This window comes from Citrobacter sedlakii NBRC 105722 (assembly GCF_000759835.1).
GTDB lineage: Bacteria > Pseudomonadota > Gammaproteobacteria > Enterobacterales > Enterobacteriaceae > Citrobacter_A > Citrobacter_A sedlakii.
This window is the reverse complement of the sequence record NZ_BBNB01000002.1, coordinates 573,344-656,437: the sequence shown is the minus strand read 5'-3', so window position 1 is coordinate 656,437 and position 83,094 is coordinate 573,344. Positions and strand designations below refer to the sequence as shown.

General features: G+C 54.4%; 69 protein-coding genes, 2 tRNA genes and 2 pseudogenes (1 of these 73 running past the window's edge). 44 read left to right on the top strand and 29 right to left on the bottom strand.

Features of this window, described 5'->3' with window-relative positions; translation table 11 throughout:
* Positions 1-204, top strand: a 204-nt coding sequence (locus tag CSE01S_RS23305) for a hypothetical protein (RefSeq protein ID WP_217997761.1), incomplete at its 5' end; no start/stop codon positions are given.
* Entirely contained in the window at positions 164-967 is an 804-nt protein-coding gene (dkgB, locus tag CSE01S_RS07435; protein WP_042286183.1) for a 2,5-didehydrogluconate reductase DkgB, read from the top strand. The genes CSE01S_RS23305 and dkgB, both read left to right, overlap by 41 nt.
* Positions 968-991: 24 nt before the next feature.
* Here dkgB and yafC read toward each other — a convergent pair whose 3' ends face one another.
* Complete coding sequence (gene yafC / locus CSE01S_RS07430) at positions 992-1,897, bottom strand: DNA-binding transcriptional regulator YafC (protein WP_042286181.1); 906 nt, start codon at positions 1,895-1,897, stop codon at positions 992-994.
* A 104-nt stretch (positions 1,898-2,001) separates the two neighbouring features.
* Between yafC and CSE01S_RS07425 the strand changes: the two genes are divergently transcribed.
* From CSE01S_RS07425 to CSE01S_RS07415, 3 genes are all read left to right on the top strand, one after another.
* Positions 2,002-3,180, top strand: a complete 1,179-nt coding sequence (locus tag CSE01S_RS07425) for an MFS transporter (protein ID WP_042286180.1) — start codon at positions 2,002-2,004, stop codon at positions 3,178-3,180.
* Between the two features lie 130 nt (positions 3,181-3,310).
* Positions 3,311-4,111: an endonuclease/exonuclease/phosphatase family protein gene (locus CSE01S_RS07420; protein WP_042286179.1), complete on the top strand. Its 801-nt coding sequence runs from the start codon at positions 3,311-3,313 to the stop codon at positions 4,109-4,111.
* 77 nt (positions 4,112-4,188) lie between these two features.
* Entirely contained in the window at positions 4,189-4,959 is a 771-nt protein-coding gene (locus CSE01S_RS07415; RefSeq protein WP_042286178.1) for a class I SAM-dependent methyltransferase, read from the top strand.
* Between the two features lie 51 nt (positions 4,960-5,010).
* Here CSE01S_RS07415 and mltD read toward each other — a convergent pair whose 3' ends face one another.
* Together mltD and gloB are read right to left on the bottom strand one after the other, a co-directional pair.
* Positions 5,011-6,378, bottom strand: a complete 1,368-nt coding sequence (mltD, locus tag CSE01S_RS07410; RefSeq protein ID WP_042286177.1) for a murein transglycosylase D — start codon at positions 6,376-6,378, stop codon at positions 5,011-5,013.
* Between the two features lie 71 nt (positions 6,379-6,449).
* Entirely contained in the window at positions 6,450-7,205 is a 756-nt protein-coding gene (gloB, locus tag CSE01S_RS07405) for a hydroxyacylglutathione hydrolase (RefSeq protein WP_042286175.1), read from the bottom strand.
* Between the two features lie 33 nt (positions 7,206-7,238).
* Between gloB and CSE01S_RS07400 the strand changes: the two genes are divergently transcribed.
* Positions 7,239-7,961 carry a class I SAM-dependent methyltransferase gene (locus CSE01S_RS07400; protein WP_042286174.1) on the top strand — a complete coding sequence of 241 codons (723 nt, stop codon included), beginning with the start codon at positions 7,239-7,241 and terminating at the stop codon, positions 7,959-7,961.
* Here CSE01S_RS07400 and rnhA read toward each other — a convergent pair.
* Complete coding sequence (gene rnhA, locus CSE01S_RS07395; RefSeq protein ID WP_042286171.1) at positions 7,958-8,428, bottom strand: ribonuclease HI; 471 nt, start codon at positions 8,426-8,428, stop codon at positions 7,958-7,960. The two genes, CSE01S_RS07400 and rnhA, sit on opposite strands and share 4 nt — an antisense overlap.
* Before the next feature lie 64 nt (positions 8,429-8,492).
* On the opposite strand from rnhA, the gene dnaQ reads away from it, so the two are divergent.
* Positions 8,493-9,224 carry a DNA polymerase III subunit epsilon gene (dnaQ, locus tag CSE01S_RS07390; RefSeq protein ID WP_082636886.1) on the top strand — a complete coding sequence of 244 codons (732 nt, stop codon included), beginning with the start codon at positions 8,493-8,495 and terminating at the stop codon, positions 9,222-9,224.
* Between the two features lie 134 nt (positions 9,225-9,358).
* Positions 9,359-9,435: transfer RNA gene (locus CSE01S_RS07385), tRNA-Asp, on the top strand.
* A gap of 352 nt (positions 9,436-9,787) precedes the next feature.
* On the opposite strand, the gene CSE01S_RS07375 is transcribed toward CSE01S_RS07385, so the two are convergent.
* The 4 genes from CSE01S_RS07375 to fadE form a co-directional block, all read right to left on the bottom strand.
* A complete protein-coding gene (locus CSE01S_RS07375) occupies positions 9,788-10,141 on the bottom strand; it encodes a hypothetical protein (RefSeq protein WP_042286166.1) in 354 nt (117 codons plus the stop codon).
* Positions 10,142-10,209: 68 nt separating this feature from the next.
* Positions 10,210-11,067 carry a DUF4225 domain-containing protein gene (locus CSE01S_RS07370; RefSeq protein WP_042286164.1) on the bottom strand — a complete coding sequence of 286 codons (858 nt, stop codon included), beginning with the start codon at positions 11,065-11,067 and terminating at the stop codon, positions 10,210-10,212.
* Positions 11,068-12,007: 940 nt separating this feature from the next.
* On the bottom strand, positions 12,008-12,778 hold the full coding sequence (locus CSE01S_RS07365; RefSeq protein WP_042286163.1) for an amidohydrolase: 771 nt from the start codon (positions 12,776-12,778) through the stop codon (positions 12,008-12,010).
* A gap of 109 nt (positions 12,779-12,887) precedes the next feature.
* Positions 12,888-15,332, bottom strand: a complete 2,445-nt coding sequence (gene fadE / locus CSE01S_RS07360; protein WP_042286162.1) for an acyl-CoA dehydrogenase FadE — start codon at positions 15,330-15,332, stop codon at positions 12,888-12,890.
* 239 nt (positions 15,333-15,571) lie between these two features.
* Here fadE and lpcA point away from each other — a divergent pair, with 239 nt between their 5' ends.
* Both lpcA and CSE01S_RS07350 read left to right on the top strand, forming a co-directional pair.
* Positions 15,572-16,150, top strand: a complete 579-nt coding sequence (gene lpcA / locus CSE01S_RS07355) for a D-sedoheptulose 7-phosphate isomerase (protein WP_028017728.1) — start codon at positions 15,572-15,574, stop codon at positions 16,148-16,150.
* Positions 16,151-16,198: 48 nt separating this feature from the next.
* On the top strand, positions 16,199-16,966 hold the full coding sequence (locus CSE01S_RS07350) for a class II glutamine amidotransferase (RefSeq protein ID WP_042286160.1): 768 nt from the start codon (positions 16,199-16,201) through the stop codon (positions 16,964-16,966).
* On the opposite strand, the gene dpaA is transcribed toward CSE01S_RS07350, so the two are convergent.
* Positions 16,937-17,677 (bottom strand): peptidoglycan meso-diaminopimelic acid protein amidase, encoded by a 741-nt coding sequence (gene dpaA / locus CSE01S_RS07345; RefSeq protein ID WP_042286159.1) that lies wholly within the window; start codon positions 17,675-17,677, stop codon positions 16,937-16,939. The genes CSE01S_RS07350 and dpaA overlap by 30 nt on opposite strands.
* Before the next feature lie 263 nt (positions 17,678-17,940).
* Here dpaA and dinB point away from each other — a divergent pair, with 263 nt between their 5' ends.
* Entirely contained in the window at positions 17,941-18,996 is a 1,056-nt protein-coding gene (dinB, locus tag CSE01S_RS07340) for a DNA polymerase IV (RefSeq protein ID WP_042286158.1), read from the top strand.
* 41 nt (positions 18,997-19,037) lie between these two features.
* Here dinB and pepD read toward each other — a convergent pair whose 3' ends face one another.
* A complete protein-coding gene (gene pepD / locus CSE01S_RS07335) occupies positions 19,038-20,495 on the bottom strand; it encodes a cytosol nonspecific dipeptidase (RefSeq protein ID WP_042286157.1) in 1,458 nt (485 codons plus the stop codon).
* Between the two features lie 260 nt (positions 20,496-20,755).
* On the opposite strand from pepD, the gene gpt reads away from it, so the two are divergent.
* The 3 genes from gpt (at position 20,756) to crl (ending at position 23,017) form a co-directional block, all read left to right on the top strand.
* The gene (gpt, locus tag CSE01S_RS07330) at positions 20,756-21,214 is read left to right on the top strand and encodes a xanthine phosphoribosyltransferase (protein WP_003863205.1); all 459 of its coding nucleotides are present in this window, start codon (positions 20,756-20,758) and stop codon (positions 21,212-21,214) included.
* A gap of 99 nt (positions 21,215-21,313) precedes the next feature.
* Positions 21,314-22,558, top strand: coding sequence for an esterase FrsA (frsA, locus tag CSE01S_RS07325; RefSeq protein WP_042286154.1), 1,245 nt, complete (start codon positions 21,314-21,316; stop codon positions 22,556-22,558).
* 57 nt (positions 22,559-22,615) lie between these two features.
* Positions 22,616-23,017 carry a sigma factor-binding protein Crl gene (gene crl / locus CSE01S_RS07320; protein WP_042286152.1) on the top strand — a complete coding sequence of 134 codons (402 nt, stop codon included), beginning with the start codon at positions 22,616-22,618 and terminating at the stop codon, positions 23,015-23,017.
* 45 nt (positions 23,018-23,062) lie between these two features.
* On the opposite strand, the gene phoE is transcribed toward crl, so the two are convergent.
* The gene (gene phoE / locus CSE01S_RS07315) at positions 23,063-24,115 is read right to left on the bottom strand and encodes a phosphoporin PhoE (protein WP_042286151.1); all 1,053 of its coding nucleotides are present in this window, start codon (positions 24,113-24,115) and stop codon (positions 23,063-23,065) included.
* A 288-nt stretch (positions 24,116-24,403) separates the two neighbouring features.
* Between phoE and proB the strand changes: the two genes are divergently transcribed.
* The 3 genes from proB (at position 24,404) to CSE01S_RS07300 (ending at position 26,961) form a co-directional block, all read left to right on the top strand.
* Positions 24,404-25,507 (top strand): glutamate 5-kinase, encoded by a 1,104-nt coding sequence (gene proB / locus CSE01S_RS07310; RefSeq protein ID WP_042286149.1) that lies wholly within the window; start codon positions 24,404-24,406, stop codon positions 25,505-25,507.
* Positions 25,508-25,518: 11 nt separating this feature from the next.
* Positions 25,519-26,772 (top strand): glutamate-5-semialdehyde dehydrogenase, encoded by a 1,254-nt coding sequence (gene proA, locus CSE01S_RS07305; RefSeq protein WP_042286148.1) that lies wholly within the window; start codon positions 25,519-25,521, stop codon positions 26,770-26,772.
* 113 nt (positions 26,773-26,885) lie between these two features.
* Positions 26,886-26,961 (top strand) — tRNA-Thr (locus tag CSE01S_RS07300).
* 117 nt (positions 26,962-27,078) lie between these two features.
* Here the strand turns inward: CSE01S_RS07300 and CSE01S_RS07295 are convergent.
* Positions 27,079-30,297: an autotransporter outer membrane beta-barrel domain-containing protein gene (locus CSE01S_RS07295; protein ID WP_233422693.1), complete on the bottom strand. Its 3,219-nt coding sequence runs from the start codon at positions 30,295-30,297 to the stop codon at positions 27,079-27,081.
* Between the two features lie 381 nt (positions 30,298-30,678).
* A pseudogene (locus CSE01S_RS23510) lies at positions 30,679-31,251 on the bottom strand (hypothetical protein); the annotation flags it as partial.
* 452 nt (positions 31,252-31,703) lie between these two features.
* On the opposite strand from CSE01S_RS23510, the gene CSE01S_RS07290 reads away from it, so the two are divergent.
* The 10 genes and pseudogenes from CSE01S_RS07290 (at position 31,704) to ompA (ending at position 38,931) form a co-directional block, all read left to right on the top strand.
* Positions 31,704-32,453 carry a winged helix-turn-helix domain-containing protein gene (locus CSE01S_RS07290; RefSeq protein WP_042286144.1) on the top strand — a complete coding sequence of 250 codons (750 nt, stop codon included), beginning with the start codon at positions 31,704-31,706 and terminating at the stop codon, positions 32,451-32,453.
* A complete protein-coding gene (locus tag CSE01S_RS07285) occupies positions 32,426-32,932 on the top strand; it encodes a hypothetical protein (RefSeq protein ID WP_042286143.1) in 507 nt (168 codons plus the stop codon). The genes CSE01S_RS07290 and CSE01S_RS07285 overlap by 28 nt, the downstream gene beginning before the upstream one ends.
* Positions 32,933-33,128: 196 nt before the next feature.
* Positions 33,129-33,869, top strand: a complete 741-nt coding sequence (locus CSE01S_RS07280; RefSeq protein ID WP_042286142.1) for a winged helix-turn-helix domain-containing protein — start codon at positions 33,129-33,131, stop codon at positions 33,867-33,869.
* Positions 33,842-34,330: a hypothetical protein gene (locus tag CSE01S_RS07275; RefSeq protein WP_042286141.1), complete on the top strand. Its 489-nt coding sequence runs from the start codon at positions 33,842-33,844 to the stop codon at positions 34,328-34,330. Before CSE01S_RS07280 ends, CSE01S_RS07275 begins: the two co-directional genes overlap by 28 nt.
* Positions 34,331-34,615: 285 nt before the next feature.
* On the top strand, positions 34,616-35,155 hold the full coding sequence (locus CSE01S_RS07270) for an Ail/Lom family outer membrane beta-barrel protein (RefSeq protein ID WP_042286222.1): 540 nt from the start codon (positions 34,616-34,618) through the stop codon (positions 35,153-35,155).
* 61 nt (positions 35,156-35,216) lie between these two features.
* Positions 35,217-35,573, top strand: a complete 357-nt coding sequence (locus tag CSE01S_RS07265; RefSeq protein WP_042286139.1) for a DUF4156 domain-containing protein — start codon at positions 35,217-35,219, stop codon at positions 35,571-35,573.
* 160 nt (positions 35,574-35,733) lie between these two features.
* Positions 35,734-36,333: a helix-turn-helix transcriptional regulator gene (locus CSE01S_RS07260; RefSeq protein WP_042286138.1), complete on the top strand. Its 600-nt coding sequence runs from the start codon at positions 35,734-35,736 to the stop codon at positions 36,331-36,333.
* Positions 36,334-36,686: 353 nt separating this feature from the next.
* A pseudogene (locus tag CSE01S_RS07255) lies at positions 36,687-36,953 on the top strand (GNAT family N-acetyltransferase); the annotation flags it as partial.
* A 191-nt stretch (positions 36,954-37,144) separates the two neighbouring features.
* Positions 37,145-37,774, top strand: coding sequence for a helix-turn-helix domain-containing protein (locus CSE01S_RS07250; protein WP_042286136.1), 630 nt, complete (start codon positions 37,145-37,147; stop codon positions 37,772-37,774).
* Positions 37,775-37,887: 113 nt separating this feature from the next.
* Positions 37,888-38,931, top strand: coding sequence for a porin OmpA (gene ompA, locus CSE01S_RS07245; RefSeq protein WP_042286134.1), 1,044 nt, complete (start codon positions 37,888-37,890; stop codon positions 38,929-38,931).
* 35 nt (positions 38,932-38,966) lie between these two features.
* On the opposite strand, the gene CSE01S_RS07240 is transcribed toward ompA, so the two are convergent.
* The 6 genes from CSE01S_RS07240 to paoA form a co-directional block, all read right to left on the bottom strand.
* Positions 38,967-39,365, bottom strand: a complete 399-nt coding sequence (locus CSE01S_RS07240; RefSeq protein WP_042286133.1) for a KPN_03583 family lipoprotein — start codon at positions 39,363-39,365, stop codon at positions 38,967-38,969.
* Positions 39,366-39,645: 280 nt separating this feature from the next.
* Positions 39,646-40,200, bottom strand: a complete 555-nt coding sequence (locus CSE01S_RS07235) for a nucleotidyltransferase family protein (protein WP_042286132.1) — start codon at positions 40,198-40,200, stop codon at positions 39,646-39,648.
* The gene (locus CSE01S_RS07230; RefSeq protein ID WP_042286131.1) at positions 40,200-41,132 is read right to left on the bottom strand and encodes an XdhC family protein; all 933 of its coding nucleotides are present in this window, start codon (positions 41,130-41,132) and stop codon (positions 40,200-40,202) included. The genes CSE01S_RS07235 and CSE01S_RS07230 overlap by 1 nt, the downstream gene beginning before the upstream one ends.
* A gap of 9 nt (positions 41,133-41,141) precedes the next feature.
* Entirely contained in the window at positions 41,142-43,340 is a 2,199-nt protein-coding gene (gene paoC / locus CSE01S_RS07225; protein WP_042286129.1) for an aldehyde oxidoreductase molybdenum-binding subunit PaoC, read from the bottom strand.
* Positions 43,341-43,343: 3 nt separating this feature from the next.
* Positions 43,344-44,294 (bottom strand): FAD binding domain-containing protein, encoded by a 951-nt coding sequence (locus CSE01S_RS07220; RefSeq protein ID WP_042286128.1) that lies wholly within the window; start codon positions 44,292-44,294, stop codon positions 43,344-43,346.
* Positions 44,291-44,863: an aldehyde dehydrogenase iron-sulfur subunit PaoA gene (gene paoA, locus CSE01S_RS07215; protein WP_042286127.1), complete on the bottom strand. Its 573-nt coding sequence runs from the start codon at positions 44,861-44,863 to the stop codon at positions 44,291-44,293. Before paoA ends, CSE01S_RS07220 begins: the two co-directional genes overlap by 4 nt.
* A gap of 370 nt (positions 44,864-45,233) precedes the next feature.
* Between paoA and CSE01S_RS07210 the strand changes: the two genes are divergently transcribed.
* The 7 genes from CSE01S_RS07210 (at position 45,234) to CSE01S_RS07180 (ending at position 56,689) form a co-directional block, all read left to right on the top strand.
* A complete protein-coding gene (locus CSE01S_RS07210) occupies positions 45,234-46,787 on the top strand; it encodes a peptide MFS transporter (RefSeq protein ID WP_042286126.1) in 1,554 nt (517 codons plus the stop codon).
* A 448-nt stretch (positions 46,788-47,235) separates the two neighbouring features.
* A complete protein-coding gene (locus CSE01S_RS23505; RefSeq protein ID WP_316244866.1) occupies positions 47,236-50,220 on the top strand; it encodes an autotransporter outer membrane beta-barrel domain-containing protein in 2,985 nt (994 codons plus the stop codon).
* 416 nt (positions 50,221-50,636) lie between these two features.
* Positions 50,637-53,612: an autotransporter outer membrane beta-barrel domain-containing protein gene (locus CSE01S_RS23600; RefSeq protein WP_233422692.1), complete on the top strand. Its 2,976-nt coding sequence runs from the start codon at positions 50,637-50,639 to the stop codon at positions 53,610-53,612.
* A 313-nt stretch (positions 53,613-53,925) separates the two neighbouring features.
* Positions 53,926-54,027, top strand: a complete 102-nt coding sequence (gene ssaA / locus CSE01S_RS22715; protein WP_042286124.1) for a small effector SsaA — start codon at positions 53,926-53,928, stop codon at positions 54,025-54,027.
* A 120-nt stretch (positions 54,028-54,147) separates the two neighbouring features.
* Positions 54,148-55,548 (top strand): cytochrome ubiquinol oxidase subunit I, encoded by a 1,401-nt coding sequence (locus tag CSE01S_RS07190; RefSeq protein WP_042286123.1) that lies wholly within the window; start codon positions 54,148-54,150, stop codon positions 55,546-55,548.
* Positions 55,548-56,558, top strand: coding sequence for a cytochrome d ubiquinol oxidase subunit II (cydB, locus tag CSE01S_RS07185; RefSeq protein WP_042286122.1), 1,011 nt, complete (start codon positions 55,548-55,550; stop codon positions 56,556-56,558). The genes CSE01S_RS07190 and cydB overlap by 1 nt, the downstream gene beginning before the upstream one ends.
* Entirely contained in the window at positions 56,558-56,689 is a 132-nt protein-coding gene (locus CSE01S_RS07180; RefSeq protein ID WP_042286120.1) for a DUF2474 domain-containing protein, read from the top strand. The genes cydB and CSE01S_RS07180 overlap by 1 nt, the downstream gene beginning before the upstream one ends.
* Positions 56,690-56,699: 10 nt before the next feature.
* Here the strand turns inward: CSE01S_RS07180 and CSE01S_RS07175 are convergent, their stop codons facing one another.
* The 3 genes from CSE01S_RS07175 to prpR all read right to left on the bottom strand — a co-directional run bounded on the left by CSE01S_RS07175 (position 56,700) and on the right by prpR (position 62,286).
* Positions 56,700-57,332: a LysE family transporter gene (locus CSE01S_RS07175; RefSeq protein WP_042286119.1), complete on the bottom strand. Its 633-nt coding sequence runs from the start codon at positions 57,330-57,332 to the stop codon at positions 56,700-56,702.
* A gap of 130 nt (positions 57,333-57,462) precedes the next feature.
* Entirely contained in the window at positions 57,463-60,063 is a 2,601-nt protein-coding gene (locus CSE01S_RS07170; protein WP_052406278.1) for an autotransporter outer membrane beta-barrel domain-containing protein, read from the bottom strand.
* Positions 60,064-60,690: 627 nt separating this feature from the next.
* Positions 60,691-62,286 (bottom strand): propionate catabolism operon regulatory protein PrpR, encoded by a 1,596-nt coding sequence (prpR, locus tag CSE01S_RS07165; RefSeq protein WP_042286118.1) that lies wholly within the window; start codon positions 62,284-62,286, stop codon positions 60,691-60,693.
* Between the two features lie 248 nt (positions 62,287-62,534).
* Here prpR and prpB point away from each other — a divergent pair, with 248 nt between their 5' ends.
* The 4 genes from prpB to prpE are packed head-to-tail and all read left to right on the top strand — an operon-like array spanning position 62,535 to position 68,051.
* A complete protein-coding gene (gene prpB / locus CSE01S_RS07160; protein ID WP_042286117.1) occupies positions 62,535-63,413 on the top strand; it encodes a methylisocitrate lyase in 879 nt (292 codons plus the stop codon).
* Positions 63,414-63,465: 52 nt separating this feature from the next.
* Entirely contained in the window at positions 63,466-64,635 is a 1,170-nt protein-coding gene (gene prpC / locus CSE01S_RS07155) for a bifunctional 2-methylcitrate synthase/citrate synthase (protein ID WP_042286116.1), read from the top strand.
* 37 nt (positions 64,636-64,672) lie between these two features.
* A complete protein-coding gene (locus CSE01S_RS07150) occupies positions 64,673-66,124 on the top strand; it encodes a bifunctional 2-methylcitrate dehydratase/aconitate hydratase (RefSeq protein ID WP_042286115.1) in 1,452 nt (483 codons plus the stop codon).
* A 40-nt stretch (positions 66,125-66,164) separates the two neighbouring features.
* Entirely contained in the window at positions 66,165-68,051 is a 1,887-nt protein-coding gene (prpE, locus tag CSE01S_RS07145; RefSeq protein WP_042286113.1) for a propionate--CoA ligase, read from the top strand.
* A 64-nt stretch (positions 68,052-68,115) separates the two neighbouring features.
* On the opposite strand, the gene lacA is transcribed toward prpE, so the two are convergent.
* From lacA to CSE01S_RS07110, 7 genes are all read right to left on the bottom strand, one after another.
* Positions 68,116-68,739 (bottom strand): galactoside O-acetyltransferase, encoded by a 624-nt coding sequence (lacA, locus tag CSE01S_RS07140; RefSeq protein ID WP_042286111.1) that lies wholly within the window; start codon positions 68,737-68,739, stop codon positions 68,116-68,118.
* 28 nt (positions 68,740-68,767) lie between these two features.
* Positions 68,768-70,021, bottom strand: coding sequence for an MFS transporter (locus tag CSE01S_RS07135; RefSeq protein ID WP_042286109.1), 1,254 nt, complete (start codon positions 70,019-70,021; stop codon positions 68,768-68,770).
* 51 nt (positions 70,022-70,072) lie between these two features.
* A complete protein-coding gene (locus CSE01S_RS07130; protein WP_042286108.1) occupies positions 70,073-73,156 on the bottom strand; it encodes a beta-galactosidase in 3,084 nt (1,027 codons plus the stop codon).
* A 125-nt stretch (positions 73,157-73,281) separates the two neighbouring features.
* Positions 73,282-74,367: a LacI family DNA-binding transcriptional regulator gene (locus tag CSE01S_RS07125; protein WP_148365376.1), complete on the bottom strand. Its 1,086-nt coding sequence runs from the start codon at positions 74,365-74,367 to the stop codon at positions 73,282-73,284.
* 27 nt (positions 74,368-74,394) lie between these two features.
* Positions 74,395-75,348 (bottom strand): GlxA family transcriptional regulator, encoded by a 954-nt coding sequence (locus tag CSE01S_RS07120; protein WP_042286107.1) that lies wholly within the window; start codon positions 75,346-75,348, stop codon positions 74,395-74,397.
* Positions 75,349-75,366: 18 nt separating this feature from the next.
* Positions 75,367-76,143, bottom strand: a complete 777-nt coding sequence (locus CSE01S_RS07115) for an MBL fold metallo-hydrolase (protein ID WP_042286214.1) — start codon at positions 76,141-76,143, stop codon at positions 75,367-75,369.
* A 166-nt stretch (positions 76,144-76,309) separates the two neighbouring features.
* Positions 76,310-77,122, bottom strand: a complete 813-nt coding sequence (locus CSE01S_RS07110; RefSeq protein ID WP_072014967.1) for a DNA-binding transcriptional regulator — start codon at positions 77,120-77,122, stop codon at positions 76,310-76,312.
* 190 nt (positions 77,123-77,312) lie between these two features.
* Between CSE01S_RS07110 and CSE01S_RS07105 the strand changes: the two genes are divergently transcribed.
* The 6 genes in view from CSE01S_RS07105 to mhpE are tightly spaced (at most 16 nt apart) and all read left to right on the top strand, a layout consistent with a single transcriptional unit that may run on beyond the window.
* Positions 77,313-78,974 (top strand): bifunctional 3-(3-hydroxy-phenyl)propionate/3-hydroxycinnamic acid hydroxylase, encoded by a 1,662-nt coding sequence (locus CSE01S_RS07105; protein ID WP_042286104.1) that lies wholly within the window; start codon positions 77,313-77,315, stop codon positions 78,972-78,974.
* A 1-nt stretch (position 78,975) separates the two neighbouring features.
* Positions 78,976-79,920 (top strand): 2,3-dihydroxyphenylpropionate/2,3-dihydroxicinnamic acid 1,2-dioxygenase, encoded by a 945-nt coding sequence (gene mhpB / locus CSE01S_RS07100; protein ID WP_042286103.1) that lies wholly within the window; start codon positions 78,976-78,978, stop codon positions 79,918-79,920.
* A gap of 16 nt (positions 79,921-79,936) precedes the next feature.
* A complete protein-coding gene (mhpC, locus tag CSE01S_RS07095) occupies positions 79,937-80,803 on the top strand; it encodes a 2-hydroxy-6-oxonona-2,4-dienedioate hydrolase (RefSeq protein WP_042286102.1) in 867 nt (288 codons plus the stop codon).
* Between the two features lie 9 nt (positions 80,804-80,812).
* On the top strand, positions 80,813-81,622 hold the full coding sequence (mhpD, locus tag CSE01S_RS07090) for a 2-keto-4-pentenoate hydratase (protein WP_042286101.1): 810 nt from the start codon (positions 80,813-80,815) through the stop codon (positions 81,620-81,622).
* On the top strand, positions 81,619-82,569 hold the full coding sequence (gene mhpF / locus CSE01S_RS07085) for an acetaldehyde dehydrogenase (protein ID WP_042286100.1): 951 nt from the start codon (positions 81,619-81,621) through the stop codon (positions 82,567-82,569). The genes mhpD and mhpF overlap by 4 nt, the downstream gene beginning before the upstream one ends.
* A protein-coding gene (gene mhpE / locus CSE01S_RS07080; RefSeq protein WP_042286099.1) for a 4-hydroxy-2-oxovalerate aldolase crosses the window boundary here: on the top strand, positions 82,566-83,094 show its 5' portion. The gene runs 485 nt beyond the window's last position; only the first 529 of its 1,014 coding nucleotides appear in the window; its start codon is at positions 82,566-82,568; its stop codon lies off the right edge, out of view. Before mhpF ends, mhpE begins: the two co-directional genes overlap by 4 nt.

Here is an 83,094-nt window from a genome sequence, read left to right as displayed (position 1 = left end):
CTTATTAAGAGCCCTGAGTTAACACTCAGGGCTTTTTCTTTGCCTGCCGTTCCATTATTGCCAAATTCGCAAAAATCCTCTGCGCTTTACGCTCTTTTTCCAACTGCACCAGAAAGTCATAATCCTTTAAGTTTACAAACATACAGAATTAATGAGGAATTTTATGGTTATCCCGGCATTTGGTTTAGGTACTTTTCGTCTTAAGGATGACGTGGTTATTGCGTCCGTGAAAGCAGCTCTCGCGCTGGGCTATCGTGCTGTCGATACGGCACAAATTTATGACAATGAAGCGGCAGTAGGGCAGGCGATTGCAGAAAGCGGCATTCCACGCGGTGAGTTATACATCACCACCAAGATCTGGACTGAAAATCTGAGCAAAGACAAGCTCATTCCCAGCCTGAAAGAGAGTCTTAAAAAGCTACGTACCGATTATGTCGATCTGACGCTGATCCACTGGCCTTCGCCTAATGATGCTGTTCCGGTTGCAGAATTTATGCAGGCATTGCTGGAAGCGAAAGAGCAAGGACTCACTCGTGAAATCGGTATCTCAAACTTCACTATCCCATTGATGGAAAGAGCCATTGCCGCCGTAGGCGTTAATAATATCGCGACAAATCAGATTGAGCTGTCGCCTTATCTGCAAAACGGTAAAGTGGTTGAGTGGGCAAAACAGCACGGCATCCATATCACCTCTTACATGACCCTGGCGTATGGTAAGGCTCTGAATGATGAAGTGATTTCCCGAATTGCAGCGAAGCATAGCGCAACGCCTGCCCAGGTGATCCTGGCGTGGGCAATAGGTGAAGGCTATTCAGTCATTCCCTCTTCCACAAAACGGGAAAACCTCGCGAGTAATCTTCAGGCGCTGAATATGAAGCTGGATGCTGAAGATAAACACGCAATCGCCACGCTGGACTGTAACGATCGCCTGGTCAGTCCCGAGGGGTTGGCGCCACAGTGGGATTAATTCCTGATCTGTGCCTTCTCCCTTTCAGACAGCTCCTTCGGGAGCTGTTTTGATATGCTCGCTCAGAAAGTCGATGAACGCCCTAATGCGAGTACTCACCGCGCGATCGCTGTAATACACCGCGCTGAATGGCATCTCTACCGGCAAACGTTTATCGGCCATGAGCTCAATCAGCTCACCCCGCTCGATCTCCCGATCAATCATATAATCTGACAGACAGGCAATGCCGTTGCCGCTAAGGCAAAGCTGTTTAAGCGTCTCTCCGCTATTCGATGAAATACCGCATATAATTTCGTGAAGCTGGCCGTCGCGACAGGCGATGGGCCAGGTATTAAGCGAGACCGGTTCGCTAAAGCCCAGGCAAAGGTGCTGCTTTAACTCTTCTACCGTCTCGGGTTTACCAAAGCGCGATACATACTCTGGCGAGGCAATAATTTTACGGTAGCTGGTAAACAATGGTCGGGCGCGCAGGCTCGAATCCGTCAATGTGCCCGCGCGGATAGCCACATCCACTTTCCGTTCAATAAGATTGATAAAGGTCTCGGAAGAAACCAGAGAAAGGTTAATTTCTGGATAACGTTCACGAAACGGTTTAATCAGCGGCATCAGAAAGTGCAGAACGACTGGCGTGGCCGCGTCAATGCGCAGCAGGCCACGCGGCGTGGTTCGCGTCTCCATAATCTCGGTCTCTGCCGCAGCCATCTCCTGCAGTACGGACTGCACGCGCCGGAAGTAACGTTCGCCTTCTTCCGTCAGGCTGAGCTGACGGGTAGTACGGTTTAGGAGACTGACGCCAAGCTTCATTTCCAGTTTTTTAACGGCCCGGCTGACTGCTGAGTTTGCCTGACCAAGTTGTTCCGCTGCGCGGCTAAAGCTTCCGCTTTCCACCACTGATACAAAGATAGCAAGTTCTTCCGATGTTGCTTTCATTTTTGCCTCTGAAGCAAAATTGTATTGTTATTTTGGATATTTTTGTAATTAAACCATCCCGGCATACTGCGTGTCATCTGAATAGTGATGAACTGGAGTAATTTATGCCTCTCGCGTTATTCGCGCTAACAATAAGCGCATTTGCTATTGGTACCACCGAGTTTGTGATTGTGGGGCTGGTGCCGACCATTGCCGAACAGTTATCTGTCTCCCTTCCTTCGGCGGGGATGCTGGTTTCTATCTATGCGCTGGGTGTTGCTATTGGCGCGCCAGTGCTGACCGCGTTGACAGGGCGCTTACCGCGTAAGCAGCTCCTGGTCGCGCTGATGGTATTGTTCACGGCGGGTAATCTGTTGGCCTGGCAGGCGCCGGGTTACACCACCCTTATTATTGCCCGGCTACTTACCGGATTGGCTCACGGGGTATTTTTCTCCGTTGGCTCCACCATCGCGACCAGTCTGGTGCCAAAAGAGAAAGCGGCATCCGCCATTGCCATTATGTTTGGTGGGCTGACAGTGGCTCTGGTCACTGGCGTGCCGCTGGGGACGTTTATCGGTCAACATGTTGGCTGGCGTGAAACGTTTCTGGCGGTTTCCCTGTTAGGCGTTATCGCGCTGATCGGCAGCCAGCTATTGATTCCGGCGAACATACCCGGACGCGCCGCAGCATCCCTCCGCGATCAACTGCGCGTATTAACGCATCCACGTTTGCTGCTTATTTATGCCATTACCGCGCTCGGGTATGGCGGCGTCTTTACCGCGTTTACTTTTCTCGCGCCGATGATGCAGGAGCTTGCGGGGTTCTCACCCTCAGCGGTGAGCTGGATCTTACTGGGATATGGCGTATCCGTGGCGGTGGGGAATATCTGGGGCGGCAGACTGGCAGATAAGCATGGTGCGGTACCCGCGCTAAAATTTATCTTTGCGGCGTTGTTTCTCCTGCTGATGGTGTTTCAGTTCACGGCCACCCTGCACTACGCTGCGCTGGCAACGATACTGGTGATGGGGATTTTCGCGTTTGGCAATGTTCCGGGACTGCAGGTCTATGTCGTGCAAAAGGCTGAGCAGTTTACCCCAAATGCGGTTGATGTCGCGTCGGGGCTGAATATTGCCGCCTTTAATATTGGCATTGCGCTGGGATCGGTGATCGGCGGGCAGACGGTTGAGCATGTTGGGCTGGCGCAGACGCCGTGGATCGGCGCGCTGATTGTTTTGGGCGCTTTTTTATTGCTTGGCGTCAGTGGCCGAATGGACAAGCCGCAACGCGTGGTCGCACTGGGGTAAGTGGCTTAAGTCAGCGCTTACTTACAAACAAACAGTAATTGGTCGTTGAAAGTGTGAGCTAAAATCCCTATAACAGAAGAACCAGTCCGACACCGGACTGGTTGACGTTACAGAGGTTTGAAAGTTAAAAGTGCGAAAAAACACCTATGCCATGCGCTACGTTGCCGGACAACCCGCTGAGCGGATATTGCCGCCCGGGTCGTTTTCGAGCATCGGCCAGGCATTACCCGCCGGGGCGCCGTTAAGCAGTGAAGATCGGATACGCATCCTGGTGTGGAACATATTCAAGCAGCAGCGGGCCGAATGGCTGTCGGTGCTGAAAAATTTCGGTAAAGACGCGCATTTGGTGTTATTACAGGAAGCTCAGACCACGCCGGAGCTAGTCCAGTTTGCGACCGCTAACTATCTGGCGGCCGATCAGGTACCGGCGTTTGTGTTGCCGCAGCACCCGTCCGGGGTGATGACGCTGTCAGCCGCGCATCCGGTTTATTGTTGTCCTCTTCGCGAGCGTGAGCCGATACTGCGTCTCGCCAAGTCTGCACTGGTCACGGTCTATCCGTTACCGGATACGCGACTGCTGATGGTCGTGAATATTCACGCAGTGAACTTTAGTCTGGGGGTTGATGTGTACAGTAAGCAGTTACTTCCCATCGGCGACCAGATAGCGCATCACAGTGGTCCGGTGATTATGGCCGGTGATTTTAACGCCTGGAGCCGACGTCGTATGAATGCGCTGTATCGCTTTGCGCGTGAGATGTCCCTGCGGCAGGTTCGCTTTACTGACGATCAGCGCCGTCGGGCGTTTGGTCGTCCTCTCGATTTTGTCTTTTACCGTGGTCTGAACGTCAGCGAGGCTTCCGTACTGGTGACGCGCGCTTCCGATCACAATCCGCTACTCGTCGAATTCAGTCCCGGCAAACCTGATCAATAAGGTGAGTCAGGTCTGCCGTTGGGGCAGACCTGTCGCGGTGCTGCCCTTTATCTTGTCAACAACGAAAGGACAGCACAATGACATCCCACTCCCACCACGATAACGTTGAAAAACAGTTTGGCTCTCAGGCCAGCGCTTATTTAACCAGCGCAGTACATGCCTCCGGACGCGACTTACAGCGTCTGGCAGCACGCTTGTTCTCTTTGCCGCAGGCCCGCTTGCTGGACATGGGGTGTGGCGCCGGCCATGCCAGCTTCGTCGCGGCGCAGAACGTCAAAGAGGTGGTGGCGTATGATTTATCCTCTCAGATGCTCGATGTTGTCGCTCACGCCGCAAACGAGAAGGGGTTTAGCAATATCACTACCCGTCAGGGTTATGCCGAAACCTTGCCATTTGAAGACGGCGTTTTTGACGTGGTTATCAGCCGATACTCCGCACATCACTGGCATGATGTCGGACGGGCGTTGCGGGAAGTGAATCGGGTACTGAAGCCGGGCGGGGTATTGATCGTGATGGATGTTATGTCCCCAGGACATCCGGTACGGGATATCTGGTTACAGACCGTTGAAGCGTTGCGGGACACCTCTCACGTGCGTAATTATTCTGCTGGCGAGTGGCTGTCGTTGATCAGCGAGGCGAGTTTCGTGGCCGACTCGTTATTGACCGATCGTCTGTCGCTGGAGTTCCGTTCATGGGTTACGAGAATGCGAACTCCCGCAGCGCTGGTGGAAGCGATCCGTATTTATCAGGAGAGTGCCTCGGCAGAAGTCAAAGCTTACTTCGACTTACAGGGCGACGGTTCATTCTGCAGCGACACGATAATGGTTGAAGCCCACAAAGCGGCATAAATAAAAAAGGCACTGGGGGGGAATCCAGTGCCTTTATTTTTATTACCGCCTTCAGGAGTCCGGCGTAGCGTTGTTTTTTACAAACAACGTCAGCTGATCACCCGGCTGCAGATTTGCCGTATCGCTGTTCCAGCGCATCACATCTTTGATGTTTACGCCGTGACGTTTAGCAATGCTCGACAGCGAATCGCCTTTCCGCACGCGATAGGTAATGCTGTCGCTGTTATTGGCCAGTCGCTGTGCACTGCTGCCAGCGCCGATCGTCAGGCTTTGGCCCACTTTCAACGATGATCCGCGCAGTTTATTCCACTGCTGCAAATCTCTGGTGCTCACGCCGAGACGTGAAGCAATGCCGGAAAGTGTATCGCCTGAACGAACGGTATAGCTACGACTGTTCAGCGGCGTGTTATCGGCCACCAACGTAGACTGCACGGCGGCAATCTCGCCGGAAGCCAGCGACTCACGCAGTTGCTCTGCATGCTTCTTTGGCACCATCACATACTGTGGACCGCTAACGCCCAACGTGGAGCCTTTCACTCCCGCGTTAAAGGTCTTCAGCTTGCTGACGGAAATCCCCGCCATGTCTGCAACCTGCGCCATTTCAACCGGACTGCTCAAACGTACACGCGCCAATGCCCGGCTTTCGTCCGGGGTGGGCAGACTCACGCCGTAACGTTTACTGTTCTTAAGAATATCGCTCAAGGCCAGCATCTTAGGCACATACAGCTTCGTTTCACGCGGCAACGGCAACGACCAGAAGTCGGTGGATTTCCCACGCGCCTTGTTCGCTTTGATTGCCTTCATGACCCGACCTTCGCCGCTGTTATACGCCGCTACGGTCAGTAACCAGTCGCCATCAAACATCTTGTTCAGACGCTGCATCATGTCGAGCGCTGCGGTTGTGGAGGCCACAAGATCGCGACGCGCATCATAATTGCGGGTCTGTTTTAAACCGTAATTGCGTCCCGTGCTCGGAATGATCTGCCAGATACCTGCGGCATTGGCGCCAGACGTTGCGTGAGGATCAAAAGCGCTCTCCACTATGGGTAGTAGTACCAGTTCCATCGGCATGTTACGTTTCTTAACCTGCCCGGCTATCCAGTACATATACGGCTCTGCCCGTAAAGTTACATCGTGGAGATAGCTCTTATTGCGTAAATACTTTTGTTTCTGTTCGCGAATCCGGTCATTCTCCGGAATTCCCATCTTTAGCTCGTCGCCAATGAAAGCCCACAAGTCTTGATCCTGCGCGAGGGACGTCCCATCGTCCATCCATCGCGCCTGACTCGTAAACTTTCCTGCTTCCCCTTGACCAGCTGCAGAAAGGCTCTGTGCGTGCTGTTGGACATTGCCTGCGTTTTGAGACGACTGGCAACCCACGAGCAGGACAGAGGCGAGTAATATCGCTTTTGCCTTCATGTGTGTGTCAATAGTTGCTTAAAAGACGACCGATCATAACGGCGAAGTTTTGAAAAGGCAACCCGGAATTGTCAGAAGGTGTCTTTCTTTGACCTTAACCATGCAAAACGCTGTTCAGGGTGTTGCAATATTGTTTCTTTGTTAATTTCATTAATTAAATCAGGATCTTCTGTTCGCAGAAAAATATTATTTTGCCGCTCATTTTTCAGAATTACGGGTAGTGTCATTTGTTTTTTTACCCGTAACTCATTAACTTTACGATAATAATCATTTATGAACGAATCGTGCGGAAGAATGCTTAAAGCAAACTTAAGATTTGCTAACGTATACTCATGAGCACAGCAAACAAGCGTATCATCAGGAAGTGCGGTTATTTTTTTAAGGGATTGATACATCTGGCTGGCAGTCCCTTCAAATAGCCGTCCGCAACCGCCCGAGAAAAGCGTGTCGCCGCAAAAAAGGTAAGGATGACTAAAGTAACAGATATGTCCTAAAGTGTGACCCGGGGTCGCGAATACGCTAAATTCATGTCCCAAAATGGGCACGGAATCGCCCTCTTTGACGATATGCGTAGCGCCTTTATTTTGTGTTTCTGCCGGTCCGTATACCACCAGGTGTGGAAAGTTTTGCGCCAGTTCTTTTACCCCGCCAACGTGATCGTTATGGTGATGCGTCAATAAAATGGCTTCGGGTTGCCAATGATTCTCGGCAATGGCGTGCAGGACTGGCGCGGCGTCGCCCGGATCGACAATCAGGCAACGACCTTCGTCATCACTCAGAACCCAGATGTAGTTGTCCTCAAACGCCGGAATACTGTTAAGATTCATTTATTACCTCTCTATGCGTAACGGATGGTTGTGATGAAACCGGCAAGGAACCCTCAGACAGTTGTAGCACCCGATCGCTGGGGCGATTTGCCCTGGGGCGAGTACTATCGTGAGGCGCTGGAACAACAGCTTAATCCGTGGTTCGCTAAAATGTATGGATTTCACCTGCTTAAGGTGGGCAATTTAAGCGCAGAAATCAACACAGAAGCCTGCGCGGTGTCTCATCAGGTCAATGTGTCGACCAAAGGCTCGCCTGTCCAGGTTCAGGCCGATCCGCTACATCTTCCTTTCGCCCCGAAATCGGTCGATGTCTGCCTGTTGGCGCACACGCTCCCCTGGTGCGACGATCCTCACCGTCTACTGCGCGAAGCCGATCGTGTACTGATTGATGATGGCTGGCTGGTGCTCAGCGGTTTTAACCCGGTGAGCCTGATGGGGCTGCGTAAGCTGGTGCCTGTGCTGCGTAAGTCACCTCCTTACAATAGCCGAATGTTTACGCTGATGCGCCAGTTGGACTGGCTGTCCTTGTTGAATTTTGAGGTGATGTATTACAGCCGCTTTCATGTGCTGCCGTGGAAAAAGAACGGCGGAAAAATGCTGAGCGCGCATCTTCCTGCATTGGGCTGTATGCAGACGATTGTGGCGCGTAAGCGCACGATTCCGCTTACGCTTAACCCAATGAAACAGAGCAAAACCAAAGCGCGAATTCCCCAGGCCGTGGGCGCCACCCGGCAATTTCGCAAACCGGACGCCTAAGCTTCTTCTGTCTGATAACCGACATCTTCCCGGGTTGGGTTCATGGCTGCTGCGCGCGCCAGCTCGTCGCAGCGTTCGTTTTCCGGATGGCCTGCGTGGCCTTTTACCCATTCCCATTTTATTTGATGCTGGCCGAGCGCTGCATCAAGCCGTTTCCACAAATCGACATTTTTTACCGGCTTTTTCTCTGCCGTTTTCCAGCCGCGTTTTTTCCAGTTGTGGATCCATTGAGTAATCCCCTGGCGCACGTACTGGCTGTCGGTGCTTAAAATGACTTCACAATGTTCTTTGAGCGCCTCCAGCGCAACGATCGCCGCCATGAGCTCCATGCGGTTGTTGGTGGTGAGGGTATAACCTTCACTAAAGGTTTTCTCGCGTCCGCGATAGCGTAAAATCGCCCCATAACCTCCCGGACCGGGATTACCCAGGCAGGAGCCATCGGTGAAAATTTCTACCTGTTTAAGCATCTCTGGTAGACTTCCTGTAATTGAATCGAACCCTAAAACGACAAGTCTGACATAAATGACCGCTATGAGCACTGCAATTACACGACAGATCGTCCTCGATACCGAAACCACCGGTATGAACCAGATTGGTGCGCACTACGAGGGGCACAAGATCATTGAGATCGGCGCGGTGGAAGTCATCAACCGGCGTCTGACGGGCAATAACTTTCATATCTATCTTAAGCCTGACCGGCTGGTGGACCCGGAAGCGTTCGGCGTTCACGGAATTGCGGATGAGTTTCTGCTGGATAAGCCAACCTTTGCCGAAGTGGCCGATGAGTTTCTCGACTATATCCGTGGCGCAGAGCTGGTGATTCATAACGCGTCGTTTGATATCGGCTTTATGGATTACGAGTTCGCGAAGCTCAATCGCGATATCCCTAAAACCAACACCTTCTGTAAAGTTACCGACAGTCTGGCGCTGGCAAGAAAGATGTTCCCCGGCAAGCGCAACAGCCTTGATGCGTTATGTTCGCGTTATGAGATCGATAACAGCAAACGTACGCTTCACGGCGCATTGCTCGATGCCCAGATCCTGGCCGACGTTTATCTGGCGATGACGGGCGGACAAACGTCGATGACTTTTGCCATGGAAGGGGAAACTCAGCAGCAACAGGGTGAAGAGACAATCCAGCGTCTTGTGCGTCAGGCTCGCAAACTACGCGTTGTTTTTGCCTCTGATGAGGAGGTCGCCGCCCATGAATCGCGTCTTGACCTGGTTGAGAAAAAGGGCGGAAGCTGCCTTTGGCGGGCGTAAGTCAGGCCGTTAATGATGTAAAAATCGCCGTCCGGGTGAAATTTAGAGCAAACGATTAAAAACTTGAGAAAAAGCGTTGACGAGGTGCATACCAATCCGTAATATGCGCTTCGTTCCCAAGTGGAACACAACGCGGAGCGGTAGTTCAGTTGGTTAGAATACCTGCCTGTCACGCAGGGGGTCGCGGGTTCGAGTCCCGTCCGTTCCGCCACTATTCAGAAAGCCTGAATCAGCAATGATTCAGGCTTTCGTCGTTTTTGCATGGCTTCAACATCTCACCCTAAAGTCGGAACGACATAATATAATCCTTCATACTTCAGAAAAGATAACATATCGAGGGCTCTTGGTATTTTTCGTAATGTTATTTTTAATGTCAGCTATAGTGGCCAGATATATTGATTTTTTATTTAAGTCCGTTGTGTTTGTTTTTGGATGTATGTGCACAATATTCAAGCAAAAAATACCTGTCTGCGTACTGTTCAAATTGATAAGACGGATCATCGTTCTTCATTATTAATACTCATAATTAGCAGGTGTTATCATTGGTTTGGCTAGGCATATACTCATTTAGAGTTCTCTTTTCTTTGGGCTTGTTGTATGACTTTTCTGGCCTTGTATCCCTGAGATAATGGAGCAAATAAATCTATTATTACATATGCCAGGCATAAGACCCCAATGGAAAATAAGATATTTTGTAAAGTGTGTCCATGCTCTTCACTGAGGCGGATATATGAATGAAAAACCAATATAAATGTCAGAATATGCATGAATAAGGAGCGAAAGAAACGACGTGCAAGTTCAGAAACTGTCTCATAAAGTGAGGTTGAATATTTTTGTGAGAGTTTCTTTAATTTGTTTATTTGTTTTTTTGAAAAATTATTTTCATACATTATTTTGATTAATTCATCTTCATTCATTTTGATTTTCTCTATATCAAAAACATTATACAGAAGTCAGAATATGTTATGATTACATGTCATTACAACTAATAATCATTAAATGGGATAAGCGGTTGAGGAGGGGGTTCAGGCATCGGCTCAGGTAAAGAAAAATAGGTTTGAGTTCCGGAATATAATGTTGCCGCATCAGGGAATATTTCAGCAGACAATTCCAGAGCACTCATCGTTCGGAAACCCATCTCATAATCTGAGGGGATATAACGAAATAGTCTACAGGCGTCTGGTACTAACTTGGTTCCGAATAATGCAACTGCGGATAAACCTAGATCGATTCCAGCGAAGGCTAACTTTCCATAAGTTCTGTCAAAACCTAATATATTGGCGACCTCACCATATATATATGTCATAGGTCCTGTTGCATTGTCATCTCCAAAAAATAAACTGCGGCCATTTTCCCATACATTTGTAATTCCATGCAAAAAGAGCATAGCGCCGACGGCTGAACCGACGACTGTTGGGGAACCTGCAAGCATAAGGAAACCTCCAGATACCATCTGAATTATTCCACCGATTAAACCAATGCTTTTCACGATATATGATAATACGCCATTTATGATTCTTACTTCAACTAATGCTGCTGGTTTTACCTGTTTAGATTGCAACCAGATTATCTGTTTCTCAAGATATTCTTGTTCCTGTTGCAAATAATTCAAAGCCAGATTTTTTTCTCCATGCGATCCATTGCCATTAATACATTCGAGTTGGGCTTCTATAAATGCTTCTACATTTGTCACAAAATCATATCGTACTTTATCATGTTTGATAAAACCAGAAGCTGTGATAGTCAGTTTTTTCAAAGCCTCAGCTTCATACTCTCCTTGTGATTTAATAAAGACACTTATAGCATTATCTTTATCATTTCCACTTTGAATGTTTTTATTCATATAAAATTCTCTTTGCTTTTTATTTGATAAATTTATAGGTTTTTCTCTTTTAATATGAAATAGTAATAAGATGGTTTTTTATATCGTACATACTTTACATCATGCTGGTCACTGCCATAGTACAGCCCCATAAGTGCAACAAACCGGTGGGATTCTTTTTTTCTTTTTATCTGCTTACCACAGATTTTTTTATCCTTATTTCATCAGCGAATCCGGGATACAATACCAGTTCTTGAACGGTATGTAACTACATAACTCCTGCATTTGGTTATTAGTTGTAATAAATTCATAAATTGTATAATTAGACTATTTGCTTTTTGATAATAGATAATATTAGAATGATGAATATATCTAAAAGTTGTATGAAAAGCATCTTCAGTATCTATCTTTGAATTGCCTGGGGTAAGCTAGATTCTTCCGGGCTGTTGTGGTATGTATCGGGCCGTAGATATATTTACTTTTTAGTTTGAGTGCCAGGGAGTATATGATTTCACTACGTTTTATCCCTAAGTTGTTTTAGTATGAAGGCGTCTGCCATGTAAGTGATTCAGGCTATTTTATTACTCTATTTTCGGGGTGGACTCCAGCCTCTATATAGTAGGTTCTGGCCATTTGAAAAACTGTTGGATTATTGGTGTGAAATAATATGCTTAACATGGTTACTAACAATGCGTCCTTCCTAATCCTGCTGTACAGGCTGGTAGTGATGTCTTCTTTTATGGTTTGTTATTGAATGACGACAATGTATATTTTCTGTATATACATTCAAAGAGGTCAAACATACGCATTGGTCAAATATAAAGATTTCACCAGTTGCGCTGGGAATCGATAAAATAGTGCTTGTAGGTGTAATTCATCTCTTTATAAAATGCGTCAGAAGGCGATGCCGGACGTGAAATGATTCAGGCTTTCGTCGTTTTTTGCATGGCTTCAACATCTCTTACCATAACGTAAACCCGTCCGCGTCCTGCCAGGCAGGAAACTTTTCCCGATATTCCTTCAGTGCGCTCAGCGACAGGTCTGCGTCGATCCGTGTCGCCTGGTGGGCGTCCGCGGTCGCAATGATTTCGCCCTGAGGATTGATTACCCGACTGTCGCCTCGGTAGTGATGTCCATTGCCGTCGGTGCCGACGCGATTACATCCCGCCACGTAAGCCTGGTTTTCGATAGCGCGCGCCGCCAGCAGCGTCTGCCAGTGCAGCGAACGGGGAGCGGGCCAGTTGGCGACGTACAGCGCCAGATCGTAGTCGTTTCGGTTACGCGACCACACCGGAAAGCGCAGGTCATAGCAAATCAGCGGCAGGATCCGCCAGCCGCGCCAGTCGACCACTTTTCGGGTGTCACCCGGCTGATAATATTTATGCTCGTCCGCCATGCGAAACAAATGACGCTTATCGTAAAAGTGTACCGTTCCTCCGGGCTCAACCAGCAAAAAGCGGTTTACCGCTCCTGTCTCGCCTGGCAGGGCTACGCTACCGGCAATCATCGCATTTGTTTGTCGCGCCTTGCCTCGCATCCAGTCAATCACGTCCTCCTGAGAAAGTGCGCTGCTGGCGGCCTCCATGGCAAAGCCTGTGGTGAACATCTCCGGCAAAACGATCAGATCGCGTCCGCTCATCAGTTCAAGCAGCAGGTCAAAATGACGTAAATTAGCGGGACCATCCATCCACACCAGCGATTGTTGCAGCAGCGTAATTTTCAGGGCAGGCATGGTCGATACTCCTTTTTGAACAGCATCCAAACACTGTAGCACGAGGTTTCAGGAAACGGGGGCAATAAAAAGCCCTGCCGGAGCAGGGCTAAACGATGAGGCGAAAGCGTTATGCCGCTTCGACTTTACGCGTCTTCTCCGGCAGCTTTACTGGCTGTGTCGCCAGCGCATCGGCGTCGAAATCATCCACGTTAATGCTGCGCAGACGGCTCTCTTCGGCTTTGACCAGAATGGCGGCTTCATCTTTGTCGATCAAGCCTTTCGCCAGCGCGTTCTGCGCCAGTTCGTCCAGACGGGTAAACGGCAGGTTTTTGCCAATCTCCTTACAGATTCGCTGGTGGATTGGTTCGGCGGCAATGATGTCACGCAATGCTGCTTCCAGCAGGCCTACCGGATTATGCTCACTCGGCGTCAGGTACTGGCCGCGGCCAATACGGTCGCGCGTCGCGTTTGGCACCTGGAGGATTTTCGCCACTTTATGATCCAGCTTATCCGATGGCGCCAGATAGTGACGACCGGTCGGGAAGATCACCACGTTCAGCAGACCGGCAACCAGACGATTTGGGAAGTTTTGCAACAGATCGTCAATGGCCTGCTCTGCCTGATACAACGCATCCTGAACCCCCCAGTGAACCAGCGGCAGGTCAGCCTCATGACGGCCTTCATCGTCATACCGCTTCAGCACCGCCGAGGCCAGGTACAGCTGGCTCAATACATCACCCAGACGCGCGGAGATACGCTCGCGACGTTTCAGGCTACCGCCCAGCACCGCCATAGAAACATCGGACAGCAGCGCCAGGTTTGCGCTCAGACGGTTAAGATGCTGGTAGTAACGTTTGGTTGCGTCGCTGGTTGGCGAGGCGCTGGTAAGGCCGCGCGTCAGACCCAGCCAGAAACTGCGAACTTTATTACTGCCGACGTGACCGATATGTTTAAACAACAGCTTATCGAATGCGTTAACGTCGTTGTTCTGCGCGGCGGCCATTTCCTCCAGTACATACGGATGGCAGCGTATCGCGCCCTGACCAAAGATCATCATGCTGCGGGTCAGGATATTCGCGCCTTCAACGGTAATCGCGATTGGCGCGCCCTGATAAGCGCGGGCAAGGAAGTTGCCTTCACCCAGCATAATGCCTTTACCGCCAGTAATATCCATCGCGTCGATGATTGACTGCTGACCGCGATGCGTACAGTGGTACTTCACAATGGCCGACAGGACAGCCGGTTTCTCACCGAGCATAATGCCACAGGTAATCAGCGACGCCGCTGCGTCCATCACGTAGGCGTTACCGGCAATGCGCGCTAACGGTTCTTCAATACCCTCCATCTTACCGATAGAGATTTTAAACTGACGACGGATATGGGCATAAGCGCCGGTCGCCATGGCAACGGACTTCAGTCCTCCCGTCGAGTTTGACGGCAGGGTGATCCCACGGCCGACCGAGAGGCATTCGACCAGCATACGCCAACCCTGACCGGCCATTTTCGGCCCGCCAATGATGTAATCGATCGGCACAAAGACATCTTTGCCGCGCGTTGGACCGTTCTGGAACGGCACGTTCAGCGGGAAGTGGCGGCGACCAATTTCTACGCCAGGCGTCGAGGTGGGGATCAACGCGCAGGTAATGCCGAGATCTTCTTCACCACCCAGCAGTTTTTCCGGGTCAGACAGCTTAAACGCCAGCCCCAGTACGGTGGCGATCGGCGCGAGCGTGATGTAACGCTTGTTCCAGGTCAGGCGCATCCCCAGCACCTGCTGACCCTGCCACTCACCCATACAGACGATACCGGTGTCCGGAATGGCCCCCGCATCGGAACCCGCTTCCGGGCTGGTCAGCGCAAAGCAGGGAATTTCCTGACCGCGCGCCAGGCGAGGCAGATAGTGGTCTTTCTGCTCCTGGGTACCATAATGTTGCAGCAGTTCCCCGGGGCCTAATGAGTTGGGTACGCCAACGGTAATCGCCAGAATCCCGGAAACGCCGGACAGTTTTTGCAACACGCGCGACTGGGCGTAGGCAGAAAACTCCAGACCGCCGTACTCTTTTTTGATGATCATCGCGAAGAAGCGATGTTCTTTCAGGAAGGCCCATAATTCGGGCGGCAGATCCGCCAGCTCATGCGTGATCTGGAAATCGTTCGCCATGCGGCACGCTTCTTCTACCGGACCGTCAATAAACGCTTGTTCTTCTGCGGTCAGGCGCGGCTGCGGGTAATTGTGCAGTTTTTTCCAGTCCGGTTTCCCCTGGAACAGATCGCCTTCCCACCAGGTGGTCCCGGCATCGATGGCTTCTTTTTCGGTGCGCGACATTGGCGGCATGACCTTACGGAAGCCGCGGAACACCGGCGCGGAAATCATCGACTTGCGCATTGGCGTCACGTTAAACGGCACCAGAATAATGGCCAGAGGCACCAACAGCCAGATGTTCCACAGTCCGGCCACACCGAGTGCTGCCGTCCATACGAGCAGGATCAGGCTGCTAAGGAATAAGCTCACGCGGTGATAAAACAGCGCGCCGAGCAAAACAATCGTAGCGAGAATACTCAAAATCATCATAACGAAAAGCTCCCTTGCTTGTAGGAGGTCTGACCACTTGTGATGATTAGGTTGTAGTGGATGTAAATTCTTTTAGCAATGTGTTTACAAAATAATTACAACGAAGCTCACATTGTTGCCGTTTGTCGCGGCACGAAAAATCAAAAGGACGGGGGATGAGCGAGGCTTGTGCTTCTCGCTTCCGGTGCTATCCGGTACACTGCATTCTGTCATTTACATTCATGCTGAAGGATATCCTCATGTACCAGGATCTTATTCGTAACGAACTGAACGAAGCGGCGGAAACGCTGGCTAACTTTTTAAAAGATGACGCCAACATTCACGCCATTCAGCGCGCGGCGGTCCTGCTGGCAGACAGTTTTAAGGCGGGTGGTAAGGTGCTTTCCTGCGGCAACGGCGGCTCCCACTGCGACGCTATGCACTTTGCGGAAGAACTGACCGGCCGTTACCGTGAAAACCGTCCGGGCTATCCGGCGATTGCCATTTCTGACGTCAGCCACATTTCCTGCGTCAGCAACGATTTTGGCTACGACTACGTCTTTTCTCGTTACGTCGAAGCCGTGGGGCGCGAAGGCGATGTACTGTTAGGGATCTCCACGTCCGGCAATTCCGGCAACGTGATCAAAGCCATCGCCGCAGCGCGCGAAAAGGGCATGAAAGTGATCACCCTGACTGGCAAAGACGGCGGCAAAATGGCGGGAACGGCCGATATCGAAATTCGCGTGCCGCATTTTGGCTACGCCGATCGTATTCAGGAAATCCACATTAAAGTGATCCATATCCTGATCCAACTGATCGAAAAAGAGATGGTTAAGTAAGGCTTCGCTGGGGGGCAAACTGGTCCCCCGCTGTTGTGGAGGTGATATATGTGCGAACTGCTCGGGATGAGCGCCAATGTGCCCACCGACATTTGCTTTAGTTTTACCGGGCTGGTACAGCGTGGGGGCGGCACCGGACCGCATAAAGACGGCTGGGGTATCACCTTTTATGAAGGCAAAGGCTGTCGCACATTTAAAGATCCCCAGCCCAGCTTTAACTCACCCATCGCCAGACTGGTACAGGAGTATCCGATAAAATCCTGCTCGGTGATAGCCCATATTCGTCAGGCGAATCGCGGCGAAGTGGCGCTGGAGAACACCCATCCCTTTACCCGCGAGCTGTGGGGGCGTAACTGGACGTATGCCCATAACGGGCAGCTTAGCGGTTATAAATCTCTCGAAACCGGCAACTTCCGTCCGGTTGGCGAAACAGACAGTGAAAAGGCGTTTTGCTGGATGCTGCATAAGCTCACCCTGCGTTACCCACGTACGCCGGGCAACATGGCCTCGGTGTTTAAATATATCGCGACGCTGGCGGGGGGGCTGCGGGAAAAAGGCGTGTTCAATATGCTGCTGTCAGACGGACGCTATGTGATGGCGTTCTGCTCAACGAATCTGTACTGGATCACGCGTCGGGCGCCGTTTGGCGTCGCTACGCTGCTGGATCAGGATGTGGAAATTGACTTCAGCTCGCAGACCACACCTAACGATGTGGTCTCGGTGATCGCCACTCAACCGCTGACGGGCAATGAAACCTGGCAAAAGATCATGCCAGGCGAGTGGGCGTTATTTTGTCTCGGGGAGCGTATAGTTTGACGCCAGCTGCGGGTGAACCACCTCGTGGCTCAACGGCTTGCTGACCACATAGCGGCCATCGACAACGGAAACGGTCGGTGGCTTGCGGGTCTGCTCAAAGTAGTCGTAGCCTGGCTTTAATTGCGCCCAGAACGACTTGTAATAAGAGTACTTGTGACGCTGCATATTGGCGTCGGTCATGCGGAACGGGTAGATGCTGACCTGAACGCTCGGCTGGCCAAACACCAGCGCGCCGGTGACGAACTGGAAAATCTCGTCAATCCCGCTGTCGGTCATGGCGTAACAGCCAACGGACACGCAGGCGCCGTGAATCATCAGATACTTGCCCTCATAACCGTGTGCGCGGTCATAGGCGTTAGGAAAGCCAATGTTAATGGCTTTATAGAAACGGCTGTCCGGTTTGAGCTGGCTACGCTGAACGCTGTAAAAACCTTCCGGGCTTTTGAAATCTCCCTGGCGCTGTTTAGGGCCTAAACCGCCGGAGTAATTACAAATCTTATAGCTGTCGAGCAACTGGTACTGTTCGCCCATCTTAACGTAGAGATCAAGCGTGCGCTCTTCTTTAAAGATCTGAATATAGACAGGCGAACCCATCAACTGCTGCTTATACTCTTTGCTGATCGGCGTCGTGGAGCTATTGCTACTCAGCAAACCGGCGAATGACACGCACGGGATCAAAAGCATCGCAATAAACAATGCGATTTTACGCATACTGCTTGTTCCTTGATAAAACGGTTACACATGCCAGAACGGCAAATATCAGTACCCAAAATCGGACGAATCTGGATTTTAAGCGCTCACATTAGCACCACGGCAGTTTTTCGCAAGCCCCGCGTGTTGTGTTTACACTTTACGCTAAAACGAATTAAGACATTTCTTTAATTGCATCTCTTTTGACACCACATTATGGGTTCTTCATTGACTTCTCATTCCCTAAAAATACTGTATACTTAAACAGTGTGTGGGAGGGGGCGATGCGTAAAATCATACATGTTGATATGGACTGTTTTTTCGCCGCGGTTGAAATGCGCGATAACCCCGCGCTGCGCGATATTCCCATCGCCATTGGCGGCAGCCGGGAGCGGCGTGGCGTGATCAGCACCGCCAATTACCCGGCGCGAAAGTTTGGCGTGCGCAGCGCGATGCCCACCGGAATGGCGTTAAAGTTATGCCCGCACCTCACCTTATTACCCGGTCGTTTCGATGCGTATAAAGAAGCGTCAGAACATATCCGCGAAATTTTCTCCCGCTACACCTCGCGCATTGAACCCCTCTCGCTGGACGAGGCCTATCTTGACGTCACCGACAGCACCCACTGTCATGGCTCCGCGACGCTTATCGCTCAGGAAATTCGCCAGACCATTTTTAACGAACTGCGGTTGACCGCCTCTGCGGGCGTCGCACCGGTAAAATTTCTGGCAAAAATCGCTTCTGATCTGAATAAACCAAACGGGCAGTACGTGATCACGCCAGCAGACGTTCCGGCATTTCTCGAAACGCTGCCGCTGGAAAAAATCCCCGGCGTGGGAAAAGTCTCTGCGGCAAAACTGGAAAGTATGGGACTGCGTACCTGCGGCGATATTCAGCATTTTGACCTGGCGACGCTGTTAAAACGCTTTGGCAAATTCGGACGCATTATCTGGGAGCGCAGTCAGGGAATTGACGAGCGGGACGTCAACAGCGAACGCCTGCGAAAATCCGTGGGTGTCGAACGGACGATGGCGGAAGATATTCATCACTGGTCGGAATGTGAGGCGATCATCGAGCGCTTATACCCCGAGCTTGAACGCCGTCTGGCAAAGGTCAAACCGGATTTATTAATCGCCCGTCAGGGGGTGAAATTAAAATTTAATGATTTTCAGCAAACCACCCAGGAACACGTCTGGCCGCGGTTGAACAAAGACGATTTACTTTCTACCGCGCGTAAAACCTGGGACGAAAGACGGGGAGGGCGAGGCGTTCGCCTGGTGGGATTACACGTTACGCTGCTTGACCCGCAGCTGGAGCGGCAGTTACTGCTGGGGTTATAGACGACCGGATGGCGTAGCGCCATCCGGTATGGATTACCGACTTATTTTGCCGGGATCGCTTTCAGCAGTTCCGTCAGCAGCGTCCAGTAATGACCCACGCTTTCGATATGAACCTGCTCATCCGGCGAGTGCGGACCGGTAATGGTTGGCCCGATGGAAACCATGTCCATGTCCGGGTACGGTTTTTTGAACAGACCGCATTCCAGACCTGCGTGGATGATCTGAATGTTCGGCGTCTTGTTGAACAGACGCTGATAGGTTTCCCGCACCAGATGCATCACCGGCGAGTTAGCATCCGGTTGCCAGCCCGGGTAGCCGCCTTTCGCTTCGGTTTTCGCGCCTGCCAGCTTGCCGAGAGAATCCAGCATACTCACCACGTAGTCTTTACCGCTGTCGATCAGCGAACGGATCAGGCAGTGAATTTCTACGTTGTCGTCAGTCATGGTGACCACGCCCACGTTTAACGACGTTTCCACCACGCCTTTGGCGACGTCAGAATTGCGGATCACGCCGTTCGGGGTCGCGTTCAGCAGACGAATAAAGCTGTCGCGAGACTGCGCGGTCAGCGCCGCTTTCTCGTTGGTCGTCGTCTCCAGCAGAACCACGAGATTTTTCTCTTTCTCTGCCAGTTCGTTTTTCAGGATAGCATGGTAAGTATTGACCCGCGCTTTCAGCGCCTCGACCTTGTCAGCCGCAACCGCAACGGTGGCAAACGCTTCGCGCGGAATCGCGTTACGCAGGGTGCCGCCATTAAAGTCGACCAGACGCAGATCCAGCTCTTGCGCATGACCGGCGAGGAAGCGTACCAGCAGCTTGTTGGCGTTACCGAGGCCAACGTGGATTTCGCCGCCGGAGTGGCCGCCCTTCAACCCTTTCAGGGTTAGCTTAACGCACTGGAAGCCCGCCGGAACGGCTTCGCGCTCAAGCTTCAGGTTAGAGGTAAAATCAATCCCCCCTGCGCAGCCCATGTAGATCTCACCCTCTTCTTCAGAGTCGGTATTGATCAGAATGTCCGCCTGCAGCCAGTTGGCCTGCAGACCAAACGCGCCGTCCATTCCGGCTTCTTCGGTCATGGTCAGCAGCACTTCCAGCGGTCCGTGGACTACGCTGTCATCGGCTAAAACCGCCAGCGCAGAGGCCATACCAATGCCGTTGTCTGCCCCCAGAGTGGTGCCGCGCGCTTTTACCCACTCGCCGTCGATATAGGGCTGAATAGGATCTTTGGTGAAATCGTGTACGGTGTCGTTATTTTTCTGCGGCACCATGTCGAGGTGCGCCTGCAGCACGACCGGCTTGCGGTTTTCCATGCCTGCGGTCGCGGGCTTGCGAATCAGGATATTACCGACCTGGTCGCGCTCTACGTGGAAACCTTTCTCTTTCGCCCAGCCAACAATGTGCTCAGCGAGCTGTTCTTCATGATAGGACGGATGCGGAATGGAGCAGATTTTGGCAAAAATATCCCACAGCGGTTGTGGTGATAACTGAGACAGTTCAGACACGTTGAGTCTCCTCATCGGTGTACGGCAAACAGGCTTGTCGCACACAGGGTTAGCAGGTTAATCATTACCACAAGTCAGGCTTGCGCAATGCGGTTGAGAATACCACTTTCTTTGTCGGCGGGTAGTATAAAGCACGTAAAAAGAGGGGCGGATACCGCGAAACACTGGTTTTTGCTGCGTCAGATCTCTATAATCTCGCGCAACCTATTTCCCCCTCGAACACTTTTTAAGCCGTAGATAAACAGGCTGGGACACTTCACATGAGCGAAAAATACGTCGTCACCTGGGACATGTTGCAGATTCACGCCCGCAAACTGGCAGCTCGCCTGATGCCTTCAGAACAGTGGAAAGGCATTATTGCCGTTAGCCGTGGTGGTCTGGTACCGGGCGCATTACTGGCGCGTGAATTGGGTATTCGTCATGTCGATACCGTTTGCATTTCCAGCTACGATCACGACAACCAGCGCGAACTGAAAGTGCTCAAGCGCGCGGAAGGCGACGGTGAAGGCTTTATCGTCATCGACGATCTGGTCGATACCGGTGGAACCGCGGTGGCTATCCGCGAAATGTATCCGAAAGCCCACTTCGTCACGATCTTTGCCAAACCGGCAGGCCGTCCGCTGGTGGACGACTATGTTATTGATATCCCGCAGGATACCTGGATTGAGCAGCCATGGGATATGGGCGTGGTCTTCGTTCCGCCGATTTCTGGTCGCTAATCTCCGCACGTTTCAACGCCTGGCAATGCCGGGCGTTGTTCTCTTTACGCCATGACAGGTTACAATAAGCCTCAGTAAGTATTTAAGGAGGCTGCACGCATGTCACAGGCTAACCTCAGTGAAACCCTGTTCAAACCCCGCTTTAAACATCCTGAAACGTCGACCCTGGTTCGTCGGTTCAATGCCGGTACGCAGTCGCCGGTGCAATCCACGCTGGACGGTAAAAACGTTCCCCACTGGTACCGTATGATTAACCGCCTGATGTGGATCTGGCGCGGCGTGGACCCGTGGGAAATCCTCGACGTGCAGGCGCGCATCGTCATGAGCGAAGCCGAGCGCACCGACGCTGAACTGTACGATACGGTGGTTGGCTACCGCGGCGGCAACTGGATTTATGAATGGTCGAAACAGGCGATGGACTGGCAGCAGAAGGCTTGTCAGGAGCAGGACGCTGAACGCAGCGGTCGCCACTGGCTGCATGCGTCCACGCTGTATAATATTGCCGCCTACCCACATCTGAAAGGCGACGAGCTGGCTGAGCAGGCGCAGGCGTTGGCTAACCGGGCTTATGAAGAGGCGGCGCAGCGGTTGCCCGGTACGCTGCGTGAAATGGAGTTCGCTATTCCCGGCGGTTCGCCCGTGACCGGCTTTTTACATATGCCGAAAGGCGACGGGCCGTTCCCGACCGTACTGATGTGCGGCGGCCTCGACGCCATGCAAACTGATTATTACACCTTGTATGAGCGTTACTTCGCCCCGCGCGGCATCGCCATGCTGACGCTGGATATGCCGTCGGTAGGGTTCTCGTCGAAGTGGAAACTCACTCAGGATTCCAGCCTGTTGCATCAGCATGTGCTGAAAGCGTTGCCTAACATACCGTGGGTGGACCACACCCGCGTGGCGGCGTTTGGTTTCCGCTTTGGCGCGAACGTGGCGGTGCGCCTCGCTTATCTTGAGTCGCCGCGTCTGAAAGCGGTAGCCTGCCTCGGCCCGGTTGTACACGCGTTGCTTAGCGACGTGCAACGCCAGCGCGCCGTACCGGAAATGTATCTTGACGTGCTGGCGAGCCGGCTGGGGATGCACGACGCCTCCGACGACGCGCTGTGCGTTGAGCTTAATCGCTACTCGCTGAAGGTGCAGGGACTGCTCGGCAGACGCTGCCCGACGCCCATGCTGTCGGGCTTCTGGAAGAACGATCCGTTCAGTCCGGAGGAAGAGTCGCGTTTAATCACCTCTTCATCCGCCGATGGTAAACTTTTAGAGATACCGTTTAACCCGGTGTATCGCAATTTTGACAAAGCGCTCCAGGAAATCACGCACTGGATTGAAAAGAGATTGTGTTAATAATTTGCTAAATTCTACTGTTTTGGTAAAACAGTTGCTTCATAACAGGAGATCGCAATGACGTTACCGAGTGGACACCCGAAGAGCAGGTTGATTAAGAAGTTTACCGCGCTAGGTCCTTACATCCGTGAAGGCAAGTGCGAAGATAATCGATTCTTTTTCGATTGCCTGGCAGTTTGCGTCAACGTGAAGCCTGCGCCTGAGCTGCGCGAATTCTGGGGCTGGTGGATGGAACTGGAAGCACAGGAAAATCGCTTCACTTACAGTTACCAGTTTGGTCTGTTTGACAAAGCGGGGGACTGGAAGGCGGTTCCGATTAAGGATACCGAAGTGGTTGAGCGACTGGAATATACCCTGCGAGAATTTCACGAGAAGCTGCGTGAGTTATTGAACTCACTACAGCTTTCGCTGGAACCTGCTGACGATTTCGCCGATGAACCGGTGAAGTTAAGCGCATAAAGCGAAAAATGCCGGATGCGCGAAACGCCATCCGGCAATGTATCATCAGAACTGATAAGTCATACCCAGCGCAACGATGTCATCGCTGCTCACGCCCAGCTTATTGTCGTCATCGATCTGGTTGATTTTGTAATCAACAAAGGCGGACATGTTTTTATTGAAATAGTACGTCATGCCGACATCGATATATTTCACGATATCTTCATCACCAACGCCTTCAATATCTTTGCCTTTGGACTGCACGTAGCCCAGAGACGGACGCAGACCAAAGTCGAACTGATATTGCGCAACGGCTTCGAAGTTCTGCGCTTTATTGGCAAAACCGCCGGAGATTGGCGCCATGTTGCGGGTTTCAGAATAGATAGTGGCCAGGTAAATATCGTTACCATCATATTTCAGACCAGTCGCCCAGCCTTCTGCATTTTGCCCCTGGCCGCGCGCCTGCTGATTCTGCTCATTGGTACGGTCAGAGTTGGCGTATGCGCCGATAATCGCGAAGTCGCTGCCGCCGAAGTCATAGCTCAGTGAAGTGCCGAAGCCGTCACCGTTCTGTTTCTTCACGTCGCGATTTTCGTTTTTGCCCTGATATTGCAGGGTCATATTCAGGCCGTTGATCATCCCGAAGAAGTCGGTGTTGCGGTAAGTGGCCAGGCCGCTGGCGCGCTTGGTCATGAAGTTATCGGTTTGCGCCAGGCCGTCACCGCCGAATTCCGGGAACATGTCGGTCCAGGCGGCGACGTCATACAGCGCGCCGAGGTTACGACCGTAGTCAAACGAGCCATACTCACCAAATTTAAGACCGGCAAATGCCAGACGCGTCTTCTGACCGCTCTCACTTTCGGTTTTATTGCCGGCGAATTCAGCTTCCCAGCGACCGTAACCGGTCAACTGATCGTTGATCTGCGTTTCGCCTTTAAAGCCAAAACGGATATAGGTCTGGTCGCCGTCTTTTGCATTATCATCGCTGAAATAGTGCATCGCTTTCACTTTGCCATACACATCCAGTTTATTACCGTTCTTGTTATACACTTCTGCTGCCTGCACGGATGCCGATGCAACAATTCCCATCACCACTAATGCCAGAGTGCTCTTTTTCATTTTCAGTCCTGATTTATCTAACGCGCAACTATTCATTGGGAGTGTCCCCGTGAAAAAAACAGGATGGTTTTTATCGTTCTGCAATGAAAGTTTTATGACAAAGTCAGAATAATTTTAAAAAAGAGGTTTTATTTATCACGGTAATAAAACCGTCAAACTTTGCCGCTACGCTTGCTGATCCTGCGCAACAAAATTTCATGCTTTGTGCGCTGCTTGTTGGCAACCGGGGCCAGTCCTGCTAAAACGTTCGTTTGATATCATTTTCCCTATTTTGAACGGCAGAGAATCATGAGTGACAGCCAGACGCTGGTGGTAAAACTCGGCACCAGTGTGCTAACGGGCGGATCGCGCCGCCTGAACCGTGCCCACATCGTAGAACTTGTTCGTCAGTGCGCGCAGCTGCACGCCGCAGGACATCGTATTGTTATCGTTACCTCTGGCGCGATTGCCGCCGGGCGTGAACATCTGGGCTATCCGGAACTGCCCGCCACCATCGCCACCAAGCAACTGTTGGCCGCGGTAGGGCAGAGTCGTCTGATTCAACTGTGGGAACAGCTGTTTTCGATTTACGGCATTCACGTCGGACAGATGCTGCTGACCCGCGCGGATATGGAAGACCGTGAACGCTTCCTTAACGCCCGCGACACGCTACGCGCGCTGCTTGATAACAATATCGTTCCGGTGATCAACGAGAACGACGCGGTGGCGACCGCTGAAATCAAAGTGGGCGATAACGACAATCTTTCGGCGCTGGCGGCTATCCTGGCGGGCGCGGATAAACTGTTGCTGCTGACCGACCAGCAGGGGCTGTTCACCGCAGACCCGCGCACTGATCCGCAGGCAGAACTGATCAAAGACGTTTATGGTATTGATGACGCGCTGCGCGCGATTGCCGGCGACAGCGTTTCTGGTCTGGGAACGGGCGGCATGAGCACCAAACTGCAGGCCGCCGACGTCGCCTGCCGCGCCGGTATCGACACTATTATCGCCGCAGGCAGCAAGCCGGGCGTGATTGGTGACGTAATGGAAGGTCTCTCCGTGGGTACCCGTTTTCATGCCCAGGCCTCGCCGCTGGAAAACCGCAAGCGCTGGATCTTCGGCGCGCCGCCTGCCGGGGAAATTAGCGTCGATGAAGGGGCGACCGCCGCCATTCTGGAGCGCGGCAGCTCATTGCTGCCAAAAGGCATTAAAAGCGTGACAGGCAATTTCTCGCGTGGTGAAGTGATCCGCATCTGTAATCTGGAAGGGCGCGACATCGCCCACGGCGTAAGCCGCTACAACAGCGACGCGCTGCGCCGCATTGCCGGACACCACTCACAGCAGATTGATGCGATTCTGGGCTACGAATACGGCCCGGTCGCCGTTCATCGTGATGATATGATTACCCGCTAAGGAGCAGACAGATGCTGGAACACATGGGCAAGGCGGCAAAAGCCGCGTCGTACCAACTGGCGCTGCTCTCCAGCCGTGAAAAAAATCGCGTGCTGGAAAAAATCGCCGACGAGCTGGAAGCGCAAAGGGAAATCATCCTTAGCGCCAACGCCGAGGACGTGGCGAGAGCGCGTGAGAACGGCCTGAGCGAAGCGATGCTCGATCGTCTGGCGCTCACCCCTGCGCGTCTGAAGGCGATTGCCGACGATGTGCGTAAGGTATGCCATCTGGCCGATCCAGTCGGGGAGGTGATGGATGGCAGGCTGCTGGACAGCGGACTGCGTCTGGAGCGTCGCCGGGTTCCGTTGGGGGTGATTGGCGTGATTTATGAAGCGCGGCCTAACGTTACCGTGGATGTCGCCTCGCTGTGTCTGAAAACCGGCAACGCCGCCATTCTACGCGGCGGTAAAGAGACGTATCGGACCAACGCGGTAACCGTAGGCGTTATCCAGCAAGCGCTTAACGCCTGCGGTTTACCGGAAGCCGCTGTTCAGGCGATTGACAGCCCTGACCGCGCGCTGGTGAACGAGATGCTGCGGATGGACAAATACATCGATATGCTGATCCCACGCGGCGGCGCCGGGCTGCACAAGCTGTGCCGCGAGCAGTCGACTATCCCGGTCATCACCGGCGGGATCGGCGTGTGTCATATTTTTGTTGATGACAGCGCCGACATTAAACCGGCGCTGAATATCATCGTCAACGCCAAGACCCAGCGTCCAAGCACCTGTAATACCGTGGAAACCCTGCTGGTGCATCAGGGCATTGCCGAACGTTTCCTGCCCGCGCTGAGTCAGCAGATGGCTGAAAGCGGCGTAACGCTGCATGCGGATGCTAACGCGCTTGCGCCGTTGAGCGCGGGTCCGGCACACGTTGTAGCAGTGAAAGCGGAAGAGTACGACGATGAGTTCCTGTCGCTGGATCTGAACGTAAAAATCGTTGCCGATCTTGATGATGCTATCGCGCATATCCGCGAACACGGTACCCAACATTCAGACGCTATCCTGACGCGTACGATTCACAACGCAAACCGCTTTGTGAATGAAGTGGATTCTTCCGCTGTTTACGTCAACGCCTCCACGCGCTTTACCGATGGCGGTCAGTTCGGCCTGGGCGCGGAAGTGGCGGTAAGCACGCAGAAACTTCACGCCCGCGGCCCGATGGGGCTCGAGGCGCTGACCACATACAAGTGGATCGGCATCGGCGACGATACGATTCGTGCGTAAAACCAACCGGATGATGCAAAAATAGGCATTTGAATCGCAAGGCCATTGACGCATCGCCCGGTTAGTTTTAACCTTCTACCCCGTGTTCACGCTCGTGGACACGTCCTTTCAGGGCCGATATAGCTCAGTTGGTAGAGCAGCGCATTCGTAATGCGAAGGTCGTAGGTTCGACTCCTATTATCGGCACCATTAAATCAATGGCTTATCCATCTATCATATTTCCCTTAATGTCCCCTGTGGGACAGATTTGTGCCTCCGCATTTAATACGCGGCGACGTTACCAATCAAACGCCCCTTGCCAGACAGTCAAAAAGTCACCCTTATCCCCAGCACGGCATTTGTATCACTGTAACCCTTATCACCAACCTGCTGACCGAGGGTGCCCCACAGGGAGACATACTTCGACAGCTGGCCTTCAACGCCCGCTTTTAGCTCGCCCACGTCGCGGGTGCCCGTCAGATTGATATTGTCACCGTTCATCGATACGCCAAACTCTTTGCTGTTGTGAAGCCAGTTCGCTTCAATAAATGGTTGGAAGGTACGAGCCCTACCATCGTCAAGCTGGCTATGACCCTTGCCGAACAGACGCACGCCGACGCGGGTCTGCACGTTGCCCTCGCCCCGGCCTTTCACGCGGGTACCATTAGCTTCCTGATGATCGTCGGCCCTGACGCCCATCCACATGATTTGCGCTTGCGGTTGGATGTACAGCGCATTACGCTCGCCGATCTGCGCCAGTTTCCAGGTGTAGCCGGATTCCAGTGATGCAGTGAAGCCCTTTGATTCATACGCCTCCACGCTAACGCCGTGACCGGAGACGGTGTTGTCAAACCAGCTGTACTGCGCCCAGGTATCGACATAGGCGCCTTCTGGCGTTTGCAGCCAGGTGCCGTACAGGCCAACGCTGTAACCGCTGATGCGGCTGTCGGCGCGGTAGCCGTTACGCTGGTTTTCGGCCCGAGTTTTCTGGTTGGCGTAGCCCGCCATCAGACCGAGACGGAAACGATCTGCGCTGTCAGATGACCACTCGAGAATGTCGCCGCCGAGCTGCATCACATAACGGTTAGCCTGCATTTCCAACAGGCTGCTGCTGTCTTGCTGACGGGTGTGACCGCCTGCATTACGCAGCCAAAGGCTGGTGATGGCTTCCTTGCCCGTCAGCGCGTCGATATAGTGTGTATCGCCCTGGCGATCGCGTAAGCGAGTCACAAACAGCGTGTTTGCCGCCGCAAGGTTTGCGATGTAGCTTCCCGCTTCCGGACGCAGATCGTCATGCCTGTCTGGAGTAGGGGCCGGGTCTGGATTAGTCTTACCACTGGTCAGATACCAGTTGCCGCTGTTCTCCCCCTGACCGCGGCCAAGGCTGTAATCGTAAGCGCCTGCCACAATACGGCCAGCCTGGATAAATTCGCCGTCAGAGTGCCCATCAACATGGATCACTTCAATGCCGTTCAGCGTTTGCGCACCTGTGCCGCCCGCATTGACTACGCTCACAGTGGTTTCACCATGGGTATCCCCTTTTACCACCAGTTCATCGGTAACGGAATGGTCATCACCCAGTGCGGTATTTATCGTGAGATACCCCTTGCTGCCGGTATAATTACCATTAATAACCAGTTGGTTACCGGCCTGATGACCTTTGAACCCGGTGGCCAGCAAACCGCTGTTGATAAGGTCTCCGCCCACCGTAAACCGATGATTCTCCTCATGGTGGGCACCCACCTGTAGCGTCCCGGCATTAGTGATATTGCCAGCTACACCGCCAATACCGGCGAGCATTCCCGGCTTAGCGATATCCACCTGCGAGCTGGCAAGCGTCGCCGGTGACGCGTTGTTACCCAGCAACAGGCCACCTTGCTTGATGTCCGTCTGGCCCGTCCAGGCGGCGTTGTCACCCAGCGCGATCGTCCCGGTCCCCAGCTTGATTACGCGACCGGAACCATAAACGGTATTATCCAGTCGCCAGTTGTTGTCGCCGTTCAGCACCAGAGATCCGCTGTTATGAACTTCCGCCGCGCCGAGGCTGTCAGCCGTTAACGCCGTCATTTGTGAACCCGTATTAACGGTGAACTGCCCCGAGAATGCCCGATTAGTCCCTGCCAGCACGACATCGCTGTCGATTAACTCAACCTGTCCGGCATCGCTAAGGCTATTGTAGAGACGGCCTGCGGCATAGCTGACGGACAGCGTTCCCGCGGCCACGATATTGCCTGTACCCGCCCCCAGTGTATGATCCAGCACTACCTTCGCGCCCTGCATTATCGCGGTCGTTGCTTGCAGCTCGGGATTGTTACCAGAGATAGATAAGGTTCCGCCCGCAACGTTGAGCTGCCCGTTACCCGCCAGTACGCCTGATGCCTTACCGCCGTTGGTCAACGTGAGTTGGCCGCCATTCAAATGGGTTAGAGAGCCGTTTTCTGCCGTGAGCGTGGCGATGGTTTGCGAATGGCCGCGCATATCAAACCCGGTGTCGCCAGCCAGCTTCAGCTCGCGGGTATTCCCGAGCACGTTATCGTTCAGCATCGCCAGATTACCGCTGCGCACGTTGGTGACGCCGCGATAGTCATTATTCAGATTCGACAGCGTTACCGTCTGGCCTTTCTGGCTGTCAATCGTCAGATCGCCGTCGCCGGTGAGTGTGGCGCTGAGATCGGCCGAATTACCGCCTTTTCCGTTCGCATTGAGGATAAGCGCATCAGCTTCTTTACCCATCAAATCGACATTGGTCAGAGCATAGTTGACGTACAGTCCGTCATCACGGTCACCGCGGGTAAGACGATAGTCGTAAGTTGCATTCGCAACCACGGCGCCATGCTGGGTAATGTCGGCTTCAGCGGTATCACTGATCGCATGGGCGTTCTGGTCAGTTAACGTTAAGTTACCACCGTGACCGATAACGCCGCCGTCACTGGATACCAGTCGCACAAGAATATTACTCTCATCCTGTTCCAGTAAGGGAATAAGGGTATCAGGCATTGGCCTGTCATTACTGAAGGTGGTTCCTCTCGTTACCTGTACGGTTCCCTGACCCGAAATATCCAGCTGGCCGGTGGTATGTACCGTAGCAGGGGAGGTTTTTTGACCCGGGTTAACTTCACCAACAAGCAATGTTCCCCCCTCAAACGTGAGCCCGCCCAGGGTTTGCCGACCCTCGCCAACCTTCACCAAACTTCCCGATCCCATTTTCATCGACAGGTCTTTTAACGCTGCCGCATTCGTTTCGGCCAGCGAAAACGCCGTATCCTGAAGCGCCACCGTTCCCCGGAAGTTATCGGTCAAACGAGATGAGTCAAAAACAAAATCGTTGCCGTTTGTGTTAACGGAAAGCACGCCGTCTCCGGTTAATTTGTTCAGAAAACGCCAGCGCTGAGATGTCTCTATGGACAGCGTGCCGCCGTTAAGCAATACCGTGTTGGCGCCAATATTTTTTGGGTCCGTTATTAAGAGGCGGGCCGGAGAGTCGATAGAAAAATAGCCATGAAAATTCGAGTTATCACCGGCAAGCGCGGATAGGCCGTTCAACATATTGACGCGGCCCTTGCCACTCAAATTCGCCGACAGAGAAAATAAAGCGCTGGCATGATTAAGTGTCAGAACGCCTTCCCTGAAGCCGAAAATAATCTCTTTGGTATTAATATTTCCGGCGGCGACAGCCTGCTCGCCGGCCCTTGCTCCAACGGCAAGCTCTCCTTTCCTGTCTCCTTTGGAAATGATAATTTCTCTGGCGCTTAGCAGACCATTATCGGAGGCGATCGCTGTGGCTGTTCCATCCAAACCTACAATCAGCGTCGCGTCCGTCGAGATGACAGAGCCGGCCCCGGCTACCTGAAGCAGATTATCATAGCCGGCAGTTTCCAGCTCATTCCCGACCTGAATATTCGCGTCAGCATGCGTCTTACCGCTATTAGTGGTTATCAGCGTGCCTGACCCATAGGTCCCGACTATAATTCTGCTTGCGGTTGCTAACTCACTTCCCGGACCATCAACATAGATACGTCCTGATGTCGTAGATTGCGGCGTTCTTCGGCTACCTATCCATATCCCGCTCCAGGTATTGTCCGAACCGTGATGAAATAACTTTCCTCCCTGAGTAATATTTAGCACGCCGCTTCCGTTTCCCTTACCAACCTGTAAAGAACGATTTTTTTTGTCAATCGTAACTATACTTCCTGGTCCGCTAATATTCAGTACCCCATAACCATCAGGATTTTTTGAATCTGACTTACCGCCAACCAGTAAAGGATCGCTGTAAGTAGATTTGATAATGTTCAGTCTGCCGCCATCCGTTATATTGACGGTGCCTGTTGAACCGTGTATCCCTATTTGGAAAAGCTCAGCCTGAACATCACCACCATTAGAAATATTAAGGGTGCCGTCAGTCTCATCACCAATAAATATCCACGGCTCTTCCCATAATGAATCTATCTTTAACGCTTGGTTATCATTAATGGTTGCAGCTGGGGCACCGGTTGCACACATTGATGTGACAATAGCGATGAATAATTTACTTACTTTCATAAAAAGCTCGGCGAATAATATGGATTGCCCCGTTGAGGCAAAGTGACAGACGAGTCAGACCTGACAATGCTGCCGGTTCTGTATGCTTTGAGCTGTTATCCTTGTCTGGCAACGTATTAACAAGGTCTTTGTGCTAAGGAAAAGTTTATGGAAAAAGATCTGAAAAGTGCTTACTGCAAGCTGAATAAATCTTACTTTTTTCTTACTTGTTTGACTTCTTTTTAGACTGAACGTAGGGTGCATTTGAATGAGAGGACAATGCTGTTTGATTGATCAATAATAAAAATTCAGTACAGTGACGGAATATCTTATTTTATTATTGTTATACACTTCAGCGCGCCGGGCCGATCATTAGCAGAAAGAGGTTATTCATAGAGATAACGAAGGAACCCTATCGTTAAAGTAGAGTGATAATGAACGCTACCAAATTTTTGTTAGACGGCAGAGTGCTATTTGATAGCGCCAGAATGACATTAAGTCGACAAGAGAAAATAGTCAGGCTCTCCGAGTCAGAGTGCCATTTACTGCTGGCTTTTTGGCTTGGATTGTATAAAAAAGAAGAGATAATCAATTATGTCTGGAAAAATCGCAGCGGATGCGTTTCTGAATCGAGCTATTACAAACTTATCAATCAACTGCGAAATAACTTCAATCGGGTGGGGCTTCACGCATCTGATATTGTTACACATCCCCGGGTGGGAATATCGTTATCGATAATGCTGACTTCCGCTGATGAAATGTGCGACCTTCAGCAACAAAACGATGATGGGGCGCTGAAAATAAAATTCCGTGCCCTTTTGTCGCACCGGTTTATGGTTAAATGTAAAAACATGCGAGCACTTTGTTGCACCAGCGGTGTGGTATTGCTGATAGGTATTATCCTCATTTTTATTTTTCCCAGCGATACAACACGGAATAAATCTGATAAGGCATTCACCCTGCTTGGCGAGTTTGATGGTTATATTTTCTTTAAAATGAAGACGGATAAAGTGACATTCAAGCAAGTCATCGCCGCATATACATCGATGACATTAAAACCTGGCCCGCAAAATGGTCATTATCTTTATTACATCAGGGAGCCTGATATCAATCTTTTATTTCAGTGTTTAAATCCGATTGAAAACGTGGTGCCAAAATGTTTAACCATAAAAGAACAGTACTGATTACGATGACGGTCATTGCGCTGGCGCTGATCGTGATATTTGGCAGAAACGGGTGGAATGTTCAGCGAAATGTTATAAATGTGGATAATTTTATTTGTACATCTAAATCAATAGTTTATATTGAACCCATGAAGATGAAACTGCGTGGTACGTTTGTGCTGGATCTTGAGTCAGACCGAATCGCCATTCATTATGAAGTTGAACAGGCGGATCATAAGGAAAAACTTTTATTCCAGGATGTTCATATCAGTAAATTACTCCGAACAGGTGTCAGAACGTTCACATTTAAAGTCAGTTCAGTAAATAAATTTTCTGCTGATTCAACCGGAGATATGTTTTCCTGGCTACGTCTCCTTCAACCCGGTACGGTGAATGAGTTGAATATTGTCCAAATCGGTCAGAATGCATATCTGTATTCGTTGAACAGACATTTATATAATGTTTGTACGACCAGCACCAACGCGGTGAATACGCACTAATAGCTGTGTAATGGCCGGTCTGTACGGGCATTGTGGCGGGTGTTGATAACGGAAGGGCTATTACATGTCCAATTTCGTCTGGAGCTGACCTGTGTTAATATGAACGCTGAAGGTTCCGTAAGGCTTTTACTCAGTGCCTGGCAAGGCTGTACAACGGCAAAATCGGATACTCAATGAATAAATTGCAGAAGAAGCCATGAGCGAGCGAAAGTATCTTATCGACAATCGCGTGATATTTGATTCTGAGCGTATGTCATTGACTCACTCAGATAAAACGATGAGCATTTCAGAATCCGAAACGAATTTGCTGCTTGCTTTCTATAAGGGGTTATTCAAAAAGGATGATTTAATCGGCTGGGTCTGGGGGCGTAAGGGCGTTGTAGTATCTGATGCCAGCTATTATAAGCTCATCAATCAGTTACGTAATACTTTCGACAAAATAGGCCTACCGTCCTCATCTGTGGTGACGCGGCCCAAAGTCGGCGTTGAGCTGGTTTTATCCATCACGCTCATGAAGCCTGGGGCCTCCCTACAAACTCCCGCTGAACCGGCGGAACATTCAGCCGAAACCTTCGACGAAACGCCGACATCGTATGAGCACAACAAATCATCTATAGCTGGCCGGAGAGAATGGCTTTTTCTGGCGCTGGCCGCGTTTTTGATGATAGCGAGTTTTGGTGCCAGCTTGTGGGAGAGCCATCCCTACTTTTCAGCGCCCGTTACCCATGACGGTTACTATTTTTATAAAGTAAATAACGATAAAACGACCTTCGGGGATGTGGCTGCGGCTTTTTCTGAATTAACTATTCCGGTGGTTAAGCAGAATGGGCGTCATATTTACTACATCAGAGTGCCGGATACCCATATCTTCGTCCAGTGCCTCAACCCACTCACCGTAGCGGAGCCAAAATGCATTACCCTAAAAGAACGTTATTAAGAATATTAACAGTATTCTTTATTCTCGTCTCCGTGATGTTATGGGTGCAGGTAATAAAGAAACACGCTGTCAGTCATCCCTCTACGGGCGATTTTTTCTGTGCCACTAAAACGATAAGCAATATACAGGCGAAGGGGATAACCGTTGCGGGGGATATTGTCATCGACTTCAAAACGCAACGTATTACGTTACAGCATGATGTAAAACAGGAAAATAATGAGCATAGCCTGTTATATCGGGATGTTTACATGAAAAATCTTCGCCGCATCACTGACGATCTTTTTACGTTTGAGATCGATTCTGTAAAAATATTTCCTGATGACAATGTCGGAAATTTGTTCTCCTATTTTCGCCTGCTCCATCCAGGGGCCCTCAACGAATTACGAATTCAACGCATTGGCGAGAAAACCTATCTTTTTTCGCTTAATCGTCAGATTTATAACGTATGTACAGCGAGTTGATTTGCTCAGGAATCCCTTGGGCATCTCGGTATCAGTATGATAAGAGAGTGACAAGCTGTAAGATGACACATCTTTTGTTACTTATTGAAATGTATGTCTTTAAAATCAATCATTCTGATTCTGTTCAAAAGCAGCAGTGTGTGATTATGATTTTTGTAAGATCTTCTTCCAGACTTTATCAGCTCTGATTAGCTATATTTTCGCTGCTGCAAACGGACATCAGAAGTCGTTTCAGTGGCCTTAATTAATGCTTTTTTCAATAAGATAAAGAGGGAGTATTTATCCATGTCTACGCGACTTTGTGGCGCTGTAATTATTTGTTTTGGTCTGTTAGCCTCATTTCAGAGTATGGCTAGTGGAACACATACGGTATCAATGGGGTATGCTCAAACACATCTGAGCGCATTAAAAAGCTCGAACAGCAAAGATCTTCATGGCTTTAATATAAAATATCGCTACGAGTTTGATGAACGCTGGGGCTTTATTGGTGCATTAACGGCGACTCGCCACGAAATAGAGCACTATAGCTGGCAATCAGTAAAGTTAAAAAAAGAGAGTACCGATACCATTGATTATAGTTCGGTAATGTTTGGCCCAACTTATCGCTTTAATGATTACATCAGCCTGTATGGCAACGCAGGTATGGCGAGAATGAAAATGAAAAATACTCACTCATACGAATCAACGGATGATTCGTTTGCATACGGGGCCGGGGTAATATTTAACCCGTTAACCAACCTATCGCTTGATCTTTCCTGGGAAGCGTCAAAATTCTTTTCTGTCGATGCCAATACGTTTGGCGTAAGCGTTGGCTATCGCTTTTAAAAATGGTACTCCCAGGGAGTGGGGATAAGTAAAATCATATTAAAGAAATTAAGGTTTATCCATGAAATATATATTACCAGCTCTTTTTACGTTGTTTTTAACCGCCTGTAGCGCTAACTCATTACATTCGGGGGCGGAGCGGGTTCGTATGACTCATAACGAGCCTGGAAAAGAGTGTTCGTGGTTAGGCGACATCACTGGCAGCCAGGGCAACTTTTTTACCGGAGGCTGGACCTCGAACAGTAACCTCGAAACAGGCGCGCGGAATGATATGAAAAATCAGGCCTGGAAAATGGGCGGAAATGTTGTTGTGCTGCTAACGCAACGCGCAGGGCAAACCGGCAGTTCCTACAATGGCAGTGGTTCAAGTCAGCAAACCAATGTGACGCTAAGCGGAGCGGTGTACCGTTGTCCATAATTTAATATATTTCATTGATGAATAGAGAGCAGATATCAACATTGACGGTTGCTGTCTGCTCTGATTCATAAATGTTATAAAGGAATGGCATTTCAATTTATGAAGGCCATTATGATGATTTCTGGTATGCCGGGGAAAATATCTTATATTACCGGTGGGTATGTTGTTACAAGGTATGGATACACATTTTAAAGCACAACCTCATGAGGCAATAACCCTCAATGTGTGGCCAGATAATAATCCACTGTTCACTTATTCTCTTGCCCATCTGATTACCGAAACAAACGTGATAAATCGAGTAGAAGAATTCCTGTTCGTCAATTTTTGCATCGATAATGTTATTTTCTTTATTCATGATGATTGGCTTGAAAACCTGCACAAGACAGGCCTAAAGGTTGTGTTGGTTATTGATCTTTTCATGCCTTCACTGGCGAAATATTGGCATAATAAACAAAAAGATATGATCTTGCTGTCGGTTGAGGACAAGGATATAAAGACGTTTGTCTCTGCTCTGGATAGCCTGTCTTATGGACAAAGCGTGGTACTGAAAGATGTCGTACCGATAACAGAGAAAGAAATATTCGTGTTACGTAAACGCCTCTCCGGTATGTCCGTAAGAAATATCGCACCCATTCTTAATTGCTCGACTAAAAGTATTTATTATTACCAGTATTCTTTATTAAAAAAATTGAGGCGATCATCACGGATAGGCGAGATTTATATCCACTGCTCTCATTTGCATGATGCTTACTTAAGGTAGCAGCTAAGTGTCGGGCCGATATTGAGTTATTCTGCTCTTTCTGGCGGAATGGCGGCTAACTCAGAAGGATATGTCGCCTGTTTCAGCCTATCGCGTCATCAACGCAAAACGACATCACTCACTGACGGTCGTATCTAAGACTGGGGGCTGGTCACAATCACAACTTCGTTGACAACCGCACTCTACATAGTTGTATAGCACAACTAAATTTCGGAGAGCACTCAATGAACATTGATTCACCTGTTGTCAGAGACATTCGCATTTCCTCTCGCCTGATGGTTCGTGAGTTAGGATTTATGGCCAATACGCTGGCGGCCACCGACTATTCGCCCTCGGCAGTGCATACTCTTCTTGAAACAGAGGCGCACCTGCGCTGGTTCATTCTGGATGATGGCTGCCGGGGGCATGGCATCGGGCGAAGACTGTTGGCTGAAGCCATGCGGTTTTGTGATGAGAAAGGCTTCCATACGGTACATTTATGGACCTTTAATAAGCTGACGGCGGCGCGTCGGCTGTATGAATCTTTTGGCTTCAGGCTTGAAAAAGAGTGGCAGGGCGACCAGTGGGGAAACCGTATCATCGAACAGCAATTTAACCGGCGTAACGCGTCCGAAATTTAAAAATAAACAACATTTATGCTCCTCAGGAAAATAAATTCCTGTAGGGTTAGATAATCACGCAGGGCAGTCATCCCGGCAGTCATTTCTTTCCCCTGACTTTTTACAACGAAGCATGAATACATTTTTGACTATCTTATTGCGCGTCCCGACTGGACTATACTGACATCACTTTTCAGTGATAAGGATCCGTCATGCTTGTTTTACCTCCCGTTCGCCCCGAGGAATCCATCGCCCGCCTGACGGCGATCATTGAGCCGGTCGCAGAAAAACTGACCGTTGCACCGCGAAAACGGATGACCTGGACTTATAAAGGCCGCCAGCAGATGTATTTACTGCTGGAGGGCGAACTGTCCATTCTTCGCGCTTCGGATGGTCTTTTGATCGTTACGGTTTACGAACCGCACCTGTTCGGAATCGCAGAAATGATACAGCCGACACAAGGTCATATATTGCGGACAGAATCAGTCTCCACCGTACTGCGTGTTGATGCGCAATTGGCGGCGGCGCGCTTTCGTCAGGAGGGCGTCTGGGAAGACGTGGCGGCGTTGCTCTCTTACCATACGGCATATCTGATATATCGCGATGCGCAGATCGTGCAGCAACGTACCTATTCGGTAATACGTAACCATCTGCATGAAATGATATTATTGCCTGAAGAAACGCGTATGCGTACCACCATTCTTGACTATATTCAGGATCGCACGCTTTTATCGCGCAGCAGTATACTGAACGTCCTCTCTGCGCTCAAACAGGGGAAATATATCACCTTCAAGCGCGGGGGGTATCTGCTTGAACTGGGTCATCTTCCCGAGAGTTTTTAAAATTTAAAATTAAACAGAAAACGAATTAACCCGTTGCGACTTTCGTTATATCGTTTGCCCACTGAGTCACTTTGCAAACGAATCTAACTCAGGTTCAGGTAAACGGGAAATACATGAAAAAGACAGTAATAGCTTTAATTATCGCGAATGCGTTCAGCGCCACATCTGCCTTCGCGGCAGCGGACGCGGGCACCTGGTACGGCGGCGCAAAATTTGGCTGGTCACATTATTTTGATGCGAAAACCGGTGCCAAAGCGGTCGAAAATAATAATGACTCGAATCATTTTAATATCGATCGTGATAACGTCGGCGGAGGGATTTACACCGGCTATCAAATCACCCCGTGGCTGGCGGTGGAAGGCGGTTACGACTACTTAGGCAATATGCAGATCGCCGGTCAGCACGGTGGCTCGGGGGCAAAACTGAAGGCGCAGGGTCTGCAAATGTCTCTGAAAGCCAGCTATGCCGTCACGAATAACTGGGATGTTTATGGCCGTGCAGGGGCGATGGGCTATCGCGCGGAGTCTGACGTCAGCGGGCATAACCGTTTTGAAACTGGCGTGCGTCCACTGGCGGCCGTCGGTACGGAATACGCCTTCAATAAAAACTGGGCTGGCCGTGTCGAATACCAGTGGGTCAGCAACGTCGGCAACGCCAACCAGATTGGCGTAAGCAGTGACGTCAGTTCCGTGACTGCCGGCGTAACCTACCGCTTTGGTCAACACGATGATGCGCCTGCCGTGGCGGTCCCGGTTGTCGCGCCCGCACCCGCGCCGGAACCGCGGCATTTCAACCTGAAATCTGACGTGATGTTTGACTACAACTCGGCAACGTTGACCGCGGAAGGCCAGTCAGCCATTCGTCAGCTTTATAACAGCCCGGGTCTGCAGCCTGCGAAAGATAAATCCACCGTAGTAGTAGGGTACAGCGATCGTACTGGCAGCGAGGGGTATAATCAGGAACTCTCCGCCCGCCGTGCGCAGACGGTGGCCGACGCGCTGATGACTCTGGGGATCCCGGCGCAAAATATTCGCGCCGAGGGTCGTGGCGAAAGCGAATCCGTCACCGGCGCACAGTGTGACGGCCAGCAAGGGCAGACACTGATTAACTGTCTGTCACCGGACCGCCGGGTGGTCGTGGAAATCAGCGACACGTAAATGAAAAAAACCGACACACGACGTGTCGGTTTTTTTTATCCACGCATAAGCGGAGACAGGGCGTTTTCAATTTTGCGTAACCCCGTCTCATTTCTCTCCGTAAAGTAATGTTCATTCATCATCTGCAACTCTTCCAGTTTCGATAACGCTGCGTAAACGCGCTGCACGTCATTATCGTGTTCAAATATCTCTTTCGGCTTCACTTCCTGCAAATAACGCGTTTTTATCGACGCCGACAGCGTAGAGATATGCTGATGATTGTACTGGTACAACGAAGCAAGTTGCGATAAAGGTATTTTCGCCGCGCTATCGTTCGGTAGCACAAGCGGAATTTGCATCTGTCGGATTGGTTCAATCTTATCTGCTCCCGTCGCGCTGCAGGCGGTGAGCGTAAATAAAGTCATAAACAAAACATTTCGGGATAATCTTTTCATCTGTGTTAGCCTGGCAAGTAAGTCAACGCAATTATCCAGACTGGCTACGAATGCTATAGAGAAAGATTGTTTATTTTTAAATAACGAATTAAACATCCAGGCCGTAGTGCGCATTGCTATGCGACCGGGTTAATTCGTTGCGGCTTATTCCGGCATACCGTGTGGCAGGCAAGGAAAATAAAAGATAAGGTCATAGGGGTATTATAATCATCCAGCGTGAAGGTCAGGCCATGTAACAGCCGGACTATAACGGCCCGACGCAGGATGCGCGCGTTCCCTGTTACCGCCGTTCTGTATGACTATGCAGGCGGGCCGCCCGCAAATCGTCGGGGGTGTCGATATCAAACGTGATACCCGCATCGTCCAGCGCCAGATCGTAGACCTCGTTTTCCGTACGCGCAGTATGCACGATGGCCTTCGCGCCCGTGTCGCCAGACAGCGCCAGCAGCTGCGGTAGCCAACGACGTCCAAACCCGACCGGATGCCCATGCTGCTGACGATACCAGGGCACGACCACCGAATATTGCGCTAACCCCGCCGCGACAGCTTGCAGCGACGCAGGACGAATCAACGGTAAATCCGCAGGCAGGAGCAACCATCCACTCGCCTCAGCCGTCGCGTGAACCCCCTGCGTAATGGATACCCCCATGCCGCTTGTTCCGCCAGCGGGCCGGACAAGGTGCCAGCGCAACCCGGCATCGTCAACCGCCCGGAGCACATGCCCGAGCACTGAATCCGCGCCAATCCGCGCATCCAGCTTATGCCCGGAGGCGCCAGCCCTGGTAAAGCGTTCGCCTTTTCCGCCCGCCAGAACAATCACCACCGGCGACGACATCAGGATGCTTCGCTTTTCAGCCGCGTCGCCGCCACGTCCGCCAGCACTGACAGCGCCAGCGAGCGGGCATCGCGCGCTTTGGGAAAAATGCCCACAGGCGCGTTGATGCGGGCGATATCCTTCTGTCGCCAGCCGTGTGCGCAAAGTCGGGCAACCCGTTTCTGGTGCGTGCGGTAACTGCCCAGCGCGCCGATATAAAACGGCTTTGCCGCCAGCGCCGCCTGCAAAACGGGAAATTCGCGGTCAAGATCGTGCCAGAGCAAAAGTACCGCCGTATCGGCATCCGGTGGCGGGAAAAGCGTGGCGTCGGCGCAAAGCTGCACATCGTAGCCCGCCGCTTCGGCGAGCAGCGCGGTGGTCTGCGCCTCCACGGAGCGACCAAATATCATGACCCGCACGCAGGGGCGAAAGCCCAGCGCAAATTCGCCGTTGCGCCAGCGTGTTTTGCTGTAACCAGGCTGAACGGCTAACGTTTGTGAGGTCGGGCAGTAGCGCAACGTCACGGGCTGGCGGCGTTCAAGCTGATGCAAGACTTCGTGCAGCGGCTGTGCCGAACGCAGCGTATGAATGTTGAGGGTAATCCCCCCGCCGCAGGGAAGCACAATGTCGAACCACGGCGAGCCTTCACCGTAGCGCACAGTGCGATCCTGAGCGCAGCGGATCGCCTCCATCGCTTCAAAGGCGACCGCCCCTTCCACACACCCACCGGAAACAAAGCCGCAATACTGTCCGTCCTCGCGTACGGTCATCTGCGCCCCCAGCGGACGCGCCGCGCCGCCGCGGATGTCGACCAGCGTCACCAGCGCCGCCCCCATACCGTTCGCTAACGCCTCCAGCGCAAAGCGTAAAATATCCCGGCTATCATCGGTCAGAAAGGCAGCCTGGGGCGTCCTGCCCGGCGCGTCCGTCAGGCCGATAAGCGATTGCTGCATACACTCTCCTTACACCACATCCGGCAGCTCACTGAGCAACGAATCCAGTCTGACCGGATAATCCCGCACCCGTACGCCCGTGGCGTTATAGACCGCGTTAGCGATAGCCGCGCTGACGCCGCAAAGCCCCAGCTCGCCGACGCCTTTCGCTTTCATTGGCGAGGAGATCGGGTCGGTGTCATCCAGGAAAATCACCTCCTGCTCAGGGATATCAGCATGTACCGGCACTTCGTACGCCGCCAGATCGTGGTTAACGAAATAACCCTGCCGCGTGTCCACCGCCAGCTCTTCCATCAGCGCGGCGCCAATCCCCATGGTCATGGCGCCAATCACCTGGCTGCGGGCGGTCTTCGGATTCAGAATGCGGCCCGCGGCGCACACCGCCAGCATCCGGCGTACCCGGATCTCGCCGGTCGCGGCGTCAACGCCAACTTCCACAAAGTGGCCTGCAAAGGTGGACTGCTGGTATTTCTCCGCTAAATCGCCAAACTCGATCTTATCTTCCGCATTCAGCGCACCGTCTGCTGTCGCCTCGCGAAGCGAAACCCGGCGTCCGTCGCCGCAGATTTCTCCTGCTTCAAATACCGCCGTCTCGGGGTTGAAGCCCAGTTTTTTGGCGATGGATTCCCGTAACTTGACGCAGGCGGCGTATACGCCTGCGGTGGAGGTATTGGCGCCCCACTGTCCACCGGAACCGGCGGAAATGGGGAAGGCGGAGTCGCCCAGCCTGACGTCGACGCTTTCCAGCGGCAGGCCGAGCATCTCCGCCGCCGTCTGGGCGATGATGGTGTAGCTGCCGGTGCCGATGTCAGTCATGTCTGTTTCAACGGTCAGCGTACCGCTGGCGTCCAGCGCCACCCGCGCGCCGGAAGGGGCGACAAGGTTATCGCGGAAACCCGCCGCCATGCCCATGCCGATCAGCCAGTTGCCTTCGCGGACTTCTCCCGGCGTGGCGTGACGTTGTTGCCAGCCGAAGCGCTCAGCGCCGGTGCGCAAACAGGCGATCAACTGACGGCGCGAGAAAGGGCGATCCGGGTTGGCCGGATCCACCTGCGTGTCGTTAAGAATGCGAAATTCAACCGGATCCACGCCGGCCTTGATCGCCATCTCGTCGATCGCGATCTCCAGCGCCATCAACCCCGGCGTTTCTCCGGGCGCGCGCATGGCGTTGCCTTCCGGCAGATCGAGCCTGGCGAGGCGCAAACCGGTATGACGATGCGCGCCTGCATAGAGAAACCGGGTCTGATTAACGGCCGTTTCCGGTGTGCCGTCGGGCAGGGTGCCGGACCAGCTGTCATGGGCGATAGCGCTGATTTTACCGTCGCGATCGGTGCCGATGCGAATATGCTGGATGGTTGCCGGACGGTGGGTGGTGTTGTTCGGGATCAGCGGGCGGGGCAGCATGACTTTGACCGGGCGCTTCACCGCTCGCGCCCCCAGCGCCGCCAGCAGGGCATCGCTGCGCAGGAACAGCTTGCCGCCAAAGCCGCCGCCAATATAAGGCGAGATCACGCGGATATTTTCCTGCGGGATGTTCAGCGTTTCGGCCAGATCGGTATGCGCCCAGTTAATCATTTGGTTTGACGTCCAGAGGGTCAGTTTGTCGCCTTCCCAGACGGCCATCGAGGCGTGAGGCTCCATCGCCATATGGCTCTGGTCAGGCGTGGTATAGATCGCGTCCAGCTTCATCGCCGCCGTTGCCCATGCGGTGGCGAAATCGCCGACGTCCTGATCGGGCTGATCCTCCGGCGGGGTGGTGACCGACGGTTTCTCTTTTGCCAGATCGTATGCGCCCGGCTCGCGCTGGTACTCAACCTGGACCAGAGAGGCCGCCGCGCGCGCCTGCTCGAAGGTCTCCGCCACGATCAGCGCTACCGCCTGCTGGTAATGCTCAATGTCCGGTCCGCCCAGTAGGGAGGCGGCGTTACGCTCGCCCTTGCCGAGTGGACCGGCGTTTTCTGCGGTCACCACCGCGAATACCCCCGGCGCGTTCAGCGCGGGCTGGGTATTCATCGAAATAATACGGCCTTTCGCGATCGCGGCGTCAACGATATAGCCGTACGCCACATCCGGTGCGATATCATGCCATTCATAGGCGTAAGGGGCGGTACCGGTGGTTTTTTTGGGGCCATCAATACGATCGTGCGGTTGACCCACTACGCGCATCCGATCGACAGGATTGGTTCCTGCTGGTTTTTCAAATTTCATCGCTTATGCCCCCGCTTCTGTCAGCACTGAGGCGAGCGTCCGCTTCGCCAGGATTAGCTTGAATGCGTTTTCCACCGTGGGATGCGCGTCGGCAAACAGCGCGTCATACACCGCCTGCGCGCCGTGCGGCAGTTGTGCGTCGGCTTCCGCCTTTCGCCAGGGCTTGTGCGCGACGCCGCCGAGCGCCACGCGTCCGGTGCCGTCTGGCTGCACAATGGCGGCAACCGAGACCAGCGCGAACGCATATGAGGCCCGATCGCGCACCTTACGATAAATATGCGTCCCACCCACGGGAGGGGGAAGGGTAACGGCAACGATAAACTCGCCTGGCTGTAAGACATTTTCGAGATGCGGCGTGTCGCCCGGGGCGCGATAAAAATCAGCGACGGGAATACGGCGCTCGTTGCCGTCCGGGTTCACCGTCTCGACAACCGCGTCAAGCAGGCGCATCGCCACGGCCATATCGCTGGGGTGGGTGGCGATGCAGGCGTCGCTGACGCCAACCACGGCATGCTGACGGCTGAATCCGCCAAGCGCGGCGCATCCACTGCCCGGCGAGCGTTTATTGCAGGGCTGGTGGGTATCATAAAAATAGGGGCATCGCGTGCGCTGCAGCAGGTTTCCCGCCGTCGTGGCCTGATTACGCAACTGACCCGACGCGCCAGCCAGCAGGGCGCGGGAAAGCACCGCGTAATCACGGCGAATACGCTCGTCAGCCGCCAGGTCGGTATTGCGCACCAGCGCGCCAATCCGCAGGCCGCCGTCGGCGCTGGCCTCAATCTGATCCAGATCCAGACCGTTCACATCGATCAGGTGGGTGGGCGTTTCAATTTCCAGCTTCATCAGATCGAGCAGATTCGTGCCGCCCGCAATGAATTTCGCATTGCCATGACGGCGGGCGCTGGAGGCCGCGTCTGCGGGCGTTGCCGCTTTCTCGTAGGTAAAGGCTTTCATGGCTTCAGTTCCCCGGCGGCATCTTCTATGGCGGCAAGGATATTGCTGTATGCCCCGCAGCGGCAGATATTGCCGCTCATCCGTTCACGAATTTCGTTCGCGGTCATTTCCGGCGGCGAGACCAGATCCAGCGTAACGTGGCTGGGGATCCCCTCTTCGATCTCCTGCAACATCGCGACGGAAGAGCAAATCTGACCCGGCGTACAGTAGCCGCACTGGTAGCCGTCATGTCGCACAAAAGCGGCCTGCACAGGATGCAGCGCGTCGGGCGTGCCCAACCCTTCAATGGTGGTGATTGCGGCGTCCTGGTGCATCACCGCCAGAGTCAGACAGGCATTGATGCGACGACCGTTCAGCAGCACGGTACAGGCGCCGCACTGCCCATGATCGCAGCCTTTTTTGCTGCCGGTCAGATGCAGATGCTCACGCAGCGCATCCAGCAGGGTGGTGCGGGTATCCACGTGCAACTGCTGCGGCTTGCCGTTGACATTCAGGGTGATGGGGACGATTTCAGGTGGCGGCGTTACGGGCAGATGATTCTCACCCTGGTTATTGCCTAGGTTGCTCATGCCAGGCCTCCGGTCGGTAAAAAAGGAAAATGAAAAACGTGTTTGAATCGCTAAGGACGTTTTTTAAACATTAAGCATAGTCGGCACTGGCGCTGGGATTAGTCTTAAAACAGAGAGGGGAGCCACGCAGCGAGGAGCGATAAAGGGAAGTCAATCACATTTCCGTTTTTGCCAACAGAAAATCTATAAAACTAGACGATTGTCGAGTTTTTGCCTTAAAGTCCCCCCTTCGGCACTAGACAAAACTGCCGCATGGTTATCAAATGGTTAAATAATATTTCGCTGAATGTAATGATCGGCCTGACTATTCTCAGGACCGGCGGCAATTCAGTGTCTACAAGCAAAACGACACACCCTTTCGGGAGAAATTATGCATTCCTCTGTTAATAAAAACGAAAGCCGAACGTTCTTCGGCCATCCTTATCCGTTGGGCGCCTTGTTCTTCACTGAAATGTGGGAACGTTTTTCCTTTTACGGCATTCGTCCATTATTAATTCTGTTTATGGCGGCGACGGTTTACGAAGGCGGCATGGGACTGGCGCGCGAAAATGCCTCCGCTATCGTTGGGATTTTTGCCGGGACGATGTATCTGGCCGCGTTACCGGGCGGCTGGCTGGCGGACAACTGGCTCGGCCAGCAGCGGGCGGTATGGTATGGCTCGATTCTGATCGCGCTGGGTCATCTGTCTATCGCGCTCTCCGCCTGGATGGGCGATAACCTGTTCTTTATCGGCCTGATGTTTATCGTGTTGGGCTCTGGCCTGTTCAAGACCTGTATCTCAGTGATGGTCGGAACCCTGTACAAAAAAGGTGATGCGCGGCGTGACGGTGGTTTTTCGCTGTTCTACATGGGCATCAACATGGGGTCGTTTATCGCCCCGCTGATCTCCGGCTGGCTGATTAAAACCCACGGTTGGCACTGGGGCTTTGGCATCGGCGGGATCGGGATGCTGGTGGCGCTGATCATCTTCCGCGTGTTTGCCGTTCCGGCCATGAAACGCTATGACAGGGAAGTTGGCCTGGACTCCACCTGGAACAGTCCGGTGGCGAAGAAAAACGGCGTGGGCGCGTGGCTGATCGCACTGGCGGTGGGCGTCGCCATTATTGTGACGCTGATCGCGCAAGGGGTGATCGTTATCAATCCGGTGGCGGTCGCCAGCATGCTGGTGTACGTCATTGCCGCCTCCGTGGCGCTGTACTTTATTTATCTGTTTGTCTTTGCCGGACTGACCCGCAAAGAACGTGCGAGACTGCTGGTCTGCTTTATTTTGCTGGTTTCCGCCGCTTTCTTCTGGTCGGCGTTTGAGCAAAAACCAACCTCGTTTAACCTGTTTGCTAACGACTACACCAACCGTATGGTGGGCGATTTTGAGATCCCGGCTGTCTGGTTCCAGTCGATCAACGCCCTGTTTATCATCCTGCTGGCGCCGGTATTCAGCTGGGCGTGGCCTGCGCTGGCGCGTAAAAATGTGCGTCCGGGCAGTATCACCAAGTTTGTGATTGGTATTCTCTGCGCGGCAGCGGGCTTTGGCCTGATGATGATGGCGGCGCAAAACGTGCTGAACAACGGTGGGGCGGGCGTGTCGCCGTTCTGGCTGGTGGGCAGCATTCTGATGCTGACTCTGGGCGAGCTGTGCCTGAGTCCGATCGGTCTGGCGACCATGACGCTGCTGGCGCCGGAAAGAATGCGCGGACAGATGATGGGGCTGTGGTTCTGCGCCAGCGCGCTGGGTAACCTGGCGGCGGGACTGATCGGCGGCCATGTAAAAGCCGACCAACTGGATATGTTGCCGGACCTCTTCGCCCGTTGTTCCATCGCCTTGTTGATTTGCGCCGCCGTATTAATAGTGTTGATTGTACCGGTACGCCGGATGCTGGAAAATGCTCAGCAGAAGACGGAGCAAAAACCGATAACGCATGCCTGAATAACAATAAAACCTTTATTTTCAAACCGGTGCTAAAGGCGCCGGTTTATTTTTGCCATAAATAAAAAAGCATCTTCCGCAGTTTATCGCCATATAACGAAAAGTCTTAAAGGGAGGAGGGGCAGAAGCGTTATTTCTTCTTTGAGATTTAAGAAATGATCTTTTCTTACTTTTCTGGTTTTTAATTCTTAATTTAAGATTATTTAAAGAATTTAGCTCTGCTTATATTTTTGATTTCAGATTTACTGTCTGAGGTGGAGTTAAGGTTATTTCATTTGAGATCCCCTCATTCAGCCGCGAAAATAGCCCTATCGAAACGGTTGCTGCTGGCAACCATCTTTTAAGTCACTATCCCTCACGTATTTATGTCGTACAGGCAAATGGGAATGTTTGCCTGGAAAATATGGCTCGTCAGGTAACGGAGTACTTTTTAATTATGAAACCTGTGATGTCTTTTTATTTATTTAAACCCAGTAAAATCGCCTTATTATTAAGTTCGATTTTGTCTGCCGCTTCGCTTCCGGTTTACGCTGAAGGCGAACGCATCGTTATTGATAGCCGCACGCCTGTAGCTGATCGCACGTTAACTATTGCCGATGGCGCCGCCATGGAATATATCGGCGTATCGGCAAGTGACGCCAGCGTTACGGTTAACGGTAAAATTGATATGGTCAGTCCAGAAGGCAACACCGGCGCCAGCGTGTATGTCAGCGGTGGTATGCTGGATTTCGGTAAAGGCTCCACTATTGGCTATAAGACGCTCTCCAGCTCCGTCGCTGATGCGGTTCGGGTCTATGGCGGCACTTTTAAAGCCGAAGATCTCTCTATCACCCAGACCGGCGTTCCGACGATTGGCATTTCTGCCGACAACAGCGGGAATGTGGTTCTTACGGGCGACACCCGTATTGATATGACGATTACCGACCCGGTGACGGTATCGTCAAGCATTATGGCCTCCGCCATCACGTCATATCGGGATTCAACCCTCGCGCTGGATAACCTGACCGTCAACTATGCTGACAGCAAAACTCCCGGCGAAGTGGGCACCACGACCGTTGAAGCCCTGGAGTTCCGCGGCCTGAGTACGAAGGTGACCGGTGATATTAACGTCGATTTGCAGTCCACTTCCGCGTCCTATCTGGAGGGGATGAACGTGGGTAGCAACGGCGATTTTGAAGGCGACACCAATATCCGTATTAACACGGACAGCGCGAGAAGTGGGGTGAAGGGGCTGGTGCTTGAAGATCACTATGTGACCACGGCCAGACCCGGCAGAGAAAATAAGATCAACTTTAACAACGTGAATATCGACGTTACTAATAACGAAGACGTCTATACGTTTGCTTTAAACACCGGGCTCTCTTTCCTCGGCGAAGTCTCTGATTTGACGATGAATAATCTCAATGTCAAGGTAGCGGCGCCCGGAGACACCAGCGTGATTGGCGCACTGTTTCACGGTAGTGAAGAGTCCAGCGTCAGAATAAACGACGTGGATATTTCGCTCACCGGCGGTGAAAGCACCAATATGTACGGCCTCCAGGGCGTGGACGCGAAGGACATTGTGCTCAACACGCTGAACGTACAGACGCAGGGCGGCGACCGGGTTGAACTGTTACGCAGCACCAACGCGCGCATTCTCGGCGACGTTACGCTGGGCAGCCAGCAGGGGCTGGCGAGCGCGAAAGGCGATCTGCTCGCCATTTACGGTTCTGTCGATATCAGCAACAACAATAAGTTTATGGCGTGGGGCGACATTCACTCCGAACGCGGACATGTCGTTAACATTAAAACCGGCGACAACTCGTATCTCTACGGCAGCACGAAAAAAGTCTCTGACGGGGTGATCGATCTGGCGTTTAACGGCAGCAGCAGCCGCTGGGATATGACCGACTCTTCCAGCGTCACTAACCTGACGCTGAATGACGCGACGCTGAACTTTGCCCCGGCTATGGCGAGTAGCCGTAATCTAACGCGCGAAACGGTGCCGTTTAAAACCCTGACGGTAGACGGCGATTACGCGGGCAATAACGGCACTATCATCATGCGCACGCAGTTGGGCGACGACAGTTCTCAGACTGACCGGATGCTCGTTAACGGCAACACTTCCGGCGCCACCAATGTGACGGTGGTGAACGCAGGCGGCGCAGGTGGGCTGACCACCGACGGTATCGAGCTTATCAGCGTGGCCGGAAATTCTGACGGCGAGTTCAAACAAAGCGGACGTATCGTGGCGGGGGCGTATGACTACACTCTGGCGCGCGGAGAAGGCCAGAATGAGAAAAACTGGTATCTGACCAGCGGCCTGACGCCGGACCCGCAGCCGGAACCCGAACCGGATCCGGTTGATCCCGTAGACCCGGTGGATCCCATAGACCCTGTAGACCCTCTGGACCCTGTCGATCCGGTGGCGCCACCAGCACAACCGGAACCGCAGAGGCCAGCACCGGCCCCGCGCGAAAACGCGGTGCGTCCGGAGGCGGGTCTGTACGGCATGAACCTGCAGGCGGCGAACACGATGTTTAACACCCGTCTGCACGACCGCCTGGGCGAAACCCACTACGTCGACGCGCTGACCGGCGAGAAAGCGGTGACCAGCCTGTGGCTGCGCAACGTCGGTGGCCACACCCGGCAGAAAGACAGCAGCGGCCAGCTGGAGATGCAGGCCAACCGCTATGTGATGCAGCTTGGCGGCGACATCGCTCAGTGGTCTTCCGACAACACTGACCGTTTCCACCTTGGTCTGATGGCGGGCTATGCCAACCAGAAAGCGCGGGCGGAAAACCAGCGTAACGGCAACCGCGCCGACAGCCGCATCAGCGGTTACAGCGTCGGTCTGTACGGCACCTGGCTGCAGGACAACGAAACCCACGAAGGCGCGTATGTCGATACCTGGGCGCAGTACAGCTGGTTTGACAACACCGTTTCCGGTCGCGGCGTCGAATCCGAAGAGTACGACTCAAAAGGCTTCACCGCGTCGGTGGAATCCGGCTACACCTGGAAGCTGGCGGACATCAGCGAGCGTAACGCGCTGTACATCCAGCCGAAAGCGCAGGTCACCTGGATGGGCGTGAAGGCGGACGAACACCGCGAAGCCAACGGCACCCGCGTGGAAGGCCACGGTGACGGCAACGTGCAGACCCGCATTGGCGTGCGTCTGTTCGGCAAGGGCCACAACAAGCTGGATGACGGCAAAGACCGCACCTTCCAGCCGTTTGTGGAAGCGAACTGGATCCACAACAGCAAGGAGTTCGGCGTGTCGATGAACGGTGACAACGTGGATCTGGACGGCACCCGCAATATCGGCGAGCTGAAGGCCGGTGTGGAAGGCCAACTGACGAAGAACGTCTCCCTGTGGGGCAACGTCGGCCAGCAGGTCGGTGACAAAGGCTACAGCGACACCTCTGCGATGATTGGCATTAAAGCGTCGTTCTGATAAGTCACCTCGGATAAGGCGCGTTGCGCCTTATCCGACATTTACCGGTGATACTTACACTGCGGAAATACCCACTCTTAAAAAATGGGTATTGCTTAACGGGATGATCTTAAGATTTTCCTGCCCTGACCTTAAAAGAATAAAACACTGCTAATAAATAAAATGCTTATATATTAAACAGGTATTGTTTTTATATTTAGATAATAAATTTAATTTTATAGCTAAGGTCATTTCATTTGTCCTGTTGCTGTGCAGGTGGAAAATGGCGGACAGAAGCCACCGTGAGCACCAGCAAAGACCACTCCCGGAATAACCGGCGTTTTTTCACTTTTGTTTAACCCAGGAATTGCACATCGGCCATGGCGTTATTGCACGCAATACGTCTTAGCGCCGCGATGTCTGTTACGGATACCGATATGAAACAATTTAAATTAACCACAACAGCGCTCCTTGTCAGCAGCATGTTGATGACAAACTATGCCCATGCTGAGCTTTATGACAGAGATGGCGTGATTACCGGAAGCGGGGAGCTTGCTGACGGTGGAACATATAACATCATCAGCACTTCGGGTGAACATAACACTATCTCCGTGGCCAATAACGGCAGCGTGACTGTTAACAACCCTGGCGGTACGAGGACTGTGGATGGCCGTGGGGAGTTTGAAACGGGTGATTTCATGCTGGCCAGCGGGACGATCCTGCTGGTTAACAGCGGCACTATCAACTTAGGTTCCGGCTCTACCGTGAATCATATTATTGGTGATTATATTCCCGGAACCGTACCCGGCAGACCGGATCTGCCGCTTGACGCTGATTATGATTTTATGTCTGCGGTCACGATTATGACTGAAGAAAACATCAGCGCCCCCCTGAATGCGCAACAGGCGCAGATCGTTGCTGATGATTTAACGGTTAACATGAGCCATAAGCGTGATGATAAAGGGATCGCCGGGATTTATGGCGCGAAAAACAATGGTTCCATTCTCTTAAGCGGTAATACCACCGTGAATACCACGGTGACCGGGGCAAACAGCAATGCTTTCGGCGTGTATGCAAAATATGGCACCCGCATTGAAGCTGAGAACGTTATCCTCAACAGTAAGGGGACGGGGTATGCTGGCGGGATCATTTCCGAAGCGATGGAAGAGAGTGCCCGTTCGCTTATTCGCTATCAGAATGCGACCGTGACCTCGGTAGCCGATCAGTTTGCTGACGGGATTAGCGCGAACGGCGGCAAAGTTGAAGCGCTTGGCGATACAGTCCTTGACGTCACCGTCAACGCCGTCGGCGGCGTGGCGTCCGGTATCTGGCTGTCAGACGGTTTTCCGGGCGTCGATGTGGATGCCGCTGTCACTACCGTCGGCACCACCACGATGCGACTTAACGCAGGCGCGGATCAGACGGTGCTTGATGGCGTCGACTCAATGGGCTCGACGGTCTATACCGGCAACGATCTGAGTATCACTTTTGATGCGAAAGGGCATCAGCAGACAACGGGCACCGGGCTGTATGCCTCGATGGATCAGGCGTTAGCCGCAGGGAAAATCGCCGTTAACGGCAGTCTGGATATTGACGTTGTCGACGCCACCCGCAGCGGGAGCTGGAATTATCTCCATGCGGATAAGGGCGGCGAAATCACCCTGAATGGCGAGGTGCGGATGGGGGTGAATTACAACGACCCGGATGCTGTCGCGATCCTGGCTGAAAATGCCGACTCCCGCGTGACCATCAATCCGCAGAAAGTCCATATTGTCGGGACGCTGGAGGCAAAAGATGCTGCGACGATTGATATCACCGCGATTAACCAGTCCCGTTTTGATGGCGGCGCAGCAACCACTGACGATGCGGTGAGCAACCTGTCGCTGGCGGAGCAATCGGTCTGGAATATGACCAAAGACTCGCAGCTGACCAACCTGTCGCTGAACGATTCGACGCTGACCTTTATGCCGGCCAGCGCGACGACCCGTTCGCTGACCCGCGACGCGGCGACGTTTAAAACCCTCACGGTGAACGGCGACTATACCGGCGTCAACGGTAATCTCGTGATGAATACCCAACTGGGCGATGATACCTCTGCAACCGATAAGCTGGTTGTGCAGGGCAACACCTCCGGTAACACGAACGTGACGGTGCTGAACGCGGGTGGCGCAGGCGGCCTGACCACTGACGGTATTGAGCTTATCAGCGTGGCGGGAAATTCTGACGGTGTGTTTACTCAGAACGGGCGTATCGTGGCGGGGGCGTATGACTACACCCTGCAACGTGGGGAAGGGCAGAATGAGAAAAACTGGTATCTGACCAGCGCGCTGACGCCGGAACCACAGCCGGAACCGGTTGATCCGACTGAGCCAGTGGACCCGGTAGATCCGCTGACTCCGCAAGCGCCGACGCAACCTGAACCGCAGAGACCGCGCGAGCACGCGGTGCGTCCGGAAGCAGGTCTGTACGGCATGAACCTGCAGGCGGCGAACACGATGTTTAACACCCGTCTGCACGACCGTCTGGGCGAAACCCATTACGTCGACGCCCTGACCGGTGAGAAAGCGGTGACCAGCCTGTGGCTGCGCAACGTCGGTGGCCACACCCGCCAGCAGGACAGCAGCGGCCAGCTGGAGATGCAGGCCAACCGCTATGTGATGCAGCTTGGCGGCGACATCGCCCAGTGGTCTTCCGACAACACTGACCGTTTCCACCTTGGTCTGATGGCGGGCTATGCCAACCAGAAGGCACGGGCGGAAAACCAGCGTAACGGCAACCGCGCCGACAGTCGCATCAGCGGTTACAGCGTCGGTCTGTACGGCACCTGGTTACAGGACAACGAAACCCACGAAGGCGCGTATGTTGACACCTGGGCGCAGTACAGCTGGTTTGACAACACCGTTTCCGGTCGTGGCGTCGAATCCGAAGAGTACGACTCAAAAGGCTTCACCGCGTCGGTGGAATCCGGCTACACCTGGAAACTGGCGGACATCAGCGAGCGTAACGCGCTGTACATCCAGCCGAAAGCGCAGGTCACCTGGATGGGCGTGAAGGCGGACGAACACCGCGAAGCCAACGGCACCCGCGTGGAAGGTCACGGCGACGGCAACGTGCAGACCCGCATTGGTGTGCGTCTGTTCGGCAAGGGCCACAACAAACTGGATGACGGCAAAGACCGCACCTTCCAGCCGTTTGTTGAAGCGAACTGGATCCACAACAGCAAGGACTTTGGCGTGTCGATGAACGGTGACAATGTGGATCTGGACGGCACCCGCAATATCGGCGAGCTGAAGGCCGGTGTAGAAGGCCAGCTGACGAAGAACGTCTCCCTGTGGGGCAACGTCGGCCAGCAGATTGGCGATAAAGGCTACAGCGACACCTCGGCGATGATTGGCATTAAAGCGTCGTTTTAACGGAACGGCCCGGTGGCGCTGCGCGACCGGGCCTGTAAACAATCATGTAAGCCGGATGAGGCGCAGTTCACCGCCGCCATCCGGCTTTTATCCGAAAATCTCAAATTCCCACTGACACTATTTCCTTTCCCTCGCTTCGCTATTTTCTTGCCTTGAATATCGGGGCTTAGCGTCTATTCTTAATGGTCAGACAGGCTTGTTAACAGGCAATAAATGATGGTGCGAGGAAAATATCCTGAGCGTTGCCGAAGTCTATTTAAACGGTAACGATTGGTGATATTTGCATCGCGCGAAAATAACCGAAGGAGGCACTATGCTTTATCACCTTAACCGTTTCGCTGTCGAAAAAGATGATCCTTCCGAAGCCCCGGAATCCGGCGATAAGCCAGACAGCACCCCAAAGAAAAAATCCTGACCGGGTGAATCTCTCCCCCCTGTTTTAACGTGGGGGAGTATTTTTACGCTTCGCTTAACGTTTAATTATTGGATGTCGTTGTCTCTATGCGCAGGTATCGTCATATAAACGGGAGAAAATATGGATATTGATGCGTTTTTGCTGGCAAGAATCCAGTTTGCCTTTACCGTTTCGTTTCATATTATTTTCCCGGCTATCACTATTGGCTTAGCCAGCTATCTGGCTGTACTGGAAGGACTTTGGTTAAAAACAAATAATCCGGTCTGGCGTTCGTTATATCAGTTCTGGGTTAAAGTCTTTGCAGTGAATTTCGGCATGGGGGTGGTTTCCGGTCTGGTGATGGCTTACCAGTTCGGTACCAACTGGAGTGGTTTTTCGCAGTTTGCCGGCAGTATAACCGGCCCATTGCTGACCTACGAAGTGCTGACGGCTTTCTTCCTGGAAGCCGGTTTTCTGGGGGTGATGCTCTTCGGCTGGAACAAAGTCGGGCCGGGCCTGCACTTTTTCTCCACCTGCATGGTGGCGCTGGGCACGTTGATGTCCACCTTCTGGATCCTCGCGTCCAACAGCTGGATGCACACGCCGCAGGGTTTCGAGGTCATTAACGGTCAGGTGGTGCCGGTGGACTGGTTCGCCGTTATCTTTAACCCGTCATTCCCTTACCGCCTGCTGCACATGTCGGTGGCGGCGTTTCTGAGTAGCGCAATGTTTGTCGGCGCTTCGGCGGCCTGGCATCTGCTGAAGGGCAACGATACACCCGCAATCCGCAAAATGTTTTCCATGGCGCTGTGGATGGCGATGCTGGTGGCACCGGTGCAGGCGCTGATTGGCGATATGCATGGTCTGAATACCCTTGAGCATCAGCCGGTGAAAATCGCCGCCATTGAAGGACACTGGGAAAACACGCCGGGCGAACCCACGCCGCTGACGCTGGTGGGCTGGCCGGATATGGACGCGGAAGAAACCCGCTATGCGCTGGAGATCCCCGCGTTAGGCAGCCTGATTCTGACCCACAGTCTCGACAAGCAGGTACCCGCCCTGAAGGATTATCCAAAAGATGAGCGCCCCAACTCAACCATCGTGTTCTGGTCGTTTCGTCTGATGGTGGGGATGGGGGTGCTGATGATTCTGCTGGGACTCGCCAGCCTGTGGCTGCGCTACAAAAACCGGTTATATCACTCCCGCCCTTTTATGCATTTCGCGCTGTGGATGGGGCCATCAGGGCTGATCGCGATCCTCGCGGGCTGGGTGACTACCGAAGTTGGGCGACAGCCGTGGGTGGTTTACGGCCTGTTGCGTACCCGTGACGCGGTATCGGCGCACAGCACGCTACAGATGAGCATCAGCCTGTTGGCGTTCTTTGTGGTTTACTCGCTGGTGTTTGGCGTCGGCTATCTCTATATGATCCGCCTGATCCAAAAGGGACCGCAACCGCTGGAGGAACCGACCTCTGAAACCGATGGCCGCCCGGCACGTCCCATCTCCGCGGTGGGTGAACCGCTCGATCAGGAGAAACGCTGATGACGCTCGATCTGTCTGTAATCTGGTTTGCCATCATCGTCTTCGCCACCCTGATGTATATCGTCATGGACGGCTTCGACCTCGGGATTGGCATTCTGTTTCCGTTTATTCGCGATAAGCATGACCGCGACGTGATGGTAAACTCGGTCGCGCCGGTCTGGGACGGTAACGAAACCTGGCTGGTGATGGGCGGCGCGGGACTGTTCGGCGCGTTCCCGCTGGCCTACGCGGTGATTGCCGATGCGCTCACTATTCCGCTGCTGCTGATGCTGCTCGGGCTGATTTTCCGTGGCGTGGCCTTTGAGTTCCGCTTCAAGGCCACGGAATCACATCGCGCCTTCTGGGATAAGTCGTTTATTGTCGGATCGATACTGGCGACCTTCTGCCAGGGGATCGTGGTCGGCGCGGTGGTCAGCGGTTTTCAGGTCAGTGGACGCGCCTTCAGCGGCTCGCAACTGGACTGGTTGACGCCGTTTAACCTGTTCTGCGGCCTCGGCCTGGTCATCACCTATGCATTACTGGGCGCGACCTGGCTTATCATGAAAAGCGAAGATCCGCTGCAAAGCCGGATGCGGCAGTTGGCCCGTCCGCTGTTGATCGTCCTGTTGCTGGTGATGGTGGTGGTCAGCCTGTGGACGCCGCTGACGCAGAGCGCGATTGCCGAACGCTGGTTCTCGCTGCCGAATCTGTACTATTTCCTGCCGGTTCCGCTGCTGGTCATCGTCTTCAGCCTGTGGCTGTGGCGCAGTCTGTATCGACCGGACTTTCATGCCCGCGCGTTTCTGCTGACCCTGGGGCTGATTTTCCTCGGTTTCAGCGGGCTCGGGATCAGCATCTGGCCGTATATTATTCCACCGGGGATCACCCTGCATGAAGCTGCCGCGCCGCCGCAAAGCCAGGGCTTTATGCTGGTAGGTGCGCTGATCATCATCCCGGTGATCCTGGCGTACACCTTCTGGAGCTACTACGTGTTCCGCGGAAAAATCCGCCACGGAGAGGGATATCACTGATGGCGAAAATCAAAAAATGGTCCCACCGCGTGGTATGGCTGATCGCCATCTGGTGCGCCAGCGTTCTGCTGCTGACGGCGGTCGGCGCGCTGTTCAGAGTGCTGATGACCTCTGCGGGCTTTCGTTCCTGAGCACAAAAGATTAGCGATGGGTTATGCCTTCGTAAATCAAGCGCAGGGCAAACAAACCGATAATTGCGCCAATAATTTTGCTGGCGACGCGCTGGATCCGCCCATACGCGCGACGGACCGCGGGTAACGAAAAGGCCTGGCTGAGGAAGACGCGCCAGATAATGGAAGAAAGCACGATGCCCGCCCAGGCCATCATCCGCGCCCATGTCGGCGTATCCGCGCTGAGCGTGACGGAGAAAATACTGATAAAAAACAACACCGTCTGCGGATTTGATAAATCGGTCAGCAAACCGCGACGGAAAAAGACCGTCCACGGCGCCGCCACCGGCTGCGCGAGCGGGCTCATTTGCGGTGTGACCTGGCGGCGCAGGCTGTTCCATGCAAACCACAGCAGATAGGCGCCGCCGCCAATTTTTATCAGCGAAAACAGCGCCTCGCATTGCGTGATTAATGTTGCCATGCCAAACAGTCCCAGCCCCGAATAAAGCGCATCGCCAGCGGCGACGCCAAGTCCGGTAAGCACTCCGGCGCGCCGTCCGGAAGCGAGGCTGGTCTGCACCACGACAAAGAGATTCGCGCCGGGATTAAAAAAGGTCAGGACAAACAGGCTGACGGTAAGAAATACGGCATGTAAAGGGTCCATACACCACGCTTCTGTCAAATGAACGATCTGATGTCATCCTATTTTTCACCGACGGATGGCGATGCGAGGGGGATCACAAAGAGAGAAGGGAAGAGAAAAACCACCCGCGTTGCCGCGGGTGGCGCGTCTGTCAGAATGTGTATTTCAACCCCAACATGCCTTGCGTATCGCTGTAACCCTTGTCGCCTACCTGCTGAGCGACGTTACCCCACAGTTGCAGGCGAGCGTTGAGTTGCCCTTCCACACCCACTTTCAGCTCGCCGATATTGCGCGTGCCTTTCACTTCACTGCGAATATCGTCCATCTTCACGCCATAGTTCTGGCTGTTGTAGATCCAGTTCGCTTCCACAAACGGCTGGAAGGTGCGCGTTTTACCGTCATCGATGGCATTATGGCCCTGCATAAAAGCTTTAATGCCCAGGCGCGTTTGCAGGTTGCCATCCGTTTCATCGACCACCCGGGTCCCGTTTTTCTCGGTGTGATTGTCCGCCTGCACATCCATCCAGGTAAGCTGGGCTTTTGGCTGCAACCAGTAACGGGTACGCCCATCGCGACTGGCGCCGAGGCTGAAGGTATAGCCTGTTTCCAGCGAAGCGGTGATCCCATCGGAATCATATTTCTCTGACGCCAGTCCCTGTCCGGATACGGTATTTTCAAACCAGTTATAGAGCACCCATGCGTCCAGATAGGCGCCAGTTTTGTCGGCGTCATTGGCGTACCATGTGCCATAAACGCCAGCGCTATATCCGCTGATCTCGCCGCGTGACGAGTAGCCCGTGAGACTGGCGTGACTGCGGCTCTTACTGTTCGCGTAACCGCCCATCAGGCCCAGGTGCCAGCGATCCTGGCCGTCACTGCTCCATTGGGCAATGTCGCCGCCAAGCTGGATCACGTAGCGGTTACTTTGGGTGCTGATCTGGCCGGAGCTGTCTTTAAAGCGCTGATGACCGCCAACGTGTCGCATCCACAGGCTGGTCACTTTCTTTTCACCGGTTAACAGGTCGGTGTATTGCGTCTCGCCCAAACGATCGTGCAGGCGAGTGTTAAACAGCGTATTGGCGGCAAGTGCGTTCGCCAGATAGCTACCCGTTTCCGGGCGATACTGATGCGTGCCTTCCGGCGCAGGTGGCACCGGAACATCGGGTTCTTCCGGCTGTTCAGGTTCTTCGGGGTCCACCGGTGGGACGGGGGGTTGTGGCGCCACGGAGGCCAGGCTGGTCAAATACCAGTTCTGGTTATCCCGTTTCGTCAGATCATAATCATACGCGCCCGCGACAATACGGCCTTCTTTCACAAAGCTGCCGGCCGACGTGCCTTCAACATTGACGACCTGGATGCCTTCAATTGTTTCCGCGCCGCTGCCGCCTGCGTTAACGATGCTCACGCGCGTCGTGCCTGAGGTATCGCCTTTTACCACCAGTTTGTCGGTCGCGGAAAGATCATCACCCAATGCGGTACGGAGGGACAGTAGCCCGTTGTTGCTGGCGTAATCGCCATTAATGGTCAACGTGGTGGGCGTAAACGTACCGTCAGACGGTGTGTCAGCCGACAGCGTCGCGTTTCCGTCAAGCACCAGCGAGTTGACCGTTTGAGAGTAACCATTCAGATCGAGACTGGCGCCGCTGTCGACAAGGTAGTCCGAGTTCGCGCTCAGCGTGTTAACCGCTCCGGCACGCAGTGTCCCACTGGCGACGTGGGTATTGCCCCGGTAATTGCTCGCACCGGTCAGGGTGGACGTTCCCGAACCGAGATGATTCACCTCGCCGGTGCCGGTAATGTTGGCGCCAAGCACGAAATCATCGCTGTTATGGTTAAGGTTGAGCACCGCCGTGCTGACGCCGTCGGTATTCCCAAGATGAATTCGTGGAACGTTAATTGAGCCTGCCGCCTGTTCGGTTTCTCCCTGCGCGCCGCCAATGTTCAGGATACCGGTGCTGCCTTCGCCCACCGCCAACCAGATAAGCGTGCCGGAGTTGATCGTCGCGCCATTGCTGACGGTCAGACTGCCGGTGGCGTCATTAGGCGTAGTGGTAAACCCGCCAAGATAGATGCCCTGGGCGACATTCAGCTGTGAATTTGCGCCGTCGACCCGCGTTTCGCCAGCGCCTTCGCGGTTTGAGTTCAGGGTATTGCCCACATAGCCAATGTTCATGTGTTCACTGAGGGTAAGCGAGCCGCCGTTGGTGATAGTCAGTTTGCCTTTTCCCTGATCGCCCACCACCGCCCAGTTGGACGATACAGACGAACCGGCTCCGTCGATGTTCACTTCTCCAGAGGCCTGTGCGGCGTATTCGCCGATCCGCAGTTCGTTAATCCCGCTGACGCGACTGCCGCTGTTAACCACAAGCGTACCGGAACCGTCGTGGGTTCCCAGCACCAGATTTAGCCCTTTCAGTGTCCAGGTAGCGCCGCTCTGGAGTGTGACGCTGCCCGTTGCATTGTTGCCAATCATCCCGGCGTCGGTGGTAATCGCCCGATTGTCAATGATCAGCGAGCCGTCGCTATTTTCACCCACCCGCAGGGAGCCAAAGCGATCCCAGCCCGGGTCTGTATTTTCAGATGCCGAGAGTAAGACATTATTATCGTTATTAATCGTAATAATGGCATTATCGTCGGAAGGGGAGGGAAAGGTCAGCGCATTGATAGTATTTGCCGCTGCGGTTGAGGCCAGCGCCGCTGAAATTGCGAGAGATAACAAAGAAGAACGAAAATATAACGCGTGTTTTTTCATGATCACTCGTCCGTAAGTTTTAAAATAAAAGAAGTGATAAGCAAAAATGCCTGTCTGTAATAACGGGCATTAATAGATTGCTTATATGTTTGCGTTCCTGCCTTTTAACTATTCGCTGTCAGTCAAAAAGTTTCAATCGTTTATTTATTACTCTCGCTTAACATTGATAGATTTAAACAATTAATTGCGTCATACAGACAGTACCGGGAACCGCAATCTCACCGTCTTTCGTTATGATGCTTAATGTTTCCCTTCATGCCGGGGATGTGTTTACTATGCTGGAAAACAAGGTAAAACAAAGGGATGGTACAGGGTTGCGGTAAGTGAAATTACTCAAAGGTAGTTGGATAATATTAAAATATTCATCATTTGACCCTTGTGTAATCACGTAGTGACATCATTAATTTTACGCTTTGTAAGCGCGCTTTTTAAATATTGCTTGATAAATGTCAATTTTTAATCAGTGACATATTTGAGAAATTTGTTTGTGCTTTTAGGATTATTATCAATTAAATGTTTTTTGCTTGCCGAATAATCTGATGACGGATGTAAGAATATATTTTGGCATCCGTTGGTTATCAATAAAGACGTCAGTTCCGATAAAAGTGAACATTCTGAAACGGGGGATTACTGTTTTAACCGCCGCCAGAATGTCGTGCGGCTTATACCAAGAAACTGAGCCGCGGCGGATTTATCGCCATTGAAGCGGTCGAGCGCTTCTCTGGCCGTCAGTCGTGTGGATGGAGACACGGCTTCGTCACGTTCTGACAGTTCCGGCAGCAGGCGCTGTAATAAATCCGCATCCAGCGTCGGCATGGGGTCGACGCTTAAAAACAGCGCCAGACGCTCCATCATATTGCGCAGCTCGCGGATATTCCCCGGCCACGGGTAGGTCACCAGAACGGCTGCGCTTTGCGCCAGACCGCTGCGGACGGTATCGGTAAACGGGACGTTCAGGGCTGCCAGCGACTGTTTTAAAAACCCCTCAGCCAACGCAGCGATATCGCCAGGGCGATCGCGCAGCGCAGGCAGAGCGAGGCGCAGAATGCTCAGGCGGTAAAAGAGATCTCGGCGGAACTGACCGTGTTTCATTGCCTCTTCCAGATTGCAGTGGGTGGCGCTGATCACCCGCACATCGATGGGGAGAGGATGATGACCGCCCACCCGGGTCACCTCTTTTTCTTCCAGTACGCGCAGCAGACGGGTTTGCAGGGGCAATGGCATCTCGCCTATCTCGTCCAGAAACAGCGTTCCGCCGTGGGCGATTTCGAACAGTCCGGCGCGCCCCCCGCGTCGGGAGCCGGTAAAAGCGCCCTCCTCGTAGCCGAACAGTTCTGCTTCCAGCAACGATTCCGTAATCGCACCGCAGTTCACAGCGACAAACGGACGGGAGGCGATGTCGCTGCGAGACCCCGCGTGTACGCCGCTTTCGCGATGAATGGCCTGTGCGGCCAGCTCTTTGCCGGTGCCGGTTTCACCCTGAATCAGCACCGCGGCGCGGGAGCGGGCGTAGAGCATGATGGTCTGACGCACCTGTTCCATTTGTCCGGACGCGCCACGGATATCCTCCAGGGCATAGCGGGTACGCAGCGCCCGATCGGACGCGTAAGAGGCTGTTACGCGGGCGGTCATTCGCGTCAGATCCAGCGCATCGCTGAATCCCTGGCGCACTGTGGCCGCAGAATAGATAAAAATCGCCGTCATACCGGCTTCCTCGGCGAGATCGGTAATGAGCCCCGCGCCGACCACCGCCTCAATGCCGTTAGCCTTGAGTTCGTTTATCTGCCCGCGCGCGTCCTCTTCGGTGACGTAGCTGCGCTGTTCCAGCTGCAGACCAAATGTTTTCTGAAAGGCGATAAGCGCCGGCAGCGTCTCCTGATACGTCACCACACCGATCGAGGCGGTCAGTTTTCCCGCTTTCGCCAGCGCGTGCAGTACGTCAAAACCGCTCGGTTTAATCAGGATCACTGGAACAGAGAGACGGCTTTTCAGGTACGCGCCGTTAGAGCCTGCGGCGATGATGGCGTCGCAGCGTTCGGTCGCCAGCTTTTTGCGAATGTAGGTTACCGCTTTTTCAAAGCCAAGCTGAATAGGGGTGATGGTCGCCAGATGATCGAACTCGAGGCTGATGTCGCGAAACAGGTCGAACAGCCGTGTCACCGAGACGGTCCAGATGACCGGTTTGTCGTCATTGATCCGTGGAGGGAGAGGCGAAGCTGTCATAGCAAACCTAAACGTGAAGAGACCGAATAATGGGTTTAGTCGTGTTTCAATTATGTTGCAATGAAACAACGCGGAACATTTTATGAAACGTTAGCTGACACGCTTTTTTTCGCTATCTGCCAGCGGGGTTTATCTATCGTATTGTCATATCAGTGTTTTTTATTTTTCTTAATCGGGTGCGGCACCTGGCATAGCCTTTGCTTTGTGGAGAGTAACGATGTTCACAACTTGATAACAAAGGATAAAATATGTCACGACACTCGCCGGGTCAGGCATTTCGCGCGGCCCTTACGCAAGAAAACCCGCTTCAGATAGTCGGCGCCATTAACGCTAACCACGCTCTGCTGGCACAGCGCGCAGGCTACCAGGCGATTTACCTTTCCGGCGGCGGCGTGGCGGCAGGATCGCTGGGGTTGCCGGATCTCGGGATCTCAACGCTTGACGACGTGCTGACCGACATTCGTCGCATCACCGACGTCTGCCCGCTGCCGCTGCTGGTGGATGCCGACATCGGTTTTGGCGCGTCGGCTTTTAACGTGGCCCGCACCGTAAGGTCAATGATCAAAGCCGGCGCGGCGGCGTTACACATTGAAGATCAGATCGGCGCTAAGCGCTGTGGTCACCGACCGAACAAAGCGATCGTCTCGAAAGAGGAGATGGTGGATCGCATTCGCGCGGCGGTGGATGCCCGAACCGATCCCGACTTTGTGATCATGGCGCGCACCGACGCCCTGGCGGTAGAGGGCCTGGACGCGGCGATAGATCGCGCGCAGGCCTACGTTGACGCGGGGGCCGACATGCTGTTTCCGGAGGCGATCACCGAGCTTGCCATGTACCGACAGTTTGCCGACGCGGTCAATGTGCCGATCCTCGCCAACATCACCGAATTCGGCGCGACGCCGTTGTTTACCACCGATGAACTGCGCAGCGCCCACGTGGCGATGGCGCTGTACCCGCTGTCGGCGTTTCGCGCGATGAACCGCGCGGCGGAACAGGTCTATAACGTGCTGCGTCAGGAAGGAACGCAAAAAAGCGTCATCGACATGATGCAAACCCGCAACGAGCTGTACGAGAGCATCAATTACTACCAGTACGAGGAGGCGCTGGACGCGCTGAACCGGAAGTAACGCTTCGCCCAGACCTCACTATCCTGCACATTACAATAATGACGAGGACAACATGACAGACTCGACGATCCTGCAAAACAACACACATGTCATTAAGCCGAAAAAATCCGTTGCGCTGTCCGGCGTACCGGCAGGCAATACCGCGCTGTGCACCGTCGGCAAAAGCGGCAACGATCTTCATTATCGCGGTTACGACATACTGGACCTCGCCCGGCACTGCGAATTCGAAGAGGTCGCCCATCTGCTGATCCACGGCAAATTACCGACCCGTGACGAGCTTCACGCGTATAAAATCAAACTGAAAGCGCTGCGAGGATTACCGGCCAACGTGCGCACCGTACTGGAAGCGCTGCCCGCCGCGTCGCATCCGATGGATGTCATGCGCACCGGCGTCTCGGCGTTGGGCTGTACCCTGCCAGAAAAAGAGGGCCACACCGTCTCCGGGGCGCGGGATATCGCCGACAAGCTGTTAGCGTCGCTCAGCTCTGTTCTTCTCTACTGGTACCACTACAGCCACAACGGTGAGCGCATCCAGCCAGAAACCGACGACGACTCCATCGGCGGCCACTTTTTGCATCTGCTACACGGCGAGAAACCGTCAAAAAGCTGGGAAAAAGCGATGCACATTTCGCTGGTGCTTTACGCCGAGCACGAATTCAACGCCTCCACCTTCACCAGCCGGGTCATTGCGGGCACCGGGTCGGACGTCTATTCGGCCATTATCGGCGCGATAGGCGCACTGCGCGGGCCGAAGCACGGCGGAGCAAACGAAGTGTCGCTCGAGATCCAGCAGCGCTACGAAACGCCGGACGAAGCGGAAGCCGATATCCGCAAACGTGTGGAAAACAAAGAGGTGGTGATTGGCTTTGGGCACCCGGTTTATACCCTGGCCGATCCGCGTCATCAGGTCATTAAGCAGGTGGCGAAGCAGCTTTCTGAAGAAGGCGGCTCGCTGAAGATGTACAACATCGCCGATCGTCTGGAAACGGTGATGTGGGAAACCAAAAAGATGTTCCCCAACCTTGACTGGTTCTCGGCGGTGTCTTACAACATGATGGGCGTTCCCACCGAAATGTTCACTCCGCTGTTTGTTATCGCCCGCGTCACCGGCTGGGCGGCGCACATCATCGAACAGCGTCAGGACAACAAAATTATCCGACCTTCCGCCAACTATACCGGACCGGAAGATCGTCCGTTCGTCTCGTTAGACCAACGTTGCTGATTCACTCCCTCTGACCCTAATATGCAGGAACGCTTTTATGTCCGTACAAGAACTAAACGTCCGCCCGGAATTTGACCGCGAAATCGTTGATATCGTCGATTACGTGATGAATTATGACATCACCTCAACAGTGGCGTATGACACCGCGCATTACTGCCTGCTGGATACGCTCGGCTGTGGTCTCGAAGCGCTGGACTATCCGGCGTGCAAAAAACTTATGGGGCCGATTGTCCCCGGTACTCTCGTGCCAAACGGCGTGCGCGTGCCGGGCACACAGTTTCAGCTCGATCCGGTTCAGGCGGCGTTTAACATCGGCGCGATGATCCGCTGGCTCGACTTTAACGATACCTGGCTTGCCGCCGAATGGGGGCACCCTTCTGATAACCTCGGCGGCATCCTGGCGACGGCGGACTGGCTGTCACGTAACGCGGTGGCGGCAGGCAAAGCGCCGCTGACCATGAAGCAGGTGCTGAGCGGGATGATCAAAGCTCACGAGATTCAGGGCTGCATCGCGCTGGAGAACGCCTTTAACCGCGTCGGCCTGGATCACGTGCTGCTGGTGAAAGTGGCGTCCACCGCCGTGGTGGCGGAAATGCTGGGGCTGACCCGGGACGAAATCCTGAACGCGGTATCGCTGGCGTGGGTCGACGGCCAGTCGCTGCGAACTTATCGCCATGCGCCGAACACCGGCACGCGGAAGTCCTGGGCGGCAGGCGACGCCACTTCCCGCGCGGTACGCCTGGCGCTGATGGCAAAAACCGGCGAGATGGGGTATCCGTCAGCGCTGACGGCGAAAACATGGGGGTTCTACGACGTCTCGTTCAAAGGCGAAACATTCCGCTTCCAGCGCCCCTATGGCTCTTACGTGATGGAAAATGTGCTGTTTAAAATCTCCTTCCCGGCGGAGTTCCATTCGCAGACCGCGGTAGAAGCGGCGATGACCCTGCATGCGCAGATGCAGGCGGCGGGTAAAACTGCGGCGGATATTGAGAAGGTGACCATTCGCACTCACGAAGCCTGCATTCGCATCATCGACAAGAAAGGCCCGCTGAATAACCCGGCGGATCGCGACCACTGCATTCAGTACATGGTTGCCATCCCACTGTTGTTCGGACGTTTAACGGCGGCGGATTATGAAGATGGCGTGGCGCAGGATAAACGCATCGACGCTCTGCGTGAGAAGATAAGCTGTTTTGAAGACCCGCAGTTTACCGCCGACTATCACGATCCGGAAAAACGCGCCATCGCCAATGCCATCACCGTGGCGTTCACCGACGGTACGGCGTTTGATGAAGTGGTGGTGGATTACCCTATCGGCCACGCCCGCCGTCGCGCCGACGGCATTCCAAAGCTTATCGAAAAATTCAAAATCAACCTGGCGCGTCAGTTCCCGGCCCGCCAGCAGCAGCGCATTCTGGAAGCCTCCCTGGACCGAACCCGTCTGGAGCAGATGCCGGTTAACGAGTACCTCGACTTGTTCGTTATCTGAAACAGATAGCAATAGGGCATAAGTTCAACAGGAGAGCCTCATGTCTTTTCGCGAATTTTATCAGCGTTCGATTACGCAACCGGAATTGTTCTGGGCAGAGCAGGCAAAGCGCATCGACTGGCAGACGCCGTTTACCCGGACGCTGGATCATAGCCGCCCGCCGTTTGCCCGCTGGTTCTGCGGCGGCACCACCAATCTGTGTTACAACGCCATCGATCGCTGGCTGGACAAACAGCCGGACGCGCTGGCGCTGATCGCCGTCTCTTCCGAAACCGAAGAGGAGCGCACCTACACCTTCAGCCAGTTGTATGACGAAGTGAACGTAGTGGCGTCGATGCTGCTGTCGCTGGGCGTCCGGCGCGGCGATCGGGTGCTGGTGTATATGCCGATGATTGCCGAGGCGCACGTGACGCTGCTGGCCTGCGCACGCATTGGGGCGATTCATTCGGTCGTATTCGGCGGTTTTGCCTCACACAGTGTGGCGGCGAGAATTGACGATGCCAGACCGGTGCTGATCGTCTCGGCGGATGCCGGGGCGCGCGGAGGAAAGATCCTGCCGTATAAAAAGCTGCTCGACGACGCCATCGCGCAGGCGCAGCATCAGCCGAAGCACGTGTTGTTGGTGGACCGTGGGCTGGCGAAAATGGCGCGGGTGGCCGGACGCGATCTTGATTATGCCGCCCTGCGTCAGCAACACGCAGGCGCGCGGGTGCCGGTAGCGTGGCTGGAATCTAACGAGACCTCCTGCATTCTTTACACGTCCGGCACCACGGGAAAACCCAAAGGCGTGCAGCGCGACGTCGGCGGCTACGCGGTGGCGCTGGCAACCTCAATGGACACCATTTTTGGCGGCAAAGCGGGCGGCGTCTTTTTTTGCGCGTCGGATATCGGCTGGGTTGTCGGTCACTCTTATATCGTTTACGCGCCGCTGCTGGCGGGGATGGCGACGATTGTCTATGAAGGGCTGCCAACGTACCCGGACTGCGGGGTGTGGTGGAAAATTGTCGAGAAGTACCGGGTGAACCGGATGTTTTCCGCGCCGACCGCCATTCGCGTACTGAAGAAATTTCCAACCGCCCAGATCCGCAATCACGATCTCTCCTCGCTGGAGGTGCTGTATCTGGCCGGAGAACCGCTGGATGAACCCACCGCCGCGTGGGTCACCCAGACGCTGGAGGTGCCGGTTATCGATAATTACTGGCAGACGGAGTCCGGCTGGCCGATTATGGCGCTTGCCCGTCAGCTTGACGACAGACCGTCGCGGCTCGGTAGCCCGGGCGTACCGATGTACGGTTATAACGTGCAGTTACTCAATGAAGTGACCGGCGAACCCTGCGGCGTGAACGAAAAGGGGATGGTGGTGATTGAGGGGCCGCTGCCGCCGGGCTGTATCCAGACTATCTGGGGAGACGATGAACGGTTTGTTAACACCTACTGGTCGCTGTTCAGCCGTCAGGTGTATGCCACCTTCGACTGGGGCATTCGCGACGCCGACGGCTATTACTTTATCCTCGGACGTACCGACGACGTGATAAATGTTGCCGGCCACCGTCTTGGCACCCGCGAGATAGAGGAGAGCATTTCCAGCTATCCTAACGTCGCCGAGGTGGCGGTCGTGGGGGTAAAAGACGCGCTGAAAGGGCAGGTGGCGGTGGCGTTTGTTATCCCGAAACAGAGCGACAGCCTGGACGATCGTGATGTGGCGCAGGCGGAAGAAAAAGCGATTATGGCGCTGGTGGACAGCCAGATTGGCAATTTTGGCCGTCCCGCCCACGTCTGGTTTGTCTCGCAGTTGCCGAAAACGCGCTCCGGTAAGATGTTGCGCCGGACGATCCAGGCCATCTGCGAAGGTCGCGATCCCGGCGATCTCACCACCCTCGACGATCCCGCCGCGTTGCAGCAAATCCGCCAGATCATTGAGGAGTAGCGGTAGCGCCCGGTGGCGCAAGCTGACCGGGCCTACGGTCTGCATTGTTGTAGAGCGCCCGGCGTCATGCCTGGTGGCAAAGGGAACGCTCTACTTTGCGGTCTTTATAATAATATTCTTTATCTCTGTCGTTTATTTCACGGATAACCCGACAGGGAACACCTGCGGCAACGACATTTGAAGGAATGTCTTTTGTGACCACGCTACCTGCGCCAATCACGGTGTTATTTCCTATCGTGATACCTGGATTGATAACCACGTTACTGCCGATCCAGACGTTATTGCCAATTGTGATCGGAAAGGAATACATCTCTCCCGCTTGCCTCAATTCATGATGAACAGGATGCCCGGTCACGGAGAGGGTGACATTTGGCGCAATCAGAACGTTATCGCCTATCGTGACGGTATAGTCGTCTACGATGGTAAAATTGAAATTAGCATAAAAGTTGTCACCGATATGGATGTTGGTACCGTAGGAAAAATAAATGGGCGGCTCTATCCATGCATTTTCTCCCGTTGAGCCAAACATGGATTTAATCAGGCCTTTCCTTTTTTCAACTTCTGACGGACGCGAATGGTTATACTCATACATCAATTCCTTTCCGCGCAATCTCTCTTCCGGCAAACCTTCGCACATATCTGTAAACAGTTGGCCTGCTTTTATTCTTTCTCTCATTGGCATAGTCATGTGTGAAATTTCATCCTTGTGGTGGGTTTTATGCTTGTTTACAGACAGGTTTGACATGGCGGGTAAACGGCCCCGGCCCACTTAAGGTAAATACCGAAATCAACGTAAAGCTCAGCGCGATCAGTCCGAGCACCAGATATGCTCCCTGAAAACCGATGCTTTCATACATATTGCCGGCGAAAACCGACATGAAAATCATCGCCAGTTGCTTAAAGAAGCAGAAGCACACCAGGTAAATCGTGGCAGAGAAGCGTACCTCAAACTGACTGGTGATGTATTTAAAACAACCGACAATCAGGAACGGTATCTCAAACATATGCAAGGTTTTCAGGATCACCACTTCCAGCGCCGAAGAGGCAAACGACGAGCCGATGATCCGCACCGACATAATCGCGCCCGCCAGCAGCAGGGCGTTTTTACCGCCAATGCGGTTCACGATCAGCGGCGCAAAGAACATAATACTGGCGTTCAGCAGTTCACCCATGGTGGTAACGTAGCCAAACACGCGGGTACCCTGTTCGCCGGTGGCAAAGAATGAGGTAAAGAAGTTAGCGAACTGCTGGTCAAACACATCGTAGGTACAGGACACGCCGACAACATACAGCGACAGAAACCACAGCTTCGGCTGTTTAAATAATTCCAGCGCCAGTTTCAGGCTAAATGCCGAGTGATTCGCGCCAACCGCATCGGCCACTTTTGCCGATGAGGGCGCTTCCGTTTTCGAGAAGAACAGCAGCAATGCCAGGATCACCGCGCAGCCGGAGCCCAGCCAGAAGACAAACTGGTTATTAATGGTAAACATAATGCCGGCAATCGACGCGCACAGCGCCCAGCCGACGCAACCGAACATCCGCGCGCGGCCAAATTCAAAATGACTGCGGCGACTGGCTTTTTCTATGTAGGCCTCAATGGCGGGCGCACCGGCGTTATAAATAAATCCCAGATAGATCCCGCCGACAATCGAACCGAGCAAAATATTGACCTGCAATAGCGGGCCGAAAACGTAAATAAAGAACGGCGCGAACATCACCAGCATACCGGTAATGACCCACAACAGATGCTTGCGCAGGCCGAGCTTGTCAGAGAGCAGGCCGAAAATGGGCTGGAACAAGAGTGAAAATAGTGAGATGCAGGCGAAGATAATACCGGTATCGCCTTTGCTGATATGGTTGATATCATGTAACCAGATCGGGAAAAAGGGGAAGTAAGCACCCATAATGAAAAAATAAAAGAAGAAGAAAAAGCCGAACATCCAGAAGTTAGTATTTTTCAAATAATGCATGTGAACGTCCTTATGCGAATATCGGGCAGGCGTTAACCTGCCCGTTTTTTGTTATTTCAGGCACCAGACGATCTGGTAGTGATAGCGACCTGCGCTGAGCTGGTATTCCGGCGACACCGACGGGCTCCAGGAGTCGTCGCCGCCCACGCCCATGTGGAAGCCGTCAAGGTTCAGCCATGTACCGGCCTCTTCCTGCAACAGATGGCGATGGCTGGTCTTCATCAGTTGTTGCTGGCTGTAGCGGCTGATATTGAACTGGAAGTCGCCGCGCCAGCAGTGGGCGCCATAGCGCAGTTCGCGGGTGTGGCAGCGCAGCCCGTTTTCGCTCGGAAAAACGTACGGCGTATACATGTCGTCGAGCGACAGGTCCCAGCGATCAAAGCAGGCGGCAGAGAGGCGGTCCGGGTAGTTTTCATGCGGACCTAATCCCAGCCAGTTCACGCGATCCGCCACCTGGGCCAGTTGGCAGGTCAGTCCGATGCGCGCCGGGTGTGGCGTGCCGCGGGCGACATCCACATCCACCGTGATCGTCAGTTCGCCGTCTCCGTCAATGCGCCAGGTTTTACGGCTGATAAACAGCGTTTCCCCCTGGGTCTGCCAGGCGTGGGCGGTAGTGATGATCACCGCGTCGGTGAGCGTCTGTGCTTCGCACTGCAACAGCATCGCTTCTGCGCGGTAATGCCCGGCGGCTTTCCAGCGTTCAACCCAGGCGTTCGGGTCAATACGCGTGGCTTCGCTGACGCCGATATCGTTATCAAGCGGCGCGCGGGTAAACTGGTCGCGAAGCGGGGTCAGCAGTTGCGCGTCCTCGCCGATCCAGTACTGCGTCAATACACCCTGCTGGCGGCAGAACTGCCAGCGTTGTTGATTCACCGTGACCAGATAATGCGTCTCTCCCGCCTCAAGCCGTGGCGCACAACCGACAGGCGAGGAGATCGCCACGCTCAGCTTTTCCGCCAGCGGCCACTGCTGCCAGGCGCTGATGTGTCCGGCTGGCGCCCACGCGGTGGCCTGCGGCTGCTCTACGCGCACCGTCAGCCATAGCTGGCCTGCTGCATTGGGGGCAGCAACGTCGGGAAGGGTAATGACCTGGCGTCCCTGCGGGGCGATGTCCAGCACGACGTTCCCCGCTGCAATGGGGTTACCGTCCAGGGCAAGGGACCAGTGCAGGATCTCATTGTCGCTATGGCGGAACAGATATTCGCTGGTCACCTCGATGTTACGTTCCGCGCCGGGCAGCAGGGTAAACTGGAAAAACTGCTGCGCGTGTTTGGCTTCGTACAGTGACGGATGCGGCATACGGTCGGCAAACACCAGACCGTCCATGCAGAACTGGCGGTCATTCGGCGTGTCGCCAAAGTCGCCGCCGTAGGCCGACCATGGGTTACCTTCATCATCATATTTAATCAGCGACTGATCGACCCAGTCCCAGACAAAGCCCCCCTGCAGGCGCGGATACTGCCGAAACGCCTGCCAGTATTTGGCGAAACCGCCGAGGCTGTTGCCCATTGCGTGCGCGTATTCGCAGAGGATCAGCGGACGCTGCTCGCCCGGCATTGACAGCCATTTTTTGATTGACCATTTCGGCACCGCCGGGAACGGCTGATCCTGATCGACGCGAGCATACATCGGACAGATAATATCCGTCGCCGCGCTGTCTGCGCCGCCGCCCTCATATTGCACCGGGCGCGACGGATCTTCCGATTTCAACCAGCGGTACAGCGCGTCGTGGTTGACGCCATGCCCGGACTCATTGCCCAGCGACCAGATAATAATGCTCGGGTGATTGCGGTCGCGTTGTACCATGCGCGTCACCCGCTGGCTCATGGCGGGAAGCCAGGTTGGGTCATCGGTCAGGCGGTTCATCGGCACCATGCCGTGGGTTTCGATGTTGGCCTCATCCACGACGTACAGGCCGTAACGGTCGCACAGCGTGTACCACAGCGGGTGGTTTGGGTAATGGGAGCAGCGCACGGCGTTAAAATTGTTCTGCTTCATCAGGATGATGTCCTGTACCATCGTCGCTTCGTCCATTACCTGACCGTGCTTCGGGTGATGTTCGTGGCGATTTGTACCGCGAATCAGCAGCGGCTTGCCGTTCAGCAACAGCAGGCCGTTTTCAATGCTGATCTGGCGAAAGCCGACGTCACAGGCTTCGGCTTCAATCAGTTCGCCGTCAGCGGTATGCAACTGCGCAACCGCGCGGTACAGATGCGGCGTTTCGGCGCTCCACAGCGACGGGTTATCGACTTTCAGGCGCAGGGTAACGCGGTCATGATACGCGCCGCGCTCGTCAACAATTTCGCCGCCAAAGGGGGCCGTCTGTTCACCGACCAGGACTTCGCCATCCCACAACTGCACGGTGACGCGCAGATCGTCGCGCAGTTCACCGTGCATTCTGATTTCGGCGGCCAGTTCGGCGCGGCTGAAATCATCATTAAAGCGGGTGGAAATCCGCAGATCGCTGATTTGCGTAGCGGGCTTGGTTAGCAGGCTGACGTCGCGGAAGATACCGCTCATGCGCCACATGTCCTGATCTTCCAGGTATGTGCCGTCGCTCCAGCGCAGCACCATCACCGCCAGACGGTTCTCGCCGCCGCGCAGAAAATCGCTGAGATCGAATTCCGAAGGCAGACGGCTGTCCTGGCCGTAGCCGACCCAGCGTCCGTTGCACCAGAGATGAAAGGCCGAATTGACGCCGTCGAAAATGATCCGCGTCTGGCTGTCGTGGAGTGCTGCCTCGTCAATATCGAATGTGAGCGAGTAACATCCTGTGGCGTTCTCTGCGGGTACGTAGGGCGGATTGACCGGAATTGGGTAGGTGACGTTGGTATAAATTGGTGCGTCGTAGCCGTACATTTGCCAGTTTGACGGTACGGGGATAGTGTCGGCATTTTCCGGATCGTTTAGCCGCCAGCTTTCCGGCACCGCCTCCGGCGAGGCGAACCAGGCAAATTTCCAGTCGCCGTTGAGGCTGCGCAATTGGGGGGAAAGGGTATTATCCCGGGCGTCTTCGGCGCTACGCCAGCTGGAAAATGGCGGGTGGGCTTCCAGACGGTTAAGCTGGGTTACGCCGGGATTTTCCCAGTCGCGGCGCGCCAGTACGGCGGCGAGTGAATCCGTGGTCAATGTCATGGCTATGTCCTGTCGTGAATTGTTATCCGCTCACAATTTTAGACAACATACGGGCAGAGCCAGAAAACTGTAAAGTCTGTTGAGGCTAATGAGTGAACTGTCTCACACATTTTCGTGTGCAGGATTTAGCGTGTTAACAGGGCGACCTGACGCGCCAGCTGCATGAGCGAGTCGGCCAGCGCTTGTGGAGAGGCGGCCTGTGTCCCAGGTGGCTGTACGGTTTTGCGCTCCGCCAACGTGACCGGCAGCAACTGATTGCCCCCGGTTGATGCCCCGCGAGAAAGCTGGATCAGGCGGTCGACGCTGGTTTGTCCAAGCAGCGCGAAATCCTGCCTGATGGTCGTAAGGGGGGGAATGTAGCAGGCGCTGTCTTCGGTATCGTCATAGCCGATTACGGAAATATCGGTCGCCACGCGCAGACCGAACTCGCTTATGGCGCGCATTGCGCCTAACGCCATCTGATCGTTGGCGACCAGCATCGCGCCGGGGATCGTCCCCGCGTTAAGCATCCGTTGGGTCTGGAGATAACCGGACATCGCGCTCCAGTCGCCTTCCTGCTGCGCCACCGGCTGGAGTTGATAACGCGCGAGGTGCTTATGCCAGCCCGCCAGACGCAGGCGCGCGGAAACCGACGTTTGCGGTCCGGCCAGCAGGGCGATGCGCTGGTGGCCGTGCTGAACCAGGTGCTCCACGCCGAGGCGCGCGCCGTCGTCGTGGGAAAAAATAATGCTGTTGATGGGCGACTGGTCCGACACGTCAAGGAACAGTACCGGCACGTTGCCACAGGCGGCGGCAACGGCAATGGCGTCGTCTTCGTCGAGGGGATAGTTGATGATAAGCCCACTTACCCGCTGCGCAAGCAGGTTATGCACCGCCGCTTTACAGGCGTCGACGCCGCTGCGCTCTACCATGGAAATTACCACGCTGGCCCCGGACTGGTCGGCGCGAGATTTAATGGCGGCGACAATCTGCGACGGTGCGTGCAGCGCCAGATTGGCGGTGGCAACGCCAATCAGTTGCGTCTGTTTGCCGGCTAACTGTTGGGCGACACGGTTAGGAATGTAGTTCAGCTCCGCCATGGCGGCTTCCACTTTTTCGCGGGTTCTCGCCGAGACGTGACTGGCCTGATTCACCACCCGCGAGACGGTCTGATAAGAGACGCCAGCATAGTCTGCCACATCGTAAAGCGTTACCGGTTTCACATTCATCACCCTGATTTCCACGTTTTCCGCGCGCTATCATGCCATACCGCGAAAGGTTTTTCGCCATTCAGCCGGGCTGACGCCGAAGTGGGATTTAAAATGCTGACGCCAGGTCACAGCAGACTGAAAACCCACTTCACTGGCGATGCGCTCGATGGGCAATTGGCTGGATTCCAGCAGCGTCTGGCTGAGGCGCAGGCGTTCACGGATCAGCCATTCGGCGACGCTACACCCTGTCGCCTTCATAAAATGACGGGTGAGCGTGCGACGACTCATCATGACCCGACTGGCGAGCGAATCAAGGTCATGGGGGTCGCGGATTGTCTGGCGCAAATAGTCCAGCAGTCCGTTAATGCGCGCATCGCGCGTGGTTTTGGGCACCGGCTGGGCGATAAATTGCGCCTGGCCGCCTTCACGGTGTGGCGGAACAATCATCCGCCGGGCGATTTGGTTCGCCACTACGCTGCCAAAGTGCTGGCGAATCACATACAGGCAGCAGTCGAGAGCCGCCGCCGTGCCCGCAGAGGTGATGATCCCGTCGTCATCAACATACAAAGCATTGATATCAAGTGTCACCGCCGGAAAACGCGCCTGAAAATCCTGCTCAAATTCCCAGTGCGTGGCGGCGCGTTTGCCGTCCAGAAGGCCTGCATAGCCCAGAACAAATGCCCCCAGACAAAGGCCCACAATTTGCGCGCCGTTTTGCCGGGCCTGCACCAGCGTATCCAGTAGCGTCTGGGGAGGGCGCTGGGCGGTGGCGCCCCAGTAGGGGATCATCACTATATCCGCGTCGATGAGCGCCTCATAACCGTAGGCGGCGTGCAACGAAAACCCGTCCTGCGAGTTGACCGTACCCGGCATTTCGGCGCAGATCTTCACCGTAAAGCGCTTCTGCGTTGCCACCTTTTCCCCGAACAGAATGCAGGGCACAGAAAAGTGAAATGGGCTGAAATCGTCCACGGCGACAATGGCGACGGTAACGGGGCGCATAGTTTTCCTCGATGGCGGTTAAAACGTCAGGGTTTCCCCATCTTCCGGCACATGCACATATTCTGCAATCTGGTTGTCACGTGCGTAGTCTTTGAGCGCCGCGCGCGTTAACAGACAGTGATTGATGGCTTCCATATGCGTTGCCACGATCTGCGCGTCCGGTAGGGTGAAATGGGTTTTTAACACATCTTCCGCGCCCATGATGATCGGGCCAAAACCGATGACGTGCGCGAAACCGGCGTTCAATACCACCACATCAGGCTGATAGCGGATCATGTTGGCTTCGACCTCGTCGCGCCAGACGGTATCGCCCACCAGATACAGCGTTTTTTCCTGCGGATGGGTCAAGATGAGCCCGCAGGCTTCGCCCAGCCGGGCCGCCATTTCGGGAACGGCATACAGACGATCGGAGCCGTGCTGGCCGCCGGTTTTACGCAGCGTGATCGCCCCGAGAATGGTCTCATCCGTCAGCACCGTCAGCGCGGTAAAACCCTGTTCGCGCAGCGTCTGCGCATCCTGCTCGTTTTGCACATAAATCGGCTTATCCTTCGGCACGCATGCGGACGCGGCGTCGTCCCAATGGTCTTCATGCAGATGGGTGACGATCAGCACGTCGGCCTGTAACAGCGTGTCGATATCGCAGGGAAGCTCCACGGTGGGGTTGCGAATATCGGCGCGGGCGGTGCCGGGAAAGCCCGGCCACGCGCCTTTCGGCGCCAGCATCGGATCAATGAGAAATGTTTTGCCGCCAAACGTAATCAACTGGGTGGCGTTGCGAATTTGCGTAATGTTCATCATCGGTACTCCACGTGAGGGTCAGTGGAGACAGCGTAATAGAGGGCGCGAGGAAAAAATGTGGGCAAATGGGCGAATAGCGATGAGATTGGGCCAGATGGCCTACCGGATGAGCGCGCGCGATCCGGTCAACAGGCGCAGGGACGAGGTAAAAATGTGACCCGCTTCACCGTCCGGCCACCAGAATCGCCTGAGACTCTACGGCTTCCTCAATTTGTCGCGCCACCTGTTGTAACGCCGCAAGATGCCGCTCTGCCGCCTGCTCAATACTCATCGCGCTGGCCATATACACTAGGTTCAGACAGCCAATCACCCGCTGCTCGCTGCGCAGCGGTACGGCGATAGAGGCGATTTTCTCCTCTTCATCCCAGCCGCGATGATTTTGCCCGTAGCCCGCCTGGCGGGTGCGGGCAAGAATGGCGTCCAGCCTGCGGGGTTCGCGGGCCAGTTGGTACTCTTCGCCCGGACGCGCCGCCAGCATCGCTATCAGCGCCTGACGCTCGTTTTCCGGGCAAAACGCCAGCCAGGTCAGGCCAGAAGCGGTTTTCAGCAGCGGTAGGCGCCGCCCGACCATCGCGCGGTGAAACGACAGCCGGCTAAAGCGGTGGGTGGTTTCCCGTACCACCATCGCGTCAACGTCCAGCGTCGACACGTCGGTCGGCCAGACCACTTCGCGCAGGAGATCGCCCAGCAGCGGCGCCGCCAGTGCAGAAATCCACTGTTCGTCACGAAATCCTTCGCTCAACTGGCGCACTTTAATGGTTAAGCGGAAGCTGTCGTCAGACCGGCTGCGCCGGACGTATCCCTCATCCTGTAATGTCTCCAGCAGCCTGCGCACCGTGGTGCGATGCAGGCCGCTCAGCTCCGCCAGCAGGCTGACGCTGGCCCCGCCATCGAGTTTATTTAACATATTTAATAACATTAATCCGCGCGTTAAACCGCGAACGGTTTTGTATTCCGTCTGCTCATCATTCTTCATGTTTATTGACATATTTATAGTTAAAACAACGAGGTGCACCTGGTGCACGTTCTGACATGTTTTGATTGTAGCGCAAAAAGCCCTTCTTATACTGACAACACTATAAAAAAGTATTCACATATTTTTAACAAAAAGGTGCGGCGGCTAACCGACTCAGCCCCGCCGTTTTGTCCGAATCGTGAGGTACAACATGTCAACAACCCCTGATATTCAACCCGCCGTCAACCATACCGTTCAGGTCGCCATAGCCGGTGCGGGGCCGGTCGGACTGATGATGGCCAACTATCTTGGTCAGATGGGCATCGAGGTGCTGGTGGTGGAAAAGCTTGATACGCTCATCGACTATCCCCGCGCCATCGGCATTGACGATGAGGCGCTGCGCACCATGCAGTCCGTCGGGCTGGTGGAGAAGGTGTTGCCACATACCACGCCACACCACGCGATGCGCTTTCTTACGCCAAAAGGCCGCTGCTTTGCTGATATTCAGCCGATGACCGATGAGTTCGGCTGGTCGCGGCGCAACGCGTTTATCCAGCCGCAGGTGGATGCGGTGTTGCTTGAGGGGCTGTCGCGCTTTCCCAATGTGCGCTGTCTGTTCTCTCGCGAGCTGGAAGCCTTCAGCCAGCAGGAAGGCGAGGTGACGCTCAACCTGAAAACGGCGCAGGGGCAACGGGAAACGGTCAAAGCACAGTGGCTGGTGGCCTGCGATGGCGGAGCGAGCCTGGTGCGCCGCACGCTGAACGTGCCGTTCAAAGGGAAAACCGCGCCGAACCAGTGGATTGTGGTCGATATTGCCAACGATCCGCTCAGCACGCCGCATGTCTATCTGTGCTGCGATCCGGTGCGGCCTTACGTTTCCGCCGCACTACCCCACGCGGTGCGGCGTTTTGAATTTATGGTGATGCCAGGGGAGACCGAGGCGCAGCTCAGCGAGCCGCAAAACATGCGTCAGCTCTTAAGCAAGGTGCTGCCGAACCCGGACAACGTCGAGCTGATCCGTCAGCGCGTCTACACCCATAACGCCCGTCTTGCCGATCGCTTCCGCGTCGATCGCGTGCTGTTGGCCGGCGACGCGGCGCACATCATGCCGGTCTGGCAGGGGCAGGGCTATAACAGCGGCATGCGCGACGCCTTTAACCTCGCCTGGAAGCTGGCGCTGGTGATCGACGGCAAAGCGAGTGACGCGCTGCTCGATACCTACCAGCAGGAACGCCGCGATCACGCAAAAGCGATGATTGACCTCTCAGTGACCGCCGGCAACGTGCTGGCGCCGCCGAAGCGCTGGCATGGCGCGGTGCGTGACGGCGCCTCCTGGCTGCTGAACTACCTGCCGCCGGTGAAACGCTACTTCCTCGAAATGCGCTTCAAGCCGATGCCGCAGTATCACGACGGCGCGCTGGTGCGTGAAGGCGAGGCCGCAACGTCCCCCGTCGGCAAGATGTTTATTCAGCCGAAGATCACGCTGGAGACGGGAGAGGTGACGCTGCTGGATAACGTCATCGGCGCGAACTTCGCGGTGATCGGCTGGGGCTGTAACCCGCTGTGGGGGATGAGCGAAGCGCAGATTCGGCAGTGGCGCGCCACCGGCACGCGCTTTATTCAGGTGGTGCCGGAGGTGCAGATTGGCATCCCGCAGGACCGCCATGACGGGGTGATCCGTATCGGCGACGCGCAGGGGCGTCTGCGCGAGTGGTTCGCACGGCATAACGTCTCGCTGGTGGTGATGCGCCCGGACCGCTTTGTCGCCGCCGTCGCCATTCCTCAAACCCTCGGCGCCACGCTCAATACCCTGGCGTCAGTGATGACGCTGACCCGCGCGGATGCCAATCTTCCTGTCGAAAAGGTGGCCTGATATGCACGCTTATCTTCACTGTCTTTCCCACTCGCCGCTGGTGGGCTATGTCGACCCGGCGCAGGCCGTGCTGGACGAGGTCAACGGCGTTATCGCCAGTGCCCGCGCGCGGATCGCCGCGTTTGATCCCGAACTGGTGGTGCTGTTCGCTCCGGATCACTACAACGGGTTTTTCTATGACGTCATGCCGCCGTTTTGTTTAGGCGTCGGCGCGACGGCGATTGGCGATTTTGGCAGCGCGGCGGGGGAACTGCCGGTACCGACTGAACTGGCCGAAGCCTGCGCCCACGCGGTGATGAAAAGCGGCATCGATCTCGCCGTCTCGTATTGTATGCAGGTCGATCACGGCTTTGCCCAGCCGCTGGAGTTTTTGCTCGGCGGGCTGGACAACGTGCCGGTGCTGCCGGTGTTTATCAACGGCGTCGCCGCGCCGTTGCCGGGCTTTCAGCGTACCCGGATGCTGGGGGAAGCGATTGGTCGTTTCACCAGCACGCTTAATAAGCGGGTGCTGTTTTTAGGGTCCGGCGGGTTGTCGCACCAGCCGCCGGTGCCGGAGCTGGCGAAAGCCGACGCCCATATGCGCGATCGCCTGCTGGGCAGTGGCAAACAGTTGCCTGCCGGGGAGCGTGAGCTGCGTCAGCAGCGGGTGATCGGCGCCGCCGAGAAGTTTGTTGCAGATCAGAAAACGCTGCACCCGCTGAACCCCATCTGGGACAACCGGTTTATGTCGCTGCTCGAACAGGGTCGTATTGCCGAACTGGATGCCGTCAGCAATGAAGAGCTGTCGGCGATCGCGGGCAAATCCACCCACGAAATTAAAACCTGGGTTGCCGCTTTCGCCGCCATTTCCGCCTTTGGCGCCTGGCGAAGCGAAGGTCGTTACTATCGCCCGATCCCGGAGTGGATCGCCGGATTTGGCTCGCTGAGCGCCAGAACACTGAACTGAAAGGCAGGAGAACATCATGAGTTATCAACCGCAAACCGAAGCCGCGACCAGCCGTTTTCTCAACGTTGAGGAAACCGGTAAAACGCTACGCATCCATTACAACGACTGCGGCGCAGGCGACGAAACCGTCGTTCTGCTGCACGGTTCCGGCCCGGGGGCCACGGGCTGGGCCAACTTCAGCCGCAATATCGATCCGCTGGTGGAAGCGGGCTATCGCGTGATCCTGCTCGACTGCCCGGGCTGGGGCAAGAGCGATTCGATCGTCAATACCGGGTCACGATCCGATCTCAATGCCCGCATTCTGAAAAGCGTGGTCGACCAACTGGACATTCAGAACGTCCACCTGCTGGGTAACTCAATGGGCGGCCACAGCGCCGTCGCCTTCACCCTGAGCTGGCCGGAGCGCGTCGGCAGGCTGGTGCTGATGGGCGGGGGAACCGGCGGCATGAGCCTGTTCACGCCAATGCCGACGGAAGGCATTAAGCGGCTGAATCAGCTTTACCGCGAGCCGACCATCGACAATCTGAAACAGATGATGAACATCTTCGTCCATGACCCCCGCGACCTGACCGACGCGCTGTTTGAAGCGCGGCTGAACAATATGCTGTCGCGCCGCGATCATCTGGACAACTTTATTAAGAGTCTGGAGGCGAACCCGAAGCAATTCCCCGACTTCACGCCGCGCCTGAGCGAAATCACCGCCCGGACCCTGATTGTCTGGGGGCGCAACGACCGCTTTGTGCCGATGGACGCCGGTCTGCGCCTGCTCGCCGGGATTGCCGGTGCCGAACTGCATATCTATCGCGACTGCGGCCACTGGGCGCAGTGGGAACATGCGGACGCCTTTAACCAACTGGTACTCAATTTCCTCGCGCGCCCATAAGGAACGGTTATGTCGAACACTATCCTTGAACCAATCGCCGCAGCGTTGCGGCGTGCAGAAGAGCAGGGCGAAGCCATTGCGCCGGTGCGTGAATGGCCGGGCGTGGAGAGTGCGGAAGCCGCCTATGCCATTCAGCGCATCAATGTTGAACACGCCGTGGCGCAGGGGCGCCGGGTAGTCGGACGCAAAGTCGGCTTGACGCACCCGAAAGTCCAGCAGCAACTGGGGGTGAGTCAGCCGGACTTTGGCACCCTGTTCGCCGACATGTGCTACGGCGACAACGAGACCATCCCGTTTTCCCGCGTGCTGCAACCGCGCATCGAAGCGGAAATCGCGCTGGTGCTTAACCGGGATCTGCCGCACGTTGACACCACCTTTGATGAACTGGCTGGCGCCGTTGAATGGGTGCTGCCCGCGCTGGAAGTGGTGGGCAGCCGCATCCGCGACTGGTCGATTCAGTTTGTCGACACCGTGGCGGACAACGCCTCCTGCGGCGTGTATGTGCTCGGCGGCCCGGCGCAGCGTCTGGCCGGAGTCGATCTGAAAAACTGCGCCATGCACATGACGCGCAATAACGAAGAGGTGTCCAGCGGACGCGGCAGCGAATGCCTTGGGCATCCGCTGAACGCCACCGTCTGGCTGGCGCGCAAAATGGCCAGCCTCGGCGAGCCGCTGCGCGCCGGTGACATTATTCTGACCGGGGCGCTGGGGCCGATGGTCGCGGTCAACGCGGGCGACACCTTTGCCGCCCATATTGCAGGTATTGGTTCGGTTGCCGTCACGTTTTCCGCGGCGACCACAGAAGGAAGTCAGTCATGAGTAAGTGTAAGGTTGCCATTATCGGTTCCGGCAATATCGGCACCGATTTGATGATTAAAATTTTGCGTCACGGTCAGCATCTGGAGATGGCGGTGATGGTCGGTATCGACCCTGAATCGGACGGACTGGCCCGCGCCCGCCGCATGGGCGTCGCCACCACCCACGACGGGGTACGAGGGCTGATGGCGATGGCGGAATTTGCCGACATTGATATTGTGTTCGATGCCACCAGCGCGGGGGCGCATGTCAAAAACGACGCCGCCCTGCGCGAAGCGAAGCCGGGCATTCGCCTGATTGACCTGACGCCTGCGGCCATTGGCCCGTACTGCGTGCCGGTGGTCAATCTCGCGGCCAACGTCGACCAGCAGAACGTCAACATGGTCACCTGCGGCGGGCAGGCGACCATCCCGATGGTGGCGGCGGTCTCCCGCGTGGCGCGGGTGCATTACGCCGAGATTATCGCCTCGATCGCCAGTAAATCCGCCGGACCGGGAACGCGGGCAAACATTGACGAGTTCACCGAAACCACCGCGAAAGCCATTGAGGCGGTGGGCGGTGCGGCGAAGGGAAAAGCGATTATCGTGCTTAACCCGGCCGAACCGCCGCTGATGATGCGCGACACCGTCTATGTGCTGAGCGACGCCGCCTCGCAGGCGGAAGTGGAAGCGTCCATCAACGAGATGGCGGCCGCAGTGCAGGCTTACGTGCCGGGCTATCGCCTGAAGCAGCGCGTGCAGTTTGAGGTCATTCCTGAGGATAAACCAGTGAATTTGCCGGGCATCGGACAGTTCTGTGGGCTGAAAACCGCGGTGTATCTGGAAGTGGAAGGGGCGGCGCACTACCTGCCAGCGTATGCGGGCAATCTCGATATTATGACCTCCAGCGCGCTGGCGACCGCTGAAAAGATGGCGCAGTCGCTGACGCGTCGGGCAGGAGAAGCAGCATGAACGGTAAAAAACTCTACATCTCGGACGTGACCCTGCGCGACGGCATGCACGCCATTCGTCATCAGTATTCACTGGAAAACGTGCGCCAGATTGCGAAAGCGCTCGACGACGCGCGGGTGGATTCGATTGAGGTCGCCCACGGCGACGGCCTGCAAGGCTCCAGCTTCAACTACGGCTTTGGCGCGCACAGCGATTTGCAGTGGATTGAAGCGGCGGCGGAGGTGGTGAAACATGCCAAAATCGCCACGCTGTTGTTGCCGGGGATCGGCACGATTCACGACCTGAAAAATGCGTATCAGGCCGGGGCGCGGGTGGTGCGCGTGGCGACCCACTGCACCGAGGCGGACGTCTCCGCTCAGCATATTCACTCTGCCCGTGAGCTGGGAATGGACACCGTCGGTTTCCTGATGATGAGCCATATGACCACGCCGGAAAATCTGGCCAGGCAGGCGAAGCTGATGGAAGGCTACGGCGCGACCTGCATCTATGTGGTCGACTCCGGCGGCGCAATGAACATGACGGACA

What these genes read in the sequence shown, in the direction of transcription:
- dkgB (WP_042286183.1), top strand. Translation starts at nt 164, where the DNA reads ATGGTTATCCCGGCATTTGGTTTAGGTACTTTTCGTCTTAAGGATGAC.
- yafC (WP_042286181.1), bottom strand. Translation starts at nt 1,897, where the DNA reads ATGAAAGCAACATCGGAAGAACTTGCTATCTTTGTATCAGTGGTGGAA.
- CSE01S_RS07425 (WP_042286180.1), top strand. Translation starts at nt 2,002, where the DNA reads ATGCCTCTCGCGTTATTCGCGCTAACAATAAGCGCATTTGCTATTGGT.
- CSE01S_RS07415 (WP_042286178.1), top strand. Translation starts at nt 4,189, where the DNA reads ATGACATCCCACTCCCACCACGATAACGTTGAAAAACAGTTTGGCTCT.
- mltD (WP_042286177.1), bottom strand. Translation starts at nt 6,378, where the DNA reads ATGAAGGCAAAAGCGATATTACTCGCCTCTGTCCTGCTCGTGGGTTGC.
- gloB (WP_042286175.1), bottom strand. Translation starts at nt 7,205, where the DNA reads ATGAATCTTAACAGTATTCCGGCGTTTGAGGACAACTACATCTGGGTT.
- CSE01S_RS07400 (WP_042286174.1), top strand. Translation starts at nt 7,239, where the DNA reads ATGAAACCGGCAAGGAACCCTCAGACAGTTGTAGCACCCGATCGCTGG.
- rnhA (WP_042286171.1), bottom strand. Translation starts at nt 8,428, where the DNA reads ATGCTTAAACAGGTAGAAATTTTCACCGATGGCTCCTGCCTGGGTAAT.
- dnaQ (WP_082636886.1), top strand. Translation starts at nt 8,493, where the DNA reads ATGAGCACTGCAATTACACGACAGATCGTCCTCGATACCGAAACCACC.
- CSE01S_RS07375 (WP_042286166.1), bottom strand. Translation starts at nt 10,141, where the DNA reads ATGAATGAAGATGAATTAATCAAAATAATGTATGAAAATAATTTTTCA.
- CSE01S_RS07370 (WP_042286164.1), bottom strand. Translation starts at nt 11,067, where the DNA reads ATGAATAAAAACATTCAAAGTGGAAATGATAAAGATAATGCTATAAGT.
- CSE01S_RS07365 (WP_042286163.1), bottom strand. Translation starts at nt 12,778, where the DNA reads ATGCCTGCCCTGAAAATTACGCTGCTGCAACAATCGCTGGTGTGGATG.
- fadE (WP_042286162.1), bottom strand. Translation starts at nt 15,332, where the DNA reads ATGATGATTTTGAGTATTCTCGCTACGATTGTTTTGCTCGGCGCGCTG.
- lpcA (WP_028017728.1), top strand. Translation starts at nt 15,572, where the DNA reads ATGTACCAGGATCTTATTCGTAACGAACTGAACGAAGCGGCGGAAACG.
- CSE01S_RS07350 (WP_042286160.1), top strand. Translation starts at nt 16,199, where the DNA reads ATGTGCGAACTGCTCGGGATGAGCGCCAATGTGCCCACCGACATTTGC.
- dpaA (WP_042286159.1), bottom strand. Translation starts at nt 17,677, where the DNA reads ATGCGTAAAATCGCATTGTTTATTGCGATGCTTTTGATCCCGTGCGTG.
- dinB (WP_042286158.1), top strand. Translation starts at nt 17,941, where the DNA reads ATGCGTAAAATCATACATGTTGATATGGACTGTTTTTTCGCCGCGGTT.
- gpt (WP_003863205.1), top strand. Translation starts at nt 20,756, where the DNA reads ATGAGCGAAAAATACGTCGTCACCTGGGACATGTTGCAGATTCACGCC.
- frsA (WP_042286154.1), top strand. Translation starts at nt 21,314, where the DNA reads ATGTCACAGGCTAACCTCAGTGAAACCCTGTTCAAACCCCGCTTTAAA.
- crl (WP_042286152.1), top strand. Translation starts at nt 22,616, where the DNA reads ATGACGTTACCGAGTGGACACCCGAAGAGCAGGTTGATTAAGAAGTTT.
- phoE (WP_042286151.1), bottom strand. Translation starts at nt 24,115, where the DNA reads ATGAAAAAGAGCACTCTGGCATTAGTGGTGATGGGAATTGTTGCATCG.
- proB (WP_042286149.1), top strand. Translation starts at nt 24,404, where the DNA reads ATGAGTGACAGCCAGACGCTGGTGGTAAAACTCGGCACCAGTGTGCTA.
- proA (WP_042286148.1), top strand. Translation starts at nt 25,519, where the DNA reads ATGCTGGAACACATGGGCAAGGCGGCAAAAGCCGCGTCGTACCAACTG.
- CSE01S_RS07295 (WP_233422693.1), bottom strand. Translation starts at nt 30,297, where the DNA reads ATGTTGAACGGCCTATCCGCGCTTGCCGGTGATAACTCGAATTTTCAT.
- CSE01S_RS07290 (WP_042286144.1), top strand. Translation starts at nt 31,704, where the DNA reads ATGAACGCTACCAAATTTTTGTTAGACGGCAGAGTGCTATTTGATAGC.
- CSE01S_RS07285 (WP_042286143.1), top strand. Translation starts at nt 32,426, where the DNA reads ATGTTTAACCATAAAAGAACAGTACTGATTACGATGACGGTCATTGCG.
- CSE01S_RS07280 (WP_042286142.1), top strand. Translation starts at nt 33,129, where the DNA reads ATGAGCGAGCGAAAGTATCTTATCGACAATCGCGTGATATTTGATTCT.
- CSE01S_RS07275 (WP_042286141.1), top strand. Translation starts at nt 33,842, where the DNA reads ATGCATTACCCTAAAAGAACGTTATTAAGAATATTAACAGTATTCTTT.
- CSE01S_RS07270 (WP_042286222.1), top strand. Translation starts at nt 34,616, where the DNA reads ATGTCTACGCGACTTTGTGGCGCTGTAATTATTTGTTTTGGTCTGTTA.
- CSE01S_RS07265 (WP_042286139.1), top strand. Translation starts at nt 35,217, where the DNA reads ATGAAATATATATTACCAGCTCTTTTTACGTTGTTTTTAACCGCCTGT.
- CSE01S_RS07260 (WP_042286138.1), top strand. Translation starts at nt 35,734, where the DNA reads ATGTTGTTACAAGGTATGGATACACATTTTAAAGCACAACCTCATGAG.
- CSE01S_RS07250 (WP_042286136.1), top strand. Translation starts at nt 37,145, where the DNA reads ATGCTTGTTTTACCTCCCGTTCGCCCCGAGGAATCCATCGCCCGCCTG.
- ompA (WP_042286134.1), top strand. Translation starts at nt 37,888, where the DNA reads ATGAAAAAGACAGTAATAGCTTTAATTATCGCGAATGCGTTCAGCGCC.
- CSE01S_RS07240 (WP_042286133.1), bottom strand. Translation starts at nt 39,365, where the DNA reads ATGAAAAGATTATCCCGAAATGTTTTGTTTATGACTTTATTTACGCTC.
- CSE01S_RS07235 (WP_042286132.1), bottom strand. Translation starts at nt 40,200, where the DNA reads ATGTCGTCGCCGGTGGTGATTGTTCTGGCGGGCGGAAAAGGCGAACGC.
- CSE01S_RS07230 (WP_042286131.1), bottom strand. Translation starts at nt 41,132, where the DNA reads ATGCAGCAATCGCTTATCGGCCTGACGGACGCGCCGGGCAGGACGCCC.
- paoC (WP_042286129.1), bottom strand. Translation starts at nt 43,340, where the DNA reads ATGAAATTTGAAAAACCAGCAGGAACCAATCCTGTCGATCGGATGCGC.
- CSE01S_RS07220 (WP_042286128.1), bottom strand. Translation starts at nt 44,294, where the DNA reads ATGAAAGCCTTTACCTACGAGAAAGCGGCAACGCCCGCAGACGCGGCC.
- paoA (WP_042286127.1), bottom strand. Translation starts at nt 44,863, where the DNA reads ATGAGCAACCTAGGCAATAACCAGGGTGAGAATCATCTGCCCGTAACG.
- CSE01S_RS07210 (WP_042286126.1), top strand. Translation starts at nt 45,234, where the DNA reads ATGCATTCCTCTGTTAATAAAAACGAAAGCCGAACGTTCTTCGGCCAT.
- CSE01S_RS23505 (WP_316244866.1), top strand. Translation starts at nt 47,236, where the DNA reads ATGTCTTTTTATTTATTTAAACCCAGTAAAATCGCCTTATTATTAAGT.
- CSE01S_RS23600 (WP_233422692.1), top strand. Translation starts at nt 50,637, where the DNA reads ATGAAACAATTTAAATTAACCACAACAGCGCTCCTTGTCAGCAGCATG.
- ssaA (WP_042286124.1), top strand. Translation starts at nt 53,926, where the DNA reads ATGCTTTATCACCTTAACCGTTTCGCTGTCGAAAAAGATGATCCTTCC.
- CSE01S_RS07190 (WP_042286123.1), top strand. Translation starts at nt 54,148, where the DNA reads ATGGATATTGATGCGTTTTTGCTGGCAAGAATCCAGTTTGCCTTTACC.
- cydB (WP_042286122.1), top strand. Translation starts at nt 55,548, where the DNA reads ATGACGCTCGATCTGTCTGTAATCTGGTTTGCCATCATCGTCTTCGCC.
- CSE01S_RS07180 (WP_042286120.1), top strand. Translation starts at nt 56,558, where the DNA reads ATGGCGAAAATCAAAAAATGGTCCCACCGCGTGGTATGGCTGATCGCC.
- CSE01S_RS07175 (WP_042286119.1), bottom strand. Translation starts at nt 57,332, where the DNA reads ATGGACCCTTTACATGCCGTATTTCTTACCGTCAGCCTGTTTGTCCTG.
- CSE01S_RS07170 (WP_052406278.1), bottom strand. Translation starts at nt 60,063, where the DNA reads ATGAAAAAACACGCGTTATATTTTCGTTCTTCTTTGTTATCTCTCGCA.
- prpR (WP_042286118.1), bottom strand. Translation starts at nt 62,286, where the DNA reads ATGACAGCTTCGCCTCTCCCTCCACGGATCAATGACGACAAACCGGTC.
- prpB (WP_042286117.1), top strand. Translation starts at nt 62,535, where the DNA reads ATGTCACGACACTCGCCGGGTCAGGCATTTCGCGCGGCCCTTACGCAA.
- prpC (WP_042286116.1), top strand. Translation starts at nt 63,466, where the DNA reads ATGACAGACTCGACGATCCTGCAAAACAACACACATGTCATTAAGCCG.
- CSE01S_RS07150 (WP_042286115.1), top strand. Translation starts at nt 64,673, where the DNA reads ATGTCCGTACAAGAACTAAACGTCCGCCCGGAATTTGACCGCGAAATC.
- prpE (WP_042286113.1), top strand. Translation starts at nt 66,165, where the DNA reads ATGTCTTTTCGCGAATTTTATCAGCGTTCGATTACGCAACCGGAATTG.
- lacA (WP_042286111.1), bottom strand. Translation starts at nt 68,739, where the DNA reads ATGACTATGCCAATGAGAGAAAGAATAAAAGCAGGCCAACTGTTTACA.
- CSE01S_RS07135 (WP_042286109.1), bottom strand. Translation starts at nt 70,021, where the DNA reads ATGCATTATTTGAAAAATACTAACTTCTGGATGTTCGGCTTTTTCTTC.
- CSE01S_RS07130 (WP_042286108.1), bottom strand. Translation starts at nt 73,156, where the DNA reads ATGACATTGACCACGGATTCACTCGCCGCCGTACTGGCGCGCCGCGAC.
- CSE01S_RS07120 (WP_042286107.1), bottom strand. Translation starts at nt 75,348, where the DNA reads ATGCGCCCCGTTACCGTCGCCATTGTCGCCGTGGACGATTTCAGCCCA.
- CSE01S_RS07115 (WP_042286214.1), bottom strand. Translation starts at nt 76,143, where the DNA reads ATGAACATTACGCAAATTCGCAACGCCACCCAGTTGATTACGTTTGGC.
- CSE01S_RS07110 (WP_072014967.1), bottom strand. Translation starts at nt 77,122, where the DNA reads ATGAAGAATGATGAGCAGACGGAATACAAAACCGTTCGCGGTTTAACG.
- CSE01S_RS07105 (WP_042286104.1), top strand. Translation starts at nt 77,313, where the DNA reads ATGTCAACAACCCCTGATATTCAACCCGCCGTCAACCATACCGTTCAG.
- mhpB (WP_042286103.1), top strand. Translation starts at nt 78,976, where the DNA reads ATGCACGCTTATCTTCACTGTCTTTCCCACTCGCCGCTGGTGGGCTAT.
- mhpC (WP_042286102.1), top strand. Translation starts at nt 79,937, where the DNA reads ATGAGTTATCAACCGCAAACCGAAGCCGCGACCAGCCGTTTTCTCAAC.
- mhpD (WP_042286101.1), top strand. Translation starts at nt 80,813, where the DNA reads ATGTCGAACACTATCCTTGAACCAATCGCCGCAGCGTTGCGGCGTGCA.
- mhpF (WP_042286100.1), top strand. Translation starts at nt 81,619, where the DNA reads ATGAGTAAGTGTAAGGTTGCCATTATCGGTTCCGGCAATATCGGCACC.